Annotated in this window: 108 protein-coding genes (2 of these 108 cut by a window edge); 37 read left to right on the top strand and 71 right to left on the bottom strand. The window is 58.1% G+C overall.

The features are described from left to right. Positions 1-1,458, bottom strand: partial view of a DEAD/DEAH box helicase gene (locus tag AC3ISR_RS08800; RefSeq protein ID WP_192298754.1) — the 5' portion only. It extends 216 nt beyond the left edge of the window; only the first 1,458 of its 1,674 coding nucleotides appear in the window; its start codon is at positions 1,456-1,458; the stop codon falls past the left edge of the window. A gap of 423 nt (positions 1,459-1,881) precedes the next feature. Between AC3ISR_RS08800 and AC3ISR_RS08795 the strand changes: the two genes are divergently transcribed. Further along, entirely contained in the window at positions 1,882-2,673 is a 792-nt protein-coding gene (locus AC3ISR_RS08795; RefSeq protein WP_192298753.1) for a crotonase/enoyl-CoA hydratase family protein, read from the top strand. Between the two features lie 119 nt (positions 2,674-2,792). On the opposite strand, the gene AC3ISR_RS08790 is transcribed toward AC3ISR_RS08795, so the two are convergent. Next, positions 2,793-3,548, bottom strand: a complete 756-nt coding sequence (locus AC3ISR_RS08790) for a spermidine synthase (protein ID WP_489324692.1) — start codon at positions 3,546-3,548, stop codon at positions 2,793-2,795. A gap of 123 nt (positions 3,549-3,671) precedes the next feature. Between AC3ISR_RS08790 and AC3ISR_RS08785 the strand changes: the two genes are divergently transcribed. Beyond that, on the top strand, positions 3,672-5,018 hold the full coding sequence (locus tag AC3ISR_RS08785) for a class II 3-deoxy-7-phosphoheptulonate synthase (protein WP_192298751.1): 1,347 nt from the start codon (positions 3,672-3,674) through the stop codon (positions 5,016-5,018). 103 nt (positions 5,019-5,121) lie between these two features. On the opposite strand, the gene AC3ISR_RS08780 is transcribed toward AC3ISR_RS08785, so the two are convergent. Both AC3ISR_RS08780 and AC3ISR_RS08775 read right to left on the bottom strand, forming a co-directional pair. After that, positions 5,122-6,351: a winged helix-turn-helix domain-containing protein gene (locus tag AC3ISR_RS08780; RefSeq protein WP_489324691.1), complete on the bottom strand. Its 1,230-nt coding sequence runs from the start codon at positions 6,349-6,351 to the stop codon at positions 5,122-5,124. Between the two features lie 44 nt (positions 6,352-6,395). Beyond that, positions 6,396-6,590: a DUF1127 domain-containing protein gene (locus AC3ISR_RS08775; RefSeq protein WP_225595463.1), complete on the bottom strand. Its 195-nt coding sequence runs from the start codon at positions 6,588-6,590 to the stop codon at positions 6,396-6,398. A gap of 70 nt (positions 6,591-6,660) precedes the next feature. Here AC3ISR_RS08775 and AC3ISR_RS08770 point away from each other — a divergent pair, with 70 nt between their 5' ends. Continuing rightward, positions 6,661-7,542, top strand: a complete 882-nt coding sequence (locus tag AC3ISR_RS08770; protein ID WP_489324690.1) for a LysR family transcriptional regulator — start codon at positions 6,661-6,663, stop codon at positions 7,540-7,542. On the opposite strand, the gene AC3ISR_RS08765 is transcribed toward AC3ISR_RS08770, so the two are convergent. Further along, positions 7,532-8,281 carry a sulfite exporter TauE/SafE family protein gene (locus tag AC3ISR_RS08765; RefSeq protein WP_226455396.1) on the bottom strand — a complete coding sequence of 250 codons (750 nt, stop codon included), beginning with the start codon at positions 8,279-8,281 and terminating at the stop codon, positions 7,532-7,534. The two genes, AC3ISR_RS08770 and AC3ISR_RS08765, sit on opposite strands and share 11 nt — an antisense overlap. 107 nt (positions 8,282-8,388) lie before the next feature. Here AC3ISR_RS08765 and AC3ISR_RS08760 point away from each other — a divergent pair, with 107 nt between their 5' ends. The 3 genes from AC3ISR_RS08760 to AC3ISR_RS08750 all read left to right on the top strand — a co-directional run bounded on the left by AC3ISR_RS08760 (position 8,389) and on the right by AC3ISR_RS08750 (position 10,562). After that, positions 8,389-9,339, top strand: coding sequence for a LysR family transcriptional regulator (locus AC3ISR_RS08760; RefSeq protein WP_192298746.1), 951 nt, complete (start codon positions 8,389-8,391; stop codon positions 9,337-9,339). Positions 9,340-9,419: 80 nt separating this feature from the next. Beyond that, positions 9,420-9,872 carry a MarR family winged helix-turn-helix transcriptional regulator gene (locus tag AC3ISR_RS08755; RefSeq protein WP_463984361.1) on the top strand — a complete coding sequence of 151 codons (453 nt, stop codon included), beginning with the start codon at positions 9,420-9,422 and terminating at the stop codon, positions 9,870-9,872. 270 nt (positions 9,873-10,142) lie between these two features. Next, positions 10,143-10,562: an organic hydroperoxide resistance protein gene (locus tag AC3ISR_RS08750; protein WP_017734413.1), complete on the top strand. Its 420-nt coding sequence runs from the start codon at positions 10,143-10,145 to the stop codon at positions 10,560-10,562. A gap of 66 nt (positions 10,563-10,628) precedes the next feature. On the opposite strand, the gene AC3ISR_RS08745 is transcribed toward AC3ISR_RS08750, so the two are convergent. Continuing rightward, positions 10,629-11,201, bottom strand: a complete 573-nt coding sequence (locus tag AC3ISR_RS08745) for an elongation factor P (RefSeq protein ID WP_192298744.1) — start codon at positions 11,199-11,201, stop codon at positions 10,629-10,631. A 49-nt stretch (positions 11,202-11,250) separates the two neighbouring features. Further along, positions 11,251-12,384, bottom strand: coding sequence for an elongation factor P maturation arginine rhamnosyltransferase EarP (gene earP / locus AC3ISR_RS08740; protein ID WP_463984360.1), 1,134 nt, complete (start codon positions 12,382-12,384; stop codon positions 11,251-11,253). A gap of 132 nt (positions 12,385-12,516) precedes the next feature. Here earP and AC3ISR_RS08735 point away from each other — a divergent pair, with 132 nt between their 5' ends. Together AC3ISR_RS08735 and AC3ISR_RS08730 are read left to right on the top strand one after the other, a co-directional pair. After that, positions 12,517-12,885, top strand: coding sequence for a hypothetical protein (locus tag AC3ISR_RS08735; RefSeq protein WP_192298742.1), 369 nt, complete (start codon positions 12,517-12,519; stop codon positions 12,883-12,885). Between the two features lie 5 nt (positions 12,886-12,890). Continuing rightward, positions 12,891-13,373 carry a GreA/GreB family elongation factor gene (locus AC3ISR_RS08730; RefSeq protein ID WP_192298741.1) on the top strand — a complete coding sequence of 161 codons (483 nt, stop codon included), beginning with the start codon at positions 12,891-12,893 and terminating at the stop codon, positions 13,371-13,373. Between the two features lie 78 nt (positions 13,374-13,451). On the opposite strand, the gene cysB is transcribed toward AC3ISR_RS08730, so the two are convergent. The 5 genes from cysB to AC3ISR_RS08705 all read right to left on the bottom strand — a co-directional run bounded on the left by cysB (position 13,452) and on the right by AC3ISR_RS08705 (position 17,371). Then, entirely contained in the window at positions 13,452-14,426 is a 975-nt protein-coding gene (cysB, locus tag AC3ISR_RS08725) for an HTH-type transcriptional regulator CysB (RefSeq protein WP_017734418.1), read from the bottom strand. Positions 14,427-14,530: 104 nt separating this feature from the next. Continuing rightward, positions 14,531-15,031 carry a universal stress protein gene (locus AC3ISR_RS08720; RefSeq protein ID WP_192298740.1) on the bottom strand — a complete coding sequence of 167 codons (501 nt, stop codon included), beginning with the start codon at positions 15,029-15,031 and terminating at the stop codon, positions 14,531-14,533. Between the two features lie 70 nt (positions 15,032-15,101). Beyond that, a complete protein-coding gene (locus tag AC3ISR_RS08715; RefSeq protein WP_192298739.1) occupies positions 15,102-16,019 on the bottom strand; it encodes a 5'-nucleotidase in 918 nt (305 codons plus the stop codon). Between the two features lie 15 nt (positions 16,020-16,034). Further along, entirely contained in the window at positions 16,035-16,988 is a 954-nt protein-coding gene (locus AC3ISR_RS08710) for a putative 2-dehydropantoate 2-reductase (RefSeq protein ID WP_192298738.1), read from the bottom strand. Continuing rightward, a complete protein-coding gene (locus AC3ISR_RS08705) occupies positions 16,985-17,371 on the bottom strand; it encodes a YbbN family protein (RefSeq protein WP_192298737.1) in 387 nt (128 codons plus the stop codon). Before AC3ISR_RS08705 ends, AC3ISR_RS08710 begins: the two co-directional genes overlap by 4 nt. Between AC3ISR_RS08705 and AC3ISR_RS08700 the strand changes: the two genes are divergently transcribed. Then, on the top strand, positions 17,370-17,804 hold the full coding sequence (locus tag AC3ISR_RS08700; RefSeq protein ID WP_463984358.1) for a PilZ domain-containing protein: 435 nt from the start codon (positions 17,370-17,372) through the stop codon (positions 17,802-17,804). The genes AC3ISR_RS08705 and AC3ISR_RS08700 overlap by 2 nt on opposite strands. Positions 17,805-17,935: 131 nt before the next feature. Next, positions 17,936-19,012, top strand: a complete 1,077-nt coding sequence (locus AC3ISR_RS08695) for a 3-deoxy-7-phosphoheptulonate synthase (protein WP_192298735.1) — start codon at positions 17,936-17,938, stop codon at positions 19,010-19,012. Between the two features lie 65 nt (positions 19,013-19,077). On the opposite strand, the gene AC3ISR_RS08690 is transcribed toward AC3ISR_RS08695, so the two are convergent. After that, entirely contained in the window at positions 19,078-19,359 is a 282-nt protein-coding gene (locus tag AC3ISR_RS08690; protein WP_003233387.1) for a GNAT family N-acetyltransferase, read from the bottom strand. A gap of 613 nt (positions 19,360-19,972) precedes the next feature. On the opposite strand from AC3ISR_RS08690, the gene oprI reads away from it, so the two are divergent. Next, positions 19,973-20,224: an outer membrane lipoprotei OprI gene (gene oprI / locus AC3ISR_RS08685; protein WP_003172710.1), complete on the top strand. Its 252-nt coding sequence runs from the start codon at positions 19,973-19,975 to the stop codon at positions 20,222-20,224. A gap of 135 nt (positions 20,225-20,359) precedes the next feature. Here the strand turns inward: oprI and AC3ISR_RS08680 are convergent, their stop codons facing one another. From AC3ISR_RS08680 to AC3ISR_RS08670, 3 genes are all read right to left on the bottom strand, one after another. Continuing rightward, entirely contained in the window at positions 20,360-21,328 is a 969-nt protein-coding gene (locus AC3ISR_RS08680) for a L,D-transpeptidase family protein (RefSeq protein ID WP_192298734.1), read from the bottom strand. An 85-nt stretch (positions 21,329-21,413) separates the two neighbouring features. Further along, complete coding sequence (locus tag AC3ISR_RS08675) at positions 21,414-21,704, bottom strand: hypothetical protein (RefSeq protein ID WP_192298733.1); 291 nt, start codon at positions 21,702-21,704, stop codon at positions 21,414-21,416. 58 nt (positions 21,705-21,762) lie between these two features. After that, complete coding sequence (locus AC3ISR_RS08670) at positions 21,763-22,368, bottom strand: arylesterase (protein WP_192298732.1); 606 nt, start codon at positions 22,366-22,368, stop codon at positions 21,763-21,765. A 10-nt stretch (positions 22,369-22,378) separates the two neighbouring features. Between AC3ISR_RS08670 and AC3ISR_RS08665 the strand changes: the two genes are divergently transcribed. Continuing rightward, the gene (locus tag AC3ISR_RS08665; protein ID WP_192298731.1) at positions 22,379-23,062 is read left to right on the top strand and encodes an ABC transporter ATP-binding protein; all 684 of its coding nucleotides are present in this window, start codon (positions 22,379-22,381) and stop codon (positions 23,060-23,062) included. Beyond that, positions 23,062-25,572, top strand: a complete 2,511-nt coding sequence (locus tag AC3ISR_RS08660) for an ABC transporter permease (RefSeq protein ID WP_463984357.1) — start codon at positions 23,062-23,064, stop codon at positions 25,570-25,572. Before AC3ISR_RS08665 ends, AC3ISR_RS08660 begins: the two co-directional genes overlap by 1 nt. Before the next feature lie 45 nt (positions 25,573-25,617). On the opposite strand, the gene greB is transcribed toward AC3ISR_RS08660, so the two are convergent. Both greB and AC3ISR_RS08650 read right to left on the bottom strand, forming a co-directional pair. After that, positions 25,618-26,091: a transcription elongation factor GreB gene (gene greB, locus AC3ISR_RS08655; protein WP_192298729.1), complete on the bottom strand. Its 474-nt coding sequence runs from the start codon at positions 26,089-26,091 to the stop codon at positions 25,618-25,620. 113 nt (positions 26,092-26,204) lie between these two features. Beyond that, positions 26,205-27,191: a KIAA2012 family protein gene (locus tag AC3ISR_RS08650; protein WP_463984366.1), complete on the bottom strand. Its 987-nt coding sequence runs from the start codon at positions 27,189-27,191 to the stop codon at positions 26,205-26,207. Positions 27,192-27,446: 255 nt separating this feature from the next. Here AC3ISR_RS08650 and AC3ISR_RS08645 point away from each other — a divergent pair, with 255 nt between their 5' ends. The 3 genes from AC3ISR_RS08645 to AC3ISR_RS08635 are packed head-to-tail and all read left to right on the top strand — an operon-like array spanning position 27,447 to position 30,817. Further along, positions 27,447-28,373 carry an ABC transporter ATP-binding protein gene (locus tag AC3ISR_RS08645; RefSeq protein WP_192298728.1) on the top strand — a complete coding sequence of 309 codons (927 nt, stop codon included), beginning with the start codon at positions 27,447-27,449 and terminating at the stop codon, positions 28,371-28,373. Further along, positions 28,370-29,095 carry an ABC-2 transporter permease gene (locus AC3ISR_RS08640; protein WP_192298727.1) on the top strand — a complete coding sequence of 242 codons (726 nt, stop codon included), beginning with the start codon at positions 28,370-28,372 and terminating at the stop codon, positions 29,093-29,095. Before AC3ISR_RS08645 ends, AC3ISR_RS08640 begins: the two co-directional genes overlap by 4 nt. A 12-nt stretch (positions 29,096-29,107) precedes the next feature. Further along, positions 29,108-30,817: a Gldg family protein gene (locus tag AC3ISR_RS08635; RefSeq protein ID WP_463984356.1), complete on the top strand. Its 1,710-nt coding sequence runs from the start codon at positions 29,108-29,110 to the stop codon at positions 30,815-30,817. Here the strand turns inward: AC3ISR_RS08635 and AC3ISR_RS08630 are convergent. From AC3ISR_RS08630 to AC3ISR_RS08620, 3 genes are all read right to left on the bottom strand, one after another. Then, positions 30,814-31,122 (bottom strand): class I SAM-dependent methyltransferase, encoded by a 309-nt coding sequence (locus AC3ISR_RS08630; protein WP_226455389.1) that lies wholly within the window; start codon positions 31,120-31,122, stop codon positions 30,814-30,816. The genes AC3ISR_RS08635 and AC3ISR_RS08630 overlap by 4 nt on opposite strands. A 282-nt stretch (positions 31,123-31,404) precedes the next feature. Further along, on the bottom strand, positions 31,405-31,839 hold the full coding sequence (locus AC3ISR_RS08625) for a DoxX family protein (RefSeq protein ID WP_463984355.1): 435 nt from the start codon (positions 31,837-31,839) through the stop codon (positions 31,405-31,407). A gap of 103 nt (positions 31,840-31,942) precedes the next feature. Beyond that, a complete protein-coding gene (locus AC3ISR_RS08620) occupies positions 31,943-33,364 on the bottom strand; it encodes an MltF family protein (RefSeq protein ID WP_305392304.1) in 1,422 nt (473 codons plus the stop codon). Between the two features lie 236 nt (positions 33,365-33,600). Between AC3ISR_RS08620 and AC3ISR_RS08615 the strand changes: the two genes are divergently transcribed. The 3 genes from AC3ISR_RS08615 to AC3ISR_RS08605 all read left to right on the top strand — a co-directional run bounded on the left by AC3ISR_RS08615 (position 33,601) and on the right by AC3ISR_RS08605 (position 36,456). After that, positions 33,601-34,407 (top strand): TatD family hydrolase, encoded by an 807-nt coding sequence (locus AC3ISR_RS08615; protein ID WP_463984354.1) that lies wholly within the window; start codon positions 33,601-33,603, stop codon positions 34,405-34,407. Positions 34,408-34,503: 96 nt separating this feature from the next. Next, complete coding sequence (locus AC3ISR_RS08610) at positions 34,504-35,985, top strand: methyl-accepting chemotaxis protein (protein ID WP_463984353.1); 1,482 nt, start codon at positions 34,504-34,506, stop codon at positions 35,983-35,985. A 108-nt stretch (positions 35,986-36,093) separates the two neighbouring features. Continuing rightward, entirely contained in the window at positions 36,094-36,456 is a 363-nt protein-coding gene (locus AC3ISR_RS08605; RefSeq protein WP_489324689.1) for an Mpo1-like protein, read from the top strand. A gap of 3 nt (positions 36,457-36,459) precedes the next feature. Here the strand turns inward: AC3ISR_RS08605 and AC3ISR_RS08600 are convergent, their stop codons facing one another. The 3 genes from AC3ISR_RS08600 to AC3ISR_RS08590 form a co-directional block, all read right to left on the bottom strand. Continuing rightward, positions 36,460-37,257 carry an acyl-CoA thioesterase gene (locus AC3ISR_RS08600; protein ID WP_489324688.1) on the bottom strand — a complete coding sequence of 266 codons (798 nt, stop codon included), beginning with the start codon at positions 37,255-37,257 and terminating at the stop codon, positions 36,460-36,462. 90 nt (positions 37,258-37,347) lie between these two features. Then, complete coding sequence (locus tag AC3ISR_RS08595) at positions 37,348-38,109, bottom strand: CHAD domain-containing protein (protein WP_463984351.1); 762 nt, start codon at positions 38,107-38,109, stop codon at positions 37,348-37,350. A gap of 42 nt (positions 38,110-38,151) precedes the next feature. Then, positions 38,152-38,430, bottom strand: coding sequence for a hypothetical protein (locus AC3ISR_RS08590; protein WP_017734442.1), 279 nt, complete (start codon positions 38,428-38,430; stop codon positions 38,152-38,154). Positions 38,431-38,627: 197 nt separating this feature from the next. Between AC3ISR_RS08590 and AC3ISR_RS08585 the strand changes: the two genes are divergently transcribed. Beyond that, positions 38,628-39,665 (top strand): patatin-like phospholipase family protein, encoded by a 1,038-nt coding sequence (locus AC3ISR_RS08585; RefSeq protein ID WP_463984350.1) that lies wholly within the window; start codon positions 38,628-38,630, stop codon positions 39,663-39,665. A gap of 121 nt (positions 39,666-39,786) precedes the next feature. On the opposite strand, the gene AC3ISR_RS08580 is transcribed toward AC3ISR_RS08585, so the two are convergent. The 6 genes from AC3ISR_RS08580 to kdpF all read right to left on the bottom strand — a co-directional run bounded on the left by AC3ISR_RS08580 (position 39,787) and on the right by kdpF (position 47,835). Then, positions 39,787-40,476, bottom strand: a complete 690-nt coding sequence (locus AC3ISR_RS08580; protein ID WP_192298716.1) for a response regulator — start codon at positions 40,474-40,476, stop codon at positions 39,787-39,789. Between the two features lie 37 nt (positions 40,477-40,513). Further along, positions 40,514-43,165, bottom strand: a complete 2,652-nt coding sequence (locus tag AC3ISR_RS08575; RefSeq protein ID WP_192298715.1) for a sensor histidine kinase — start codon at positions 43,163-43,165, stop codon at positions 40,514-40,516. Positions 43,166-43,289: 124 nt separating this feature from the next. After that, positions 43,290-43,835 (bottom strand): potassium-transporting ATPase subunit KdpC, encoded by a 546-nt coding sequence (gene kdpC, locus AC3ISR_RS08570; RefSeq protein ID WP_192298714.1) that lies wholly within the window; start codon positions 43,833-43,835, stop codon positions 43,290-43,292. Between the two features lie 136 nt (positions 43,836-43,971). Continuing rightward, positions 43,972-46,029: a potassium-transporting ATPase subunit KdpB gene (kdpB, locus tag AC3ISR_RS08565; RefSeq protein ID WP_192298713.1), complete on the bottom strand. Its 2,058-nt coding sequence runs from the start codon at positions 46,027-46,029 to the stop codon at positions 43,972-43,974. 12 nt (positions 46,030-46,041) lie between these two features. Then, positions 46,042-47,736 (bottom strand): potassium-transporting ATPase subunit KdpA, encoded by a 1,695-nt coding sequence (gene kdpA / locus AC3ISR_RS08560; protein WP_192298712.1) that lies wholly within the window; start codon positions 47,734-47,736, stop codon positions 46,042-46,044. 9 nt (positions 47,737-47,745) lie between these two features. Continuing rightward, entirely contained in the window at positions 47,746-47,835 is a 90-nt protein-coding gene (kdpF, locus tag AC3ISR_RS08555) for a K(+)-transporting ATPase subunit F (protein ID WP_003218754.1), read from the bottom strand. A gap of 413 nt (positions 47,836-48,248) precedes the next feature. Between kdpF and eat the strand changes: the two genes are divergently transcribed. Together eat and AC3ISR_RS08545 are read left to right on the top strand one after the other, a co-directional pair. Continuing rightward, complete coding sequence (gene eat, locus AC3ISR_RS08550; protein WP_192298711.1) at positions 48,249-49,613, top strand: ethanolamine permease; 1,365 nt, start codon at positions 48,249-48,251, stop codon at positions 49,611-49,613. A 111-nt stretch (positions 49,614-49,724) separates the two neighbouring features. Further along, positions 49,725-49,892: a DUF2897 family protein gene (locus AC3ISR_RS08545; RefSeq protein ID WP_008437727.1), complete on the top strand. Its 168-nt coding sequence runs from the start codon at positions 49,725-49,727 to the stop codon at positions 49,890-49,892. Positions 49,893-49,900: 8 nt separating this feature from the next. Here AC3ISR_RS08545 and AC3ISR_RS08540 read toward each other — a convergent pair whose 3' ends face one another. Together AC3ISR_RS08540 and AC3ISR_RS08535 are read right to left on the bottom strand one after the other, a co-directional pair. Next, positions 49,901-50,749, bottom strand: a complete 849-nt coding sequence (locus AC3ISR_RS08540) for an urea carboxylase-associated family protein (RefSeq protein WP_192298710.1) — start codon at positions 50,747-50,749, stop codon at positions 49,901-49,903. Between the two features lie 15 nt (positions 50,750-50,764). Further along, positions 50,765-51,409 carry a GntR family transcriptional regulator gene (locus tag AC3ISR_RS08535; RefSeq protein WP_192298709.1) on the bottom strand — a complete coding sequence of 215 codons (645 nt, stop codon included), beginning with the start codon at positions 51,407-51,409 and terminating at the stop codon, positions 50,765-50,767. A gap of 132 nt (positions 51,410-51,541) precedes the next feature. Here AC3ISR_RS08535 and AC3ISR_RS08530 point away from each other — a divergent pair, with 132 nt between their 5' ends. Further along, positions 51,542-52,120 carry a TetR/AcrR family transcriptional regulator gene (locus AC3ISR_RS08530; protein ID WP_192298708.1) on the top strand — a complete coding sequence of 193 codons (579 nt, stop codon included), beginning with the start codon at positions 51,542-51,544 and terminating at the stop codon, positions 52,118-52,120. 17 nt (positions 52,121-52,137) lie between these two features. Here the strand turns inward: AC3ISR_RS08530 and AC3ISR_RS08525 are convergent, their stop codons facing one another. From AC3ISR_RS08525 to mtnA, 28 genes are all read right to left on the bottom strand, one after another. Next, on the bottom strand, positions 52,138-52,470 hold the full coding sequence (locus AC3ISR_RS08525) for a ComEA family DNA-binding protein (protein WP_192298707.1): 333 nt from the start codon (positions 52,468-52,470) through the stop codon (positions 52,138-52,140). 284 nt (positions 52,471-52,754) lie between these two features. Further along, positions 52,755-53,363 (bottom strand): HAD family hydrolase, encoded by a 609-nt coding sequence (locus tag AC3ISR_RS08520; protein WP_192298706.1) that lies wholly within the window; start codon positions 53,361-53,363, stop codon positions 52,755-52,757. Next, positions 53,360-54,256 carry an NAD-dependent epimerase/dehydratase family protein gene (locus AC3ISR_RS08515; RefSeq protein ID WP_192298705.1) on the bottom strand — a complete coding sequence of 299 codons (897 nt, stop codon included), beginning with the start codon at positions 54,254-54,256 and terminating at the stop codon, positions 53,360-53,362. The genes AC3ISR_RS08520 and AC3ISR_RS08515 overlap by 4 nt, the downstream gene beginning before the upstream one ends. Beyond that, complete coding sequence (locus AC3ISR_RS08510) at positions 54,253-55,320, bottom strand: ATP-grasp domain-containing protein (protein ID WP_192298704.1); 1,068 nt, start codon at positions 55,318-55,320, stop codon at positions 54,253-54,255. Before AC3ISR_RS08510 ends, AC3ISR_RS08515 begins: the two co-directional genes overlap by 4 nt. Before the next feature lie 205 nt (positions 55,321-55,525). Beyond that, the gene (locus AC3ISR_RS08505) at positions 55,526-57,520 is read right to left on the bottom strand and encodes a polysaccharide biosynthesis protein (protein ID WP_192298885.1); all 1,995 of its coding nucleotides are present in this window, start codon (positions 57,518-57,520) and stop codon (positions 55,526-55,528) included. Positions 57,521-57,590: 70 nt separating this feature from the next. Further along, a complete protein-coding gene (locus tag AC3ISR_RS08500; protein ID WP_192298703.1) occupies positions 57,591-58,769 on the bottom strand; it encodes a DegT/DnrJ/EryC1/StrS family aminotransferase in 1,179 nt (392 codons plus the stop codon). Positions 58,770-58,852: 83 nt separating this feature from the next. After that, positions 58,853-59,446: a sugar transferase gene (locus tag AC3ISR_RS08495; RefSeq protein ID WP_463984349.1), complete on the bottom strand. Its 594-nt coding sequence runs from the start codon at positions 59,444-59,446 to the stop codon at positions 58,853-58,855. Between the two features lie 96 nt (positions 59,447-59,542). Further along, positions 59,543-60,670 (bottom strand): glycosyltransferase family 4 protein, encoded by a 1,128-nt coding sequence (locus AC3ISR_RS08490; RefSeq protein ID WP_192298701.1) that lies wholly within the window; start codon positions 60,668-60,670, stop codon positions 59,543-59,545. Position 60,671: 1 nt separating this feature from the next. Beyond that, positions 60,672-62,624 carry an asparagine synthase (glutamine-hydrolyzing) gene (gene asnB / locus AC3ISR_RS08485; RefSeq protein ID WP_463984365.1) on the bottom strand — a complete coding sequence of 651 codons (1,953 nt, stop codon included), beginning with the start codon at positions 62,622-62,624 and terminating at the stop codon, positions 60,672-60,674. Positions 62,625-62,729: 105 nt separating this feature from the next. Continuing rightward, a complete protein-coding gene (locus AC3ISR_RS08480; protein ID WP_192298700.1) occupies positions 62,730-63,815 on the bottom strand; it encodes a glycosyltransferase family 4 protein in 1,086 nt (361 codons plus the stop codon). 76 nt (positions 63,816-63,891) lie between these two features. Further along, positions 63,892-64,986, bottom strand: a complete 1,095-nt coding sequence (locus AC3ISR_RS08475) for an oligosaccharide repeat unit polymerase (protein WP_318652597.1) — start codon at positions 64,984-64,986, stop codon at positions 63,892-63,894. A gap of 62 nt (positions 64,987-65,048) precedes the next feature. Continuing rightward, complete coding sequence (locus tag AC3ISR_RS08470) at positions 65,049-65,963, bottom strand: glycosyltransferase family A protein (RefSeq protein WP_463984348.1); 915 nt, start codon at positions 65,961-65,963, stop codon at positions 65,049-65,051. A 7-nt stretch (positions 65,964-65,970) separates the two neighbouring features. Further along, on the bottom strand, positions 65,971-67,233 hold the full coding sequence (locus AC3ISR_RS08465; protein WP_192298697.1) for an O-antigen translocase: 1,263 nt from the start codon (positions 67,231-67,233) through the stop codon (positions 65,971-65,973). Further along, positions 67,230-68,360 (bottom strand): DegT/DnrJ/EryC1/StrS family aminotransferase, encoded by a 1,131-nt coding sequence (locus tag AC3ISR_RS08460; protein ID WP_192298696.1) that lies wholly within the window; start codon positions 68,358-68,360, stop codon positions 67,230-67,232. Before AC3ISR_RS08460 ends, AC3ISR_RS08465 begins: the two co-directional genes overlap by 4 nt. Before the next feature lie 92 nt (positions 68,361-68,452). Next, positions 68,453-68,857 carry a sugar 3,4-ketoisomerase gene (locus AC3ISR_RS08455; RefSeq protein ID WP_192298695.1) on the bottom strand — a complete coding sequence of 135 codons (405 nt, stop codon included), beginning with the start codon at positions 68,855-68,857 and terminating at the stop codon, positions 68,453-68,455. A 47-nt stretch (positions 68,858-68,904) separates the two neighbouring features. Then, on the bottom strand, positions 68,905-69,930 hold the full coding sequence (locus AC3ISR_RS08450; RefSeq protein WP_192298694.1) for an NAD-dependent epimerase/dehydratase family protein: 1,026 nt from the start codon (positions 69,928-69,930) through the stop codon (positions 68,905-68,907). A 58-nt stretch (positions 69,931-69,988) separates the two neighbouring features. Continuing rightward, entirely contained in the window at positions 69,989-71,266 is a 1,278-nt protein-coding gene (gene tviB / locus AC3ISR_RS08445; RefSeq protein WP_192298693.1) for a Vi polysaccharide biosynthesis UDP-N-acetylglucosamine C-6 dehydrogenase TviB, read from the bottom strand. Positions 71,267-72,425: 1,159 nt separating this feature from the next. Next, a complete protein-coding gene (locus tag AC3ISR_RS08440; protein ID WP_192298692.1) occupies positions 72,426-73,706 on the bottom strand; it encodes a GNVR domain-containing protein in 1,281 nt (426 codons plus the stop codon). Positions 73,707-74,237: 531 nt separating this feature from the next. Then, the gene (ihfB, locus tag AC3ISR_RS08435) at positions 74,238-74,534 is read right to left on the bottom strand and encodes an integration host factor subunit beta (protein WP_192298691.1); all 297 of its coding nucleotides are present in this window, start codon (positions 74,532-74,534) and stop codon (positions 74,238-74,240) included. Between the two features lie 235 nt (positions 74,535-74,769). Next, a complete protein-coding gene (locus AC3ISR_RS08430; RefSeq protein ID WP_192298690.1) occupies positions 74,770-75,432 on the bottom strand; it encodes an acetyltransferase in 663 nt (220 codons plus the stop codon). Between the two features lie 316 nt (positions 75,433-75,748). Next, on the bottom strand, positions 75,749-77,437 hold the full coding sequence (gene rpsA, locus AC3ISR_RS08425) for a 30S ribosomal protein S1 (RefSeq protein WP_463984347.1): 1,689 nt from the start codon (positions 77,435-77,437) through the stop codon (positions 75,749-75,751). 120 nt (positions 77,438-77,557) lie between these two features. Then, complete coding sequence (gene cmk / locus AC3ISR_RS08420) at positions 77,558-78,247, bottom strand: (d)CMP kinase (protein ID WP_192298688.1); 690 nt, start codon at positions 78,245-78,247, stop codon at positions 77,558-77,560. Further along, the gene (locus tag AC3ISR_RS08415) at positions 78,244-80,454 is read right to left on the bottom strand and encodes a bifunctional prephenate dehydrogenase/3-phosphoshikimate 1-carboxyvinyltransferase (protein WP_463984364.1); all 2,211 of its coding nucleotides are present in this window, start codon (positions 80,452-80,454) and stop codon (positions 78,244-78,246) included. Before AC3ISR_RS08415 ends, cmk begins: the two co-directional genes overlap by 4 nt. 28 nt (positions 80,455-80,482) lie before the next feature. Further along, complete coding sequence (hisC, locus tag AC3ISR_RS08410; protein ID WP_463984346.1) at positions 80,483-81,595, bottom strand: histidinol-phosphate transaminase; 1,113 nt, start codon at positions 81,593-81,595, stop codon at positions 80,483-80,485. Positions 81,596-81,604: 9 nt separating this feature from the next. Further along, positions 81,605-82,699, bottom strand: coding sequence for a prephenate dehydratase (pheA, locus tag AC3ISR_RS08405; RefSeq protein ID WP_003172650.1), 1,095 nt, complete (start codon positions 82,697-82,699; stop codon positions 81,605-81,607). Beyond that, positions 82,699-83,784 (bottom strand): 3-phosphoserine/phosphohydroxythreonine transaminase, encoded by a 1,086-nt coding sequence (gene serC / locus AC3ISR_RS08400; protein WP_226455358.1) that lies wholly within the window; start codon positions 83,782-83,784, stop codon positions 82,699-82,701. Before serC ends, pheA begins: the two co-directional genes overlap by 1 nt. A gap of 243 nt (positions 83,785-84,027) precedes the next feature. Continuing rightward, positions 84,028-86,682 (bottom strand): DNA gyrase subunit A, encoded by a 2,655-nt coding sequence (gyrA, locus tag AC3ISR_RS08395; RefSeq protein WP_192298685.1) that lies wholly within the window; start codon positions 86,680-86,682, stop codon positions 84,028-84,030. 303 nt (positions 86,683-86,985) lie between these two features. Next, positions 86,986-88,062: an S-methyl-5-thioribose-1-phosphate isomerase gene (gene mtnA / locus AC3ISR_RS08390; RefSeq protein ID WP_489324687.1), complete on the bottom strand. Its 1,077-nt coding sequence runs from the start codon at positions 88,060-88,062 to the stop codon at positions 86,986-86,988. Positions 88,063-88,171: 109 nt separating this feature from the next. Here mtnA and AC3ISR_RS08385 point away from each other — a divergent pair, with 109 nt between their 5' ends. From AC3ISR_RS08385 to AC3ISR_RS08370, 4 genes are all read left to right on the top strand, one after another. After that, positions 88,172-89,503, top strand: coding sequence for a TRZ/ATZ family hydrolase (locus tag AC3ISR_RS08385; RefSeq protein WP_192298683.1), 1,332 nt, complete (start codon positions 88,172-88,174; stop codon positions 89,501-89,503). Between the two features lie 64 nt (positions 89,504-89,567). After that, a complete protein-coding gene (gene ubiG / locus AC3ISR_RS08380) occupies positions 89,568-90,266 on the top strand; it encodes a bifunctional 2-polyprenyl-6-hydroxyphenol methylase/3-demethylubiquinol 3-O-methyltransferase UbiG (RefSeq protein WP_192298682.1) in 699 nt (232 codons plus the stop codon). Between the two features lie 4 nt (positions 90,267-90,270). Then, a complete protein-coding gene (mupP, locus tag AC3ISR_RS08375) occupies positions 90,271-90,942 on the top strand; it encodes an N-acetylmuramic acid 6-phosphate phosphatase MupP (protein ID WP_489324686.1) in 672 nt (223 codons plus the stop codon). A 176-nt stretch (positions 90,943-91,118) separates the two neighbouring features. Then, positions 91,119-91,859: a YciK family oxidoreductase gene (locus AC3ISR_RS08370; protein WP_192298680.1), complete on the top strand. Its 741-nt coding sequence runs from the start codon at positions 91,119-91,121 to the stop codon at positions 91,857-91,859. A 162-nt stretch (positions 91,860-92,021) separates the two neighbouring features. Here the strand turns inward: AC3ISR_RS08370 and AC3ISR_RS08365 are convergent, their stop codons facing one another. The 6 genes from AC3ISR_RS08365 to AC3ISR_RS08340 are packed head-to-tail and all read right to left on the bottom strand — an operon-like array spanning position 92,022 to position 98,182. Then, positions 92,022-93,536 (bottom strand): ABC transporter substrate-binding protein, encoded by a 1,515-nt coding sequence (locus AC3ISR_RS08365; RefSeq protein WP_192298679.1) that lies wholly within the window; start codon positions 93,534-93,536, stop codon positions 92,022-92,024. Between the two features lie 32 nt (positions 93,537-93,568). Next, positions 93,569-94,540: an ABC transporter ATP-binding protein gene (locus AC3ISR_RS08360; protein ID WP_192298678.1), complete on the bottom strand. Its 972-nt coding sequence runs from the start codon at positions 94,538-94,540 to the stop codon at positions 93,569-93,571. After that, positions 94,537-95,493: an ABC transporter ATP-binding protein gene (locus tag AC3ISR_RS08355; RefSeq protein ID WP_192298677.1), complete on the bottom strand. Its 957-nt coding sequence runs from the start codon at positions 95,491-95,493 to the stop codon at positions 94,537-94,539. The genes AC3ISR_RS08360 and AC3ISR_RS08355 overlap by 4 nt, the downstream gene beginning before the upstream one ends. Next, a complete protein-coding gene (locus tag AC3ISR_RS08350) occupies positions 95,490-96,347 on the bottom strand; it encodes an ABC transporter permease (protein ID WP_305392280.1) in 858 nt (285 codons plus the stop codon). Before AC3ISR_RS08350 ends, AC3ISR_RS08355 begins: the two co-directional genes overlap by 4 nt. Then, on the bottom strand, positions 96,344-97,291 hold the full coding sequence (locus tag AC3ISR_RS08345; protein ID WP_192298675.1) for an ABC transporter permease: 948 nt from the start codon (positions 97,289-97,291) through the stop codon (positions 96,344-96,346). The genes AC3ISR_RS08350 and AC3ISR_RS08345 overlap by 4 nt, the downstream gene beginning before the upstream one ends. A gap of 3 nt (positions 97,292-97,294) precedes the next feature. After that, positions 97,295-98,182 carry a proline iminopeptidase-family hydrolase gene (locus AC3ISR_RS08340; protein ID WP_192298674.1) on the bottom strand — a complete coding sequence of 296 codons (888 nt, stop codon included), beginning with the start codon at positions 98,180-98,182 and terminating at the stop codon, positions 97,295-97,297. 183 nt (positions 98,183-98,365) lie between these two features. Here AC3ISR_RS08340 and AC3ISR_RS08335 point away from each other — a divergent pair, with 183 nt between their 5' ends. Both AC3ISR_RS08335 and AC3ISR_RS08330 read left to right on the top strand, forming a co-directional pair. Continuing rightward, entirely contained in the window at positions 98,366-99,130 is a 765-nt protein-coding gene (locus AC3ISR_RS08335) for a LuxR family transcriptional regulator (RefSeq protein ID WP_192298673.1), read from the top strand. Between the two features lie 94 nt (positions 99,131-99,224). After that, positions 99,225-100,157, top strand: a complete 933-nt coding sequence (locus AC3ISR_RS08330) for a proline iminopeptidase-family hydrolase (RefSeq protein WP_192298672.1) — start codon at positions 99,225-99,227, stop codon at positions 100,155-100,157. A 37-nt stretch (positions 100,158-100,194) separates the two neighbouring features. Here AC3ISR_RS08330 and AC3ISR_RS08325 read toward each other — a convergent pair whose 3' ends face one another. Continuing rightward, the gene (locus AC3ISR_RS08325) at positions 100,195-101,697 is read right to left on the bottom strand and encodes a nucleobase:cation symporter-2 family protein (protein WP_226455349.1); all 1,503 of its coding nucleotides are present in this window, start codon (positions 101,695-101,697) and stop codon (positions 100,195-100,197) included. A 173-nt stretch (positions 101,698-101,870) separates the two neighbouring features. Here AC3ISR_RS08325 and AC3ISR_RS08320 point away from each other — a divergent pair, with 173 nt between their 5' ends. After that, positions 101,871-102,818 (top strand): LysR family transcriptional regulator, encoded by a 948-nt coding sequence (locus tag AC3ISR_RS08320; RefSeq protein ID WP_463984341.1) that lies wholly within the window; start codon positions 101,871-101,873, stop codon positions 102,816-102,818. Positions 102,819-102,961: 143 nt separating this feature from the next. Continuing rightward, positions 102,962-103,795, top strand: a complete 834-nt coding sequence (locus tag AC3ISR_RS08315) for a nucleoside-binding protein (protein WP_192298669.1) — start codon at positions 102,962-102,964, stop codon at positions 103,793-103,795. Positions 103,796-103,936: 141 nt separating this feature from the next. On the opposite strand, the gene punC is transcribed toward AC3ISR_RS08315, so the two are convergent. Next, complete coding sequence (gene punC / locus AC3ISR_RS08310; protein WP_489324685.1) at positions 103,937-105,121, bottom strand: purine nucleoside transporter PunC; 1,185 nt, start codon at positions 105,119-105,121, stop codon at positions 103,937-103,939. A 122-nt stretch (positions 105,122-105,243) separates the two neighbouring features. Here punC and punR point away from each other — a divergent pair, with 122 nt between their 5' ends. Beyond that, positions 105,244-106,164: a DNA-binding transcriptional activator PunR gene (gene punR / locus AC3ISR_RS08305; RefSeq protein WP_192298667.1), complete on the top strand. Its 921-nt coding sequence runs from the start codon at positions 105,244-105,246 to the stop codon at positions 106,162-106,164. Here the strand turns inward: punR and AC3ISR_RS08300 are convergent, their stop codons facing one another. Further along, the gene (locus AC3ISR_RS08300; protein WP_192298666.1) at positions 106,165-107,334 is read right to left on the bottom strand and encodes an aspartate aminotransferase family protein; all 1,170 of its coding nucleotides are present in this window, start codon (positions 107,332-107,334) and stop codon (positions 106,165-106,167) included. It abuts the gene before it with no gap. Between the two features lie 103 nt (positions 107,335-107,437). Here AC3ISR_RS08300 and AC3ISR_RS08295 point away from each other — a divergent pair, with 103 nt between their 5' ends. Then, positions 107,438-108,343, top strand: coding sequence for a LysR family transcriptional regulator (locus tag AC3ISR_RS08295; protein WP_463984338.1), 906 nt, complete (start codon positions 107,438-107,440; stop codon positions 108,341-108,343). Here the strand turns inward: AC3ISR_RS08295 and AC3ISR_RS08290 are convergent. Beyond that, positions 108,340-108,963 (bottom strand): HAD family hydrolase, encoded by a 624-nt coding sequence (locus tag AC3ISR_RS08290; RefSeq protein WP_463984337.1) that lies wholly within the window; start codon positions 108,961-108,963, stop codon positions 108,340-108,342. The genes AC3ISR_RS08295 and AC3ISR_RS08290 overlap by 4 nt on opposite strands. A gap of 293 nt (positions 108,964-109,256) precedes the next feature. On the opposite strand from AC3ISR_RS08290, the gene AC3ISR_RS08285 reads away from it, so the two are divergent. Beyond that, positions 109,257-110,492 carry an anthrax toxin-like adenylyl cyclase domain-containing protein gene (locus AC3ISR_RS08285; RefSeq protein WP_489324684.1) on the top strand — a complete coding sequence of 412 codons (1,236 nt, stop codon included), beginning with the start codon at positions 109,257-109,259 and terminating at the stop codon, positions 110,490-110,492. A gap of 75 nt (positions 110,493-110,567) precedes the next feature. Here the strand turns inward: AC3ISR_RS08285 and fabV are convergent, their stop codons facing one another. After that, positions 110,568-111,764: an enoyl-ACP reductase FabV gene (gene fabV, locus AC3ISR_RS08280; protein WP_192298662.1), complete on the bottom strand. Its 1,197-nt coding sequence runs from the start codon at positions 111,762-111,764 to the stop codon at positions 110,568-110,570. Positions 111,765-112,072: 308 nt separating this feature from the next. Between fabV and AC3ISR_RS08275 the strand changes: the two genes are divergently transcribed. From AC3ISR_RS08275 to AC3ISR_RS08265, 3 genes are all read left to right on the top strand, one after another. Beyond that, positions 112,073-112,897 (top strand): aspartyl/asparaginyl beta-hydroxylase domain-containing protein, encoded by an 825-nt coding sequence (locus tag AC3ISR_RS08275; RefSeq protein ID WP_192298661.1) that lies wholly within the window; start codon positions 112,073-112,075, stop codon positions 112,895-112,897. Positions 112,898-113,046: 149 nt separating this feature from the next. Further along, positions 113,047-114,420 carry a nucleotide 5'-monophosphate nucleosidase PpnN gene (gene ppnN / locus AC3ISR_RS08270; protein ID WP_226455340.1) on the top strand — a complete coding sequence of 458 codons (1,374 nt, stop codon included), beginning with the start codon at positions 113,047-113,049 and terminating at the stop codon, positions 114,418-114,420. 172 nt (positions 114,421-114,592) lie between these two features. Then, on the top strand, positions 114,593-114,735 hold the 5' portion of the coding sequence (locus AC3ISR_RS08265) for an AbrB/MazE/SpoVT family DNA-binding domain-containing protein (protein WP_192298659.1). Its footprint extends 115 nt past the window's final position; 143 of the gene's 258 nt are visible here — the first part of the coding sequence; the start codon lies at positions 114,593-114,595; its stop codon lies beyond the right edge, outside the window.

The following is a 114,735-nucleotide window of genomic DNA, read 5'->3' as shown; positions in this document are numbered from 1 at the left end:
CGCGGTACGGCAACGAGCACGACCTTCAGCCAATGGAACCGGAGCACGACGCTCACGATCACCACGGTCTGGACGGTCGCCGGAACGCTCTGGACGATCACCGCGTGGCGCGCTGTTCGGAACCAGTGGACGTTCTTTCTCGATGGCAGCCAGGGTCAGGGCTTGACCGTTGGTCGCTTTGCGCAGCAGAGCTGCAGCCAGGGCACGAGGGGTGCAACCGATATCGGCGGTCAGGCGGTCCAGCAGGTCGCCGTGGGTCGATTCAGCGTCAGCCACCAGTGGTGCCAGGCTGTTGGTCAGTTTCTTGATGCGCGCATCCAGGACAGCCTGGGCGTCCGGCAGGCGGACTTCGGCAACTTTCTGACCAGTCACACGCTCGATCACTTGCAGCATGCGGCGCTCACGTGGAGTCACCAGCAGCAGAGCACGACCTTCGCGACCCGCACGGCCGGTACGGCCGATACGGTGAACGTAGGACTCTGGATCGTAAGGCATGTCAACGTTGAACACGTGGGTGATACGTGGAACGTCGAGACCACGAGCGGCAACGTCGGTCGCTACAACGATGTCCAGACGGCCATCCTTGAGGGAGTCGATTACGCGCTCACGTTGGTTCTGGGCGATGTCACCGTTCAGCGCAGCGGCTTTGTAGCCTTTGGCTTCCAGGGCACTGGCCAGGTCCAGGGTCGCTTGCTTGGTACGCACGAACATGATCAGGGCGTCAAAGTCTTCGACTTCCAGCAGGCTCAATACAGCCGAGGTCTTCTGGTCAGCGTGAACCAACAGGTGAGCCTGTTCGATCGCGGTAACGGTCTGAGTCTTGGTCTGGATCTTCACGTGCTCTGGGTCACGCAGGTGACGCTCGGCAATGGCACGGATCGACTGTGGCAGGGTAGCCGAGAACAGTACGGTCTGACGGGTCGGTGGCAGCGCCTTGAAGATGACCTCCAGGTCATCCATGAAGCCCAGCTTCAACATTTCGTCAGCTTCGTCGAGAACCAGGTGGTTCACGGTCGACAGGACTTTTTCGTCACGACGCAGGTGGTCGCACAGACGGCCCGGCGTGGCGACAACGATCTGTGCGCCATTACGGATTGCTTTCAGTTGTGGGCCCATAGGCGCGCCGCCGTAAACGGCCACAACGGTTACGCCTGGCATTTGCTTGGCATAGGTTTCGAAAGCGGTTGCTACTTGCAGCGCCAACTCACGGGTTGGCGCAAGGATCAGGGCTTGCGGTTCGCGCTTGGCAGGATCGATGCAGTGCAGGATAGGCAGGGCGAACGCGGCGGTTTTACCGGTACCGGTTTGCGCCTGGCCAATCATGTCCTTGCCGGCCATGATGATCGGGATCGATTGCTGCTGAATCGCCGAAGGCTCTTCGTAGCCAGTCGCTGCGACGGCTGCAAGGATATTCGGGTTCAGATTAAAAGCGGCGAAGCCGCCGGTTTCCTGGGTCATGGGTCTGCCTCTAAGTGCATCCGCAAAGACCCATGCTCCAAAGCTGCGCATGCCGTGTTGAGACTCAAGAGTCGCCCTGGCTGCTTTGTCGGCGGGGATTTGCGAAAACGAATGAAAGAAAAAAGATTCGTCAAGGGAGAGTCCGCTGTGCGGACGTGCAGCCGAAGCTGACTTCGGGGAATTGCGCTACCTAAACGCGGCCCGGTTAAAGGCCGGCGCGCACTATACCGGAAATACCTGAAAAAGGGAGCTTTTTTTATCGCAAAGCACCGATAAACCGCAGCGTGTCACAGTCTTTGCAGATAACTCCCACAGGGTCTATTTTTCAAAGGCCCGGCCCTGCTGGTCATAACGCTTAAACGGTTCACCCAACCACCAAGACCCTTTGGTCCGAAACCTAGCTTGCGCCCGAGGGCACACCCGATGAATCAAGCCAGCAGCAGTCGCGTCAGCCGTGCACTCCAGGGCCATGTCTTGCTCCTGGGCCTGGATCGGGTGGCGAAACGCAACGCCTTTGACCTGGATTTGCTCAACGAGCTGAGCCTGGCTTATGGCGAATTTGATCGAAATGACGATGCGCGGGTCGCCGTGGTGTTTGCCCACGGCGACCACTTCACCGCCGGCCTCGACCTGGCGAATGTCAGCGCGGTGATGGCTGGCGGCTGGCAACCGCCGCTGGGGGGATGTGATCCCTGGGGCGTGTTCGCCGGCCCACGGGTGGGCAAACCCGTGATCGTTGCCGCCCAGGGTTACTGCCTGACTATCGGGATCGAGCTGATGTTGGCGGCCGACATCAACCTGTGCGCAAGCAATACGCGCTTTGCGCAGATGGAAGTACAGCGTGGGATCTTTCCGTTTGGCGGCGCGACATTGCGCTTCCCGCAGATCGCCGGTTGGGGCAACGCGATGCGCTGGTTGCTCACCGGGGATGAGTTCGACGCCCATGAAGCGTTGCGCCTGGGCCTGGTGCAGGAAGTGATGGCCAGCGAAGACTTGCTGCCACGCGCCATCGAGTTGGCCAATCGCATTGCGCGCCAGGCGCCACTGGGTGTACAGGCGACATTGATGTCGGCACGCCTGGCGCGGATGGAAGGCGAAGCCGTGGCGGCGCAGGCGTTGCCGCCGATGGTGGATAAACTGCTCAACAGCGAAGATGCCAAGGAAGGTGTGAAAGCGATGATCGAGAAGCGGCCGGGGGTGTTTAAAGGCATTTAGTTGCCGACAGTGATGGCCTCTTCGCGGGCAAGCCCGCTCCCACACTTAACCGCGTACATCCCTTGGGATGCGGTTGAATGTGGCAGCGGGCTTGCCCGAGAAGGCGTCGGCACAGACACCTAAGTCGCCGGCCGGATCGCCTTGATCAACGCCTGCAACGAGTACCCCAACCGCGGCGCCAGGGCCTCGGCACGGGCCGTCAACGCCTGCATGTCCAATAGCTGGTCCAACTCCGAAGGCACCAGCAAAATCACATTGCCCTCCTTCACCGGCAGTTCCCAATAATGCCGGTGGTACAAGCCACGCAACAATGCCGCGCCCAGCGGCTTGCCATCATCGGTGGCCCACTGGTTGATCACCAGCCAGCCGCCAGGGTTGAGCTTCTTCTGGCAATTTTCCAGAAAGGTCCAGGCCAGGTGTCCGACGCCGGGGCCGACATCGGTATACAGGTCGACGAAAATCAGATCGGCCGACTCAGCGGTCTCCAGCAGTTGCAAAGCGTCGCCAATGCGGATGTACAGGCGCGGATCGTCGTCCAACCCCAGGTACTCGATGGCCAGACGCGGCACATCGGGGCGCAGCTCGATGGCTTCCACATCTTCCAGCGGTAAGAACTTGAGACATGCCTGGGTCAGCGTACCCGCGCCCAAACCAAGGAACAGCGCACTCTCCGGCTGTTCATGGCACAACGCGCCAATCAGCATCGCGCGGGTGTAGTCGTATTCCAGCCAGCTCGGGTCGGCCGTGAACACGCAGCTTTGCTCAATGGCGTCGCCAAATTCGAGAAACCGGTAATCGGCCACTTCGAGCACACGGATCATGCCGAAATCATCATGGACTTCGGCCAGCAGGCGCTCGACACGCTCCTCGCTCATCACTACTCCTAAAGGCTTGGCTACACGGCAAAGGCGCGATTGTCGGCCAACCGGCGGCAACAGGTCACGCACTAATTGCTGATAACATTGGCGCCCACCGTCAATCAGCCAATCGAGTTCAAGATGAGCCAACCCTGGAGCCCCGACAGCTGGCGCGCCCTGCCGATCCAGCAACAACCCCAGTACCCGGACGCTGCACACTTGCTGCAAGTGGAGCAGAACCTGGCCAGCTACCCGCCGCTGGTGTTTGCCGGGGAAGCCCGCGAGTTGCGCCGTCAGTTTGCCGAAGTGACCCAGGGCCGCGCCTTCCTGCTGCAGGGTGGCGACTGCGCCGAAAGCTTCGCCGAGTTCTCTGCCGCGAAAATCCGCGACACCTTCAAGGTGCTGCTGCAAATGGCCATCGTGATGACCTTCGCCGCCGGCTGCCCGGTGGTGAAAGTCGGGCGCATGGCCGGCCAGTTCGCCAAGCCGCGCTCGGCCAACGATGAAACCATCGACGGCATCACCCTGCCCGCCTACCGGGGCGACATCGTCAACGGTATCGGCTTCGACGAAAAAAGCCGCGTGCCGGACCCGGACCGCCTGCTGCAGTCCTACCACCAGTCCACCGCCACCCTCAATTTGTTGCGCGCGTTTGCCCAAGGCGGTTTCGCCGACCTGCACCAGGTGCACAAGTGGAACCTGGACTTCATTGCCAACTCTGCCCTGGCGGAAAAATACAGCCAACTGGCCGACCGCATCGACGAAACCCTGGCGTTCATGCGCGCCTGTGGCATGGACAGTTCGCCGCAACTGCGCGAAACCAGCTTCTTCACCGCCCACGAAGCGCTGCTGCTCAACTACGAGCAAGCCTTCGTACGCCGCGACAGCCTGACCAACGACTACTACGACTGCTCGGCCCACATGCTCTGGATCGGCGACCGCACCCGCCAGCTGGACGGCGCCCATGTCGAGTTCCTGCGCGGCGTGAACAACCCGATTGGGGTCAAGGTCGGCCCGAGCATGAACCCCGACGACCTGATCCGCCTGATCGACATCCTCAACCCGGACAACGACCCCGGCCGCCTCAACCTGATCGCGCGCATGGGCGCCGGCAAGGTCGGCGACCACCTGCCAAACCTCATCCGCGCCGTACAGCGCGAGGGCAAGCAGGTGCTGTGGAGTTCCGACCCGATGCACGGCAACACCATCAAGGCCAGCAGCGGCTACAAGACCCGCGACTTTGCGCAGATCCTTGGCGAAGTGAAGGAGTTCTTCCAGGTGCATCAGGCCGAGGGCACTTATGCCGGCGGGATTCATATCGAGATGACCGGGCAGAACGTCACCGAATGCATCGGCGGTGCACGGCCGATTACCGAAGATGGGTTGTCGGACCGTTATCACACCCACTGTGATCCGCGGATGAATGCGGACCAGTCGTTGGAGTTGGCGTTTTTGATTGCCGAGACCTTGAAGCAGGTCAAGCGCTGAGATTTTAGTTGCCTGGGCTGACGCCTTCCCAGGCTCGCCCGCTCCCACATTTTGATTTGTGAACACGCTCAACTGTGGGAGCGGGCTTGCCCGCGAAGAGGCCCTAGAGGCCGACACCTATACTGATCATTGCCGCCCTCAACCGCACCGCACTCGCCCGCTGGCAATTCAACTGCACCCGCTCCAGCCCCAGCCAATCCGCCATCTGCCGCAAGTTCAGCGCCAGCGCCAACATCCCCTGCTCATCCAGCCCCGGCTCTTCTTCATGCACCGCATGCACCGCCAGCCGACCATTGGCGCGTTCGGCACGCAGGTCAACACGCGCAGCAATCCGCTCGTTGTGCAAAAACGGCAGCACGTAGTAGCCGTACACCCGCTTCTGCTGGGGCGTGTAAATCTCCAATCGATAACGGAAATCGAACAGCCGCTCGGTGCGGCTGCGCTCCCAGATCAGCGAGTCGAACGGCGACAGCAAAGCACTGGCCGAGAGCTTGCCGGGTACTTTCGACTCGGGCAGGCAGTACGCCGGTTGTTTCCAGCCCTGCACCTGGCAGACGAGCAATTGGCCGTCTTCCACCAGTTCGGCCAGACGATGGCGGCTGTCGGCGGGGTCCAGGCGGAAGTAATCGCGCAGGTCTTTTTCGGTGCCCACACCGAGTGCGGTGGCGCTGTGCAGCAGCAAGCCGCGCTGGGCTTCGGCTTCGCCGACAGTCGCTTGCAGGATCTCGCCGGGAATGACGCGCTCCGGCAAATCATACAGACGCTCAAACCCGCGCCGACCGGCAACCGTGACCAGCCCGGCGGCGAACAGCCATTCCAGCGCGTGCTTTTCGTCACTCCAGTCCCACCATGGGCCAGCGCGCTCTTCGCGGGTGGACAAGCTGCCCGCGCCGACGGCGCCCTGCTGTTCGACCGTCTTGAGCACGCGCTGGATGATCGCCTGTTGCTCCCGCCCAAAACGCGCCATCTGCGCGTAAATCCCCTGCCCTTGCTGCGCCCGCTGCATGCGCCAGCGCAACAACGGATACAGCGCCATCGGCAGCAGCGAGGCCTCATGCCCCCAGTATTCAAAGAGTGAACGGCGGCGCCCCTGGCTCCAGGCCGCTTGCTCAAGCAGCGACGGGGAGTAACTGCCCAAGCGGGAGAACAGCGGCAGGTAATGGGAGCGCACCACGGCGTTGACCGAATCGATCTGTAACACACCGAGGCGCTCGATCAAGCGGTTGAGGTGCGCGGGCTTGATCTGTGCAGGCGCCTGGCGCCCGGAAAATCCCTGGGCGGCCAGTGCCATGCGTCGAGCTTGCTTGAGTGAAAACGATAGGTCGGCGGGCATGGGACTCTCCGTGTGGGCGCCCCCTTACCCTACTGCATCCACGGTCATTTTCGCAGCGGGTCTTGCCAGTCGTGCAGACGGCGCTCGTGCTCAACGTCGGCGCGACTGAGACCAATGTCCTTGAGCGCGTCATCGCTCAAACTCGCCAATACCTGGCGTTCCTGCCAACGGTGCAGTGCGTTCAGCACACCGCAAAAGGGTCGCTTCGCCATCAGCACAAAACCTTTTTGACCTTTCATCTTCTCGCCCTCCCTTGGGGATGGCGCAAGTGTGTGCCCGGCCTTATGATCAATCCAACGAATGTTTCTTATGCAATACATCTCAGAGATTGATCAATTGTCCGCCTACCCAAGCATCGACACTGAAGTGCTACGCACCTTCGTCGCAATCGCCGAGCAGGGCGGATTCACCCGTGCCGGCGAGCACGTAAACCGCACCCAGTCGGCGGTGAGCATGCAAATGAAGCGCCTCGAAGAAGACGTGTTGCAGCGCAAGCTGTTCGAGCGCGATGGCCGGCAGGTGCGGCTGACGCCGGAGGGCCAAGTGCTGCTGGGTTATGCGCGACGCATCCTCAAGCTGCACAGCGAGGTGTTCAACACCCTGCGCGAGCCGCATATGGTCGGACTGGTGCGCATCGGCACACCGGACGACTACGTGATGCGCTTCCTGCCGGGGATTCTCAAGCCGTTTTCCAAGGCCTATCCGCTGATCCAGATCGAAATGCACTGCGAATCGTCGACGGTGCTGATGCAGCGCCGGGACCTGGCATTGACCGTGATCAGCCGCGAGCCGGGTAATGAAATGGGGGAACTGCTGCGCACCGAACGTATGGTCTGGGCCGCCGCACCCTGCTTTTGCACGGATGAGCACGACACCTTGCCCCTGGCGATTTCTGGCGACGATTGCCTGTACACCCAATGGGCCCGCTCCGCCCTGGAAGTCGCCGGGCGCGATTATCGCCTGGCCTACCACAGCACCAATGGCGCGGCGATCCAGGCCGTGGTCAGCGCCGGCCTGGCGGTGATGATCAGCATGGAAAGCCTGGTGACCGAAGACCTTCGCGTGCTCGGCAACGAAGAAGGATTCCCACCCTTGCCGTCGATGAATCTGCACTTGCTGCGTAACCCGCTGATGGCCTCGCCCATCACCGAATGCCTGGCCGAGTACATCATCGAAGGTTTCAAACTTTAAACATCAACATCACCGCACACACCACCAGGAAACCGCAGAACAGCCCGCGCAGCAGCCGTTCCGGCATGGCGTGGGCGACTTTCACCCCCCAACTGATGCTGAGCAGCCCCCCCACCGCCAGAGGCACGCCGATCAGCCAATCCACCTCCTGGTGCCAGGCGTAGGTCACCAGGGTCACGCCGGTGCTGGGCAATGCCAGGGCCAGGGACAACCCCTGGGCGACGACCTGGGAAGTGCCGAACAGGCTAGTCAACACAGGCGTCGCAATCACCGCACCGCCCACACCAAACAGACCGCCCATGGACCCGGACGCCGCGCCCAGGACACCGAGCCATGGCCAGCTGTAGCGCATCTCGGCACTCGGCGGCGCGTTGCGTGTGAACATGCGCAACAGGTTGTAGGCCGACAGTGCCAACAGGAAGGCGATAAAACCGAGGCGCATCGCCCCGGCATCCAGGCCCACCGCCCAGATCGAACCCAGCCACGCAAAGCTGAACCCCATGATCCCCAGCGGCAGTGCATGGCGCAGTTGAATGCGGTTGCGTTGATGGTACCGCCACAGCGCCAGCATCACGTTGGGTACCACCATCACCAAGGCCGTGCCTTGGGCGATCTGCTGGTCCAGGCCGAAAAACACCCCCAGCACCGGGATGGCAATCAGCCCGCCACCAATGCCGAACAGACCACCCACGGTGCCCAAGGCCACGCCCAATACCAAGTACATCGCTAAATCCAACACCGCTCGCCACTCCACAATCCCAAGACCTCCATGCTACGCAGTCGGCTATGGCACGGAAACGCACAGCAACGCACAATGGCTGTGCCGATCTCGCATAAGCACTCGCCATGAACCCAAATATCCTGACTGACCAACTGAGCCTGTTTCTCGATGTGCTGGAGACCGGCAGCTTCTCCGCCGCCGCACGCCGCCATCCATTGACGCCCTCGGCGGTGGCGCGGCGTATCGACAGCCTGGAAAGCTCGGTGGGCAGCCGCCTGTTCCAGCGCAGCACCCACGCCGTGGTGCCCACCCCGGCGGGCCTGGCGTTTGCCGAGCGGGCGCGGCGGATTGTCAGCGAGTTGCAACTGGCCCGGGCCGAAGCGGTGTCCCTGAGCCATGCACCGGAAGGCCTGATTCGGGTGGATGCGCCGGCGGCGTTTGGGCGTCGGCATCTGGCGCCGGTGATTGCGGACTTCCTGAATGTGTACCCCGGGCTGGATGTGCACCTGCACCTGATCGACAGCTTTGTGGACATGCAGGGTGCGCACTTGGGCAAGGTCGACCTGGTGCTGCGTGCCGGGCATATCGTCGACACCCGGCTGATCGCCACGCCCCTCGCCAGTATCGTACGTATCGCCTGTGCCAGCCCGGCCTACCTGAAAAACCGCGGTACGCCGACCCACCCCCGCGAATTGAGTGACCATGACGGGCTCGACTGGGATGGCCTGGCCCCCATATTCGCCTGGCGTTTCGAGCTGGATGGGCGCCGCGCGACCTATCGCCCGCAGCGCATCCGCATGAGTGCGAACAATGCCGAAGCCCTGCTCTCCGGTGCCCTGGCCGGATTGGGCATCGCACACCTGCCCACCTGGCTGGCCAGCGAATATCTGGTGCGCGGCGAACTCGTACCGCTGTTTTGTGAAGGCGGCTTGCCGAGCCCGGAGACCACCGGGATCTATGCGCTGCGCCTGGAACAACAGCCCAACGCGCGCAGCCGATTATTGCTGGAATACCTGAAAACCCGTTTCAGCCCGGTGCCGCCCTGGGACCTGGCACTGCAAAGCGGCTTGATCTGACTGCCTGGGCAGAATTATCTGGCGCATTAAACATTCGCCCGCTAGATTCCAGCCCAGACATGTTTTTTTAAGGCACCGCCATGAGCAAAAACCCCGCCCCGTGCGAATCCCTGCTGCTGGATAACCAGCTGTGCTTCGCCCTGCACTCCACATCGCTGCTGATGACCAAGGTTTACAAGCCAATGCTGCAAGCCCTTGGCCTGACCTATCCGCAATACCTGGCCATGATGGTGCTGTGGGAAGAGGATGGATTGACCGTCGGCGAAATCAGCAGCCGCCTGCTGACTGATCCGGGCTCCCTCACGCCGCTGCTCAAGCGCCTGGAAGCCGAGGGATTGCTGAGCCGCACACGCAGCCGTGAGGATGAACGGGTGGTGGTGGTGGAACTGACCGACGCCGGGCGCGCTTTGCAGGAGAAAGCCATGGGCATTCCGCAGTGCATCCTCGGTGCCAGCGGCCTGGAGTTGGCGCAGTTGCGCAAATTGCAGGCTGATCTGATTGCGCTGCGCAGCAACCTGCAAGCCAACGTCTGAAACGGTAGACCAGCCACCCAGCAGCCAAATGTGGAAGCTGCCTTGTGTGGGAGCGGGCTTGCTCGCGAATGCGTTGGGTCAGTCACTTGATGAGTAGCTGGCAGGCCGCATTCGCGAGCAAGCCCGCTTGTAAACGCACATTGGGTTCCCGTGGTTTCTGGAAATAATTTGCAAATTTATCTTGCGCGCAAAACATTAGCGCTATACATTCGCCTCACCAACTACTTAGCGCGCAAACATTTTGCGCAATTAAACCAAGAGGACGACACCATGCAAACTCTCTACACCGCAGTAGCCACCGCCACCGGCGGCCGTGATGGTCGTGCGGTTTCCAGCGACAATATCCTCGACGTCAAACTCTCCACCCCCAAGGAATTGGGCGGTGCCGGTGGCCAGGCGACCAACCCTGAGCAACTGTTCGCGGCCGGCTACTCGGCGTGCTTTATCGGTGCACTGAAATTCGTCGCCAGCCAGACCAAACGCAAAATTCCGGATGACGCTTCGATCACGGCCCATGTGGGCATCGGTCAAATCCCCGGTGGTTTTGGCTTGGACATCGACCTGCACATCAGCCTGCCAGGCCTGGATCAGGACGATGCGCAAAGCCTGGTCGACGCCGCCCACCAGGTGTGCCCGTACTCCAACGCCACCCGTGGCAATGTGGATGTGCGCCTGCACGTCACCGTCTGACCTAAACGGCGCCCATAAAAAAACCCGACTCAGAGTCGGGTTTTTTTCGTATCGGCGGGGCCAGAATTACTTCTTGGCGCGACCTTTGTACGAACCGCCTTCGCGGGTGTCGATCTCGATCAGGTCGTCGATTTCGATGAAATCGGCTACTTGCAGCTCGGTACCGTTAGCCAGCTTGGCCGGCTTCATGACCTTGCCCGAAGTGTCGCCGCGAGCGGAACCTTCGGTGTAGGCAACTTTACGCACGATGGTGGTCGGCAGCTCTACGGAAACCAGACGGTCTTCGAAGAAGATTGCTTCGCAAACGTCGGTCATGCCTTCTTCCACGAACGGCAGAACGGCTTCGATGTCTTCAGCGTTCAGCTCGTACATGGTGTAGTCAGTGGTGTCCATGAACGTGTAGGTGTCGCCGCTGATGAAGGACAGGGTCGCTTCTTTGCGGTCGAGGATCACGTCGTCCAGTTTGTCGTCGGCGCTGTAAACGATCTCGGTCTTGTAACCGGTCAGCAGGTTCTTCAGCTTGGTCTTCATGATTGCGCTGTTACGACCAGACTTGGTGAACTCAGCTTTCTGAACCAGCCAAGGGTCGTTTTCGAGACGGATCACTGTACCGGGTTTCAGTTCTTTACCAGTTTTCATTGCATATATCCGAAATTTGGATGGGATTTACAAAATTCAAGGTGGCGTATCATATCCAACTTTCATAAAACTGTACCAGCGCCGTCGCAAGATCGGCCTGCAAGGCCTGTTCCAGACACCAGGATTCGGCATGCTGGTTGAGCTCGGGCCAATGCTCCGCAAGCATTTTCCAGCACAGCGCCATGTCGCCATCCGTGTTCCAGGCCTGCCACAACGCGATCAACGCGGCCCGGGCGGCCGGTGATAATGCGGCGGTGTACAGTTCCAGGAAGGCATCGAGCTTGTCCAGATGAATGTCTTCGTCCTGCCGATAGATGTGCCACAACAACGGCCGGCCGGCCCATTGGGCACGCACGAACGAGTCTTCGCCGCGCACCGCGTTGAAATCGCAGCACCACAGCAGGCGGTCGTATTGCGCCTGGCGGACGAACGGCAGCACCTGCACCGTCAGGGCATCGCGCTGATGGACGTCGCCCACCGCCAGGCCCTCGGCCCCCAGCCAACGCTGCACATCGCCGAGGATGCGCCCTTCCGGCACCAATAGATGAGTGGCATGCCCACCCGTCGATAACACGTCCAGCCAAGCGGCGAGCCCGGCGTTTTCGTAGGCAAACAGCGAGATCAGGCGTGCGCCCGCAACTGGAACAACCCCCATATCATGTAGGAATTGATGCTGCGCAGCGGTGTCCTGCTGAAACGCCCGACGCTGCTCCAGTAATCCAGCTTCACGCAACAAGCCTCCCGTACCAGGGCGGAAGCCGGGAAAGAAGAAGTACTTCTGCACGCCCTTGAACTTCACCGAAGGCAAGCGATGGCAACCCACCACCCAGTCTTCGGCACTCAGGTAATCCAGGTTCATCCATAACGGCGGGCGCTCACGCTCAGCCATGGCTTCCATATAGTCGGGCGGCAATTGGCACGCGAACGCGGCAATCACCACATCCGCCGCCGTCGCGCCCGTCCACTCGGCCGGCCAATGGCGCACTTCGACGCCTGCCTGGGATTGCTGATCGCGTTGCACATCAATCTCGGGGCACATGCGCTCGAAGGCACGCAAGTCATCGACCCAAAGACGCACATCACAGCCGTGCTCCGCCACCAGTTGCCGGGCCAGGCGCCAGGTCACGCCGATGTCGCCGTAGTTGTCGACGACGCTGCAAAAAATATCCCAGCGGGCTTTCATTCCGGGCTCCAACGCTCAAAGGCTCGATTGTCCGCATAAATGCGCCGATGCAGAAGGCTTGATCGCGATTATTCTGCACAGTGGCTGTGCGACAATCGCCGCCACGCCGCAAATGCCTGCCAGGAGGCCGCCATGTCTGATCGTCCGTTGTCGCTGTTCAAGCTCAGTGCCGCCATCGCGTTTGGCGTCTGGCTGGGGTTTATCGCCATTGCGTTGACCGCCTGGCTGGCGTCGCGCTATCTGTTCCCGCAGAGCCTGGCGCCAGTGGCACAAGCGGTCGAGCAATTGGGCAAGCCTGCAGTGGTGGCGCCTGAACCGCCGAATCGCATGTTCGAACAGTATCAACAGAACCTGCACAAGCAGGAACAGCAGCAAACCCTGGATCAGGCCCGTAACAATGCGCGCAACCTGTCCAACCCCAAATGCCAGTTCTGGCTGCAACAGGACCAGAACGCCCCCAACGAAAAGTCTCGGGCCAATGTCCTGCAATTCTGCGATTGATGACCATGAATAAACACGCCGTCCACCACTTGATCCTGGAAAAGCTCAACGTCGACCTCGACATCGCCAGACGTGCTGCGCAAACCGCCTACGAAACCGCGACCCACGAAGAAAACATCGCCGAGAACAAATACGACACCCTGGGGCTGGAAGCGTCCTACCTGGCGGCCGGACAAGCCAAGCGTGTCGAAGAGATCAAGCAGGCACTGACCCTGTGCCAAAACCTGCAACTGCGCGGGTACGATGATCAGCGGGGTATTGAAGTCGGCACGCTACTGGGCCTGGAAGACGAGAACGGTCGCCAGCAATGGCTGTTCCTGGCGCCGGACGCGGCGGGTTTGAAAGTGGACGTGGTGGGGCAGCCGGTGACCGTCATCACCCCGCGCTCGCCGCTGGGCAAAAGCCTGCTGGGCAAGTTCGAAGGCGATGAGGTGGAGATTCTGGTAGCGGGCGCTCGGCAACTGTTTGTGGTTACCGAGGTTAAATAAGCCACATCAGGCGACAAGTTTGATGTGGCGAGGGAGCTTGCCGCTGTGCTGCGAAGCGGCCCCCTCCCCCTTGCGGTTTCAGTGGACGGGCAGTTCAACACCTTCGAACAGCTCTTCCAGTTCCTGCTTGTTGTGGCACTGGATCGCCTTGGCCATGACTTCGCGGGTCAGGTGCGGCGCGAACTTCTCGATGAAGTCGCACATGAAACCCCGCAGGAAGGTGCCACGACGGAAGCCGATCTTGGTCACGCTGGACTCGAACAGCTCGCTGGCATCAAGCACAACCAGGTCTTTATCCAGGTTGGTGTCGACCGCCATCTTGGCGACGATACCCACGCCCAGGCCCAGGCGCACGTAAGTCTTGATCACGTCGGCGTCGGCCGCAGTGAACACCACTTTGGGCGTGAGGCCACGGTGGCTGAAAGCCTCGTCGAGCTTGGAACGGCCGGTGAAACCGAACACATAAGTCACGATCGGGTATTCAGCCAGGGCTTCCAGGGTCAACTTCGGCAGCTTGGCCAGCGGGTGACCCTGCGGCACCACCACGCAACGGTTCCAGCGGTAGCACGGCATCATCACCAGGTCACCGAACAGCTCCAGGGCTTCGGTGGCGATGGCAAAATCGACGGTGCCGTCAGCGGCCATCTCGGCGATCTGCATCGGCGAACCCTGGTGCATGTGCAGCGCCACGTCCGGGTATTGCTTGATGAAATCACGGATCACCGGCGGCAGCGCATAACGTGCCTGGGTGTGCGTGGTTGCGATGGAAAGCGTGCCCTTCTTCTCGTTGGAGAATTCCTGGGCGATCTGCTTGATGCTTTCGACTTTGCGCAGGATCTCGCCGGCAGTTGTGATGATGCGCTCGCCGGCCGGGGTTACACGGGTCAGGTGCTTGCCGCTGCGGGCGAATACTTCAACGCCCAACTCGTCTTCGAGCAGGCGGATCTGCTTGCTGATACCAGGTTGCGAGGTGTAAAGGCTTTGAGCAGTAGCGGAAACGTTGAGGTCGTGGTGCGCCACTTCCCAGATGTAGCGCAGTTGTTGAAGCTTCATATGTATCCCTCAAAGCAGATAGACGCCACGGGTATCAGCGACGGTATATAACTATATTAAAGGTTTGATGGATAAATCTAGAACTTTTTATCGACATCCAACCATCACACGTCATCACTGCGTCGACGTTGTAACGAGGGCACCAGGTAAACCGGCACCGTAGACAGTTGCAGCACCCGCGCGGCAGTCCGCCCAAGCGGGGTGGCCGTCGCGGTTGCATGGCTGTGACTACCTACGATCAGCAGATCCACGGAAAGTTTGCGCAACTGGTCGAGTATCACCTCGCACGGGTCCCCCTGGATCACTCGGACCAGGCGGATCAATTTCAGGTCTTGCTCGCCGTCTCCCAGTTCCTCGCGAAAACTGTCCAGCACCCGCTGTTCGATCGTCGCCATCACTGTGGTCAGGCCCTGGCTTTGCCACTCGCTCAGGGCCTGCTCATCAAGGTAGCTCTGCAACACCGATTCGGCGAACAGCCCGATGGGCTCGACCACGTGAATCACATACAGATCCGCTTTGAACGTTCGCGCCAGCGCCAGTGCATGTTGCATCACATAGGGCGCATACAGACCGAGGTCCGTGGCGTACAGCATCGAACGAATCATAGAACCTCCTGGACTGCCAGGATGGCGGAGATTGAATGAGCTTAGCAGCGCATCAACGACTTCGACTGGCTTAGCTCCCGGACTGAACCCTCACCTCATTACTGATGCCATGGGGCACATGCCCGGTGGCCACCACCTCCCTGGCTTTCTCGCAATGACCGGCCTGGTCATCGAAAAAAACATCGGCGGCAAACGCCTCCAGGAACGCGGATTTCTCCAGCCCACCAAGAAACAACGACTCGTCCAGACGAATATCCCACTCACGCAAGGTACGAATCACCCGCTCATGGGACGGTGCCGAACGGGCGGTGACCAGCGCCGTGCGGATCGGGCAGGACTCGTCCGGGAACTCACGCTGCAACAAATTGAGCGCCGCCAAAAAGCCCTTGAAAGGCCCCCCGTGCAAAGGCTGACGCGCCGACTCACGCTCGTTGGCCTGGAACGCTTCCAGGCCGCCAGCCTGATATACACGCTCCGACTCATCGGAAAACAGCACTGCATCACCGTCGAAGGCAATGCGCAGTTCATCACTCGACGCCCGTCGTGCGCCGCCCGACAAAATCGTCGCCGCAGCAAAACCGGCATCGAGTGCACTGCGCACGTCTTCAGCATGGGTCGAAAGAAACAGATGACAACCAAAGGCGGCCAAATAAGGATAAGGACTACGCCCGCCGACGAAAGCGGCGCGGGAAATATCCAGACCATAGTGCTGGATCGAATTGAACACCCGAAGGCCAGTGTCGGCACTATTGCGGGAAACCAACACCACTTCGACCCGCGCACGACCGAGGCTGGCGTTGAGGCTCAGCAGCTTCTTGACCAATGCAAAGGCGTCGCCGGGCTCGAGAGGTTCGTCCTCGTGTTCGATCTGATATTTGCGGTAGGCCTCGACCCCTTGGGCCAGATAGACCTTATGGCTGTCGCTCAGGTCGAACAGTGCCCGCGAAGAGATCGCCAGCACCAGTTTGTCGCCCAATCCCTTCGCCATCCTGTTCTCCCCTGCTCAGCGGTTGCGCCGATCGATAAAACTCAAGGCCTGGTAGAGCGCCTGCATTCGCGGCAACTCACAACCGGCCGCCTTGGCGGCAGCCAGTGGCCGGGCATAGATCGCCGCCAGTTCCAGCGGGCGCTTGTGCACATGATCGTGGTACATGCTGGGCAAATAGTCGTCCATGGTTTCGGTCATGGCGAACATCTGCTCGGCATAGCTGGCGGCAATCTCATGGCCGCAGGCATGGGCGCCCTGCACCACTTCCGCCATCAGCGCGCGGATCAACTCGCGGCTGGATTCATCCGCCATCATGGCCGTGGTGCCCGTGCCCAACAGCACCGAGAGGCCGTTGAACGGCACGTTCCACACCAGTTTATGCCAGCGGGCCTGATGCACATTGGCCATGGCCTGGGACTCGATGCCCGCCTTATGAAACAACGCGGCGCCGGCTTCGACAATGGCTTTCTGGCGTGCCTCATCATTGGCGGCGGTACCGCTGTGATAACCCAGGTTGACCCGGCCCAGGGCCTGGTGCTCGACAACCCCGGGCCCGGAGCGGTGCACGCCGATATAACACAAGCCGCCGAGCAGGTGCAGCGACGCCGGCAGGTGCTCGCGCAGACTGTCTTCGACGTCCAGGCCGTTTTGCAGCAGCACCACCTTGGCATCCGGCGCCGCGACCTGGGCAATAGTCGGCGCCAGGTCAACGTTGCCGGTGGATTTGGTGCCCACCAGCAGCCAATCGCAGGGCGGCATGTCGGCGGCATTGGCATAGGCCTGGACCGGGTGCAGGTGCAATGCACCATGCACTGTGCTGTTCAGACGCAGGCCATGCTGGCTGACGGCAGCGTATTCGCTGCGCAACAGAAAGTGCACATCGAAGCCGGCACGCGCCAGCATCACGCCGTAGAAGCCACCGATGGCGCCGGTGCCGATGATGCCAATGCGTGGGGATTGTACGGTCATGGCAAATCCTCTGGAGTGCGGGTAAGTGCGTGGTCAATGGCGCTGGCAAGGTCAGACGGTGTCAGGCGCGTCTGTAGTTGCCCAAGGAATTGACCCTCGCACACCAGGAACAACGCGGGCAAATGAAAGATCTGGTAGCGTTCGACCGCACCACCGTTGTGTCCGGCATCGACCCAGCACACCCGGTCCACCGGCAATCGCCAGCCCGGCAACTGCAGGCGCGCCCAGCGGCAACTGGAACAACCGGCACTGGTGAATATGACGAGCGAAAGGCCTGGCAATCCCAGCAATTGCTGGTCAATATCCAGGTCGGTCAATTCCAGTTCCTTCACTATACTGCTGCCACCGCCGTCAACTGGACGGTGTTCGGAGTCCGTGTACATGGGTCGTTTTTTACCTCACCCTGATGATGTCGCCGTCGAGTTAATCCAACGCCCCTCTCCCGCCATCCCTCGTCAACGCCTGCTTACTCACGGCCTGGGTGGCATAGCCTGCCATTGGCCGCGTGCCTGGCGCCAAGGTACGGCGGTTGACCTGCATATCCCATCCCTGGGGCCCAGCGCCCGTTATCCAGGCTATGTGGCATGGTGCCGCAAGGTGGAAGACGGTTACCGCATCGGCATCACGTTTACCGACGAACATGCACTGTTCGGTGCACGAATGGGTGAACAAGCATGCCGGATAGAGCGCTACTGCCGCCAGCACGAAGATGCCGAACCAACACCCCAGCAATTCGAGGCGCTGGCCCGCGAGTGGGTGTCGCGTCATGCCGTCGAGTTCTCCCACGAGGCCTTTGTGGCGCCAGCACTGGATTAAAGCGGGCTTTGCCCATTGTCGCGGGCCCGTGTTACGCGCTAAGGTTCCTCCCCCCTGCATTCAAATCATGCTGTGCTCCGCCGCACGGGGATGGCTGGCGGCCGGCACCCGTGACCCTGACGAGTAACACGATGGCTGATTTACCGATCAATGACCTAAACGTTGAATCCAACGAGACCCTGATCACGCCCGATCAGCTCAAGCGCGAAATTCCCCTGAGCGACGCTGCCTTGCAGACCGTCACCAAGGGCCGCGAAGTCATCCGTGACATTCTCGACGGCACCGACCACCGCCTCTTCGTCGTCATCGGGCCTTGCTCGATCCACGACCTCAAGGCTGCCCACGAGTACGCCGAACGCCTCAAGGTGCTGGCGGCGGAAGTGTCCGACACCCTGTATCTGGTGATGCGCGTCTATTTCGAGAAACCGCGTACCACCGTTGGCTGGAAAGGCTTGATCAACGACCCGTATCTGGACGACTCGTTCAAGATCCAGGACGGCTTGCACATCGGTCGCCAGTTGCTGCTCGACCTGGCTGAAATGGGCCTGCCCACCGCCACCGAAGCACTGGACCCGATCTCCCCCCAGTACCTGCAGGACTTGATCAGTTGGTCGGCCATCGGCGCACGTACCACCGAATCCCAGACCCACCGCGAAATGGCGTCCGGCCTGTCGTCGGCCGTGGGCTTCAAGAACGGCACCGACGGCGGCCTGACCGTGGCGATCAACGCGCTGCAATCGGTTTCCAGCCCGCATCGTTTCCTGGGGATCAACCAGGAAGGTGGCGTGTCCATCGTCACCACCAAGGGCAACGCCTATGGTCACGTGGTGCTGCGCGGCGGCAACGGCAAGCCCAACTATGATTCGGTCAGCGTTGCGCTGTGCGAGCAGGCACTGAACAAGGCCAAGATCAAACCGAACATCATGGTCGACTGCAGCCACGCCAACTCCAACAAGGACCCGGCCCTGCAGCCGCTGGTGATGGAAAACGTCGCCAACCAGATCCTCGAAGGCAACCAGTCGATCATCGGCCTGATGGTCGAGAGCCACCTGAACTGGGGTTGCCAGGCGATTCCAAAAGACCTCGCCGACTTGCAGTACGGTGTGTCGATCACCGATGCCTGCATTGACTGGGCGGCTACTGAAAACACCCTGCGCAGCATGCATGCCAAGCTCAAGGACGTCTTGCCGACCCGCAAACGCAACTGAACCTGGATTGCGCACACAAAAACGCCGGGCTAAGCCCGGCGTTTTTCATGCTGGTGTTTTATGCCTTACAGCTTCGCGGCATGGCGCTGATGGCGCTCCATGTAGCGTTCGACATAGGAGCAGGACGGTATCACTGTATAGCCGGACTCTTCGGCAAACTTCAGGGCTTCCTCGGTCAGCGCCGCGGCAATCCCACGACCGCGCAGTGCGTTGGGCACGAAGGTCCGATAAATGTCCAGGGTCTGCTTACCGAGGTCCATGTAGGTCAGGTAGGCACGATGACCGTCCACATTGGTCTCGAACTGATGACCTGCCTGGTCATGGTGGATGGACAACGCCTCGCTCATCACTACTCCTCGCGGGTCTTGGATTCTGACCCCTACCTTACCGATGTTTTTCCGGCGAAGGAACATCTACGCCACCCCGTGCCGGTTTCGACAACGAGAAACCTCTGGCGCTCACAACCAGCACGCAGTGAGATAGTAGGCACCAATCCTGTCATTGCTCAAGGCGCTCTCGTCATCCCCAACGGCTGGCGGTTATAGAAAGGGCATCGATCAACCGGTGATCGAACGCCTGAACATTGCCGGCAGTTGAAGCTTGAGACGAACAGGCGCTCTTAAAGTCACCTCTACATGCGCAAAAGATGCCAGGCCGGGTTACGGCCAGCTGAACAAAAGAATCAACATCGATATATAAGTCTATACCGGCTTAGCCGAACCAACGCATGCGGGCCGGACCTCTCAGCCGGGCTCACATGGTCATTGGATTGAAAAAAATTGAACAGTTTTTATACAAACCTTCCAAAAGACTAGCCAAAATAGATTCGGCGCGAGAATTTTTTTTGCTTCTTGCGCTACGTCAGTTTACTTACTACAAGTAATGGGTAGTATGTACGCCGGCTATTAGCTCACTCGGAGAAAGTAGCCATTTAATAGAAAGTCCTTGAAGGGGAACACGATGAACAACGTTCTGAAATTCTCTGCTCTGGCTCTGGCCGCAGTTCTGGCTACCGGTTGCAGCAGCGTCTCCAAAGAAACCGAAGCTCGTCTGACTGCAACTGAAGACGCAGCAGCTCGCTCCCAGGCTCGTGCAGACGAAGCCTACCGTAAAGCTGATGAAGCTCTGGCTGCTGCTCAAAAAGCACAACAGACTGCTGACGAAGCTAACGAGCGCGCACTGCGCATGCTTGAAAAAGCTAGCCGCAAGTAATAATCCTTCGGGGTTGTTATCAAGCCGATCCATTTATGGGTCGGCTTTTTTATTGCCCGGATTTCAGCCCTGAATCCCAGGCAATAAAAAGCCCGCCGCAGCGCAAGGCCATGGCGGGCTGTGGATCCAGCCAGTTTACTGTTGCAGATCGATCGGTGCGCTTGCAGCGACGGATGCGCCACCGGGCACGCCGATCTCAGTCGGCAAACCATCTTCCGCGGCGACCACATCACGGACCTGATCCCAGTTGACCCGCAGGTTATTGGCCATGTCTTCGCGCTTGAGCAAGGCGTTGATCACCGCCGTGTGCTTGTCGACCACCGACGGCGTACCGTCGTCATTCAGTGGTGTATGCGCCTCAAGATAGACCTTGCCGCCAGCGCTGCCGAACTTGTAGGCGTCGTTGATGATGCGCACCGACGTGCCCACTGGCACCATGCCGGCCATTTCCAGCACGTTGTTATTGAACATGCGGAAACAGCCGTGACTGGTACGCGTACCGATACCAAATTTCATGTTGGAGCCGTGGATCAGGTAACCCGGCGTGCCCAGGGTGAACTTGAAGGGCCCCAGCGGGTTGTTCGGCCCGGCCGGAACCACGTTGGGCAGCGGATCACCATTGGCGGCGTGCTCGGCCTTGATCGACGCGGGTGGTGTCCAGGTCGGGTTCGGCGTCTTGGCAATGATGCTGGTATGGGCAATCGGCGAGCCCCAACCCTCACGGCCAATCCCCAGCGGGAAGGTATAGACGACGTTCTGCCCCTTCGGATAGTAGTAGAGGCGGTACTCGGCCAGGTTGATCACGATGCCTTCCCGTGGCCCCGGCGGCAGGATGAAACGCGTCGGCAGCACGATCTCGGTGCCCGCGCCCGGCAGCCAGGCATCCACGCCCGGGTTGGCCGCGACCATCTCCGAATACCCCAGGTCGTAGGTGGTGCCCAGGTCGGCAAAGGTGTCTTCGTACTTGGCCTTGATCACCTGGACCTGGCCCACGATGTCTTCACCCGGTGGCGGCAACGGCAATTGCAGGGCTAATGCAGGACCGGCCGCGCAAAGGGCAGCAAGAGACAGGCAGCAAGTGACGACGGAAAGGCGCGACAACATCCGGAAAATCCTTCGCAGAACGACGGGTAGGGAAAAAACTGATTGTATACGTGAAGCACGCAGGGAGCATCAATCCGCCCCGCTTCTACTCGAAGCGCAGCTCCGGCCAGATCAGCGGTGTACCGCGCTTCTGGGATTCGAGGATCGCCCGACACAACGGGCACAGCCGTTGGTCCTGGAAAATCGCACGGTCCACCGATGACCAACGGGGCTGAGCCGGCAGCAAGGTGCCGCACAGCGTGCGGTCGATCGTGCCGCCCAGCTCCAATTGCCGTGCCACCAGATGTACCCGGACTTCCTGGCAGGCGAACAGATCCAGCTGCTCGTCAGGCTCGATCAGTTGGTAGTTGAACAGGGACCAGGCAGGGCGTGACATCGGGGGCTCCAGATCGGGGGGGCGCCACCTTAGCCGAAAGCCTGCCGGTAGAAAAGCGTCATAGCAGCGGTTTTAGCGTCGGCCAGACATTTTCCAGCAACTTGGCCTGGGCGCCGACCGCCGGGTGCAGGCCGTCGGCCTGCATCAACTCCGGGTGACCGCCGATGCCTTCAAGGAAAAACGGCACCAGCGGCACGGCTTTTTCCTTGGCGAGGCTGCCGTAGACTTCGGCAAACGCGTTGGTGTAGCGCGGGCCGTAATTGGGCGGCAGTTGCATGCCCAGCAACAGCACCTTGGCGCCAATCGCCTTGGAGTGGTCAATCATCGAAGCAAGATTTTGTTGCAATTGCGCCGGCGGCTGACCGCGCAGGCCGTCATTGCCACCCAACTCGATCACCACCACGTCCGGCTTATGCTCTGCAAGCGCCGCCGGCAGCCGCGCGAGGCCTCCGGCACTGGTGTCGCCGCTGATGGAAGCGTTGACCACTTTATCGTCGAAACCTTCGCTCTTGAGCCGTTGCTCCAGCAAAGCGACCCACCCTTTGCTGGTATCCAGGCCGAAACCGGCACTGATACTATCGCCAACGATCAGGACTGTACCCGCCGCTGCGTTCTGGGCCATGCACATCAAGGCCAGGCCAGCACTCAAAAACCACATTCGCATCGGATTCTCCATGGGCGCAAGCATTCTCACCGCGCAGAACCTCAGCAAAGTGGTTCCCAGCGCGGAAGGTGAACTGACTATCCTGCACGAACTGAGCCTGGAACTGAACAAGGGCGATAGCCTGGCTATCGTCGGCAGCTCCGGTTCCGGCAAATCCACCCTCCTCGGCCTGCTGGCCGGCCTCGACCTGCCCAGCAGCGGCGAAGTCACCCTCGCCGGCCAAGCCTTGAGCACCCTCGATGAAGACCAGCGCGCGCGCATCCGCGCCGAACACGTGGGGTTTGTCTTCCAGTCATTCCAACTGCTCGACAGCCTCAACGCCCTGGAAAACGTGATGCTGCCGCTGGAACTGGACGGCCGCAAAGACGCCCGCGAACGTGCCCGCCACCTGCTCGAACGTGTCGGCCTGGGCCAGCGCCTGACCCACTCGCCACGCCAGCTCTCCGGCGGCGAGCAACAACGCGTGGCGATTGCCCGCGCGTTCGCCGCCGAACCGGACGTACTGTTTGCCGATGAACCCACCGGCAACCTCGACAGCCACACCGGCGAGCGCATCAGCGACCTGCTGTTTGAACTCAATAAAGAGAGCGGCACCACCCTGGTGCTGGTCACCCACGACGAGCGCCTGGCCCACCGCTGCCGGCGCCTGATCCGCCTTGAAGCCGGCCTGATGGTCGCGCCCCTGGAGCCTTGATGGCACGTTTGCCGCTGTTGCGCCTGTTCAGCCTGGCCATGCGCCAATTACTGCGCGATGCCCGCGCCGGCGAATTGCGCGTGTTGTTCTTCGCCCTGGTGGTGGCCGTGGCCGCCAGCACCGCCATCGGTTACTTCGGCGCACGCCTCAACGGCGCCATGCTGTTGCGCGCCACTGAGTTCCTCGGCGCCGACCTGGTGCTCGAAGGCAGCTCACCGGCGCGCCCCGAGCAAATCCGCTCCGGAACCGAACTGGGCCTGGACCATGCACGTATCGTCGAGTTTTCCAGCGTTATCGCGACCGACAACGGCATCCAGCTTTCCAGCATCAAGGCGGTCAACGAGCAGTACCCGCTGCGCGGCGAGCTGAAAAGCGCGGCCGAACCGTTCGCCGCTGCAACCCCCGGTGGCGGTCCGAAACCCGGCGAGGCCTGGGTGGAAGCGCGGCTGCTGACGGCGCTGAACCTCAAGGTCGGCGACAGCATCGATGTTGGCATGAAGACCCTGCGTCTGGCCCGCATCCTGACCTATGAGCCGGACCGTGCTGGCAACTTCTACAGCCTGACGCCGCGGGTGATGATCAACCTGGCTGACCTGGAGGCCACCGGCGTGGTCCAGCCCGGCAGCCGGGTCAGCTACCGCGAGCTGTGGCGAGCACCGCCCGACAGCACCGCCCTGCAAACCTATCGGGACTTGATCAAGCCGGGACTCGCCGCCAACCAGCGCTTGCAGGATTCACGGGACGGCAACCAGCAGATCGGCGGTGCCCTGGGCAAGGCCGAACGCTACTTGAACATGGCCAGCCTGGTGGCAGTATTGCTGGCGGGCGTGGCCGTGGCGCTGTCGGCCAACCGCTTTGCCAGCCGGCGCTTCGACGCCAGCGCGCTGCTGCGCTGTCTTGGTTTGTCGCGGCGTGAAGCGATGCTGCTGTTCAGCCTGCAACTGAGCGTGCTCGGCGTGCTGGCCAGCCTGGCGGGTGCCGTGCTCGGCTGGCTCGCGCAATTTGGCCTGTTCTACTTCCTGCATGACCTGCTGCCGGCGGACGTGCCACCCGGCGGGCTGCTGCCGGCCGTTGCCGGAATCGGCACCGGGCTGGTCGCCCTCGCCGGTTTCGCCTTGCCGCCACTGGCGGCCCTGGGCCGTGTGCCGCCGTTGCGAGTGCTGCGCCGCGACCTGCTGCCGATTCCATCCAGCACCTGGATGGTCTACGGCGCGGCCCTGTTCGCCCTGGGCCTGATCATGTGGCGCCTGAGCCTCGACTTGGTGCTCACCTTCGCCTTGCTTGGTGGCGGTGTGCTTGCCGCGTTGATCCTTGGCAGCTTGCTCCTGCTGTTGTTGCAAAGCCTGCGTAAGCTGCTGGCCCGCGCATCGCTGCCCTGGCGCCTGGGCCTGGGCCAATTGCTGCGTCACCCGCTGGCAGCCGCCGGCCAGTCCCTTGCGTTTGGCTTGATCCTGCTGTCCATGGGGTTGATCGCACTGCTGCGTGGCGAGTTGCTCGACACCTGGCAAAACCAGCTGCCAGAGGACGCGCCCAACTACTTCGCATTGAATATCCTGCCAGCCGACACCGAAGCCTTCAGTGCCCGCCTGCTCGCCCTGCAAGCCCAATCGGCGCCACTGTATCCGGTGGTACCGGGGCGCTTGATCAGCATCAACGGCGAGGCGGTGCAGGCGATTGTCAGCAAGGACTCCAGCGGCGACCGAGCTGTGCAGCGTGACCTGAGCCTGACCTGGGCCGCCGACCTGCCGCCGGGTAACGTCCTGACGGCCGGTGCCTGGTGGTCGCAACAGCCGACCGATGAGATTCCAGGCGTGTCGGTGGAGGCCAAAGTGGCCGAGAGCCTCAAGCTCAAGCTCAATGACCACCTGGTGTTCACCGTCGGCGGCGAAAACCGCGAGGCGCGGGTCACCAGCCTGCGGACCATCAACTGGGACAACTTCCAACCCAACTTCTTCATGATCTTCCAGCCGGGTACCTTGAAGAACCTGCCGGCGACTTACCTGACCAGCTTCTACCTGGCACCTGGGCACGACCAGCAGATTGTCGACCTGTCCCGTGCATTTCCGGCGGTGACGATCCTGCAAGTCGAAGCCCTGCTGGAACAGCTGCGCAGCATCCTCGCCCAAGTGACGCTGGCGGTGGAGTACGTGCTGTTGTTTGTGCTGGCGGCGGGGATGGCGGTGTTGTTCTCCGGTTTGCAGGCCACCCTGGATGAGCGCATTCGCCAGGGCGCGCTGCTGCGCGCACTGGGTGCCGAACGCAAGTTGCTGGTCAAGGCGCGGCGCATCGAGTTCGGGTTGCTGGGCGCGGTCAGCGGGCTGCTGGCAGCGCTGGGCACGGAGCTGGTGACGCTGGTGTTGTACCGCTACGCCTTTGACCTGGCCTGGCACCCTCACCCGTGGCTGTTGCTGCTGCCGGTGATCGGTGCCGTACTGATCGGCGCTGCCGGCGTATTCGGCACGCGTCGCGCGCTGAACGCCAGCCCACTGACCGTGCTGCGCGAGGGCTGAAACGCCAACGGCCCGCACCCTGCCCAGGGTGCGGGCCGTTCTGGCCTACTTCACATACTCGATACCGGTGATCCACCAGCACACTTCACCGCTTGGGGTCTGCACCAAGGCCTCATCGTCGACTTCCTTGCGCAGCAACGCCCTGGCCATGGGTGAGTCGATGGAGATGTAGTCCATGCGATCATAGATCTCGTCATAACCGACGATACGAAAGCGCTTGGTTTCACCCTGCTCGTTTTCGATGTCGACCCAGGCACCGAAAAACACCTTGCCTTCCTGCTCCGGCATGTACTCCACGACGCGCATGTCTTCCAGGCGCTTGCGCAGGTAGCGCACCCGGCGGTCGATCTCACGCAGCAGTTTCTTGTTGTACTGGTAATCGGCGTTTTCGCTGCGATCCCCCAGCGACGCGGCCCAGGTCACTTTGCGCGTGGTGTCCGGACGTTTTTCCCGCCACAGGTAATCCAGCTCTTTTTTCAGCGCCTCATGACCTTCTTTGGTAATCAGCTTGGTACTCAAACGCTTGCATCCCCAGGCAATATCCGTAGGTGCCGATGCGCCAGGGAATCAAGCCCCGGCGTCGACTGGCTGGCGTCGATAATAAATGAACCCTGGAAAGTAGCCAGACCAGACTATCGATCCAGCACCTGGTCCAGCTCGAGCAGCATCCCCCGCAGACTCTGCCGCATGCCCGATGCCTGGGCAATCAACACATTCATCGCTTCAGCCTGCTGGCTGACAGCCACCGACTGCTCGTGCAATTGCGCACTGCGCTGCTCGACCTCCCGGGTCTTTTCCTCCAGTTGATGTTGCTCCTGCTGCAAGCGGCTCTGCCATTGCTCAAGCGCGGCCTCACGCTCGATTACCGCGCGCTTTTGCTGGGTCAACTCCTGCGCGACACGGGCGAGGTTATTCAACGTGCTATCCATCTCGAACAACACATTATTGTCCGCCGCCACCGGCAGTTGGGACGGCACCGGCACCTCAGGCTCACTCGGCGCAACAGGCTCAGTCGACACATTGGCCTGCGATGTTTGCACAGGCATCGGTTGCGGCTCTTCGCTGTGGCATTCAGGTGCGTCCCCCTGGGCCGGCTCGGCTGGACTCACGACCCTGGGGCCAGAACTCATTTTTGATGAGAAACGAATGGAGGGCACGATCAACGTCGCGCTTTCGATCGCCGGTTGCGCGGGACTGGACATTCCAAGGGTGATGACTTTCATCACCAGGGCTTTCTTGATGATCAGGGAGTGATGATCCTCCGGTCTTGCAGGAGGTAACTTGCAGCCTTTCAAATCCACAAAGTGATAAGGAATCTGTGTATCCGTCAAGTCACCGGGATTCGTCCCGGAAGCCGCCCACGTCAATATTTGCTTGAAGACCTGCATTGCCAACTGCAACTCTTCCGGCGCATCAACAGCGCCCAAGTAATACCGCTCAAGTTTCCTACGCAAAACAGCGATATATACCCTGGAACTACCAGGCTCCGCTTCTTCATCCAGGCTATAAACCAGAAAATTACAACCTATCTGGGGTACAGCGAAACTACAAAGCAGTGCACCGTTGACCGGCGCATCCTCACCGGATCGTGCAAGAACAAGAGTACGTAGAAGCATCATGGTCATCGGACCTCATCACGGCGAATAAACATAAATTACACACCAAACAAACAACTGCCATCTGAAACGTCACACACGCAACAATTGTTTCAGCACATCTCAAATACAAACGTAGGATTTTGCTTATAAATTCAAGACCGGATTTCAAAGCCCCCTCATTGAACGTAATATTTTTTAACCCGAGCCTGCACATACGTCAGCCAAAGTGCTTGTTGCTACCCCTCCACCGACAAACCGATCCAGCAGGACAGCCTAATGATTGCGATAAGTAATCTGACAAAGAAACTCGGCCCGAAAAGTGTGATCCAGCCACTCTCATTTTCTGCCCAACGCCAGGAATGTATTGGGCTGTTCGGGCTCGAGGGCGCGGGCAAAACCACACTCCTGAAGCTGGTGGCCGGTTTGGTCAAACCCTGTGCCGGGCAGGTGAACATTCTCGATTTCAATACGCACACCCATCCGCTTCAAATAGGCCAGGCAGTGGGCTACCAACCTCAATCAAATCCCTGCCATCCAACTATGTCTGTCAGCCGTTTCCTGAATCTCCTGGCGACCCTGCGCAAATTGCGCGGGTCCGAAAAACGTTGGCACATCGAGCAGGCTGCGGCCCGCCTGGAGCTGTCGGCGGTACTCGACTACCCGCTCAACACGCTGCCCAACGACCTGCAACGCAAAGTTGCAATGGCCCAGGCCATCCTGCATGACCCCAGCGTGCTGTTGCTGGATGAACCCATCGAGGGCCTCGCCCCCCATCAGCAGGACAAGGTTCGGGCGCTGATCCAATCCTTGGCCGAGGACATGACCGTGATCGTCGCCGCACGCGATGGCGAAGCGCTGTCCAACATCTGCACGCGCGCACTGGTCCTCGGAAAAGGGCGCCTGCTGGCGGACATGCCAATGCCCGAGCTTCAGCGCAGTTCTCGCCACTTCAGGGCCATCACCCTGGCGTCGGACGCACCCCTGGACCTGCTGGCGCTGGCGGTTCTGCCCGGTGTTGCCGGCATCGAGGAACACCGCCATGCCCCTCGCACCGTCACAGTGCTCGCCATGCCCGGCCACTCCATCTACCCCGCCGTCAGCACACTGATCGCCACACGGCAATGGCCCATAACCTCGCTGACGCTGGAGACCGGCCGCCTGAACGATGTGGTCCACCAACTGAGCCAAGAGGCCTCGCTTTGAACCTGCTGCTGCCTGTTTTCAAACTCCAGCTGACCCGCTATCTCCGCGCACCGGCCACCTACCTGAGCATCGCAATGTTCCTGGCACTGTCCACGACACTCGGATTGGATACCCTCGGGCTACTGGAACAAAACAGCAGCGATTTGCAAAACTTCTTTGAGTGGCACCCCTGGTTGTATCTGCTATTCATCCCGGCGCTGTCGATCCAGTTATGGACGGACGAACAACAGACCGGTCTCAGCGAACTACTTAAACTATTGCCTGTCAGCTCGGCAGAGCTGGTTATCGGGAAGTTTCTCGCAGCCTGGACTATCGTCGCCCTGACATTGGCGCTGACGTTTCCCCTCGTTGTGATGGTCAACATGCTGGGCACAGTGGATAACAGCGTAATCGCCGCGCAATATCTGGTCAGCGGTTTATTGGCGGCAAGTTATTTGTCCATCGGCTGCTTCATGTGTGCCCTCAGTCACCAACGACTACTGACATCTGTGCTGACACTGAGCCTGTTATTAACGATCAGCGGACTGTCATCAGTGCTTGATGCGCTGGAACATCAAGCGCCCATTTGGATAGTCGACAGCCTCACCGCCCTGAGTCCACTCATACGGTTTGGGATGATTGATCATGGCGCATTGGCGCTGCACGACATGCTTTATTTCATCAGCCTGACAATTGCCTTACTTGCTGCAACAACCATTGTTCTCAACTACAAAAAAAGCTGAGGGGGGCTATCGATGGGATCTGCACTGCGTGCCAGCATGACACTTATCGTCATAGCCTTACTGTTCCTGGCCTTCAACCTGGTATGGGCAGTCAAGCTGCCTGACCTGCGCTGGGACCCTTCAGCCTTGAAAACCAACACTCTTTCGCCTGCCGTGCTGCATCTGCTGGCCGCCCAGGAAAGCCCGGTGGACCTTTACTACTTCAACGCACGCCATCACCCGAAAAAGAGCGCTGCCAGCAAGCGCTACGCCGTTTATGTTGAAAAGATGCTCAAAGCGTTCGAAACCGCCGCAAACGGCATGATCAACCTGCACATCATCGACCCTGGCGACCTTTCGGACGATGCCTACAGAGCCGGGTTATACGGCCTCGACGATAGCGAAGGATTCTTCGGCCTCATCGGCACTCGCAATGGCCAGGCCGCGCGACGGATCGAATCCTTCAATCCCGACCGGGCGGCGCTGCTGGAATATGAAATCAGTCACTTGATCAGCCAATTGTCGCAACCGCAGCCCGCCACTATCGGCCTGCTGTCAGGACAGCCGATCAAGACCCCGGCCGCGGCGCTGCTGCGCGAACTGCATCGACATATGAACCTCGTCGACCTGCCTGCCGAGCTCGACCGCATCCCCAGCCACTTCAAGACCCTGATGCTCGTACACCCGCGCAGGCTGCCCGAGCAAACCTTGTACGCCATTGACCAATTCGTGCTGGGCGGCGGCAAGTTGATGATGTTCATTGATCCGCTTAGCGCCCTGGATACCGACGCCCCGCCCGCCAGCGCCAAGCTGGACGGGCTGCTGGCGAGCTGGGGCGTGCGCATGCCCGCCGACCTGGTGCTGATCGACAGCCGCTATGCCGCACATGAGCCTCCAGGCAGTGATCCGACCCGGTTGACCCTGCCAAGACAGGCCATGACCAGGAACGACGTCAGCAGTTGGCGCCTGGATTCAGTGACCCTTGCAAGCAGCGGCGCGCTCTTCGCGCTGCACAAAAGCCGAACCCGTTTCACTCCGTTGCTGCAAAGCTCCGAACAGTCGGCACTGCTGGACGCCAACAACCTTGCGGTAAACCGGCGTCCCGGCGAACCGCTGCCGCACCGTGAGCGCCATGTCATCGCAGCGCGCCTCGAAGGGCCTGCGTATTCGTCGTTTCCTGACGGCGTCGGCGAGCAGCCACCCGGGTTGCAGAAGGCCGCGCAGATCCATGTGGTGGTGGTCGCCGACACGGACATGCTCACGCTGAGCCCAACCCGCTCAGCGCAATTGAGCAATCACCTGTTTGTGCTGAACACTTTGGACAATCTTGCTGCGCCTGAGGCGCTCGCCAACATTCGCCCACGCGCCATGGCAAACTACGGCTTGCACGTCGTCGAAAACCTGCAGAACACCGCTGCGCGTGCCTATCAGGACCAGGCCGACGAGTTGGAGCGACGCCTGGCCCAGGCGGAACAGGAATGGCAACGCTTGAACCCGCCCATCACAACCCTCGGCACCGAAGCGGTCGATACCAGCACCCAACTACAAGCGCTCAACAAGGAGCGCCTGCGCTTGGCGATGGAACTGCAAACGTTGAAGGTGGACGCATACAAGCCACTGCAGCGTTGGATACTGGGCGTGAAGCTGCTGGTGATTGTGCCGTTGCCGCTGCTGCTATGCCTGAGCGCCTGGGCGCTGTTTCGCTGGCAGCATCGCAGGCGGCCACTGCCCTTGCAGGTTTAACGACGAGCGATCAGCCCCTGCCGGGCAATGCGCGTGAGCTGGCGGATGACTTCTTGCGCGTCAGCGGCGCTGGGGGCCTGGATGACGGCCAGGTCAAAGCTGTTGTTGGCAAACCGCGCGAGGGAATCGCCGTCTTCGACAAACTGGATCAGGAACGCCGAAGGTCGGCCGGTGCGGCGTGGCCAGCCATCGAGATAACGCAGCAACGTCGGCTGGTGCTTGCCGCCCAGCAGGATTTTCGGGTTGCGCTGGGTCAGGTCCGCAGTGATCGGGGCCAGGCGTATGAGGGGGTGTAGTGCATTCATCGTGTCGTGTCTCTGCCTCAAAAGTCTGCGGGCAGGTGAGAGGCAACACCGAACCAGCGCTTTAGCGGTATTTCGAAGGCTGCTCCTGAGTCGGAAACAGCACTTCTATCGGGACTGTGTACGCTGGACCGAGCATAAACAACCACCCATGGCGCCCCGCAATTAGCTGTTTAAATCGGCGCATGAGCGGGCATCCTAGAGAAGCCGACAGGGCCATGTCAAGAATTGCGCGCAACGAAAAGGCCCGCACGCGGCGGGCCTGTTCAGGGGGTTGCAGGTCTGTCAGTTGGCGATGGCGCGGTCGGCGGACAGCTTGCCGGCACCTTCAAACAGTACGGCCAGGGAGCCACCCAGCAAGGCCAGTGCAAACTCATAACCGTTGTTGGCCATAAACAAACCGTTGTGGATGTGCACCGAGAAGATCGCAACCACCGACAGAATGGTCAGCCCCAGCGCCGCTGGACGCACCAGCAAACCGATGATCAGCGCCAGGCCGGCAAAAAACTCAGTCCCGCCGGACAACATTGCCATCAGGGTACCCGGTGCCAGGCCGATGCTTTCCATCCACTGCGCCGTACCCGCCAAGCCATAGCCGCCGAACCAGCCGAAGAGTTTTTGCGAACCGTGAGCGGCGAAGATAATGCCGACAACGATGCGCAGGATGGTCAGGCCGTAGCCGGCGCGGGTGCTCAGGAGGTTTTTGATCAGTGGGCTCATGGTAAGAATCCTTTTCGAAGTAGGGGTTGGTTGGCCGCTATATTAATCAGTTTATGGAATGATAAAAGCCGAAAAAATGCCTAATTAATATCGATTAAATCGATCACTTCCGCGAAGCGACTTTCGGCGCAGGCGGCTCCAGGGATTCGCGCTCCCGATCGAACGCCAAGTAATACTTGTTGACGCTATTAACATAGCTGACACCCCCCATCCCCACCTGCTCCATGGCAATCCTCTCAACCTGGAAGAACCACTGGTTGGGGTTCAGCCCCCGCCGCTTGGCCTCGGTGCGCATCCCCTGCACCCGCTCCGGGCCCATGTTGTAAGCCGCCAATACAAACGCCATGCGCTCGCGCTCGTTCAGCTTGGGGCTGGCGAAGAACTTGCGGCGGATCATCGCCAGGTAGCGGGCGCCCGCCTGCACGTTGCTATCGAGGCTCTCGATATTGTTGACGCCCACCCGCTGGGCCGCAGACGGGGTGATCTGCATCAGCCCAGTGGGCCCACCGCTATTGCGCGCGCCGGGGTCGAGGGCGGACTCCTTGAAGGCCAGCGCGGCGAGGTTCAGCCAGTCCATGCCCTGCTCGCGGGCGTGCTTCTGCAAAACCGGGCGCAGTTTTTCCAGGCGCTGGCGCTCGACCCGCGCCAGCGGGTTGCGCACTTGATAGAGGCGTCGATAGATGCGCTGGAACGCCACGTCCTGGTCGGATGGGGTGTGATAGGTCTTGAGAAATCGATCAATGCTGGCCCGCAGCATCGACGCGTCCTGGCGCACGAACCAGTATTCGTCGCCCGGCTCGCTGATGGCCACCTGCTTGTCGAAGCGCAACTTGGGCAGGATCTTCGCCCAGCGTTCGGCAATCGGCTTTTCCACAATGGTCAGGTGGAAAATACCCGCCTGTACCATCTCCAGCACGTCTTCCACAGCCAGGGTCGGGTCCACCCATTCCACCTTGATCGGCGGCTGTTTGTGCAGGGCCAGTTTCTGGTTGACCTGGCTGATCGCATCCGCCGCCGCGCTGCCGGTGGTCAAGGCCAGGGTGCGCCCGGACAACTGCTCCAACTTGGTGAACCGCCGCTCGCCCTTCACACCCACCAGCCACAACGGCACACCGCTGGCAATGGGGTCACTGGTGCTGATCTTGTGCGCGGCATTGACGTCGAGCAGCTCGCCGGGGGCGACCAGATCACCTTCGCCACGGGCCAATGCGCCGAGCAGTTGGTCCTTGGCCTTGGGGATGATCTTGAGGTTGATTTCCTGGCCATCACGGGCGTGGCCATTCAGGTATTGCTCGAAGGCGCGCAGGCGATGGTATTCGACACCGATGGCCTGGCCCTGGATTTCACCGGAACTGTTGCGGCTCTGGTTGACCAACACCCGCAAGGTGCGGCTGGAGCGAATCTCGGCCAGGTCACGGACCTTGCCGGGTTTGGTCACTTCCAGCGGCCCGTCCAGGCGCGCGACCGCCGCCATGGGCAGCAGTAACGTCAGGCACAACACTAGCAACGCCGAGGGTCGGATCATCCGCTCTCCGGTAAGAATACTGGCCAACGTCCTCGCGAAAAACGAGGCGGTGGGAGTCAGAAACAGAGCACTTGAAGCGCTGAAAAAGCGCGCAACGGTGACACAGGGCGAAGCGTGAGGCCAACCGCGATGTCACTTGCGACGTTCAAAGACAGCGATAACTCGTTGTAGTTCTTCGATTTTCTTATAAATCTACAGCTCTGATATGCTTTCCGGCCGCAGGCGGAGATAGCACCATGCAACTCATTGATATCGGCGTCAACCTGACTAACCCCAGTTTCGACGAGAAGCACCAGGCCGTACTCGAGCGTGCGTACGCTGCTGGCGTGCAACAATTGGTCCTCACCGGCACCAGTGTCGAGGGCAGCGAACAGGCCCTGGAACTCTGCGCAAAGCTTGATGACAGCGGTCAACGCCTGTTCTGTACCGCCGGCATCCACCCCCACAGCGCCAGCGACTGGAACGGCGACAGCGCCCAACGTTTGCGCAGTTTGCTCGGCGAGAGCCGGGTGCGCGCGGTGGGCGAATGCGGGCTGGATTTCAACCGCGATTTCTCACCGCGCCCGCAGCAGGAAAAAGTCCTCGAAGAACACCTGGCCCTGGCCGTCGAGCTGAAGCTGCCGGTGTTCCTCCATGAGCGTGACGCCAATCAGCGCCTGCTGGAGATCCTCAAGGACTACCGCGACCACCTCACTGCCGCCGTGGTGCATTGCTTCACCGGCGAGCAGCAGGCGTTGTTCAGCTACCTGGACCTCGACCTGCACATCGGCATCACCGGGTGGATTTGCGACGAGCGCCGTGGGACGCATCTGCACCCGCTGGTCAGGGAAATTCCCCGAGGCCGCCTGATGCTGGAAAGCGATGCGCCGTACCTGCTGCCGCGCACCCTGCGCCCCAAGCCGAAAAACGGCCGCAACGAACCGGCCTACCTGCCCGAAGTACTGCGCGAAGTCGCCCTGCACCGCCACGAGACGCCGGACGACCTGGCCCAGCACAGCACCGCCTGTGCCCGCGCGTTTTTTCGGTTGCCTGCGGTGGAGTGATGCGGCCCATTGACCCATGTCAAAAGGGTATTGTTGAATAGCGGCACAATAATGGCACCTTGCCAATGCTGTTTCCGCTATCAGAGAAAACCTTCCATGGGTGCCTGGCTTAGCAACATCTCGCTGAAGTACAAATTCTGGGCCGTCAACGCGGTCGCCTTCATCACCACCTTATTGCTGGTGCTGTACGCCGTGCAGCTCGAACAACAGGCACGCAGCGACGCGTCCCAGGCCTCCGCGCAGGCGCAGGCGCGCTTGCTCAGCGCGTGGCCGGCTGACAAACCGCTGCCCAAGGGCGAGCACCTGCTGACATTTGCCCGAGGCCAAGTCCCACAACTGGCGGAGCAGGATCTGTCAGCCCTGGCCAGCGCCACCGGCTGGATCGAACTCAATCACATGCCCTGGTTCGGCGTTAACCCGCTGTTGGGCGCCGATGTGGTCGCGCGCGCCGACGGTCAATACGTCGCCGTGCTGGCCTACGCGCCCAGCCTGAGCCAGGTCTTCGAAGACCGTTTCACCAACTACGCCGTGGCCGTCGCGATCCTGATGCTGGCGATGCTCTGCGCTTCGCAGCTGCTGATCCGTTTCTTGCTCAGCCAGCTCAACACCCTCAAGGACGTGATGCTGCACGTGGAGAAAACCGGCGACCTGTCGGCCCGCGTGCCGTTGGCATGCAAGGATGAAGTCGGCCAGATGGCCAGCGCCTTCAACGCCATGCAGGCCGGTTACCAACGGGTGGTCAACACCGTGGCGCGTACTGCCCAGCAACTGGACGACGGCGCCGCGCGCCTGGCCAGCAGCATGAACGACGTGCAGCACGGCATGCTCGGCCAGCAAAGCGAAACCGACCAGGCCGCCACCGCCATCAACGAGATGACCGCCACCGTCTACCACATCGCCCAGCACGCCGGCGCCACGCGGGATTTGTCCCAGACCGCCGACACCCTCGCCGGCAGCGGCCATGAAGTGGTGAGCCGCGTGCAACGCTCGATTGCCGGGCTGTCCACCGGCGTGCAACAGACCGCCGAAATGATCCAGAAACTCGCCGAGGACAGCCAGAAAATCAACGGCGTCGTCAGCGTGATCCACAGCATCGCCGAACAGACCAACCTGCTCGCCCTCAACGCCGCCATCGAAGCCGCCCGCGCCGGGGAAATGGGTCGTGGTTTTGCAGTGGTCGCCGACGAAGTGCGCAACCTGGCCAAACGTGTACAAAGCTCCACCGACGAAATCACCCGCATGGTCTCCGCGCTGCAAGCCGGCACCCGCGATGCGGTGGACTTCATGCAGGAAAGCTCCTTCAAGGCCGACGACTGCGTGCAGCAAGCCCTTGAAGCGGGCGCGGCACTGGCCGAAATCACCAGCGCCGTGGCGCAGATGCGCGAAAGCAACACCCAGATCGCCGTCGCCGCAGAGCAGCAAAGCCATGTCGCCGAGGAAATGAACCGCGCGGTGGTGAGCATTCGTGACGTCACCGAAAACACCGTGAAACAAACCGTGGATTCGGCAACCACCAGCAACCAACTGGCGACTCTGGCCGGTGAATTGAGCAAAGCCATCGGGCAATTGAAGCTGTAAGCCATCCAAGGTTGGCTATAGCCCCTATAGCCAGCCTTGATTCGCTGCTGCGCCCGTCCCTGCCTAAACTCTGTTCAAGTTGTTTCAACGGACAGAGGATTTTTCAGCATGGGCAAAAGTCATCCCAATCTCCCCGCCTGGCAATGGCGCAATTACCCACAGAACCATCAGCACCCGACCAACCTGGCGTTGCACCTGATTGCCGTGCCGCTATTCATTATCGGGTTTCTGCTGATTGTGTCCGGCGTGTTCAGCCTGAGCCTGGCGAGTTTTGCCATTGGCGTGGTCGGCATCCTCGCCGGCCTGGCCTTGCAGCGTCACGGGCATAGCCTGGAAGCGCAGGCCAGTGAACCCTTCAGTGATCGCAAAGACGCCGTGCAGCGGTTGGTGGTCGAGCAATTCGTGACCTTCCCGCGTTTTGTCTTCAGCGGTGGCTGGTGGCGCGCCTGGCGGCAGCGCCATCGGCACTGAGGATCAGGCGAACACCACCACGGTCTGGCGGCTGATGGCGATCAGCGCACCGCTCGGGCTCCACAGCGCGGCGGCGGCATGGCCATAGCCGTCTCGGGCGTGTTCGATGCTGACGTAGTACTGGCACCAGTCGAGGGTGCTCAAATCCTGCAACGGCTGGATGAACTCGATGGTCCAGGTCAGTGTGCTGCCCGGCGCCGGCTTTTTCAGGTGCGGCAGCAACGCCGGGGGCCAGGCATCGACCAGGGCGAGGATGTGCGCTTCGGTCAGCGGTTCCTCTTTTACATCCCCACGCAGTCGGACCCAGCCGCCCATGTCGCGGGATTTGTTACCGGTAAACGGCAGACCGCCGACGCTCCAACGCATCGCCAAATGGCGCATGAACTCCGGCGTGACGCCCTTGATGTAAGGCAGTTCCTGGCACTCATCCCAGTGCTTGAACACCGGCGGCGCTTCGCTCTCCACCGTGATTTCCGACGCGCGGGAGCCACCGAAACTGGCCTGTACCAGGGTCGCCACTTCACCGTTCTGCACCACGCGGCCGAGCAACTGGCTGACGGCCTTGCCTTCGCGCAACACTTCGACTTGATAGCTGGCCGGCACATCCGGCGCTACCGGCCCGACGAAGGTGACCGCCAGCGAGCGCAACGGCCGATCCGCCGGCACCTGGGCGCGCAACGCTTCGTACTGCAAGGCGGCGACCAGGCCACCAAACGTGGCACGGCCTTGCGCCCATTCGGCGGGGATGGTGACGTCCTGCGGGTGGCTACGGGCGGCGTCGAGCAAATCACTGAAACGCATGGCGACCTCACATCAAAAGAAACAGATGGGCGATCTTAACCAGCGGGCCCGCCAGGCACAGCGCCTATTCCGGCCAAAAGCCGGACCGGTTCAGAAACAATCCGCGCTGAGCTTATCCAGCACGCGATCCGCCTGCCCTTGCGCCTTGGCCATGGTGCGTTGCCACACCGCCACGCAAGGCTGCAAATCCGCCTGCTGCTGGGCCTGGGCCAGCCACTGCCAGCAGTCGTGCCAATCGCCCAGGGCGGCTTGGGCTCCCTTGAGGCGAGGCAGGGCTTTGGCGGGGAGTTTGTCCAATTCGGGATACGCTTCGGCGGCGTAGCGCACACGCTTGATCAACAAGCGCAGGCGATGGCGATCGTGCTCGGGGTCTTTCAACGCGGCGCCAAGTGCCTGCCATTGCTTGGCCAGGCGCTTCTCGATACGCGTGCGCAGGCCCTTGAGCAGTTTTTGATGTTCAGAGGCGCGGATGAAGCGCGGAAAGGCATCGAGGATCAGCAGCAAGTGCGCCAGCTCCGGGCCTTGTGCCACCTGCCGATACGCCTCGGGTTGCAAGCGCAGGCGTCGATCGGCGGCCAGGTGATGGCCGTGCTGGTGCAAATACGCCGCCAGCACCTCGCGGTCACGCAACGGCGTGGTCAACTGGCCGACCGCGCTGGCGGCCGCTTCCAGCTGTTCCACCCCCGGCAGCCCGCGCAAGGGGCGCAACAGGCTGCGCAGGCGGCGCACGGTGGTGCGCAGATCATGCAGGGCTTCATCGTCGGTGACGGCGGCAAGACGAGCCTGGCAGCTCAGCAACCCAACTTCCAGGCCAATGACCTGAGCGACTAACTGATCGACCAACGCTGACATCCTGCCCTCACTCCTCGATGAAAAATCCTATTAGCCCCCGGATCAACGCCCGGCGCGCGACTCACGAATATAGAAACGCGCTTTTTCGGCCTTGTTGGCGCAGCCTTCAAACGCTTCGAACTGTTGCTGGGTCTTGGCGCCGGTCAACAGCGACAGAGCCTTGGAGTAGCTGACCGTACCGGCGAAACCTTCGGCCTTGGCCAGGTCCAGCTCATGCCAGGCGGCATCCAATTGCGTGCCGCAGCTGTCGCGGTACGCGGTTTTCCCGGCACAACCGGCCAGGGCCAACACGATCACAGGCACACACATCCAGGCTTTCATCGATGACACCTCAAAATAAAGAAAAACAGTCGTACGTTGTAGACGTTGCCTACTTGGAAAAGTGCCTTGTCCCTAGCCTGAAATCGATCCTACCTATTGCCAGAGCATACCCGAGCCTTATCACTCCCGCAGCGAAGATTGAAGCCGCCCCCTCAATAGGTGCATTGTGGGCACCTGCCTTCTGTAGGACATGGACCATGAAGAAACGTGTTGCCTTGGTGCTGGGCTCCGGCGGGGCCCGGGGCTACGCCCATATCGGAGTGATCGAGGAGATCGAACGGCGCGGCTACGACATTGCCTGTGTCGCTGGTTGCTCCATGGGCGCCGTAGTGGGCGGCATCTACGCCGCCGGCAAACTCGATGACTACCGCAGTTGGATCGAAAGCCTCGATTACCTCGACGTGTTGCGCCTGGTGGACGTGAGTTTTCGCCTGGGGGCGATCCGAGGCGAGAAGGTCTTCGGCCAGATCCGCAAGATCGTCGGCGAGTTGAACATCGAAGAGTTGCGCATCCCCTACACCGCCGTCGCCACCGACCTCACCAACCAACAGGAAATCTGGTTCCAGGAAGGTTGCCTGCACCAGGCCATGCGCGCCTCGGCGGCGATCCCCAGCCTGTTTACACCCGTGATGCAGGGCAACCGCATGCTGGTGGACGGCGGCCTGCTCAACCCGCTGCCGATCGTGCCGGTGGTGTCGAGCCATTGCGACTTGATCATCGCGGTCAACCTCAACGCCACCAACCAGAAGCACTACCAATTGCCGATGATCCAGCGCCCACCCGCGTTCAAGAGCCGTTTCAACAGCCTGGCGAAATCCCTCGGTTCGCACCTGCCCTTCCGCCGCAAACAGGCCGAACAGTTGATGAAGCTGGAGCAAGAGGCATTGCAGGCCGAAGCCGCAGACATCAACCCCTGGCTGGACTCGGCGGAACCCGAAGCCCAACAACCCGCCGCCGCCCCGGAAACCGCCGGGGCACCGAAGTCGGCGACCGGTTCGTTCATCATCGACAACGTCGGCCCGGCGTCGTTGCTGGACTTGATCAACCAGAGTTTCGAGGTGATGCAGACCTCATTGGCGCAGTACAAGATCGCCGGGTATCCGCCGGATGTGTTGATCAACGTGCCGAAGCGGGTATGCCGGTTTTTCGAGTTTTACAAGGCGCCGGAGTTGATCGCCTTGGGGCGGGAGATTGCGCGGGATACGTTGGATCGGTATGAGAGCGAGCAGGGCTGAGATTTCTGGTGTTGCTGAAGGCGCCATCGCAGGCAAGCCAGCTCCCACACTCCAATGGTGAACGCTTTCAAAATGTGGGAGCGGGCTTGCCCGCGATGAGGCCGGCCCAGCCACCAAACATCTAGGCGCCCAACAACCGATACCCCACCCCCGCCTCCGTCACGATAAACCGCGGCTGCGTCGGGTCATCCGCCAACTTCTGGCGCAGATGCCCGACCACAATCCGCAGGTAGTGACTGTCTTCGGTATGGGTCGGCCCCCAGATGTCCTTGAGCAACTGCTGCTGGGTAATCACCCGCCCCGGATGGCGCGCCAGTTGTGCCAGTACCGCGTATTCCTTGCGGGTCAAGGCCACCTCGGCACCGTCCAGCAGTACACGGCGATAGGCCAGGTCGACGGTCAACGGGCCAAAACTCAACGCCGCTTCCTGAGCCTCGCCCGTCGGCACCTGGCGCAACAGCGCACGCACGCGGGCAAGAAACTCCTGGATGCCAAATGGCTTGGTCACGTAGTCATTCGCGCCACCGTCGAGGGCCTCGACTTTCTGCCCTTCGCTGGCCCGCACCGAGAGCACCAGCACCGGCACCATCGACCATTCGCGAAACTCACGCAGCACCTGCTGGCCGTCCATGTCCGGCAGGCCGAGGTCGAGCACCAGCAAGTCCGGCTTGTTCAGCGCGGCCTGGGCCAGGCCTTCATTGCCGGTGCCGGCCTCAATCACCTTGTAGCCCTGGGAGGCCAGGCTGATGCGCAGGAATTTGCGGATCTGCGGTTCGTCATCAATGACCAAAATCGTCGCGGTCTGGCTCATGGTGTCCAATCAGAATCGGCGGAGAAAACAGGGTAGCTCATGCCTCGCGCTCAAGGCCAGGCTGGGTCGGCAACGGTAGGAACAAGGTGATGCAGGTGCCGCGCCCGTCGATACCTTCGGCCACGCTGATATGCCCACCGTGCGCGCCGACCATGCCCTGGCAGATCGCCAGGCCGAGGCCGGTGCCCTGCCCGCCGCGATCACCCCGGGCGGCGGTGTAGAACATGTCGAAAATTTTCGCGCGCTCGTCCTCGGGAATCCCCGGGCCTTCGTCGGCAACAGCAAAAAACAGCTGGTTATCCGACACCCCCGCACTCAAGTTCAGACGCCCGTGGGCTGGCGAAAACCGTGCGGCGTTTTCCAACACATTGACCAACGCCTGCTCGATCAGCGCCGCGTGCACGTAGAGCAAGGGCAACCCCGATGGCACCTCAGTGCGCACCTGCAATGGCGCCAGCACGGCGCGCAACCGGCCAAGCGCGCTGCCAACGATGTCACCCGGCGCCACCCAGTCACGCGCCAGCTTCAGCGCACCGTGGCCCAGGCGCGTCATGTCGAGCAGGTTCTGGATATAGCGGTCGAGACGTTCGGCCTCATCGCGGGTACCTTCCAGCAACTCGCGGCGATCCTCCAGCGGAATGGCTTCACCGAGGGCCAGCAGGCTGTCGATGCTGCCGCGCATGGCGGTCAGCGGCGTGCGCAAATCGTGGGACACCGACGCGAGCAAGGCGCTGCGCAGTTGCTCGGTTTCACCGTGCAGACGTGCCGATTCCAACTCCTGCGCCAGTTGCGCACGGGCCAGGGCTTGCGCCAGCGGCTGGCTCAAGGCCGTGAGCAAACGGCGACGCTGACCGCTCAACTCCAGGCCCGGCTTGGGACTCACGCCGAGCAAGCCCAACGGGCCCTCTTCACCCGACAGCGGCCACCACCACCAACGCCCGAACGGCAAGGTACCGGTGCCCATGCCGGCCGGCTGGTCGTGTTGCCAGGCCCAGTCGGCGGCGGCGCGTTCGGCTTCGGTGAGGGTCAGCGGGCCGCCGGTCTCGATGGTCCAACCGCCCTGGCCGTCGCGGTTGACCAGGCATAAGTCGAGGTCGCTCCAGCCTTCCAGGTGATGGGCCGCCGCACTGATCACCGCCTGGCGATCGGTGGCGGCGGTGAGTTTGCGCGACAGGTCGAGCAACTCGCTGGTTTCTTCCTGGGTGTCGCGCAGCGCCTGCAACTGCCGGCGTTGACGCGCGGCGAGGTTGCCGGTGAGCGCCGCCATCAGCAGGAAAAACAGCAGCGTCAGCACATCTTCTTCACGCTGGATCGCGAAGGAAAAATTCGGCGGGATAAACAGGAAGTCATACGTCAGAAACGACAGCGCCGCACACACCAGCGATGGCCCCAGACTGCTGCGCACCGCCACCAGCAGCACGGCAGCGAGGAACACCAGGGAGATATTCGGCAACGGCAACACACTGGCCACCGCCCAGGCCAACGCCGCCGCCACCACGGTGGCGGCAACCGCCAGGCCGTAGTCGAACCACACCAACCCACGTACATCCGGCAGGCGTGGCGGCGCGGGGACGTCGTCACTGTCGAGGACGTTGATTTCCAAGCCCCGCGCATTGCGCAACAGACGCGCCGCCAGGCCGCCGCCGAACACGCGACGGTGCCAGCGCATCCGCGACTGTCCCACCAGCAGCAAACTGGCGCGGCGTTCGGCGGCGTGCTGGATCAGGGTCTTGGCCACTTCCCCCGCACGCAGCAACACCACTTCGCCGCCGAGGCGCTCGGCCAGTTGCTGGGCGTTTTGCAGGCGCAGACGCGATTGCTCATCCCGCGCCCGGCCGTTGTCGATATGCACCAGGCTCCACGGCAAATGCCGACGCTGGGCCACGCGGCTGGCATGGCGCACCAGGCGTTCGGCCTGGGCATCGCCGTCCACGCCGACCAGCAAGCGCCCGCGCACAGCCGGTGCGGCCTGGCCGAGCTGGCGATAACCTTGGGCCAAGTCATCGTCGACGTGGGCGGCGGCGGTCTGCATCGCCAGTTCGCGCAGGGCCATCAGGTTGGTCTGGGTGAAGAACGCGTCGATGGCGGCGCGGGCTTGTTCCGGCACGTACACCTTGCCGTCGCGCAGGCGCTCGAGCAGCTCACGGGAAGGCAGGTCGATCAACAGCAGTTCGTCGGCCTCTTGCAGCACCCAGTCCGGCAGGGTTTCGCGCACTTGCACGCCGGTGATGCCGCGCACTTGGTCGTTGAGGCTTTCCAGGTGTTGGACGTTGACCGTGGTGAACACGTTGATGCCGGCGGCGAGCAGTTCCTGGATGTCTTGCCAGCGCTTTTCATGCCGGCTGCCAGGGGCGTTGCTATGGGCCAGTTCGTCCACCAGCACCAGCTTGGGCTTGGCGGCGAGCAGGCCGTCGAGGTCCATCTCTTCGAGCATCACGCCGCGGTATTCGCTGCGCAACAGCGGTTGCTGCGGTAGGCCGCTGAGCAGCGCTTCGGTCTCGGCGCGGCCATGGGTTTCGACCACCCCGGCGATGAGTTTTACGCCCTGGCGCAGCTGCGTATGGGCGGCCTGGAGCATGGCGTAGGTCTTGCCCACCCCCGGCGCGGCGCCGAGAAAGACTTTGAGCCGGCCACGGCCGTTGCGGGGCAGATCGGCTAACAAGGCATCGGCGCGGCCGGAGTCGCTCATGTAGGGGGTTCCTTCAGGTGTTTATTTGCAGTCTTTAAGGCCGTCATCGCGGGCAAGCCCGCTCCCACATTTGCAATGCAATCCCCTGTGGGAGCGGGCTTGCCCGCGATGGCGGTTTCACTGCTTACAGTTTTTCCAGGGCCATGTTCAATGCCAGCACATTCACCACCGGCGGGCCCACCAACGGGCTTTCAATGTGCTCATCCAACAAGCGCTGCAAGGTCGACACCGGCACATTCCGCGCCGCCGCCACGCGTACCAGTTGATAGGCAATCGCCTGTGGTGGCAAGTGTGGATCAAGACCGCTGCCAGAGGTAGTCAGCGAGGCCAAAGGCACCGGCCCCTGGCTTGGCACCAGCTGTTTACTCGCGTCCTCGAAGATACGCGTGGCCAATGCCGGGTTGCTTGGGCCGAGGTTGCTGGCGCTGCTGGAGACCGTGGCAAAGGCACCCGCGGATGGGCGCGGGTGGAACCAGTTGTCACCGCTGAAATCCTGGGCGATCAGGCTGGAGCCACGCACCTTGCCACTGGCGTCGTACACCAGGCTGCCGTTGGCCTGCTTGGGGAAGGCGACTTGGGCGACGCCAGTGACCACCAGTGGATAGGCGACGCCGGTAATCAGGGTCATGAGCACCAGCAGGCTCAGGGCCGGGCGGATGATGTTAGCCATGTTCAACTCCTTAACAAATCGAGAACCACCGTGGCGAGGGCGCTTGCCCCCGTTCGGCTGCGCAGCAGCCGCAAAACGTGGGACCGTTACGCGGTCCAACGGGCGCAAGCGCCCTCGCCACAGACAGTCATAGGGCTCAAACCAGGTGCAGTGCGGTCAGCAGCATGTCGATCGCCTTGATACCCACGAACGGCACCAAAATCCCGCCAAGGCCGTAGATCAACAGGTTGCGCCGCAGCAACGCCGCCGCGCTCGCCGCTTGCACGCGCACACCGCGCAGCGCCAGGGGAATCAGCACCACGATGATCAGCGCGTTGAACACGATGGCCGAGAGGATCGCGCTCTGCGGGCTTTGCAGATGCATCACGTTGAGCACGCCCAGTTGCGGATAGATCGAGGCGAACAGCGCCGGCAGGATCGCGAAGTACTTGGCCACGTCGTTGGCGATGGAAAAGGTGGTCAGCGCGCCACGGGTCACCAGCAGTTCCTTGCCGATCTGCACCACGTCCAGCAGCTTGGTCGGGTCGCTATCGAGGTCGACCATGTTGGCGGCTTCGCGGGCGGCCTGGGTGCCGTCGTTCATCGCCATGCCGACGTCCGCCTGGGCCAGGGCCGGGGCGTCGTTGGCACCGTCGCCGCACATGGCGACCAGGCGGCCGTCGTTCTGCTCGTGGCGAATGCGCGCGAGTTTTTTCTCCGGGGTGGCTTCGGCCAGCACGTCGTCCACCCCAGCTTCAGCGGCAATCGCGGCGGCGGTCAGCGGGTTGTCGCCGGTGACCATCACGGTGCGAATCCCTAGCTTGCGCAGTTCGGCGAAACGTTCGCGGATGCCGGGTTTGACCACGTCCTTGAGGTGGATCGCGCCGAGCAACTTGCCGTCGGCGCACACCAGCAATGGCGTGCCGCCGCTCTGGGCGATCTTGTCGATTTCCCGTGACAGCGCCGGGGCCAGTTCACGGCGTTGCTGGCCGAGGAAGGCGAGCAGCGAATCCACCGCGCCTTTGCGGAACACACGGCCTTGATAGTCGACCCCGGACAAACGGGTTTCGGCACTGAACGGTACGCCGGTCAGTTGCTCGGGCGACGGTTCGGCCTGGGGGTGCAAGGCGCGCAGGTATTCGACGATGGATTTGCCTTCGGCCGTGTCATCCGCCAGTGAGGCAAACAGCGCGCCTTCGGCGACTTCCTTGCCGCTGACGCCAGGGGCCGCGACCACCGCCGCGCAACGACGGTTGCCGAAGGTGATGGTGCCGGTCTTGTCCAGCAGCAACACGTGCACGTCCCCCGCCGCTTCCACCGCACGGCCGGATTTGGCGATCACGTTCAGGCGCACCAGACGGTCCATGCCGGCGATGCCGATGGCCGACAACAGGCCGCCAATGGTGGTAGGAATCAGCGTCACCAGCAGTGCGACCAAGAACACCAACGGCAAGCTGCCACTGGCGAAGTGGGCGAACGGCTGCAACGTCACCACCACCAGCAGGAAGATCAGCGTCAGGCCGATCAGCAGAATATCCAGCGCCACTTCGTTGGGGGTCTTCTGGCGCTTGGCGCCTTCGACCAGGGCGATCATACGGTCCAGGGTCGACTCGCCAGGGTTGGCGGTGATGCGGATCAGCAGCCAGTCCGAGACCAGCCGCGTGTTGCCGGTGACGGCCGAGCGGTCGCCACCGGATTCGCGGATCACCGGTGCGGATTCGCCGGTGATCGCCGCTTCGTTGACCGCGGCGATACCTTCGATGACCTCGCCGTCACCGGGGATCATTTCCCCGGCGGCGACGCGCACTACATCGCCTTTACGCAGGCTGGTGGCCGGCACCACCTTGAAGCTGCCGTCGGTTTCCTTGCGCCGGGCGCTGAGGCCTTCGCTGCCAGCCTTGAGGCTGTCGGCGCGGGCCTTGCCACGTCCTTCAGCCAAGGCTTCGGCGAAGTTGGCGAACAGCACGGTGAACCACAGCCACACGGCGATTTGCACAGCGACGAAGGTCGGCACGGTGGTGTCCGGCACAAAGCACAACACGGTGGTGAGGATGGCGGTCAGTTCGACCACCAACATCACCGGCGAGCGTTGCAACTGGCGCGGGTCCAGCTTGACGAACGCCTGGACCAGCGCCGGGCGCCACAGGGCAGAGATAGCGGTTTTGGCGGGCTCCTGGGCTTTCACCGGAGCTGCGTTTTTTGCAGGCATATTCATTTTCATATCCCCTTAGAAGCCCATGCTCAGGTGTTCAGCAATCGGGCCTAGTGCCAGCGTTGGCAGGAACGTCAGGCCGCCCACCAGCAAAATGGTTACGGTCAACAGGGTCACGAACAGTGGGCCATGGGTCGGAAAGCTGTTTTGGCCAATCGGTGCAGCCTTCTTCATCGCCAGGCTGCCGGCCAGGGCCAGCACCGGGAGGATGTAGCCGAAGCGCCCGATCAACATGCCCAGGCCAAGCATCAGGTTGTGGAACGCGGTGTTGGCGCTGAAGCCAGCGAACGCCGAGCCGTTGTTGGCGCTGGCCGAGGTGTAGGCGTAGAGCAACTGGCTGAAACCGTGGGGGCCGGGGTTGCTGATGGCACTCGCCGGGCCAGGCAGGCTGGCCGCGATGGCGCCGAGCACAAGCACGCCCACCGGCATGACCAGCAAGGTGACGACGAGCAATTGCACTTCCTTGGCCTGGAGTTTCTTGCCCAGGTATTCGGGGGTGCGGCCGATCATCAGGCCAGCGAGGAACACGGCGATCAACACGTTGAGCAGCATGCCGTACATGCCGGCGCCAACGCCGCCAAAGATCACTTCGCCGACCATCATGTTAACCATCGCCACCATGCCGCTCAGCGGGTTGAGGCTGTCCTGCATGCCATTGACCGAACCGTTGGACGCCGCCGTGGTGGTCACCGACCAGAGCACGGTGCCGGTAGTACCGAAGCGCGCCTCTTTGCCTTCCAGCGGGGCGGTCTGCTCGACGGCCGGGGCTTTCAGGGTCGGGTTGGGCTGGTACTCGGACCACAACGACGTCGCGCCGCCGATCAGGAACAGCGCAAGCATGCAGCCGAGAATTGCACGGCTCTGACGCAAGTCCTTGACGTAGTGACCGAAGGTGAACACCAGTGCCACAGGGATCAGGATGATCGACGCCACCTCGAACAGGTTGGCCCACGCGGTCGGGTCTTCAAACGGATGCGCCGAGTTGACGCCAAAGAAGCCACCACCGTTGGTGCCCAGTTGCTTGATCGCGATCTGGCTGGCGGCCGGGCCCAGGGGGATCACTTGATCCACGCCTTGCAGCGTCACCGCGTCAATGTAATGGGCGAAGGTTTGCGGGACGCCCTGCCAGACCAGCAACAGCGCCAGCACCAGGCACAGTGGCAGCAGGCCGTAGAGGGTGGCGCGGGTCATATCGACCCAGAAGTTGCCCAAGGTCTTGGCGGATTTACGGCCGATCCCACGGCACAAGGCGACCAAGACGGCCAGGCCGGTGGCGGCGCTGACGAAGTTTTGCACGGTCAGGCCAGCCATCTGGCTGAGGTAGCTCAGGGACGCCTCCCCGCTGTAGGACTGCCAGTTGGTGTTGGTCATGAAACTGACGGCGGTGTTGAAGGCAAGGGTCCATTCCTGACCCGGCAATTTCTGCGGGTTCAGTGGGAGATAGTCCTGGAACAGCAAGATCGCGAACAGCAGCAAGAAACCGGCGAGGTTGAACGCCAGCAGGGCCAGCGCGTATTTCTGCCAGCTCTGTTCTGCCTGCGCGTCGACACCGGCCACGCGATAGCAGGCGTTTTCCACCGGCCCCAGCACCGGGCTCAGCCAGGTGCGCTGGCCTTCCATCACCTTGTAGTAGAACCGCCCCAGGAACGGCGCGGGCAGTAGCACCAAAGCAAAGAAGGCGATGATCAGCCAATAGTCATAACTGTGCATGGCCAGCTCCTAGTTCCGATCCGCGCGTAACAGCGCAACCAGCAGATAAATGAACAGCGCCACGGCCAATAGCAGTGACACCCCGTCCAGAACGCTCATGGAAGTCTCTCCGTTTAGCGGCGTGTTGCCGCGTGTGGGGTAATTGTCCGCAGGAGTGGCGTAAAGGAACGAGATCGAGGGTGTGGGCAGGGCGTAAAGACGGCGTAAAGAGTGGGTTTATGCGGGGGTTACAGGGGGGCTTTCGGTGTCTGGGCGGGCCTCTTGGCGAGTAAACCCGCTCCCACATTTTGATGGGGGCTTGCCTGGCGAACGCGGTCGAGTGTGGGAGCGGGCTTGCTCGCGAAAGCGTCGGTTCAAACACCGCCGCACTTATCTGGTGCAACCCTGGCGGGATTCAAACGCCAAACCATTCCCCCCACGACAGTTGCGCGGCTTTACGACAATGATTCTCAGGCTGGCATGGCCGCTGCAACACCTTGAATCATTCCAAACCGTTCAGGGAGCGCAGCACGATGAACACACAACTCAAACCCACCTTGGGCACCCTGCATTTGTGGGGCATTGCCGTCGGGCTGGTGATTTCCGGGGAATACTTCGGCTGGAGCTATGGCTGGGGCGTGGCCGGGACCTTGGGCTTCTTGGTGACGTCATTGATGGTCGCCGCGATGTACACCTGCTTTATCTTCAGTTTCACCGAGCTGACCACCGCGATTCCCCACGCTGGCGGGCCGTTTGCCTACAGCCGCCGGGCGTTCGGAGAGAAAGGCGGCTTGATTGCCGGGCTAGCGACTTTGATCGAATTTGTCTTCGCCCCGCCTGCCATCGCCTTGGCCATCGGCGCCTATCTCAACGTGCAGTTCCCGGCTCTCGACCCAAAACACGCGGCCGTTGGCGCTTACATCGTATTCATGGGCCTGAACATCCTCGGGGTGAAACTCGCCGCCACCTTTGAGCTGGTGGTGTGCGTGCTCGCCGTGGCCGAGTTGCTGGTGTTCATGGGCGTAGTTGCCCCGGCGTTCAGCTTCAGCAACTTCGCCCTGAATGGCTGGGCCGGTTCCGACACCTTCGGCGCACCGGCCATTGCCGGGATGTTTGCGGCGATTCCGTTTGCGATCTGGTTCTTCCTCGCCATCGAAGGCGCGGCCATGGCCGCTGAAGAAGCAAAAGATCCGAAGCGCACTATTCCAAAAGCCTACATCAGCGGCATCCTGACCTTGGTGATCCTGGCCATGGGCGTGATGTTCTTCGCCGGTGGCGTGGGCGACTGGCGCACCCTGTCGAACATCAACGACCCGCTGCCCCAAGCGATGAAAACCGTGGTGGGCGACAGCTCCGGCTGGCTGCACATGCTGGTATGGATCGGTTTGTTCGGCCTGGTGGCCAGCTTCCACGGCATCATCCTCGGCTACTCGCGTCAGTTCTTCGCCCTGGCTCGCGCCGGTTACCTGCCATCTTTCCTGGCCAAGCTGTCGCGTTTTCAGACGCCGCACCGCGCCATCATCGCCGGTGGCGTGGTCGGTATCGCCGCGATCTACAGCGACGGCCTGATCAACCTGGGCGGCATGACACTGACCGCCGCGATGATCACCATGGCGGTGTTCGGCGCCATCGTGATGTACATCATGAGCATGCTCAGCCTGTTCAAGTTGCGTAAGACCGAGCCGCTGCTGGAACGCACCTTCCGCGCGCCGGGCTATCCGATTGTGCCGGGCATCGCGCTGGTACTGGCGGTGGTGTGCCTGGTCGCGATGGCCTGGTTCAACGCGCTGATCGGGCTGATCTTTCTGGCCTTCATGGCAGTCGGGTTTGCCTACTTCCAGTTGACTGCACAAAACCGCGCCGATGCCCCGGCGGATGCGATGTTGACCGGGCTCTGATCTACTTGAGGCAGAACGGGCCTACACTGAACTACTCAGAAAGCCCGTCACTCAAAGCAGTTATTACCGTGGGAAAATTCTCCCACGGCAATCTGCCTCAAGGAGAGCCTTATGCCGTGGTATGCGTGGTTGATTTTAGTGGTAGCGATCGGATCGATCGTCGGTGGCTTGCTGATGCTGCGGGACAGCGCCAACAAAGTGGAACTCACCGACGAACAACGCAAGCGCGTGGCCGAACGCAACGCCCAGGCGGATGCCAAGGACGCGCAGGATCGCTGAGCCTTGGGTTACTCCCAGGCGGCCTTGGCAATCTGCAACCCGTGCTGCCCCTTATAGGCAGCACGTTCCGGCTGGCTCCAGCCATCCAGCAGCGCCTCGTCCAACCGATAGATCTCGACACCCAGCGGACGGCACACCGTCAGGGGGTCCTGGGCGTTGGGCCCCCACATCGGCAGTGACAAGTCCCCGCCCGGGCATGTCGACAGCGCGCACAGCAGATCAATCTCGGCAAAAAACTCCAGGTAATCGCCCTTCTGCGCCGGGCACGCCTTCATGAAATACATATCGTCATGATTGAGGCCGGTGCACTGGAAAATATTCAGCACGTCGTGCACGTCGAATTCCGTCAGGCCGTGGGGCAATACTGCACGCGTCAGGTTCGAATGGCAGTGGTGGTGGAAATCCTCGCCGGTGAGCATGCGGTTCACATAGGGATCGCAGCGCGTGCCAAGCAAATCGTGCAGGCGCCCGCCGTGTTCGTCGATGCCATAGCCCGCCAGGCTGTCATCGGTGATCGTAACCAGCGGCCGCAGGAACGGCAGGTTCGACCACAACCGGTCATGGGTACTGACATGTGCGCCCTGCAACTGCCGCGTGCGTGCCGCCCAGAGGCGCTCGCGCGGATCGTTGGCGTTCCATACATTGAAATCTCCCACCTGCGGACCGACCGGCGTAGTCACCCGGAACACATGCCCTGCCGGCACCTTCCACGCCCTCCCCGTGCGAATCGGCACCTCGAATTGTTCGATCAACGTGCGCTGGTCGGCACGCTCACGAATCCGCTCATAAAACGCGGTGTCGACCTGCAACGCCGAACCTTTGCTGACCTGATAGGCGGCCGGATAGTCTTTGTACATGATGGGGTTCCTCGATCAGGGTTGGGTGAACAGGGCCAGTGACAGACGTTCCGAATCATCCAGGTACACGCTCATCGCTTCGCCTGCCGCCGGTTTGTCCTCCTGGACCAGTAACGTGTAAATCTCACGATCACGCTCCAGCCAAGGCGACTGGAAGCGCTGCTCGTCGGGCGCCGCACAAAACACCAGGCGAAGCTGCGCGATCACCTGGGCGAAAAATTCATCAAACAAGGGGCTGCGCATCAAGCCGACAATCTGCTGGTGGAACACCAGGCTGTGGGTGGCCACGGCACGCCAATCCTCACGCTCCCGCGCCAGGCTGGTGGCATCGATGGCGTTCTGCATGCGCTCAGACTGATCGGATGTCAGCGCGCGGCTTTGAGCGATGGCCTGCAGCTCCAGGGTACGTCGGACGACAAACAAATCGCGCACCTCGTCGCGCTCCAGGCGCCGGACCATGACCCCCTTGTTGCGCACATAACGGGTCAGGCCCTCCTGCCCCAAACGGTGCAACGCTTCGCGGATCGTATTGCGCGACGCGTTGTACCTCTTGACCAATTCCACCTCGACCAATGCCATTCCAGGTAACAACCGCCCGCCGATGATATCGGCGCGCAGCTCCAGGGCGATCTGGTCGGCCAGCGACAAACTGAGCGTCATCTTTACCTCGTGATTGTTGAACAATCTGCGCTGTAGACGTAATCACTTTTCATGCCAACCTGCAGGCCTGTGTGCAGATGCGTAATAACGTTCAACTTGGTTAAACTTCCCCCTCGTTCCCGAGGCCGCCTTATGCGTTACTCCCGAGACCACAAAGCCAAGACTCACCAACGCATCATCAAGGAAGCGTCCGTGCGCTTTCGCCGCGATGGCATTGGCGCCACCGGCTTGCAACCCTTGATGAAGGCGCTGAACCTGACCCATGGCGGGTTCTACGCACACTTCAAGTCCAAAGACGAACTGGTGGAAAAGGCCCTCCTCGCCTCGGCGGCAGAACTCGATGCGCATTGCGAAACACTCTTCAGCCAGGAGCGGCCGCTGGACGCGTTCATCGACAGCTACTTGTCGGACTGGCACCAGGTCTCCCCGGACCAGGGTTGCCCGCTGCCAACCATGTGCTCCGAGTTGGGGATGAGAGGCCAGCCTAGTCCAACAACGGACGCTGTACTCGACGCACGGCTCAAGCAGATTGAAACAGCGCTGGGTGAAGGCCGCGGTGATGCGCAGAGCCTGGTGGTGATGTCGACACTGGTGGGCGCATTGGTGCTGGCCAGGAGTGTCGAGAATCCGCAGTTGGCGGCGCGGATCATGGCGGTGGTGCGCGATACCTTGAAGGCGCAGATACAGGATGACGAAAAGGCCGGTCAATGACCGGCCTCCCTGACGCCTTAGTTGATCGACAGCCTTTCGCGGTTCTTCTCCAGCAGCGCCTTGCCGATCCCCTTCACTTCCAGCAACTCATCTACCGCCGTGAACGGCCCATTGCTATCGCGGTAGGCGATGATCGCCTTGGCTTTGGCAGCACCGATGCCAAACAGATCACGACGCAGGGTCTCGGCGTCGGCGGCGTTCAGGTTCACCTTGGCGGATTGCTCGGCCTTGTTGATCTGCGCGGAAATGGGCGCTGGGGCTTCGGGCTTGATCGAAGGGGCGGCGGTGGTGGTGACGGAGAGAGTGGTGAGGAAAGCGAAGATCAGGGAAGAAATGTAGGTGTTTTGCATAAGTGACGCTCCATGACATCGATAAGAGAAAAGCAGCTTTTCCGAAGCTGCTTTTCAAACTTAGGTGATGTGGGGGATTCGTCAAAGAGGGTTGAGTTACAGGGTGTAAATTTAAGTATTCGAAAGGTGCTTCAGGAAATAAAAAGTCATAGAAAATTATGCAAACCTGAATAAAGGCTATTATTTCGATTCTACCAAATAAAACCAGAAGCAACTTAAAAACTCAAAAACACTCCATGAATCCCTATAACCAAATTGACCATCGAGCCGATAGCGTTCTGATGCTAAAGCGCAAACTCGATGACCGACTCGACAACTCGACTCGGACAGTATTTAAGTAAAGCCTCACGCTTCATAAAACCGGTCAATACCGCACAGGTACTCATACCGAGCGCAGCACCCACCTGTATATCTTTCCCTGTATCGCCAATCACCCAATCAGCCGAACTCAAATCCTTGATGTTTTGCGAAATCAAAAAATCTTTTGTATTGCGCTGTTCGGTAACCATCACACTTTCAAAATACTCGAGCAACTTCAGGCTTTCCAGTTGCACATAGACAGGGTCAACCAACTGACGCGCCGTGCAAACATACAATTTCGCCTCACTTTTCAACCGCGATAAAGCAGCATGCATACCGGAAAAATTCGTATCTATTGAAAGAAATTCCGGACTTTCAATTAAATCCATCCATCGCTCACGAAACTCTATAACCTGCAGTTCTCCAAGGCCGAATTGGCGCGACAAAATCGCCTCATTTGAAAGCCCCGCAAATTTAAAATCCCAGTACTGAATATAATCAAGCCGTGACTCCGGGACCAATTTCTGGAAAAGCTGATATAGGCGAAGACGCGAGTCGATCAGCGTGCCATCGAGATCAAATATAATATTCACTTGAGGCTCTCGAAGTAAGCAAACTCGGCGTTCAGCCCCGACAAGAAAGGTGTCTCTTGAGGTAGCAGATATTTCTTTAACAACGTTGTATCAAAAACAAAGTCGCGCTTAACACCCGAAAATTCGCGCCGAACTATTTCAACGGGCCGACCACTGATTGCAACCAACTCATCCAATACTGTTTTGATTGATACTGCGGTACCACCGACGATGTTAATGACAGAAACCTGTTCCGCCAAGTCAACCGCAGCGAGCAGCGCCGTAACGACATCATCAATATAAATGAAACTTCTTAACTCAGCCCCATCCCCGTACAACTCAACAGTTCCGCCTGCCAGGATACTTGCGATAGTTTTGGGTAGGAATTTCGCGTATTTCTCCTCACCTGGTCCGTAGACGTGGCCGACGCGCAGAATTGTATGATTAATTTTTTTCTCACGGGCAAACAGTGAAACCATTTGTTCGCAGTAAAGCTTAGACCACCCATACAAGGTCGCAGGCACAGTGGGTGTAAGCTCCGAGATCGGAGTGGCGGATGCATACACATCAAGCGTGCTGACAAACAATATCCTGCTCAGTTTACCAAAGGGTAATTTCAGCAACTCTTCAGTGAAATAAACATTACCGTTACACGCACTAAAAATATTGGCTTCGCCGCCACTTTTCGGAGTATAGGCTCCCGCATGGATCAAAACATCGACATTTTCGATCCTGGCAAGGTCCGCGGCCTGCAAACCGAAACCGGGCAAAGATTTATTATAAACAATGCTATAACAGCCCTCGATTTTCCGAGAACTGAACGCAGTGACACTATCCTTCCCCCACAGCGTGATTGCCGCATCTAATAGCCGCTCGCCAATAAAACCAGACGCGCCGGTAATTAAAATATTCATATGAAGATAATCTCATCTCGAATACCTTGCTCGGTAGTCAACCTTGGAGGCGTATCCATACCGCGCAGCCACATAAGGTCATTTGGCAAAGGATTGATGATGGACTCTAGCTGAGGAAACTCCCCGTGCAGTGCAATATCCTTGAAAATCTCAGGCATATTCAAACCTGCCTCGGTAAAAAACTGCACGGTTGTGAAAAATCTGGAAATATTGATTTCAGTAGGATTTGGCACACCATCAAAACCATACGCCATGTCCACACCAAATATACCATGCGGCTTTTCTGAAACAGCCTTTATACAGTTAATTGCTACTTCAGTGGCTTTATCGTTAGCGCAGGTAACCCCAACTTTCGTGACACCTGTAACACCAGAAATACTTCTATTGCCATGAGTCCAACTTCTACGCTCACGTGATTGCGCTACAACCAAATCACCTTCGTGCCAGATAGAAAGCCATGTAATAGTGTTGGGTGTGAGCAACTCAGCAGCTACAAAATCCCCCCAACCGTTATAATGATCAATCCACGACTTAGCCAAGGCAAAGTCATTGGTAGGTATCGCCCCCTTGCCCCCCCCCCCAATAGAGGACGCACGCAACCAAATTTTACCGTCAACATTCCCGAGGGATTTGAATGCCTCTCGCAGATCCTGCTCGTCGTTGATCATAATATTGCGGGGCACTGTAATGCCTGCGCGCTTGAAAGCTTCGTAAGACTTATGCTTATGCACGCACGTATCGATAACTTCATGACTGGGCATAAACAACTTTGTACCCGTTGCAAGAATTTCATCACGTATCAAAGAGGCATGAAAAATCTCAAGATCGTTCTGGAAGTGAACTAAATCTGGCTTCTCGGCATTTAATAGTTGAATCAGCTTACCCTGGTACTCTGGCGTGTTGGCGTACGGAATATAAAACTTCTTACTTGCCTTTGACAACGCGAGGTCTGAAGGCTCCGACCCCATTCCAATAACCGTATCGCCTTTGGCCCCCATCAAAAGTGAATTGATCACGCCCTCGGACGGTGCCCCACCAGCCCCTGCGATAAGTATTTTAGACATTCCAGACTCCAATCTATGAGGCACAAAACCAAAACTGTGCAAAATAAGTAAACTTTAAAATTAAAAGAGCTAGATATTCAGAGAACATCCTTACTCTCCAACCTGAACACACTCGCTACTTAAGAAGATCATGTCGATCCTCGACAGTGAGCAGACAATCATTCGCATCAATGCCACTGTGCTACGCCTCGGCAGACTATAGCCATTATGGTTCCTGTCGACGTTGTTGATAAACCCAATCGACTATCTCGCCGTCAGGTGAATATCCGCTCACCGTATCACGAAGTAGTTGTCGTACCCGACCATAGTCATCGTGATGAATAGCGTCGAGTAGTTCACTCAACTTTGTCTTCAGGACATCCCAGGCGATGTGATCCTCACTGGCACTCATAATCATTGGATGCTGAGTTCCGACTACGTTATCGCCGATCAGCAATTCCTCATAAAGTTTCTCTCCGGGCCGCAGACCGCTGAACTCTATTGCAATGTCTCCATGAGGATTTTTCTCAGACCGCAGACTCAAGCCTGAGAGGTGAATCATTTTTTCCGCCAATTCAACGATCCTAACCGGCTCCCCCATGTCGAGTACAAACACATCGCCGCCCTGCCCCATCGAACCAGCTTGAATAACCAACTGGGCAGCCTCAGGAATGGTCATGAAATACCGGGTAATTTTAGGATGGGTAACCGTTAGCGGTCCCCCAGACTTGATCTGTTTATGGAATAAGGGAATGACTGATCCGGATGACCCTAGCACATTGCCAAAACGAACCATGGTGAAGCGTGTTTTATTGACACGAGAGACGTTTGCCTTTTCACCAAACATCACAGGCGCCACTTCCTGACTGAGGGCCTGTAGCGTCATTTCGGCCAACCGCTTGGTACTTCCCATAACGTTAGTTGGCCGCACCGCTTTATCAGTAGAAATCAATACGAAATTGGCAACTCCGGCCTGCAGCGCTGCCTGTGCAGTATTCAAGGTACCGATTACATTATTCAGTACCCCTTCAGCAATATTATGCTCAACCATCGGTACGTGCTTGTAAGCCGCAGCATGATAAACAGTATCTACATGCCAGGTTTTCATCACGTCCAGCAGCTTCGCTGGATCACGAACAGATCCTAGGATCGGTAGGACTCTAACAATCAGCGACTCGCGCGCAATGCGTTGCTCCAACTCAGATAAAATGCAATAAAGATTGAATTCACTGTGTTCGAACATCAACAGAGTAGTCGGACGAAGCTCCAGAATCTGCCTACATAGCTCAGAACCAATCGAACCACCAGCACCGGTAACCAAAACCGTTTGCCCTTTAATGCAATGCTCCAGTAGTTCCGCTTGGGCCGGGACAGCATCACGTCCTAAAAGATCGGCAATATCGACTTCCTGAATATCGTCAACCTTTACACGACCGCTCGCAAGGTCCATGAATCCGGGAACGCTACGCACATGCAGAGGATACTTCTCAAGAAGCCCCAAAATCTCACGACGGCGACCTCGATTGGAAGAAGGGATCGCCAATAGAATCTCTTGAGCACCTGTAGCATCGATCATTCGCTGAATATGACGCGGTTTGTATACCTGCAAACCCGAAATGACACGATCGGAAATACTGTCGTCATCGTCAATGAACGCTACAGGCCGCATTACACGACCCATTCGTAAAGCAGCAACTAGTTGGTTACCCGCGGCACCGGCACCATAAATCGCAACTCGCGGAAGACCGTTTTCTCGACTGGTAAATGGAACATGCTGAGCAGCCGCGAACCAATCACCCAAGAAATACTGTCGCATCGCCAAGCGCAAACCGCCCACCATTATTAGACTTAACCACCAGTAATTAAAAATAATGGACCTTGGAATAACACTCTGATGATTACTGAACCAATAAACAATCACACCCAGAATAAGAGATGAGAGACAAACAGCTTTGATGATAGCGATGAGCGCATCATTACCGAAGTACCGCATCACAGCGCGGTACATTCCAAACCGAATGAACAAGGGGATGGCGACGACCGGCGCACAGACGAACAACCACAGATGCAGCCTGACCGGATTGGTCATTTCGTCTATTCCCAGGCGCACAACGAACGCAAGCCAAAGCGCACTCCAGACCAAAATCACATCCGTGATCACCTGCAAGACCCGTTTTTGTCTTCGAGGAAGACTCAGCAAGTACGCTCGTATGCGATCCATATACCCCTTGAACACTATTTTGCTCCCAGCGAAATCTTCATTCTGACCATCATTGCGCCATCTCACACAATTATTGGATTGATGCCTCACCCACTATGTCTGTCAATACTCTGCAAGTCATCTGAATTTCACTTTCCGTCAACGTTGGATGGACGAGAAGCATCAAACTCGTCTCACCTAGCTCTTTGGCGTTGGGGAGCCTTTTTGCTGGTCGCCATCCGGTGTTGTCGAATGCTTTTTCGAGATAGACCTCAGAGCACGATCCTGAAAAGGCAGGAACGCCGCGTGCCGCGAATTCGCTCAAGATACGATCACGGGACCAGCCTTCTCTTAAACGTTCTGGGCGTACAAAGAAATAACACTTATAGGCAGCGTGCACATCACCTTCAGGAAAGTCGGGGACTCTCAACGCAGGCAACCGACGTGCAGCCTCCCAAATGCTCTGCGCATTCTGTGCACGCTGAGCGTGCCATGCTTCCATCCGGCGCAACTGAATACGACCAATTACAGCCTGCACCTCAAGCATACGCCAATTGGTACCAAAACTTTCATGTACCCAGCGAAAACCAGGGGCATGGGAGCGCTCGTACACAGCCTCCCAACTCTTGCCATGATCCTTGTACGACCACATCTTCGCCCAAAGATCGCGGTCGTTAGTCGTGACCATGCCACCTTCGCCGCCGGTGCTCATGATTTTATCCTGACAGAAGGACCATGCTCCGATATGGCCTATGGAGCCAACTGGCCGGCCCTTATAGTAAGCCCCGTGCGCCTGCGCACAGTCCTCAATGACTTTCAAGTCATGTTCGGCAGCAAGGCTCATGATTGGATCCATATCACATGGCCAGCCGGCAAGGTGTACACAGATCACTGCTCGTGTACGTGGAGTAATCACTGCTTCAACAGACTTCGCTGTGATGTTTTGCGAGTCAAGATCCACATCAGCGAACACAGGGATGGCACCTGCGTTCACAATGGAAGAAACAGACGCAAGGAATGTTCTGGAGGTTACGATGACCTCATCACCGGAACCAATGCCTAGAGCTACCAGCGCTACGTCCAACGCAACAGTCCCGTTTGCGAGCGCAACAGCATGATTGACGCCCGACCAGGTAGCGAATTCCGCCTCGAACTGACGCGTTTCCTGCCCCGTCCAGTAGTTGACCTTATTTGATAGAACCACATCGCGGACAGCGTCTGCTTCCTCTACCGTGAAAGAAGGCCAGGGAGAAAATGTTGTTCCTAACATGGAAACTCCTTATGTATTTATAAAAGCAAAAGCATGCAACACTGATCGGCTAATTTACAGCGCCCAGGTGCATCAGTCCTTTTTCACTTAGTGCCTGTAAACTTATTCATTGTTGCTACGCCGTCAGCACTAATACCCTCTCTGACGAAAACCTTCTTGACAGTCATCATGATTATTTTAAGATCTATCCAGAGCGATCTTCTTTCAACATACCAAATATCGAGTTTAAATTTTTCTTCCCAGCTAAGGGAGTTGCGTCCATTTACCTGAGCCCAGCCAGTGATGCCAGGTCTTACATCGTGGCGCCGATACTGCTCAGCACTATACAAAGGCAAATACTCCATCAATAACGGTCTAGGGCCGACGATACTCATGTCCCCCTTGAGTACGTTCAGAAGGCTAGGCAATTCATCAAGGCTGGTGGAGCGCAAGAAGCGACCGAATCTGGTCAGGCGATCAGAATCGGCCAGCGGAACTCCATGTTGATCGCAATCATCACGCATAGTACGAAATTTGACCAGCGTAAAGGGTTTGCCATTCAGCCCCGGTCTGACCTGCTTAAACAGCACCGGCGACCCAAGCTTCTTCCTGACGAACCAAGCCACGACAATCATGACTGGAGCAAATAAAAAAAGACCGCATACAGATGCAAAAATATCAAATGAACGCTTAAGCATAATCTACCCAGTAGAGAAATAAGGCTGGCTTCAACCCTGTGCTAACAAAAACACAAACACCATAGATTCCAAGCCACATCCTATGGTTTACAAGCACTAAATACCCATTCCATCCAACATAACTTCGTTGACCTTTTTCACGTCGTACTTAATCTCGCACAAATGCCGGGACTGCTTCCCCATCGTCTGGATGAGCTCGGGGCACTCGACGAAACGCAACATCGCCGCTGTGAGTTCACTGACGTCCTTCACTGGTATCAAGAACCCATTTTCGCCGTCAATAACAGTCTCTCTGCAGCCTGGTGCATCGGTGGTAATAATAGGCCTGCCCATGGCCATCGCCTCAAGTACTGTACGAGGAGTTCCCTCACGATAAGAGGGCAGAACATACACGCTTGAATCAGAAATTGCGGGGCGGACATCTTTCAGACGCCCGAGAAACTGAACTGTACCGTCAGCAATCCACGCGTCTAATTCGTCAGGTGAAATCTTGTCGGGATTTTCGTCGATCCATCCCACAATCTTGAATACAACGCCCTCATGCTTGGCCTTAACGGCCCGGGCGGCCGCAACGAACTCACGTACCCCTTTATCGCCAAGAAGTCGGGCGATTAAAAGAAAACTGACCGATCCGGGGAGTGGTACGACACCAAAATTGCTAAGATCGACACCTGAGCCGTTTACGACCGTAGACGGTGTCTCGGAAGCGATTAATCGCATCTCCTTGAAAAGCGCCTCATCATCAGGGTTCTGAAAGAAAACCCTCGTAGCAGGTCGCAGCGCCAATGCATACAAATGCTGCACCAGCGACTGGAGCAATCCGCGTCCACCACGCCCCGGATTAGTCGCGTGTTGAAACGCGTAACCTAAGCCGGTAATGAGCGCAAAACGACGGCGAACTCTCATCAGGCGCGCGGCCAGCAAGCCATAGATTACTGGTTTCACTGTATAAGCCAGGACGGCTTCTGGATTGACGCGCACCATTAGCTTACAAAGCGAGATAAACGCCATGAGATCTGCGAACGGGTTCGTTCCCACACGCTGCAAAGGTATTTCGTATACTGTTATACCTTTGCTTTCCAGATCTGCTCTAACGGCACTTCCAGCGGGTAACCCTGGAGCAGCAACACTCACCGAGAGACCTCTCGCAAGCAAAGCATCCAACAAAGGTCCCCGAAAATTAATCAATGAGTCCGCGTAGCTAGCAATCACAAGAAATTTCATATCATTGTTCCGCCAACCACGCCTGAAACATCAAAATGTCCCACAAATGATGTTGCCAATTTTTCCGCCCACTCAAGTGCTCCGCCCACTTACGGCGAATCGGCTCTGGGTGAAGGTAGCCTTCTCGTCGGAGCCGCGATTCATCCAAGAGCTCCTCAGCCCACTCTCGTAAAGGTCCTCTCAACCAACTGTCCAGCGGGATGCCAAAACCTTGCTTCGGGCGCTCGATAAGATCTTTAGGAACGTGACGGTACAGCACCTCTCGTAACAACCATTTACCTTGACCACCACGTATCTTGTATTCCAACGGCATCCGCCAGGCCAGCTCAACCACCCGATGATCAAGCATCGGCACCCGAGATTCAAGGCTCACAGCCATAGACGCGCGGTCCACCTTGACGAGGATGTCATCAGGCATATAAATCTGTGCATCCATTGCCATCATCCAATGCTCAAAGCTATCGGCGGCTGGCCATTCATTTTTATTTGTAAAAAGCGTTTGAGGTTCACACGCGCCGATAACCACACTGGCAGGATCGTCCCAGTGACTATTCAGTTGATGATAAAACGCTTCCCCACTGGTAAGCCCAAGTACCGATGCGAGCTTATGAGCCTTATCTCCCGGGGTTACCAAATGCATCCGCTCTGGTAACAGAGGTTTAGTTAATGCAAATAGGCGATCCCAGCTAGCTGGAGAAAGAGACCGCAAGATTTTGGAAGCGCCACTACGCGCAAACCCAGGCAGACGGTGCATGCGCTGCCAAACTTTACGCGCGGTCAAATAACGATTATAACCACCAAACAACTCATCGCCACCATCGCCACTAAGAACTACAGTCACGTCTTGTCGGGCCATTTGACTAACAAGAAAAGTTGGAATCTGGGAGCTATCACTGAAAGGCTCAGAATAAATCGACGCCAATCCAGGAATAACTCTAAGTGCATCTTGAGGACGAACATAAAGTTCGGAATGCTCTGTGCCCAGATGCTTCGCTACTGCTTTAGCATATATGGCTTCATCATATGCAGCCTCATCGAAACCGATAGTAAACGTGCGAACCGCACGTGTACTTTGGGCCTGCATTAATGCAACAACCACACTACTGTCGACACCACCACTCAGGAACGCACCGAGAGGTACATCAGCAAGCATCTGTTGACCGATACTATGTAGAAGTGTACTTTCCAATGCATCCGTAGCCTCAACTTCGGAACCTTCAAAGGGGTTCGCGAGCCCTGCTTCTACGACACTATTTACAGACCAATATGCCTGCGGACCAGCATCTTTAGCTGCACTTGGGTTGCCCAAATTCAGCGTGATGTAATGACCAGGACGAAGCTTGTTGATATTTTTGAAAATGCTGTAGGGTGCAGGAATACAGCTGTAGCGCAACATAAGCGCCAAGGAATTACGGTCAACTTCTGCCTTGAATCCTGGATATGCTTTTATGGCACTCAACTCGGATCCAAATAAAAGAACATCACCTTGCCAGCCCCAATAAAGTGGCTTTTCACCCATACGGTCCCGTGCGAGCGTCAGTATTTGCTCATGCCTGTCCCAAAGTGCAAACGCAAACATCCCCACCGACGCCTTTAGGGCTTTATCAACACCCCATCGAACTAGGCACTCAAGCAAAACCTCAGTATCTGAATGCCCGCTCCACGCCACAGAGGCACCTTCATCAGCTAGCTGACTACGGAGCTGGTTATGATTATAAATTTCGCCATTGAACGTCAGGACGTATCGTTGATCTGCTGAGTGCATGGGCTGGTGGCCAGCACTCGTGAGATCGACTATCGCCAAACGTCGATGCCCAAGTGCAAGACCGCAGTCATCAATCCAAACACCCGCATCATCAGGTCCACGATAAGCTATGGCGTCGTTCATTTTTGAAATGCAATCGTAAAGCTGAGCGGGCTTAGAAAGGTCAAAAAGACCACTTATTCCACACATTGTTAACGAATCCTGAATTTGAGCACTTGGACGAAAAAAACGCACACATATCTTAAAAAATCAAATGAACATGAGCACAAACAACACCAGAGCCGGCCAACGCTGTTATGCATGGTCGAGGCTTTCTCCCGCACGTCCAAGTATATCTCTAATCCGAGGAGCTTGAATCTGTAAGGAAAAAGTTTGCTCGACAGCATGACGCCCGTTCCGCCCATAACTGGACCGCAGTTTTTCGTCACTCAACAGCTTGCCCAAACAATCTCGCCAATCAGAAAGATCCACCGCCAACATACCGCACTGATTCCCCTCGACGATGTCGACGTTTACACCAACCGGCGAAGCAATGACTGGCACACCGCAAGCCATGTATTGAATGAGTTTATATCCACATTTCCCTTTTTCCCAGTCTCCATCAACGAGAGGCATTATTCCAATATCCAATAGCTGAATAAAGCCCGTTTCAGCATCCTCGCTCCAAGGATGAAGCTCTATATCGACACCTTCGAATTCGCTAAGAACTCCTGCCCCCGCCCCCATGAGTACCAGGCGAGCGTCGTATGTCTCACACGCTTCCCTGAGCGCATCCCGAATCTGGACAACGTATTTTTCGGTTGAGGGCGACCCAATCCATCCAATCGTAAGTTTCCTATTTCGTTGCGACGCTTCCCCAGAATATCTTAAATAGTCAACAACGGTAGGAACAACTTCAATGCTTGACGCACCAGCATTAGCTGCCCTTTGGGCCAGATAATTATTTCCAGCGACTACACAATGTGCGTATCGCATTACAATATCAATTTTCGAGCCTAACAGCGCTCTAACAAAAACGTTTTTTGACAAATCATAGTTATGAAAAATAGCATCATCGTAGTCAACAACGTACGGAATACCCAAAACCTTTAGCAACCGCTCCACTGTGGCGGGCAAGAAAGGAAATATTTCCTTCTCGATCCAAATTACATCATATTTTCCCACTTGGAAAAGAACCAAAAAACGCGCTATATACCGCTTGAGCGTCAGCCAATGGGAGCGGCCTCGCCCCTGATACAGGGACTCTAAATATTGGTCATCAAAAAGAGTTTGAACTTTTACCTGTACGCCATCACTTTCCAAGTAAGGCAAATACTGTAGCGCTCTAAGTCGGGTACTGGCGCCCATACGAGAGTATTTTGACAACAACAAAACCTTCATATCAACCAAAACTCCAAACCATCACAAGCAAACTTTGAAAGGCACAACCAACCATTGCCCACCACAATCAATAGCACTAATTCCGCCCAATGAAACGACCAGCAAACAGCGGAATAAATATTAACGCCAAATACAAATACGTGGTTAACGAGAACTGCCAGGCGTAAAACATCATAATCAACGCATACATGTAACAACTCAGCAAGGCCAGGTAATAACCTTTCCGCTTCATCGCCAACACTCGTAACAGAGCAAAAACGCCACCGAGAAATGCCATACTGACTATGACTGCTGGAGTTCCTCCAGCCAGATACGGAGACGCCGCATAGGTAAGAACGTTGAAATCACGGTCAGTAAGCCCAAGATCGAGCGGTGCGCACGAATACAAGCCGAGCGAGATAATGTCAATTAACTTACCAAACACAAGATCAGCGCAACCTAAATATTCCCTCCCCTCAGTCCATACCGAAAACGCCGTCACCGCATAGGAAAAGTACTTTAATAAAAAATCATAGCTATTGTCCCCGCCGGTTTTCCCAGTACCAATAGCAACGATAATAAACAATGCGACCAGCAGGGCAAATGAAACGAGTAGCCCCTTGAGCTTGACCCAGCCCTCGTTAATCGCCGTATACCCGATCGCAACAAACAAAAAAAGCATACTTGTTCTTTCGGCCATGCTAAATGCAGAGACCAAGTAAATCGAAGCGGCAATAATGCAAGGAAACGCTCTTTTCCTCTGCGCATAGTAAAGTGCCAACGCCAAAGAAAACAACGCGAAGTGCTGCGCACCGTAGGAAGGCTGATGTTCCCATGTATTTGCAATTCGCAGTGCCAACAAAACACTATCGTACTGCCCACTCATCCCGACGGCAATAATCTTGTAAAGGCAAAGAATAAGGCCTACAAAAGACAAAACCCAGTAGAGCTGTACAACAAACAAATAAGGTACAGAGACCTCCTTCTTGGGCGTTATAAAATTCGTCAACAACAAGAACGCATAAACCAAAAAATAAAGCACAACAAACGAAAGCACGCCTAACAAATATACACTATGCCCCCACTCCCACTCTTGCTCTAATGCAAAAATATTTGCGGCAAACATCAACGTCGTTATGAACAATAAAATGAAGACCGGGGACACTAATGCGTTCTTAAAATAATTTCCCACTTAAGCCACCGTCTAGAGACACGCAAATACTTTGACGAAACCAACATACCACCATTGAACCATTACGCAATAAATCTAGCGCAAATCTTGCGACATAGCAGCTCAATCATAGCAGGCAGTGCACTCAGAACATATTTCGGTTCTGAAGCAGCAAGCATCGCACGTATTGCGCCAAAATCTCGAACTTTAATTGCGGACAATATATAGGAAGCAAGTACACGAGAAATCGCCTTGACCTTTATCGACTCCGGTGCTAGAGATGCGATAACAGCCGAAACCATAGAATATTGTCTTCTTATATTTTTATAACTATTAGAACTATGCTGCCGATATCCGACCACGCAAAACTCAGGAGCGAAAAAGAAGTCCGTGTTCAGTAGAGGATATTTCAATAACATTTTTACAAACGTCGGATAGTCATCCAGCACCAAGTTCGAATCCCATCCACCAATCGCTCTTAAAGCCTCGGTCCTGAAAACTGTCGATTGCAAAAGCAATGGAGATGGGTAATTCAAAAATAAACTGCGCGCGATAGACTCAGGTGGCAACCTGAAAAATACATCCTGAGCGCGTCCATAGACGGAAAGTTTTTTTTCTGGCGCATCATCATAAAATGCATATCCACCACCCACGATAAATTTTGCATCTGGATTATTGATTAATTCTCTGACACTTTTACTAATACCCTCGGCATTAGGTAAATCGTCAGATGCAACCAAGTAGAAAAACTCTGTAACCGCTGCATCAAGCCCTAGGTTCAACGACGATACAAGTCCAGAATTTTTCTTACAGACAAGCTCAATTGAGTGATCATTCAAACGCTCCATATACTCTTTAACTACACCCACAGTTCCGTCTGTGGACCCATCATCAACGACCAATATCTTCCGCCCTGGAATATCTACAGATCTAGCCGCGTCCAAACAGTCAACTATATAATTTTCATGATTGTAAGAAGGAATCAAAAGAGTAATCATTACAAACTCAATCCAATTTATTTAATGACTTAAGTTTATGGGACATACAAACTCCCATCACAACCCAATAAGCAGCATAGTTAAGCGCATAAGCGATCGTCACGCCTTGCAGGTCAAACTGATGAGTAAAAACCCAAGACAGCAGCACAAAAGAGCACGAAAAAATAACTTCCGTAATCATAAAGAGCTTAAACATTGCTTTACCCAGCATTAAATAGGCCAGGACCCAACTGCCGATTTTCAACACATCGCCCAGCATTTGCCAAGCAAACAAATCGATCATGGGCAAGAACTCAGGGGTGAATAATAGACTTACAATTAGCTCGCGAAGTAAGTATATGATTAACGCTCCTGCTGCAGCCAAAGGTAAAATTATCTTATAGCCCTTGATTATCTCGGCACGAATCTGGTCGGAATTCTTAAGCTCTGAGAAACGCGGCAAATAATATACACTCAGGGTCGTGGTAATCAGCATCAAATAAGCTGCACTTAATCTGGTCAGCGCCTCCCAATAACCTGCAGCCTCCCAACCGAAACTTTGCCCAATGTGATTGCGAACCAGAATTTGGCTCAGAGGAACACATGCTACCGAGGTCAATGACATCGCCGTATACTTAGCCAAATCACGCGCAACCCCCGAATCAATTCGACCTAGAAAGTATTTAAACTTAAACCAAGGCGCACGATAGGAAAGCCACAACGTAACAAAAAAACTCAACGACTGATAAACAGCCAACGCTACCAGAGCGCCATATAATCCCCAGGCAATTGCCATGCAACTTGTCACTGCTAACGCGAACAAGCTTCCGGCTATATTCGATATGACGTAGCGACCTATCTCCTTCTTACCATTTAAAACGGCAAGCAACAAAGCATTCAAAACGAATAGTACCAATGTTATCGCGAACCAAACAAAGACACTACCGAGAGCACGATCATTTAAAAAAAACAGCGCCAATTCTTTATTAAATACGACAACAGCAACACCAGTAATGACCGAACTCAGCAAAGAAATACTTCCCGCAGTCCTCCACACTGTATGCTGCTTAACTTCATCCTCGAAATGCTCAGCAGTATACTTAGTCACACCAGCATTAATCGCACCACTTGCAAACGCGGTAATCATTTGCACCGCGTTTTGGAATTGTCCGAGGGACGCATACCCAACCGGCCCAACGTAAATCGCAAGAATCTTATTGATACCCAACAATGTGAGCATACGAACCGCAACTGCTATTCCGTTGAGCAAACTAGTTTTGAGAAACGTCATTCTATCGTAGCGCCAATATAGCTATTACACGCAAGGATAACTAACTTAATATCATCCATATCCATGTTTGGCGAGATTGGCAAACTAATGACCTCAGCATGAATATCCTCAGTAACCTCAAAGTTAAGGTCGGACCATTCTGCATAGGCTTGTTGCTTATGGGGAGGGATAGGATAGTGTATCAATGTCTCTACATTCTTGGAGCGCAAATGCTCTTGAAAGGCCTTCCGATCCTTGCAACGAATAACGAACAAATGCCAAACGTGCCCCGAGAACTTTTCAACATCAACTAAGTCCGAAAAAGGCAACTGCAGTAATTCATTCTTTATCCCTGCCATATAAGCAGCCGCTACGCTTCGACGATTATTGGTATCACGATCCAAATGCCTAAGCTTCACGCGCAGCATTGCTGCTTGCAATTCATCCAGGCGACTATTAACGCCTTTGAATAGATTGTTGTATTTTACTTTTGACCCATAATTCCCTAAGGCACGGATCGTCTCTGCCAGGTCTTCATCATCGGTAGTTACCGCGCCCGCATCACCTAACGCGCCAAGATTTTTTCCGGGATAAAAGCTGAAGGCTGAAGCATCTCCCCAACTTCCAGCTTTTTTACCATCAACACCCGCGCCATGAGATTGCGCGGAATCTTCCAGTACTAAAAGATTATGTTTTTTTGCTATCGCCATTACAGCGCCCATGTCACAAATACGGCCATACAAATGAACCGGAAGTATCAACTTTGTGCGACTAGTTAGAGCCTGCTCCACATTTTTTGGGCATATATTAAATGTTTCGGGATCGGGCTCAACCAAAACAGGAACTAAATTATTCTCAGTGATCGATAAAATGCTAGCAATGTAAGTGTTCGCAGGCACGATAACTTCGTCACCATCCTTCAAGCGCCCCATCACTTTCCATGCTCTTATAGTCAGCGTCAAAGCGTCCAAGCCGTTCGCAACGCCGACACAATGCTTCACACCACAATAATTAGAAAACTCGGACTCAAATGCACTGACTTCCGCTCCAGAAATATACCATCCAGAGTCTATCACTCGAGTGCACGCACTTATCAACTCGTCGCGATATGCAGAATTAATACCTTTTAAATCGAGAAAGCCTACCATTTGAATAATCCAATTAATTTCCTGAAGAAACTTGCACGGCTGTCAATCAGCGAACAAGCCTTTAATATAAAATACAAATAAAAAATTATATGTTATTTTTTACAAGCACCTTCCAAAAATTCATCATAATCTCGAATATAGTCTGCTTCGTCGTAGGCTGCACTCGCCAGAACCAAGAGTACGCACTGCTCACTAAAATCGTGCATTTCGCGCCACAACCCACCTTCGATGAGTATTCCCTTTGTCGCGCAATCGAGCCAGACATCTTCACGTGTGATGCCATTATCTAAAACCATGCGGCATTTGCCCACCAAGCATATAGCAACTTGTTTCAGGCTTCGATGAGCATGAAAACCGCGACTGACGCCCTCAGCGGTCCGATAAATGTAATAAACCCGCTTTATTTCGAAAGGAACGATCTTACCTTGCTCAATAGAAACAAGACTGCCTCGTTCATCACCTAACGTTTGAAAATCTATCCATTTTACAAGACTCATCACGCCCCTCCCATCACAGCCATATATATCAGTGAATCATGAAGTCATTATTTTAAAAACTTAACATACCAAGGCATCGCCTTCTCCACTCCTCCGTCTATAGAGTAAGTGGGTGCATACCCCAGCTTAGTTTTTATTTTACTGATGTCTGCTTGCGAGTGCCTGACATCACCATCACGAAACTCCCGATATACCGGCTCTTTTGTATAAACCACTCCATTCAAATTCAATTCATTTTTCATCGCAACAAACAAACCATTCAGCGTTGTACGACCACCGACGGCAACGTTATAAATCTGATTTCTCGCGCCATCATCTTCGGTAGTTGCCGCGAGTATATTTGCCTGAATAGTATTCTCGATAAAACAAAAATCCCTGCTTGTTTCTCCATCGCCATTGATGAATATAGTTTCACCCTTGATCATGGATGCGGCCCACTTTGGAATAACTGCCGCATAGGCACCGTCAGGATCTTGCCGTTTGCCAAACACATTAAAGTAACGAAGACCTATACTATTAAAGTTATAGCAGCGTGCAAACACATCGGCGTACAACTCGTTCACGTACTTTGTAACAGCATAAGGGGATAGCGGATTTCCGATAACGTCCTCTACTTTTGGTAACCCTGGATGATCACCATATGTCGAACTGCTTGCAGCATAGGTGAAGCTACTGACACCTGCATCACGCGCAGCAAGCAGCATGTTAAGGAAACCGTCAATATTGGTCTGATTAGTGCTGATGGGGTCGTTCAGAGATCTTGGAACCGAACCTAATGCGGCCTGATGAAGCACATAATCGACAGCGTGACATGCTTCACGGCAACAATTTAAATCTCTAATATCGCCTTCAATAAACTTCAAACGCATCCATTGTTCATCACTTACAGACCGTTGGACTTCTTTTAGATTTCGATGATGACCCGTAGAGAAGTTATCCAACCCAATAACGTGCTGATTGAGCTTAAGCAACGTCTCAAGAAGATTTGAACCTATAAAACCCGCGACACCAGTAATGAGCCAGGTCTTCGGCGCACGGATAAGTGATTCCAGTACATTTTCATAACGAGTCATTGGTTGCGCTCCTAAAATTTTATACCGACCCTAGTTAAGTCAAGCCTTCCTTGCTTGATTACAATCGTATATCGGATTGGTCACGATCTAAAAGATATTTCAAGTCGTATAAAATATGTTTTGCCTTTCCTAAAGAGCGAATACGTTCTGCGCCCATTGCTCGAAACTCGTTGTGCGCTACTGCTAGTACTATTGCATCATAACTATCAGTCACCGGAACCGCTATTGGACTAATGGAATATTCATGCTGAGCCTCTGACGGATTTACCCATGGGTCATACACATCCACTTCAATGTTGTACTCACCTAATTCACGCACAATATCCACTATTCGAGTATTGCGAAGATCTGGGCAATTCTCCTTGAAAGTCAAACCCATGATGAGCACTTTTGCTCCATCAACGTGAATACGCTTTTTAAGCATAGCCTTTACTAATTGCGAAACTACATATGCACCCATACCGTCATTCAGACGGCGCCCAGCCAGAATAATTTCTGGGTGATAGCCTATCGACTGAGCTTTATGAGTCAAATAGTACGGATCAACGCCAATACAATGTCCGCCTACCAGACCTGGGCGGAAGGGTAAAAAATTCCACTTCGTTCCAGCTGCCTCTAGGACAGCTTCAGTATCTATCCCCATCTTGTTGAAAATAATAGCCAACTCATTAATAAGTGCAATATTAAGGTCACGCTGCGTATTTTCAATAACTTTGGCAGCTTCGGCAACTTTTATGCTGCTTGCCTTATGAGTTCCTGCGGTAATAATTTGTCGATATAAAGCATCTACTAAATCCGCCACTTCCGGAGTAGAACCTGATGTGACTTTTTTAATAGTCGTTACGCGATGTTCCTTATCGCCAGGATTGATGCGCTCTGGACTGTAACCGGCGAAGAAGTCGACGTTAAACTTCAACCCTGAATATTTCTCTAGCACTGGAACGCAGTCTTCTTCGGTCGCGCCTGGATAAACAGTTGATTCATAAATAACCAAATCCCCCTGTTTAAGCACTCGTCCAATTGTTTCTGATGCCTTAATCAACGGTGTTAGATCTGGCTGATTATACTGATCAATCGGAGTTGGCACGGTGACAATAAAAACATTACATCCTTTCAGCACATCTGACTTAGCACTGAAGCTTAAATGCTTTGCTGCTTTTAACTCGTCGTCATTTACTTCTAATGTGCCATCACGCCCTTCATTCAAAGCATCAATTCGAGCTTGATTTATATCAAAGCCAATAACCGAACGATGCTTTCCAAACTCAACAGCCAATGGCAAACCGACGTACCCCAAGCCAACAACAGCGAGCTTTATATCTTCAAGTGACAGCATGTATTTATTCCGTGATAAATGTTTAAAATAATCGCTCTATGTTTTTTTCGTTGAAAAATTTCTTCAATATGAGCAACTCAATTAGAAAATCTCTCTGATCATCGATTAAAGGATTTTTCTGATATTGAATGCTCACATCATTGGGACCACTTTAGAGCATTCAAACACCACAGCAGATCCCAAAGCATTGATGCCGTGCCGTACACAAGACCAAATTTCAACACGCTACCGCCCCGGGATTTAAGCCTTGGATGCGGCGCTGAGTAGCGAGCGCTCCCCTACCTCCGTGGTATGGGCATGCGAGCTCGTTGCCGACAGAAAAACACTCTGACCAATTCAGCACATTGATTAGCAAAACCACCCGGCGCCATCCATCTGACGTCATGAAAATGGAATCACGATAAGCTGTTGTGCTATCCAATATGAGCACTTCCTTAACCATAGCGTATGTAGAAGAATCTCTAAAGCGACCTCGGTCGTTGAAATTTCGAATCACGCACAAGCTCGCTGCCAAAGGAGAAGGAGTAAAAGCAACTGCCAGCTCAACCCCTTGCATACATCTTAGTGAACCCTATCCAGGTCAACGAGGAGGCAAATCAAGAGCCCTCCCCCGACAAAAGCTATTTACTGGCGATCCATCCAGTAAGCATTTCACTCCAAACGCAGGCACAACCCTGATATTTCACTTGCCACGATGGTTTTCATCGGCATGTTCGCTCCCCCCAGGCCTGCGCTGAACCCAATTCCAATGATTCGTACTGACAGCATGATGGCTATTGGACACGAGCCTTAACCGTTCATTCCAATAAATTATTAACTAACATCAATTTCCTATGAGGTTATTGCGCCATCTATCGATATGGGGATTTTTCTGACAGGGATGCAGACCCAAACCGGTGCATCATCAAAACATATCCAAAAAATGGCCGGCCACTCACCCGCCAACCTAGACCTGTGATATTAAGCGAATGATCCAGTGCTGCAAACTCAATTCAACCAAATGCACCGCTTCGGAAATAGTGGTGAACGGTGACCAGGTCAGCCACAATGATGAATGATGGCACATAGCCAATACCCACACGTTCTACGCTACCGACTTCAAAATACCTGACAAGGCTGCTATCGCATCCCCCTCAGGCATTCAGAGCATCAACATGACTTAGCTTGATTGTCGCTTTCTAAGAAAAAGAAATTCGCGCAGTGCTGCAAAGACAACACCAAATATTAAGCCCAACATAAGTCCTAGGACAATTATTAGTGCTTTTTTGGGTTTTATGGGGCTTAGGGGTTCTATTGCTTGCTTATCGATAGTGACCAGTTTGATTCTGGACATATCGATATTTAGATTCTGCAAGCGAACAGCTTCTGCACGCATAGGGGCTACTCCGCTCAAGAATAGCTCCTCATTCTTCCGCTGATTCAAAACATCTATCTGCCGATTGGACTGCAGCAGTTGAAGCTCCTTAGCGATAAGCGAGACTCTTTTTTCCGAGAAATCATCTGACTTACGCTGCAATAACGCAGTGCGCTCTGCCTCCAAAGCCTCAACCCCCATAAAATAAAGAGGTATTTGTTGATTATTGATTTCTGTACGCATGATATTGGTGGAACTATCATGAATGGCATCACCAAAGGAAGATGGCGTTGCAGGCTTTCGGATGCCAAGTGATTTTGCGATCACAATAGCTTCGTTCAACTGCGCCACTCTTTCCATACGGTTGGTTTTTAACTGAACTCTAAGCGCACTGAGCTCGTCCTGCAATTGAGCACGCTTTACGAGATCAGACTCTACAAGCAAAGCAATTTTGGCTTGTTTCTCTGTCTCATAATTGGCGCGAGCTGCATCTAACTTTCCGTTTAGCTCTGCCATCCTATTTTTGACGATAACTTCAAGATCAGAACCGATTTGTTCACGCTCATTTGAGATTGCATAATCAATGAGGCCATTCAATATCGCTACACCGTCTATATCCTTCGGATAAGTCATTTCAAGTTTAATATAGGCACTCAACGAATCTGCTTTCTTAGTATCTGGCAATATTAGCTTGATCGAGTTACGATTAAACTCTTCGAAACTTTGCTCTAGCGTTCGACCGGGCTGCACAAAATTCTTGAATAAATTCGGGTTAGCACGAAAAAAACCTAAACGAATATCGTAAGATTCAAGGGCCGCACCAACTTTATTCAACGCCTCAGAAGGTGGGAGCTTATAGATTTCTGAACGATTCAAAGCGTCCAGTTCATTAATTGCTGAAGGTCGGAGAACACTCGTAACCTGAAACTCGGGAGTGGCTACAAAAGCGTATAGAACCGCTATCGCGGTCGAGAGCGCTGAAACCAGCAAAATCAGCTTCTTTTGCCGCCATATGGATCGGAAAAATGCTGCAAATTGAATGTCTTCAGCCGGGGAAATCTGCGGGGTGCGAAAGCTACTACTCACAACAAAAACCTGCCTTCAAGAATGAAACTGCGGGCTCGTTATGCAGGCATTTTGTAGCTCTTTAGCGTGTCATCTCGGCTATAACTCCCACCTAGCTGTTAAAGCCCACAAAAAGCCTGTTCTCGAGAACAATTAGCATTTTGACATCTAACGACAACAATACAAGTCTTGACAAGGCTGTAGGAGAATTCCTTCAGACGAATTGTTCAATAGTCCTGTAGCAGAATCAACTACCTCGCCCAGGCGAATGGGGTCGCTCTGTGCTCAGCCCCAGCGACAATTTCAATCTCGGCGACGACTCGCCTTCAGAACCACAGCAATCACTGGCCCGACGATCATTCCCACGATTAGAAAGAGGATCATGAAGGCAGAAACCGCCAGGTCAGGCGTACGCGACCCCAGAAATGACAATGTAACGCTTTGCTGGTTCTCCAAGACAAACGTCGCCACTGCCAGCACGAGGAACAATACAATCAGAACTTTGAAAACGCGTGCAAATGCACCCGACGACCTCCTCGGCAGCAGACTCACTCAGAGACCCTCGTCTTCATCTTCATTCACGCGATCCCGCAGCTCTTTGCCCGGTTTGAAGTGAGGCACAAACTTCCCGTCCAAGCTAACAGACTGCCCGGTTTTTGGGTTACGACCCACACGAGGTGCCCGATAATGAAGTGAAAAGCTACCAAAACCTCGAATTTCAATACGGTCACCAGTAGCCAAGCATTGCGACATTTGTTCAAGCATAGTCTTGATAGCCAGCTCTACATCCTTGGATGAAAGTAGCCCTTGATGGGTGACAATTCGTTCGATCAACTCCGACTTCGTCATATTTTTCCCTTCTTTTTCAAGCAGCTAGATCAGCGCTCCAAAGGTTTTAGCACGACTTGATGCTTTTGAAAAGCCCGTCCTCCGACTTCAGTTGGCATACCGACAAAAAAATCGCGCAGCACCGCTACTGGAAAATTTCTACCCTCACTCCAAGGTACCCAAGCTCACCCCTGCCTGATTACCCCATGAGATATATGGAGGCAATCAGTTACGTCGAACTCAGGCACAACTCGCCTCACAAGTACTTTTCGCCTCGCCCTCTGGACCTGATAGTTTTTGCTGGAGAACCGTATGCAACGGTGTAAGGAGGTACATCCTCCAACACCATCGATTGGCCACCAACGACTGCGCATTCGCCTATGCTAATACCATGACGTAAGCTTGCGCCGATCCCCACAGCTGCGAGCCTACCCACCCGGCAGCCGCCCCCCGTGCTGACACCGGGTGCCAGACTGGAAAAATCCTGCATTGTAGAATCGTGATCCAAAGATGCTTTTGTATTAACAATACAAAAATTACCTATCTCGCAGCTCGGATTTACAATCCCTCCCGCCATTATTACCGTACCCACACCTATAGAAACATCACGCCCAATAATTGCGCTGGGATGTATGGCATTGACAAACATTAAGCCAGGGCACAATCCTGCAACTCTAGTTGCCACATCCTCCCTTACGGCATTATCTCCTATAGCAATAACTATCCCCTTGATACTGTGCTGCGCGACGAGCGTCGGGAGGTCCGATTCACACCCAAGAACCTGGTAGCCAAGCGTTTCAGCACCGGGCGCTCTAAAATCGTCTACGAAGCCAAGAATTGCATAGCGCGCCTGTTTTTCGACAATATCGATAATGACTTTGGCGTGACCGGACGCCCCAAAAATTACAATCTTTTCCATACTCAACTCCTAAACTGATCGACTACCGAGGGAGTGCTACGACAGCCTCGCGATTCGATTCAATACCACCAGACAATATCACCACTACTTATTGAAAGTAATTATCACAATAACTATCAGTTAATTATTTTGCGCGCTTCTATACACTCAACCTCGACCAGCTTCCAAAAGTTTAACGTCTCCGCAACTTACAAATACGATCATTACTAAATGAGCATCATAGCTAGAATACATTTATTCTGATTTGGCGATCCAACGAATTTCAGGCACAAAAAAGGGCGACCGAAGTCGCCCTTTTTCTAAAGCCTTACAGAACTTAGTTCTGCTTAGCCATTGCTTGACGCAACAGAGCAGCCATAGTGGTGTCAGCTGCTGCTTCGCCTTCCGGAGCCGATTTCAGGCTCTGGATTGCTTCTTTCTCTTCAGCATCGTCTTTCGACTTGATGGAGAGTTGGATCACGCGGCTCTTGCGATCAACGCTGATGATCTTGGCTTCTACTTCCTGGCCTTCTTTCAGAACGTTGCGCGCGTCTTCAACGCGGTCACGGCTGATTTCGGAGGCTTTCAGAGTTGCTTCGATATCGTCGGCCAGAGTGATGATGGCGCCTTTAGCGTCAACTTCCTTCACGATGCCTTTAACGATTGCGCCTTTGTCGTTGTCCTGAACGTATTCAGAGAACGGGTCGCTTTCCAGCTGCTTGATACCCAGGGAGATACGCTCGCGCTCTGGGTCAACCGACAGGATAACGGTGTCCAGCTCGTCGCCCTTCTTGAAACGACGAACAGCTTCTTCGCCAACTTCGTTCCAGGAGATGTCGGACAGGTGAACCAGGCCGTCGATGCCGCCGTCCAGACCAATGAAGATACCGAAATCGGTGATCGACTTGATGGTGCCGGAGATTTTATCGCCCTTGTTGAACTGGCCAGAGAAATCTTCCCATGGGTTAGATTTGCACTGCTTGATGCCCAGGGAGATACGACGACGCTCTTCGTCGATGTCCAGAACCATAACTTCCACTTCGTCGCCGACTTGTACGACTTTCGAAGGGTGGATGTTCTTGTTGGTCCAGTCCATTTCGGAAACGTGTACCAGGCCTTCAACGCCTTCTTCCAGCTCAGCGAAGCAGCCGTAGTCAGTCAGGTTGGTAACACGCGCGGTCACGCGAGTGCCTTCTGGGTAACGGGCTTTGATAGCAACCCATGGATCTTCACCCAGTTGCTTCAGGCCCAGGGAAACACGGTTGCGTTCGCGATCGTATTTCAGAACCTTTACATCGATCTCGTCGCCAACGTTGACGATTTCAGATGGATGCTTGATGCGCTTCCAAGCCATGTCGGTAATGTGCAGCAGGCCATCGACGCCACCCAGATCGACGAATGCGCCGTAATCGGTGAGGTTCTTGACGATACCTTTGACTTGTTGGCCTTCCTGCAGGGATTCCAGCAGAGCTTCACGCTCGGCGGAGTTCTCTGCTTCCAGGACGCTGCGACGGGAAACGACAACGTTGTTGCGCTTCTGATCGAGCTTGATGACCTTGAATTCGAGTTCCTTGCCTTCCAGGTGCGTGGTGTCGCGCACTGGACGAACGTCGACCAAAGAACCTGGCAGGAACGCACGGATGCCGTTAACGTCGACAGTGAAGCCGCCTTTAACCTTACCGTTGATAACGCCCTTGACCACTTCTTCAGCTGCGAAGGCTGCTTCGAGAACAATCCAGCATTCAGCGCGCTTGGCTTTTTCACGGGACAGCTTGGTTTCACCGAAACCGTCTTCAACCGAGTCCAGAGCAACGTGAACTTCGTCACCGACATTGATAGTCAGGTCACCAGCATCGTTGTAGAACTGTTCCAGCGGGATCAGAGCTTCAGACTTCAGACCAGCGTGAACGGTTACCCAGCGAGCTTGGTAATCGATATCAACGATAACACCGGTGATGATGGAGCCAGCCTGAAGGTTCAGGGTTTTTAGGCTTTCTTCAAAGAGTTCCGCAAAGCTTTCGCTCATTTTAATTCCTGTTGATAAGGGCGAAGAATACGCCCATCTCCACACCCCAGACGGTGTGGGTCAATTTCAGTTAAAAGAAGCCACCGCAGGACTATGACTGGTCCCCCGCGGCCTTCTTGATCACCCGGCAATATCGCGAATGGCGATTTCACTCAAGATGCGTTCCAGCACCTGCTCGATGGACAACTCCGTGGAATCCAGCTGTATGGCGTCAGCCGCCGGCTTGAGCGGGGCTACCGCACGCTGGGTGTCACGCTCATCGCGTGCACGGATCTCATCTAGCAGACTCGACAGACTAACACCATCGACTTTGCCCTTCAACTGCAAGTAGCGCCGGCGAGCCCGCTCCTCGGCGCTGGCGGTCAGGAAAATCTTCAGGGGCGCCTCGGGAAACACCACCGTCCCCATGTCACGACCATCGGCAACCAGGCCCGGCGGCTCTTGAAATGCCCGCTGGCGCTGCAGCAACGCATCACGCACGGCCGGCAGCGCGGCGATCTGGGAGGCCCACGAGCCGACTTGCTCGTTGCGCAAATCATCCGTCACATCATCCCCTTCCAGAATGATGCGCTGCGGATGACCTTCCGTCGCCCCGACGAACTGCACATCAAGATGCGCCGCCAGCAGCTTCAAGGATTCTTCGTTGGTCAGGTCGACGCCATGGTTGCGCGCAGCAAATGCCAGCAGGCGGTAAAGCGCGCCGGAATCCAGCAGGCACCAGCCCAGGCGCTTGGCCAGGATGCCGGCGATTGTGCCTTTGCCCGAGCCGCTTGGCCCGTCGATGGTAATCACCGGTGCTTTGATATTCACAATTGAGCCTCTTGGGCAACACGGATGCCGACTTGGGCACACAGTGTAAGAAAGTTCGGAAAAGACGTAGCAACATTGGCACAGTCACGAATACGAATCGGCGCCGCCGCCCGCAGGGAGGCCACGCTGAACGCCATTGCAATCCGGTGATCGCCATGGGCATGGACTTCACCACCCCCCAGCAACCCACCGTCAATAATAATCCCATCTGAGGTCGGTTCACACTTGACCCCCAGCACCCGCAGACCATCGGCCATGACCTGGATACGATCGGACTCCTTCACGCGCAGCTCTTCAGCCCCGCGCAACACCGTTCGCCCCTCAGCGCAAGCCGCTGCGACAAACAGTACTGGAAACTCATCGATCGCCAACGGCACCAGCGCCTGGGGAATGTCGATACCCTTCAGCACCGCCGCGCGCACACGCAGATCAGCGACAGGCTCGCCGCCCACTTCACGGGGATTTTCCAGGGTGATGTCCGCCCCCATCAGCCGCAGGATGTCGATGACCCCAGTGCGCGTCGGATTGATACCGACATGTTCCAGCACCAGTTCGGAACCCTCGGCAATCGTGGCGGCCACCAGGAAAAACGCCGAAGAGGAAATATCCCCTGGCACTTCAATACGGGTAGCGACCAGCGCACGCCCGGATTCAACCGACGCCGTAGCCCCTTCCACCGCCACCGGGTAACCAAAACCTCGCAACATGCGCTCAGTGTGGTCGCGGGTCGGTGCAGGCTCGGTCACTGCGGTCTTGCCTTCGGCATACAGCCCAGCCAGCAGCAGGCAGGACTTGACCTGGGCACTGGCCATCGGCAGCGCGTAACTCAAGCCCTTCAACACCTGCCCACCACGAATGGTCAACGGCGGACGCCCCTCAGGCCCAGTCTCGATCACCGCGCCCATTTTCCGCAGCGGCTCTGCCACGCGGCTCATCGGGCGCCTGGACAGTGACGCATCCCCCGTCAATACGCTGTCGAAACGCTGCGCGGCCAACAAGCCGGACAGCAAGCGCATGGACGTACCGGAATTCCCCAGGTAGATCGGCCCCGGTGCAGGCTTCAAGCCATGCAAGCCGACGCCGTGAATTGTCACGCGCCCATGGTGCGGCCCCTCGATCACCACGCCCATATCGCGAAACGCCTGCAAGGTCGCCAGGGCGTCTTCACCTTCGAGGAAACCTTCAACCTCGGTCACGCCATCTGCCAACGAGCCCAGCATGATCGAGCGATGAGAGATCGACTTGTCACCCGGCATGCGAATACGCCCGCTCAAGCGCCCACCCGGATTGGCGACGAAGGTCAGCTCATCGTTGCTCACAGCGGTTTCGACGTAAGCCCGGCGCTCCAGAATCTTGCCGAAGTGCTCACGTGCCACCCGCGCACGGGTGAATACGCCCAGCAACTGATGACCATCCCCTGCATCGACCGCGTCCCGCAGGGCGTCGAGATCACTGCGGAAGGTATCCAGCGTGCGCAACACCGCTTCGCGGTTGGCGAGGAAGATGTCGTGCCACATCACCGGGTCGCTGCCGGCAATCCGCGTAAAGTCGCGAAAGCCACCGGCGGCGTAACGAAAAATCTCGAGGTTTTCGTTGCGCTTGGCCAGGGAATCCACCAAGCCAAATGCCAACAGATGCGGCAAGTGGCTGGTCGCCGCCAGCACTTCGTCATGACGCTCGACCTGCATATGCTCGACATCCGCCCCCAACGCGCGCCACAGACGATCCACCACGGCCAGCGCAGCCGGATCGGTTTGCGCCAATGGCGTCAGGATCACTTTATGGCGACGGAACAGCTGCGCATTGGACGCCTCCACCCCACTCTGCTCGGAACCGGCAATCGGATGCCCAGGCACGAACCGCGCGGGCATGCCGCCAAAGGCCAGTTGCGCCGCGCGCACCACATTGCCCTTGGCGCTGCCGACATCCGTCAGAATCGCCTGCCCCAGATCCATCCCCGCCAGCAGAGCCAGCAATTTCTCCATCGCCAGGATCGGCACGGCAAGCTGGATCACATCAGCCCCCTGGCACGCGAGCGCAAGGTCCGCCTCACAGCGATCCACCACCCCCAACTCAACCGCCAACTTGCGCGATTGCGGGTCCAGGTCCACACCGACCACTTCGCCACACAGCCCACTTTCACGCAGGCCCTTGGCAAAGGAGCCGCCGATCAAACCCAGGCCGACCACCACCAGGCGACCGATCATAGGCACGACAGGTTGCAATGCAGTGACATCAACCACGGGCCAGAACCTTGGCCAGCGCCTCCAGGAAGCGGGCATTTTCAGCTGGCAAACCAATGGTGATACGCAAGTGGTTCGGCATGCCGTAATTGGCCACCGGGCGCACGATCACACCCTCACGCAGCAGCCCCTGGAACACCGGGGCCGCCACCTGGCCGAGGTCGACACAGATGAAGTTGCCCTTGGACGGAATCCAGCCCAGGCCCAACTCACGGAAGCCTTCCTGCAATTGCAGCATGCCGCTTTGGTTGATACGACGACCTTCTTCCAGGTACTCGGTATCCTTCACCGCCGCACAAGCTGCCACCAGGGCGAAGCTGTTGACGTTGAACGGCTGGCGAACACGGTTCAGCACATCGGCGACGACTGCGGTGGACAGGCCGTAACCAACCCGCAGCGACGCCAGGCCATAGGCCTTGGAGAACGTGCGCGATACCAGCAGGTTCGGGTAGGCCGCAAGGAAGTCCAGGCCGTCCGGCAGGTCACTGCCTTCGGCGTACTCGATGTAGGCTTCGTCCAGCACGACGAGCACATGCTCCGGTACGTCCTGCAGGAAATCGTCCAACGCCTGCGCATCGAACCAGGTCCCGGTCGGGTTGTTCGGGTTGGCGATAAACACCACGCGGGTCTGTGCATCGATGGCCGCCAGCATCGCTGGCAGATCGTGGCCCCAGTCCTTCGCAGGAATCACCCGCGCATCCGCACCAACCGCCTGGGTAACGATAGGGTAGACAGCGAACGCATGCTCGCTGAACACCGCATTGAGGCCCGGCGCCAGGTAGGCACGGCCGACCAGCTCAAGGATGTCGTTGGAACCGTTGCCCAGGGTCACCTGGTTCAGCGCGACCCGGCACTTCTCTGCCAACAGCGACTTGAGGGCAAAACCGTTGCCATCGGGATAACGGGTCAGCTCGGCCAACTCTTCACGAATCGCCGCCAACACCTTGGGGCTCGGGCCCAGCGGGTTCTCGTTGCTGGCCAGCTTGACGATCTTTGCCGGGTCCAGATTCAACTCACGTGCCAACTCGTCCACAGGCTTGCCCGGAACGTAAGGCGACAGTTGCTGCACGCCCGGCTGCGCCAGGGCGAGAAAGTTGCCACTCATGTTAACGCCTCACAAAACCGCTTTCGGGTAAGAGCCCAGCACCTTGAGCGCCACGGCTTCCTGGCTGATCTTCTCCAGCACGCCCTTGACCAGCGGGTCGCGGTGATGGCCGATGAAGTCGATAAAGAACACGTAGGTCCATTTACCACTGCGCGAAGGACGGGTCTCGATGCGTGTCAGGTCAATCCCGTTATCGTGGAACGGCACCAGCAGTTCATGCAGCGCGCCGGGCTTGTTGCTCATGGAAACGATGATCGAGGTCTTGTCGTCGCCAGTCGGCGGCACTTCCTGGCTGCCAATCATCAGGAAACGCGTGGAGTTATCCGGGCGATCCTCGATTTTCTCGGCCAGGCGCGTCAGGCCGTACAGGCCCGCAGCCATATCACCGGCAATCGCCGCCGAGTTCCACTCCCCCTTGACCCGCTTGGCCGCTTCGGCGTTGCTGGACACCGCCACGCGCTCGACATTCGGGTAGTGCGCATCCAGCCACTTGCGGCACTGGGCCAGGGACTGGGCGTGGGAATAGATACGGCTGATGCTGTCGGTCTTGGTGTTCTCACCCACCAGCAAGTGGTGGTGGATACGCAGTTCGACTTCACCGCAGATCACCATGTCGTGCTCAAGGAAGCTGTCCAGGGTGTGGTTGACCGCGCCCTCGGTGGAGTTTTCCACCGGGACCACGCCAAAGTTCACCGCCCCCGCTGCCACTTCGCGGAACACTTCATCGATCGCCGCCATCGGCTTGCTGATCACGGCGTGGCCAAAGTGCTTCATGGCTGCCGCCTGGGTGAAGGTGCCTTCAGGGCCGAGGTAAGCCACTTTCAGGGGCTGCTCCAGAGCCAGGCACGAAGACATGATTTCGCGGAACAACCGCGCCATCTCTTCGTTGCCCAGCGGGCCTTTATTGCGCTCCATCACGCGCTTGAGCACCTGGGCCTCACGCTCGGGACGATAGAACACCGGCACCTCGCCTTCAGCCAGGGACGCCATCTTCACCCGGGCCACTTCCTGGGCGCAGCGCGCACGCTCACTGATCAGCTCCAGGACTTTCTCGTCCAGGCTGTCAATGCGCACGCGCAGGGCCTTGAGTTCTTGCTCAGACATTAGCCGTGTTCCTTTTCGAACTCTGCCATGTAGGCAACCAGCGCGTTGATCGCATGGATGTCGACGGCGTTGTAGATGGAGGCGCGCATGCCGCCGACCGAACGGTGACCCTTGAGGTTCAGCAGGCCACGCGCGTCGGCACCGGCCAGGAACGGCTTGTCCAGGCGATCATCAGCCAGGCGGAACGGCACGTTCATCCACGAGCGGTCAGTGCGGTTGATCGGGTTGCTGTACAGGCCGCTGGCGTCGATGAAGTCGTACAGGGTGCGCTGCTTCTCTTCGTTCAGCTTGCCCATGGCTGCCACACCGCCCTGCTCTTTGAGCCACTCGAACACCAGGCCGGACAGATACCAGGCGAAAGCCGGCGGAGTGTTGTACATCGAGCCGTTATCGGCCGCGACCTTGTAGTTGAGCATGGTCGGGCACAGCGAACGGGCGCGACCCAGCAGGTCTTCGCGGACGATATTGACCAGGATGCCGCTCGGGCCGATGTTCTTTTGCGCACCGGCGTAGATCATGCCGTATTTGGACACATCGATCGGGCGCGAAAGAATGTCAGAAGACATGTCACACACCAGCGGAACGTCGCCCACTTCCGGTACCCAGTCGAACTCCAGGCCACCGATGGTTTCGTTCGCGACGTAGTGCACGTAGGCCGCATCCTTCGACAGCTTCCATTCGTTCTGACCTGGAATCGCGAAGTAATCGTAGGGCTTGGCAGTGCCCGCCACATTCACGTGACCGTAACGGGAGGCCTCTTCAATGGCCTTCTGCCCCCAGATACCGGTGTCGATATAGTCGGCAGTGCCGTCTTCCGGCAGCAGGTTCAGCGGGATCTGGGCGAACTGCTGGCTGGCGCCACCTTGCAGGAACAGCACTTTGTAATTGGATGGGATGTCCAGCAAGTCGCGCAGGTCCTGCTCGGCCTTGTTGGCAATGGATACGAACTCATCGCTGCGATGGCTCATTTCCATCACAGAGAGGCCTTTTCCATGCCAGTCGAGGAGTTCACCCTGCGCACGCTGCAGGACTGCTTCAGGAAGCGCCGCGGGACCGGCACAGAAGTTATAGGCTCTCTTGCTCACATCCAATCTCACTCTGATCTGGTGGGGCTGCAATCATGTTCGGCAACAACCTTTCTCTGGAGCGAATCCCCGTGGGAGCCGGCTTGCCTGCGATAAGGGCACCTCGGTATCGCAGTGATACCGCGGCGCTGCCATCGCAGGCAAGCCAGCTCCCACATTGACCGCATCCAGCCAAAGGATGTGTTATTTCACAAGGGACAAACAACAAGGGGGCGAATCTTCATCCGCCCCCTGTGTGTCCGCTTATTCCTGCGGTTCTTCTTCGCCTGCGGCAGCGTCGAGGGTTGGCTCGTCAACGTTGTCATCGCCTGCTGCGATCACCTCGCCGTCAAACTCTTCACCTTCCAGCTCCTCGCCTTCGACTTCCGATGGCTCCTGGACACGCTCCAGGCCCACCAGGGTTTCGTCGCTGGCCAGCTTGATCAGCGTCACGCCCTGGGTGTTACGGCCCAGGCTCGACACTTCGGCCACACGGGTACGCACCAGGGTGCCCTGGTCGGAAATCAGCATGATTTCCTCGCCATCGAGCACCTGGACCGCGCCGACCAGACGGCCGTTGCGGTCGTTGCTGACCATGGCGATCACGCCCTGGCCGCCACGTTTGTACTCCGGGAACTCGCTGATGGCGGTCCGCTTGCCATAACCACGCGCCGAAGCTGTGAGGATCTGGCTGCCTTCTTCCGGGATCAGCATCGAAATCAGCTTCTGCCCTTCCGGCAGGCGCATGCCGCGCACACCGCGGGCGGTACGGCCCATGGCACGCACGTCGGATTCCTTGAAGCGCGTCACCTTGCCGCCGTCGGAGAACAGCATGACCTCACGCTCGCCATCGGTGATGGCCGCAGAGATCAGTACGTCGCCTTCATCCAGCTCCAGGGCGATCAGGCCCACGCTGCGTTGACGGCTGAAGGACTCCAGCGGGGTCTTCTTCACGGTGCCTTTGGCGGTCGCCATGAAGATGAAGTGACCTTCGGTATATTCGTCCACCGGCAGCATGGTGGTGATGTATTCATCACTGTCCAGCGGCAGCAGGTTGACCAGCGGACGGCCACGGGCGGCACGGGAGGCTTCCGGGATTTCGTAGGTTTTCAGCCAGTACACCTTGCCCTTGCTGGAGAACAGCAGCAGCGTGGTGTGACTGTTGGCGACCAGCAGGTGAGCGATGTAGTCCTCATCCTTCACGCCGGTAGCCGATTTACCTTTACCACCACGACGCTGGGCCTGGTACGCAGCCAAAGGCTGGGTCTTGGCGTAGCCACCGTGGGAAATGGTCACGACGCGCTCTTCTTCCGGGATCATGTCACCCAGGGTCAGGTCGAGGCGTGCATCGAGGATCTCGGTGCGGCGCACGTCGCCGTATTCGGCGCGGATCACTTCCAGTTCTTCGCGGATCACTTCCATCAGGCGCACAGCGCTGCTGAGGATGCGGATCAACTCGCCGATCTGGTTGAGGATCTCCTGGTACTCGGCCAGCAGCTTCTCGTGCTCCAGGCCGGTCAGGCGGTGCAAGCGCAGTTCCAGGATGGCCTGGGCCTGTTCCGGCGACAGGAAGTACTTGCCTTCGCGCAGGCCGTATTGCGGGTCCAGGGTTTCCGGACGGCACGAGTCGGCACCGGCACGCTCAACCATCGCCACCACGGCGCTGGATTCCCAAGGCGTGCTGATCAGCGCTTCCTTGGCTTCCGACGGGGTTGGCGAGGCCTTGATCAGAGCGATCACCGGGTCGATGTTCGACAGCGCAACCGCCTGGCCTTCCAGGATGTGGCCGCGTTCGCGGGCCTTGCGCAGTTCGAATACGGTACGGCGGGTCACCACTTCACGACGGTGACGGACGAAGGCTTCCAGCAGATCCTTGAGGTTCAGGATGCGCGGGCGGCCATCGATCAGTGCAACCACGTTGATGCCGAACACGCTTTGCAGCTGGGTCTGGGCGTAGAGGTTGTTGAGGATCACCTCAGGCACTTCGCCACGACGCAGCTCGATCACCACGCGCATACCGTCTTTGTCGGACTCGTCGCGCAGCTCGGTGATGCCTTCGAGCTTCTTCTCTTTGACCAGCTCGGCGATCTTCTCGATCAGACGCGCCTTGTTCAGCTGGTACGGCAGTTCGGTGATGACGATCTGCTGGCGACCACCGACCTTGTCGATGTCTTCGATCATCGAGCGGGCGCGCATGTAAATGCGGCCGCGGCCAGTGCGGTAGGCTTCGATGATGCCGGCGCGACCATTGATGATCGCGGCAGTCGGGAAGTCCGGACCGGGGATGTATTGCATCAGCTCGTCGACAGTCAGCTCGGGGTTGTCGATGAGGGCCAGGCAACCGTCGATGACTTCACCGAGGTTGTGCGGCGGGATGTTGGTCGCCATGCCCACGGCGATACCACTGGAACCGTTGACCAGCAGGTTGGGAATCCTGGTGGGCATGACAGCCGGGATCATTTCGGTGCCGTCGTAGTTCGGCACCCAGTCCACGGTTTCTTTATGCAGGTCGGCCAGCAGCTCGTGCGCCAGCTTGGTCATGCGCACTTCGGTGTATCGCATGGCCGCAGCGTTGTCGCCGTCGACCGAACCGAAGTTGCCCTGACCGTCTACCAGCAGGTAACGCAGGGAAAACGGCTGGGCCATCCGAACGATGGTGTCGTACACCGCAGTGTCGCCGTGAGGGTGATACTTACCGATCACGTCACCGACAACACGGGCAGATTTCTTGTACGGCTTGTTCCAGTCGTTACCCAGCTCGCTCATCGCGAACAGCACACGCCGGTGCACGGGCTTCAAGCCATCGCGCGCATCAGGCAGTGCCCGACCGACAATTACGCTCATCGCGTAGTCGAGGTAGGACTGTTTCAGCTCGTCTTCGATATTGACCGGGAGGATTTCTTTGGCCAGTTCGCCCATGAGAAGCCTGATTCCTTTTTCGGGTGAAACCTCGTCACATCCATATGGGACGAACGAAGCTCGCCGCTGCCGGCACGGTGCCTGACAACGACTTACGACAAATCAACGAGTTATGACACGGATCTGCACGTTATAGGCCACCCCTCGGGGCGGCCTTGGAAACCGCCGGATGTTATCACAATCGCCGCCACGCACCTATCCCCCTGATGCGCATGGAGCATAGTAAGTTGACGGATGACAGGCTTGAGGGCGACGAGAGGGGCTCAGAGCTGGATCCAAGCCCGTTTCCGGGGGCAAATTGGCTTAATGCAGGCGCTTACGACACATCAACTTGGCCAGCTTGGCAGCGTCCGGCCGTTCGACCACGCCTTTTTCGGTCACGATCACGTCGATCAGGTCGGCCGGGGTCACGTCGAACACCGGATTGAAGGCCGCCACATCCGCCGCGAAGCGCTGGCCGGCGACTTCGAGCAACTCACCGGCATCGCGCTCTTCCAGGGCAACATCATCGCCAGTGGCCATCATCAGGTCCAGGGTAGAACTCGGCGCCACGACCATGAAACGCACGCCGTGGTGCATCGCGCATACAGCCAACTGGTAAGTGCCGATCTTGCTGATCACATCACCGTTGGCGGCAATGCAGTCGGCGCCGACGATGACCCAGGTCACGCCTTTGGTCTTGAGGATATGCGCACCGGCCGAGTCGGCGTTCACCATCACCGGGATACCCTCGCCCGCCAGCTCCCAGGCGGTCAGCCGCGAACCTTGCAGCCAGGGCCGGGTTTCATTGGCATAAACCTGCTCGACCATGCCCTCCAAAAAGGCCGCACGAATAACCCCAAGCGCCGTGCCGACGCCGCCGGTGGCCAGTGCGCCAGCATTGCCATGGGTGAGGATCGCCTGGGCATTGCCCTGGTGCTTGCGGATCAACTCGACGCCGAGCTGGGCCATGGTCAGGTTGGCCTCGCGATCACTTTCATGGATCGCAATCGCTTCGGCCTCCAGCATCGCCAGCGGATCGGCGTGCGTTTTGACGCGATCGAGGCGGTCACGCATGCGCTTCAACGCCCAGAACAGGTTCGACGCGGTGGGGCGGGCGTCGGCTAAAAGTGCGTAGTCTTCTTCCCAGGCGGCCTGCCAGTCACCCCCCTCGGCAATCCGCTCACGGGCGGCGAGCACTAGGCCATAGGCGGCACTGATACCAATGGCTGGCGCGCCCCGCACCACCATCGTACGAATCGCGGCGGCCACGGCTTCAACCGTGGAGCACGCGACCCAGCTTTCCCGGGACGGCAAGGCACGCTGATCGAGCAGGTACAGCGCGCCATCACGCCAATCGATGGCCTTCACTTTCTCCGCAGCCAACAGTCGATCGCGCATCCCTTACTCCGCACTCATGAACAAAAGCCGCCGATTATAGCGATCCGCCAGCCAGGACGCTCGGGTATACTTCGGCCTTCTTTTATAGCTGCCTGGGAAGAAGCCCGCGATGACCTCCACTGCCGCCCCGCTCGACTTGGTGTTGCTGCCGACCTGGCTGGTGCCTGTCGAACCTGCCGGCGTGGTGCTCAAGGACCACGCCCTGGGCATCCGCGACGGGCGCATCGCGTTTATCGGCCCACGGGCGACGGCGCTGAAACTGGCGGCCACCGAAGTCCGTGAGTTGCCGGGCATGCTGCTCAGCCCTGGCCTGATCAACGCCCACGGGCACGCGGCAATGAGCCTGTTTCGCGGCCTGGCCGACGACCTGCCGCTGATGACCTGGCTGGAAAAACACATCTGGCCGGCCGAAGCCAAGTGGGTCGACGAAGCGTTCGTGCGCGACGGCACCGACCTGGCCATCGCCGAGCAGCTCAAGAGCGGCATTACCTGCTTCAGCGACATGTACTTCTACCCCAAGGTGGCCAGCGACTGCGTGCACAACAGCGGCATGCGCGCGCAGATTGCAATTCCGATCCTCGACTTCCCGATTCCCGGCGCCAGCAGCGCCGACGAGGCGATTCGCCAGGGCGTCGAGCTGTTCGGCGACCTCAAGCATCACCCCCGCGTCAACATCGTCTTCGGCCCCCACGCACCGTACACCGTGAGCGATGAAAACCTGGAAAAGATCCGGGTCATGGCCGAAGAGCTGGATGCTTCAATCCACATGCACGTTCACGAAACCGCCTTCGAAGTGCAGCAAGCTGTCGAGCAGACCGGCGAGCGCCCACTGGCACGCCTGGCCCGCCTCGGGCTGTTGGGCCCGCGCTTCCAGGCCGTTCATATGACCCAAATCAGCGAGGCCGACCTGGCTTTGCTGGTAGAAAGCAACACCAGCGTCATCCATTGCCCGGAATCCAACCTGAAACTGGCCAGCGGCTTCTGCCCGGTGGAGCGTCTGTGGCAGGCTGGGGTGAATGTGGCGATCGGCACCGATGGCGCCGCCAGCAACAATGACCTCGACCTGCTGGGCGAAACCCGCACCGCCGCGATGCTGGCCAAGGCCGTCGCCGGTTCGGCCACCGCCCTGGATGCCCACCGCGCCTTGCGCATGGCCACACTCAATGGTGCGCGCGCCATGGGCCTGGAAAGCGAAATTGGCTCGCTGGAAGTCGGCAAGGCGGCGGATATGGTCGCCTTCGATCTGTCGGGGCTAGCGCAACAACCGATCTACGATCCGGTCTCACAACTTATATATGCCACCGGACGCGATTGCGTGAAACATCTCTGGGTCGCCGGCAAGCAGTTGCTCGACGACCGGCAATTGACCCGCATGGATGAACGACAGTTGACCGCCACGGCCATCGCCTGGGGCCAACGCATCGGCGGGCATAGCGAATAACGCCGGCCTTGAAGCGGTACGTTCAAGACCGACAAACCGATTTATCAGATTTAGAGGATGCACCATGAGCAACGTCGACCACGCCGAAATCGCCAAGTTTGAAGCCCTGGCCCACCGCTGGTGGGACCGCGAAAGCGAGTTCAAACCCCTGCACGACATCAACCCGCTGCGGGTCAACTGGATTGACGAACGTGTCAACCTGGCCGGCAAGAAGGTGCTGGACGTTGGTTGCGGCGGTGGCATCCTCAGCGAAGCCATGGCCCAGCGCGGCGCCACGGTGATGGGCATCGACATGGGCGAAGCGCCTCTGGCCGTGGCTCAGTTGCACCAGCTGGAATCCGGCGTGAACGTCGAATACCGCCAGATCACCGCCGAAGATCTCGCCGAGCAAATGCCCGAGCAGTTCGATGTGGTCACGTGCCTTGAGATGCTCGAACACGTGCCGGACCCGTCCTCGGTGATCCGCGCCTGCTTCCGCATGGTCAAGCCTGGCGGCCAGGTGTTCTTCTCCACCATCAACCGCAACCCCAAGGCCTACCTGTTCGCGATCATCGGCGCCGAATACATCATGAAGCTGCTGCCGCGCGGCACCCATGACTTCAAGAAATTCATCCGCCCGTCCGAGCTGGGCGCGTGGAGCCGTCAGGCCGGGCTGACCGTCAAGGACATCATCGGCCTGACCTACAACCCGCTGACCAAGCACTACAAGCTGGCCAGCGACGTTGACGTCAACTACATGATCCAGACCCTGCGCGAGGAATAAGCCTGTGAAGTTGCGAGCAGTTCTCTTCGACATGGACGGTACACTGCTGGACACCGCGCCGGACTTTATCGCCATCTGCCAGGCGATGCGCACCGACCGCGGCCTGGCGCCGATCAACGACCAGCACATCCGCGATGAAATCTCCGGCGGTGCGCGGGCGATGGTGGCCGTGACCTTCTCGATGGACCCCGAATCCCCAGGTTTTGAAGAGTTGCGCCTGGAATTCCTGGAGCGTTACCTCAAGGGCTGTGCGATCCACAGCAAACTGTTCGACGGCATGGATGAACTGCTGGCAGACATCGAAAAGTCCAAGCTGGTCTGGGGCGTGGTCACCAACAAGCCGCTGCGCTTTGCCGAACCGATCATGCAGCAGTTGGGCCTGGCCGAGCGCTCGGCGCTGTTGATCTGCCCGGACCACGTGAAGAACAGCAAGCCCGACCCTGAGCCCCTGATCCTGGCGTGCAAAATGCTCGACCTGGACCCAGCCAGCGTGCTGTTCGTCGGCGATGACCTGCGCGACATCGAGTCCGGTCGCGACGCCGGCACCCGTACGGCGGCGGTCACATTCGGTTATATCCATCCGGACGACAACCCACGTAACTGGGGCGCCGATGTCGTGGTGGATCACCCGCTGGAATTGCGCAAAGTGCTCGATAGCGCACTGTGCAGTTGCTGATTGCTCAAGAATCTCAAAAACACCGATTCCATGTGGGAGCTGGCTTGCCTGCGATAGCAGCCTGCCAGCCGACACTTCTGGTGACTGATACTCCGCTATCGCAGGCAAGCCAGCTCCCACAGGAATTGGATTGCACATTGAGCGCTGTATCACTGTGAATTTTGTCGAGGCTATTTATGTTTGATTACTCTGCACGTCCAGAACTGCTCAAAGGCCGGGTGATCCTGGTGACCGGCGCCGGTCGCGGGATTGGCGCGGCGGCGGCGAAAACCTACGCCGCCCATGGCGCCACCGTGCTGTTGCTGGGTAAGACCGAAGCCAACCTGGCCCAGGTGTATGACGAAATCGAAGCGGCCGGCCACCCCCAGCCGGTGGTGATCCCGTTCAACCTGGAGACCGCCCTGCCCCATCAATACGATGAGCTGGCTGCGATGATCGAAAAGGAATTCGGTCACCTCGACGGCCTGCTGCACAACGCCTCGATCATCGGCCCGCGTACGCCGATCGAGCAGTTGTCCGGCGAGAATTTCATGCGCGTGATGCACGTGAACGTCAACGCGATGTTCATGCTCACCAGCACCCTGCTGCCGCTGCTCAAGCTGTCCCAGGATGCGTCGGTGGTGTTCACCTCCAGCAGCGTCGGGCGCAAGGGTCGGGCGTACTGGGGGGCTTATGGTGTGTCGAAATTTGCCACTGAGGGTTTGATGCAGACCCTGGCGGATGAGCTTGAGGATGTGGCAGCGGTACGCTCTAACAGCATCAACCCAGGTGGCACACGCACCAGCATGCGCGCCCAGGCCTATCCAGGGGAAAATCCGATGGAACGGCCTGCGCCAGAAGAGATCATGCCGGTGTACCTGTACTTGATGGGGCCGGACAGCGCTGGCATCAACGGCCAGGCGTTCGACGCGCAGTAACAACTGACACACCATAAAACTAAATGTGGGAGGGGTCTGTGTGGGAGCGGGCTTGCTCGCGAAAGCGGTGTATCAGGACCAGACTTGCTGGCTGACACTCCGCTTTCGCGAGCAAGCCCGCTCCCACACAAGCCCGCTCCCACATGGGTATTGCGGTGTTCTTTAGTTTTTCACCACTTCTTCAAGGGTGAAGCGGCCCAACGGGTTCTGCAGGAAGTTGCTGATGTTGCTGCGCGAGATATTGATATACGGGCTGTAGTACAAGTCGATCCAGTTCACATCCTGCTTCGCCAACTTCTGCAATTGCACATACATCTGCTCACGTTTGACCGGGTCCGCTTCGATCCGCGCGGCTGCCACCAGGTCCTTGACCTTGTCGTTCTTGTAGCGAGTCATGTAGTTCTGGTTGGTGTCGTGGCCCAGCACGAAGGTGGTCTTCTGGTCCGGGTCGAGGATGTCGTTGGTCCAGTACATCACCGAAATATCGTACTCACCGTCCACCAGCATCTGCCAGCTCTGGGTCGGGTCGACCTTTTGCAGGTTGGCGGTCACGCCGACCTTGGCCAGTTGGTCCTTGATGATCACCGCGATCTGCTCGTCGGCTTCGTTGCCGGCGTTGACCACATAGTTGAGCTTCAAGTCCTTGGCACCGGCAGCCGCCAGCAGTTTCTTGGCTTCGGCCGGGTCGTACGGGCGTTGCAGGTTGTTGGCGTAGTGGTACAGCGAGCCTTTGGGGATGTAGGAATACGCCACAGTGCCCTGACCGTAGGTGGCGGTCTTCACCAGCGATTGTTTGTCGATGGCCAGGTCCAGTGCCTGACGCACTTCGGGCTTGGCCAGCAGGCCGTGCTCGTGGTTGATCAACAGATGATCTTCACGGGTCGACGGGTCGGCGTGGATCACCACGTTCTTGTCTTTCTTCAGTTCTTCAACCCGCGAGAACGGCACGAAGATCGCCGTATCCAGCTCGTTGTTCTGCACCATGCGCATGCGCGTGTTGTCGTCGGTCACCGAGACCCACTCCACGCCATCCAGGCTCACGTTCTTGGCCTGCCAGAAGTTCGGGTTCTTCTTCAGGATCACACGATCGCCCTTGCGCCACTCGTCTACGGTGAACGCGCCGGAAGTCACCGGGTTTTCCGAGTAGGCGTCTTCGCCCATCTTGGTCATGGCTTTTTCCGACAAGATCGATACCGTCGGCGACGCCAATTGCGAGAGGAAGGCTACGGCCGGAGTCTTGAGGGTGACCACCAGGGTTTTCGGATCCGTCGCCTTGGCCGTGTTGATCAGGTTGAACGGGTCAGCCCACAGCGAAGCCTTGTTGTCGCGGATGCGCAACAGGCTGAACGCCGCATCCTCGGCGGTGATCGGCGAACCGTCGGAGAACTTCGCATCCCGCAGCTTGAAGGTGTAGGTCAGGCCGTCCTTGGAAATATCCCAACTTTCTGCCAGCCCCGGCTCCATCTTGGTGCCCAGGTTATCCACGCGCACCAGGGTGTCGTAAACGTTGGCGAACACCCAGGTATCGCGGTTTTGCGCGCTTTTGATCGGGTCGAACGTGGTGCTGTCTTCACGACAGCCGATGGTCAGTACCCCAGCGGCTTGCGCCAACCCGGTAGTCAGGGACCATAGGGTCAATGTTGCGGCGGCGAGAGACTTCAAGTGGCGCGATTGCATATCACAACTCCTTGTTAATGAATGGCAGAGGGTTAAAGCAAGGGTTCTTCAAGCACGCAACTGTATCGATGCTCGTGCAGGAAATGGGTGGGCGGCAACACCGCGGCACACATCGTTTGCGCATGCCGGCAACGCGGGTGAAAGGCGCAACCAGTAGGCAAATTCAGTGGGCTCGGTGGCTCACCAGGCAAGGGTTCAGTAGGCAAAGGCTTGTGCGGATCGATCTCGGGAATCGCCTGGATCAGCGCAGCCGTGTACGGATGGCGCGGCGTGGTGAAGACCGCCTCCACCGGCCCTTCCTCGACGATCTTGCCCAGGTACATCACCGCCACCCGATCGCACAGGCGGCGCACGATGGCCAGGTCATGGGCGATAAACAGGATCGCCAGGTTCATGCGCTGTTGCAGTTCCAGCAGCAGGTTGATGATCTGGCCCTGGATCGACACATCCAGCGCCGCCACACACTCATCGGCAATGATCAAGCGCGGCTCCACCGCCAGCGCCCGAGCGATGCCGACGCGCTGGCACTGGCCGCCGCTGAGGGCGCCGGGCTTGCGGCTGGCCAGTTCGGGGCGCAGGCCCACCAGTTCGAGCAGTTCATCGACCCGGGCCGGGATCTGCCCTGGCGCGACCTTGCGCTGTACCCGCAGCACTTCGGCGATGGTTTCACCGACGGTGTGGCGCGGATTCAGCGCGGCGTAGGGGTCCTGGAAAATCATCGCGGTTTCATGGCGCAGGCGTGCGATGTCGATGGGGCTGCCATGGGCCATGTCGACGCCATCGAACAGCACCTGCCCGGCGCTGATCGGATTGAGGTGCAAGATCGCTCGGCCCAAGGTGCTCTTGCCGCTGCCGGACTCGCCGACCAAGCCCAGGGTTTGTCCCGCCGCCAGGCTCAGCGAAACCCCGTTCACCGCCCTCACCCACTGCTTGTTCAAGCCGAACAAGCCGGTGCCGGACGCGGCGAATTTCACTTCCAGGTCCTTGATCTGCAACAGACTCATGCCGGCACCCCCAGTGGGTAATGACAGGCGACTCGCGCACCTTCCGGCAGCACTTGCGTGCACAAGGCGCCGACCTGCGGGCAGCGCGGGCTGAAGCGGCAGCCGGCGGGCAACGCATCGAGCAGCGGCGGTTGCCCGGCGATGGTGCGCAACAAGGCGTGACCGCTGCTATGGGCCGGTTGGCAATCAATCAGGCCCGCCGTGTACGGGTGTTGCGGATGGGCCAGCAGTTCGTACTTGCTGCCGTGTTCACACAGGCGCCCGGCGTACATCACCGCGATGGAATCGCAGGTCTGCGCCACCACGCCGAGGTCGTGGGTGATCATGATGAGCGACAGGCCGCGACGGTCGCGCAGGTCCAGCAGCAGCCGCAGGATCTGCGCCTGCACGGTCACATCGAGCGCAGTGGTCGGCTCGTCGGCGATCAGCACTTTCGGGTTGCAGCCCAGGGCCACGGCGATCATCGCGCGTTGGCGCATGCCACCGGAAAACTCGTGGGGGTAGTTGTCGACCCGCGCCTGGGGATCGGGAATGCCGACTTGGCGCAGCACCTCGATGGCTTGCAGGCGTGCGTCTTTTTTCGAGGCACCCTGATGCAGGCGAATGCCCTCGGCGATCTGTTCGCCGATGCGCATCAGCGGGTCGAGGTGGCTGCTCGGGTTCTGGAAGATCATGCCCAGTTGCCCACCGCGCACAGCCCGCATGCCGGCATCGTCCAACGGCAACAAGTCCTGTCCGGCAAGCCGGACGGCGCCGCCCTGCACGCGCAGGTTCGGCGACGGCAACAGGCGCATCAGGCCGCGACAGGCCATGGTCTTGCCCGAACCGCTCTCGCCCACCAGGCCGAGGATTTCGCCTTCGGCCAGCTCAAACGACACGCGATCCACCAGAGTCACATCGCGCCCGGCATTGTTGGCAATCACACTCAGGTCCTGCACCTGCAACAGGCTCATGAACGATCCCCCAACACTTGCGCGACACCATCGGCCAGCAGGCTGAAACCCATGGCCAAGGTGACGATGGCCAGGCCGGGGAACGTACAGATCCACCAGGCGGTGGTGATGAACGCCTGCCCTTCGGCGACCATCGTCCCCCACTCGGCAGTGGGCGGTTGCACACCCAGCCCCAGGTAGCTCACGGCCGCACCGTTGAGCAGCACCAGTACCGCGTCCGACATGGAAAACACAATCGAGCCAAACATCGCATTCGGTAGCAGATGCCGGAACAGAATGCGCCCATGACCAAAGCCCAGGCTCTTGGCGGCCAGGGCAAAATCGCTTTCCTTGAGCACCAGAATCTGCGAGCGGATCAGGCGCGCATACGACACCCAGCCCACAAGCGCCATGGCGATGTAGAAACTCTTCAGGCCCGGCCCGAGGATGGCCATGATCGCCAGCATCAGCACCAGGAACGGAAACGCCAGGATCACGTCGATCACGCGCATGCAGAAGCTGTCGAAGCGCCCGCCGATATAGCCCGACACCGCGCCGACAAAGGTGCCGATCATGAACGGGAAGATCACCCCGACAATCGCCAGTTGCAGATCGATGCGTGCGCCCCAGATCACCCTGGAGAGAATGTCGCGGCCGTAGTTATCGGTGCCGAAAGGATGCGCCCAACTGGGGCCCAACAGGCTGAAATCGGTGTTCTGCGCAATCGGGTCATAGGGCGCGATCCATGGCGCAAGCAACGCCAGGACAAACCACAACAGCAGGATCAACAACCCCCACGCAGCGGTCAGCCGACCATTGCGAAAACCCAAGCGCAGGCGCAAGCGCCAGGGTGCAATCAACGGGCGGCTACTCATTGCATCTTCACCCGTGGGTCGAGGGCCACCGTCACCACGTCGGCGACAAAGTTGACCAGCACCGTCGCACACGCCAGCACCATGGCCACGCCCTGCACCACCATGTAGTCACGGGTGAAAATGCCGCGCACCAGCAATTGGCCGATACCGGGGATGGCGAACAGGCTTTCGATCACCACCGTGCCGCTGATCAGCCAACCGATATTCACCGCCAGCAGGTTGACCGCCGGCACCAGGGAATTGGGCAGTACATGCCGGCGAAATACCGCGGCTTCTGACAGACCCCGTGCCCGAGCGGCGGTGACGTGGTCGGCCTGCAACTCCATCAGCATGCTCGCACGCAGGTTGCGCACCAGCACCGCCGACAGCGCCAGGGCAATGGTCAGGCACGGCAAGACCATATGGTGCGCCTTGTCGAGAAAGGTGCGGCCGTAGCCGGATACCGGGAACAAACCCCACTGCACGCTCAACAACAGAATCAGCATCAAGCCCAGCCAGAACGCCGGCATGCCCAGGCCGACCGTGGTGAACACCCGGATCAGGTTGTCCACCCAACCGCCTTTATTGCGCGCCGCCAGGGTGGCCAGCGGCACCGCGATCAGCAACGCCAGCAGTACGCTGCCAAGCACCAGCACCAGGGTCGGCTCGATGCGGGTGACGATCAGTTTCAAGGCGTCAACCTTGTACAACAGCGACTGGCCGAGATCGCCCTTGAGCAGGTTCTTCAGGAAGTAGAAATATTGCAGCCACAGCGGCTGGTCGAGGCCGTACTGGGCGCGGATCTTCAGCAACGCATCCGGCGTGCTGCGCGAGCCGAGCAAGGCGCGCGCCGGGTCGCCGGGGATCGAGCGCACCAGGATGAAGGTGATCAGGCTGATGCCAAACAGCACCGGCAGCAATTGCAGTGGCCGGGACAGCACAAAACGGTAGCGCGCCAGGTTCATGCGTCAGCCTCGGTGACGCGCGAGGAAGTCGAGCAGCACCGGGAAGTACGCCTGGGGCTCTTCGTAAAACGGCATATGGCTGCTGTTGGGGAATACGTGCAGTTCGGCGTGCTTGACCGCCATCTTCATGCGCATGGCGCAGGCCGGGGTGAGTTCGTCGTGTTGGCCGGTGGTGATCAGTGTCGGCATCTTGAACTCGGCCATTTCGGCGATGCGGTTCCAGTCCTTGAGGTTGCCGACGTAGAGGAATTCGTTGGGGCCTTGCATGGTTTCGTACGGGCCCATGTTCCAGTCGCCGAGGGAGCGCTTGACCGGCTCCGGCCACTCGTCCAGGCGGCACACGTGACGGTAGTTGAGCAGGGTGATTGCGGCCTGATACTGCGGATGATCGAGGGTGCCCATGGCTTCATGGCGCTGCATCATTGCCACGGTTTCGCTACCAAGGGCACCGCGCAGGCGTTCAAGTTCCTGGGACAAGTGCGGAATGTCGCCGACGGTGTTTTCGAGGATCAGGCTTTTCAGCGCATCGGGGTAATGAATGGCGTATTCGATGCCGAGCCAACCGCCCCAGGAGTGCCCGAGCAAATGCACACGCCCCAGGTTCAGGGTTTGGCGGACGGTTTCGACTTCTTCGACATAACGGCCGATTTCCCACAGGGAAACATCGGTGGGTCTGGCTGATGCGCCCGTGCCAAGCTGGTCGAATGCAACCACTCGCAGGTTATGCTCCTTGAGCCAGCCATGGGCGTCGCGCAAATAGTCACACGGCAGGCCCGGGCCACCGTTGAGACACAAGAGCACCTCATCGCCGTCGCCGAAGCTGTAGACCACGAGGTTGTGGCCGTCGACTCTCACGTTGTATTGCTGGTCGGGGGCAATTTCACGCCACATGCATACATTCCTTGTGTGGTATCAGCCTGGCTGGCAGCGGCCGTTGATCAGGCCAACACTACCGAGGTTGCCGTGTGTCCATAACCTAGTATTTCTTATAGGTTTGGCCTGGCAGTCCTTCGCCGGGGCGTGGCATTCTACTTGCCGCAAGTCGAGATTCAAATGAATTCGGGAGCAGAACGGATGCTGGCCAAGCTTACTGCCTTCAATAATCGTCTGATGCCGGGCAGGAGCCTGGACGAACAGATGGACAACACCTTTATCCTCGCCCAACAGTTGGGTTTCGATGCGCTGGTGTACGACTACACCCCGGTGCCCATCGATCACGACGGCGCCTTGATCACCCCCTCGGTGCTGGAGCTGCGCAACACCCCACCAGACTGGCACGCCTTGTGGTGCAGCGAAGGCTTCTACCAGATCGACCCGGTGCAACACCTGGCCTTGAGCACGGTATCGCCGTTTGTCTGGTCCTACGAGGCAAAAGCCCAGACGGCCCTGCAAAAGATCATCGACCCCTGCCATGCTCCCGTTTCGTCCTACCTGCACGAACGCCAACTGACCTGCGGCGTCAGCGTGCCGATCCACCTGCCCCGCGGCGGTTTCGCCTCGTTGACGGGCTTGCGCATCGGCAAGGCGCGCAGCGTACTGGAGGATGCACAGCAGACCCTCGCGGATTTCAGCCTGATTACCCACGCCTTGCAGGAAGCGGCCTACCCGCTGTTCAGCAAAGAGCTACGCACCTACCCGCATATTCACCTGACCAAACGCGAACGCGAGTGCCTGAAATGGGCGGCCGACGGCCTCACTGCGGCCGAAATTGCCACGCAACTGAGCCGTTCGCTGGCCGTTGTGACCCTGCACCTGGCCTCGGCGATGCATAAACTGGGGGCCAAGAACCGCGTGCAAGCGGTGGTCCGTGCCACCCATTACCGGCTCCTGGAAGATTGACCAGAGAGTAAAACCTAGCTGTTTTGCTAGTTACCTAAATTTGGCGTGCCGACTATCGTGTCCCTGATCCTTTTTTTCACGAGCAGGGTACGAAATGGAATTCATCGAAAAAATCCGCGAAGGGTATGCGGCGTTTGGCGCCTACCAGACTTGGTACCGTGTTACCGGCGACCTGACCACCGGCCGCACGCCGCTGGTGATCATCCACGGCGGCCCCGGTTGCACCCACGACTACGTAGACGCCTTCAAGGATGTCGCGGCCAGCGGCCATGCCGTGATCCACTACGATCAACTCGGCAACGGCCGCTCCACCCACTTGCCGGATAAAGACCCGTCGTTCTGGACCGTCGAGTTGTTCCTCGACGAACTCGACAACCTGCTCGACCACCTGAACATCAGCGACAACTACGCAATCCTCGGCCAGTCCTGGGGCGGAATGCTCGGCAGTGAACATGCGATCCGCCAACCCAAAGGCCTGCGCGCGTTTATCCCAGCCAACTCGCCGACGTGCATGCGCACCTGGGTCAGCGAAGCCAACCGCCTGCGCAAGCTGTTGCCCGAAGGCGTGCACGAAACCTTGCTCAAGCACGAAGCCGCCGGCACCTACCAAGACCCGGAATACCTCGCCGCCTCGCGGATTTTCTATGACCAGCACGTGTGCCGGGTCAACCCGTGGCCGGAAGAAGTGGCGCGCACCTTTGCCCAAGTCGACTCAGACCCCACGGTGTACCACGCCATGAGCGGCCCGACCGAATTCCACGTGATCGGCAGCTTGAAGGACTGGAAGTCGATTGGCCGGTTGTCGGCGATCCAGGTGCCAACCCTGGTGATCTCCGGCCGGCACGACGAGGCCACGCCATTGGTGGTCAAGCCGTTCCTGGATGAGATCGCGGACGTGCGCTGGGCACTGTTTGAAGACTCCAGCCACATGCCCCATGTGGAAGAACGCCAAGCGTGCATGGGGACTGTGGTGAAGTTTTTGGATGACGCCTGCTCTGTAAAACACCAAGCGCTGAAGACGGGCTGAATTCCACATGTGTGTGCGGGCTTGCCCGCACACATTTTTATACCTCGGTAGCCTCGGGCATGGCCGTGCGCTTCTGCACCTGCGCCACCAACGGGATTTCCTTGCCTTCGGCATCAAACAATTTCCCGCCCCGGAAGTAATCCCCATCACGCAACGCCGCCACATCTTGGAAGCACAAGCTGCGTTCCGTCCCCGCCACGAACACCGATTGCTGATCCGAATTACCCGCCGTGAAGTGGTTGAACGCCAGGTTCAACAGGATCGCCATGATCGCCGACGAGCTGATCCCCGAATGGAAGATGGTCGCGAACCAACTCGGGAAATGATCGTAGAAGCTCGGCGCGGCAATCGGGATCATGCCGAAACCGATGGAAGTGGCGACGATGATCAGGTTCATGTTGTTGCGGTAGTCAACCTTCGACAGCGTGCGGATCCCGCTCGCCGCCACGGTGCCGAACAGCACAATCCCGGCCCCGCCGAGTACTGAAGTGGGCACCGCCGCAATCACTCGGCCCATGAACGGCAGCAGGCCGAGGATCACCAGGAACAACCCGCCCGTGGCCACCACAAAGCGGCTCTTGACCCCGGTAACCGCCACCAGGCCGACGTTCTGCGCAAAGGCGCTCTGGGTGAACGAGCCAAAGATCGGCGCAAACATGCTCGACAGCATGTCGGCGCGCAAGCCGTTGCCCAGGCGCTTGGAGTCGACCTTGGTGTCGATGATCTCGCCGACCGCAAGGATGTCCGCCGAGGTCTCCACCAGCGTCACCATCACCACGATGCACATGGAAATGATCGCGGCCACATGGAAGGTTGGCATGCCGAAATGGAATGGCGTAGGAAAACCGAACATCGGCCCCTGGGTCACGCCGGAGAAGTCGGCCATGCCCAGGAACACCGCGATCACGGTGCCGATCACCATCGCCAGCAGGATCGACAGACGGGAAATGGTCGCGCTGCCGATCTTGCTCAACAACAGCACCAGCACCAGGGTCAGTGCCGCCAGGCCGATATTCGACATGCTGCCAAAGTCCGCCGCACGGCTATTGCCGCCCATGGCCCAGCGCGCCGCAACGGGCATCAGCGTCAGGCCGATGGTGGTGATGACGATGCCGGTCACCAACGGCGGGAAGAACTTGGTAATTCGCGAAAACACCGGGGTAATCAGCAACCCGATGAACGACGCGGCCATCACTGCCCCGAGAATCGCTGGCACCCCGCCGGCGCCGTCGCTGCCAACGATTGCCACCATGGTTGCCACACCGGCAAACGACACGCCCTGCACCAGCGGCAACTGACAACCAAAGAACGGTAAACCCAGGGTTTGCAACAGCGTGGCCAGGCCACCGGCAAACAGCGACGCGGCGATCAACAAGCCGATGTCCGCCGGCGACAGCCCGGCCGCCTGGCCGACGATCAACGGCACGGCAACGATGCCGCCGTACATGGTGAGGACATGCTGCAGGCCGTAAGCCATGTTGGCGGCGACGCCGAGATTTTCATCTTCAGGCCGCTGCGGTGAAGCCTTCGGGATAGTCATGGTGAGGGGATCTCTGTTTTTGTTGTGCAATCACTGTATGCAAAGGAAACAGAGGATGTCCATAGAGTTGTATACAATCAATTTCACAACAAGCTGGTAATCGCCGTTACAAAAATCCATTCAGCCGCCCTGCCCCTTGGCTCGAACACCTGCGCAAAAGGACCTGAAAAAAAATGCTCAACCGCAAACTGCGCATCCACGCCCCGGCCATCTACTACTTCGACATGGTGCGACGCTGTCACTCGATCCGCGAAGCCGCGCGGCGCCTGAACGTGGCGTCGTCGGCGGTGAACCGGCAGATCCTCAAGCTGGAGGACGAGATGGGCGCAACGTTGTTCGAGCGTTTGCCCGGCGGCCTGCGCGTGACGGCGGCGGGCGAGATCCTGACGCGCCACATCAGCTTGCTGCTGCAGGATGTGGAACGGGTGCGCGGCGAACTGGATGGCTTGCATGGTGTGCAGACCGGCCACGTGGAGATCGCCACGGTGGAAGGTGCCGCCGTCGAACTGCTGCCCACCGCACTCAAGCGCATGCGCGAGCGCTATCCGAAGGTCACGATTGGCGTCACGGTGCAGGGTTCGCAGTCGATCCCCAGCGCGGTGATCAACGGCCAGGCGGATCTGGGGCTGGCATTTGCCCTACCCCGCAGTGGCGAAATCACCCAGCTGTGTGTCGGCCATTTCCGCTTGGGTGCACTCATGGCACCGGCGCACGCGTTGGCGGGTGAAAGCTGCGTCAGCTACGGGCAGTGTTGCGAACACGGAGTGATCCAGGCCAAGAGCGAGCTGTCGGTGCACCACCTGATCGCGCCGCTGCACAAACGCGCGGCACCAGGCAAAGCCCTGCTGCACAGCAACTCGATGGAACTGGCCCGGCAACTGGCACGCCAGCAATTGGGCATCGCCTTCCAGACCCGTATCGGCATCGAGGCCGACCTGGCGCGCGGCGAACTGCTGCATATCCCGTTGAGTGACCAGGGTGGCATCTTCAGCGATTTGGGCGTGTATGCACGCAAGGACCGCGACCTGCCGGTGGCCGTGCAGGCGCTGGCGCATTTGTTGGGCGAAGAAATCGCCCTGCGCGAACGCGACGAAACCGGCGCAGCGCCACGTATTTCCTGACTTCTCGGGCAACCCGGCTGCTGCCGTTTCGGCATCGGCCCAGGCGAGATTCTGTTCTTTGGTGCGCGCCAGCCTTGTGTCGATACTGCGCCCGGCGGCCCCTGCAAGGCCGCCATGAGCCAAACGCCAAAGGAACTAAAACAATGAAAAAGGCACTGCACGGCGCAACCGTATTACTCGCACTCCTCGGCGGCGGGGAGGCTGTCGCGGTGGAATGGATGAACAACAGCGTAGGATTCCGCTACGGCCAACAGTTCACCAATCCGAACAACCCCGACGAATTCAGCAAGCGCATCTACAGCTTCACCCACGCCAGCGGCTACGCGTACGGCAGCAACTTTCTGAACCTGGATGTGTTCCTCTCCGACAGCAGCGACCCACGCAAGGGTACTGACCATGGCGGCAGCGAGGTGTATGCGGTGTACCGCCACCAACTGTATGCCTCACGGGTATTTGATGTGCCGCTGGGCACCGGCCTGATCAAGGATTACGCGCTGACCCTGGGCTTCGATGCCAACCGCAACAACAACTTCGCCTCGGCGAAAAAACGTGCGGTGGTGATTGGCCCGACCTTGAAGTTCAACACCGTCGGTGTGCTGGACCTGAGCCTTTTGTACTACAAGGAAAAGAACCATACCGGCATCCCTGGCGCGCGGGAGTCGAACCACACCTTCGACGACACCTACATGCTCAATCTGACCTGGATGCGCCCGTTCGAAATCGCCAACCATGCGGCGAAATTCCAGGGTTTCATCAACTACGTCGGCGAGAAAGGCGAGGACTACCACGGCCGCGACACCGCGCCGGAAGCGCTGATGCGCAGCGCGTTGATGGTGGCGGTGCGCCCGGGTAAAAGCGTGAAGCCGAACCTGTATCTCGGCGTGGGTTATGAGTATTGGCACAACAAATTTGGTGTGGACGGCGGCCGGGGCAGTCGTACTTCAACGCCGACGGTGAATATGGAAATCACCTTTTAGCCTACCGCCAGGCAACTGAAGAAACCGGATCAAAATGTGTGGGCTTGCTCGCGAATGCGGTGTATCAGTTGGAACAGCATTGACTGATCTACCGCATTCGCGAGCAAGCCCGCTCCCACATTTTTTCATCGAATTTTCAGGTCAAACGTTCGCCAGTTCGCCATTGTCAGCCTTCGGCCGCGCCCGCCAATAACCCAACACCGCCAACGGCGCGGTCGCCAACATCACGATGACGGTAATCAACAGCGGCTGATCGATCAGCGAGGACACCAGCAAGCTGCTGAGAAAGCACAGCCCCAGTTGCAGGGTGTTTTGCAGGGCGGCCGCCTTGCCGGAGTTTTCGGCAAATGGCATCAGTGCATTCGCCACCACGATGGGGTAACTGGCACCGTTGACCAACGCCATCAGGCAGAACGGAATCAACAACGTGGTGAGAGTCGGCACGCTCAACGTCGCCACCAGGTACAACGCCAACATGCTGATGCAATACGCCACCAGCAACCAGGGCAACAGCGTCTTGCCCTGGAAACGCTGCAAGGCGCTGCGGCAGCTATAACCGCCGACCAGAAACGCCAACGTGGGCAACACGTAGCTCAGGCCAATATCGTTCGGGCTGTAGCCCATGTCGCCAAGGATGAAGGGGGAAGCCGTCAGCCAGGCGAAGAAGCTGGCAGAGCAGGCAGCGAAGATCATTACGTTGCCGGTAAACACGCGGGAACCGAGCAACTGGCCATAACCGAGGCGCACGGGTTCGCTTTCTTGCGTCCGACGTTTCGGCACAGTGCGCAGGAACAATGTCGGCAATAACAGCAGCAGCGACACACCGAGCAATACCCCGAAGATCGCCTGCCAACCCAAATGGTTCAACACCATCGCCCCCAGCAACGGCGCCAGGGCCGGCGACAGAGACATCAACGGCATGATGCTGGCGAACACGCGATGAGCCTTGTCGGCCGGATAACGGTCAATCACCAGCGCCTGCCAGCTCACGGCGGCGGAACACACGCCAATCGCCTGGATAAAGCGCAGCGCCAGCAACTGCGCCGCCGTCTCGACCCAGAACATACCCGCGCAACCCAGCACAAACAGGCTCAAGCCCGCGAGCAGGATCGGCTTGCGCCCCAGGCGGTCGGACAACGGCCCCCATACCAACTGCCCCAGCGCGAAACCGCCAAGGAAAATACTCAAGCTGGCGCCCACCGCCCCCGCGCCAATCTGCAACTGCGCGCCCATGGCGCCGAACGCCGGCAAGTACATGTCCATGGCGAGGTAACCGAGCATGCTCAGCCCCGCCAGATACCAAGTGAAACCAAAAGAATTTTTCATCGAAACCTTGTTGATCCTGCCATCAAACTATTTGCTGACTGGCGCCTATTATGAAGCTGACAGTTCCTGTGTGAAGCGATAATAATTGGATACTCTTATCAATAATTTTGAAGGCAGCCTTCATGTGGTCCGAATACTCCCTGGATGTAGTCGATGCGGTGGCCCGGCATGGCAGCTTCAGCGCTGCGGCGCAGGAATTGAACCGCGTGCCGTCGGCCATCAGCTATACGGTGCGTCAGATAGAGGAGTGGTTGGCCGTGCCGTTGTTTGTGCGGCGCCACCGTGATGTCGAGCTGACTGCGGCCGGCCGACTGTTCGTCGACGAAACCCGTGGGGTCATGAAAAAAATGCTCGGCACCCGGCGCATGTGCCAGCAGGTGGCCAACGGTTGGAGCGGCCAGTTGAAAGTCGCGGTGGATTCCATCGTCAAACCCCAGCGTTGTCGGCAATTGGTGCTGGATTTCTATCGCCAATTTCCCGAGGTGGAACTGCTGCTGGAATACGAGGTGTACAACGGCGTGTGGGATGCCCTGGCGGACGAACGCACCGACATCGTGATCGGCGCCACCAGTGCGGTGCCCGTGGCCAGCCATTTCACTTTTCGCGACATGGGGCTGTTGAATTGGCTGTGCGTGGTCAGTGCACAGCATCCGCTGGCGGCGGTAGAAGGCCTGCTCAGTGACGATCAACTGCGGCCCTTCGCCTCGCTGTGCATGACCGATACCTCGCGCAATCTGCCCAAGCGCGACACCTGGACCCTGGATAATCAGCGGCGGCTGGTGGTGCCGAATTGGCCGTCGGCAATTGACTGCCTGCGCGACGGCCTGTGTATCGGCATGGCGCCGGCGCATCAGGTATCGCCATGGATCGAGCGCGGCGAGTTGGTGGCGCTGCAACTGACCCGGCCGTTTCCGGCCAGCCCGTCGTGCGTGGCCTGGGCGCCGAACAAACTGTCGCCGGCGATGGCGTGGTTGTTGGAATACCTCGGAGACACCGAGACCCTGAACCAGGAATGGCTCAATGGGCCCACACTCGCCCTGTGATCAATTCAGTAGGCGGGTGATGGCTCGCACGATCATCTCGACCTCTTTCGCCTCCAGCGTCAGCGGCGGCAGCAAACGGATGACCTTGCCCCGCGTCACGTTGATCAACAGGCCATGCTCCTGGGCTGCACGCTGGGCCAGGTCGCGGTAAGGGCTGGCCAGTTCGATACCGATCATCAGGCCCTGCCCGCGAATCGCCAACACTTGCGGATGCTCGCTCAATTCCACGCGCAGCCGCGCCAGCAAACGTTCGCCCTGTTGCGCGGCGTTCTGCAGCAAGCCTTGCTCCTCAATAATCTCCAGCACGGTGCAGCCCACGCGGCAGGCCAGCGGGTTGCCACCAAATGTGCTGCCGTGGCTGCCGGGCGTGAACAGTTGCGCCACCGCCGTGCGCGCCAGGCAGGCACCAATCGGCACGCCATTGCCGAGGCCTTTGGCCAGGGTCATCACATCCGGCACGATACCTTCATGCTGGAAGGCAAACCAACGCCCCGTGCGGCCAATGCCGGTCTGGATTTCGTCGAGCATCAGCAGCCAACCGTGGCGCGTACAGTGATCGCGCAGGGCTTGCAGGTAACCCGGCGGTGCAGGCAGCACGCCACTTTCACCTTGGATGGGTTCCAACAGTACCGCCGCGATACGCGTGCCGAACGTTTGGGTGATGGCTTCTATCGCCGCCAGGTCCCCAAAAGCCACCTTGAGAAAATCCCCTGGCAAACGCTGGAAGCCCAGGCGTACCGATGGCCCATCGCTGGCGGCCATGGTGCCAAGGGTACGGCCGTGGAAAGCGTTTTCCATGACTACCACCAGAGGCTCTTCGATGCCTTTTTTCCAGCCATGCAAACGCGCCAGCTTCAACGCCGTCTCGTTGGCTTCGGCCCCCGAGTTGTTGAAGAACGCGCGGTCCAAGCCGGACAGTCGGGTCAGGCGCTGGGCCAGCTGTTGCTGCCAGTCGATGCTGTAGAGGTTGGAAGTGTGCAGCAGCAAACCCGCCTGTTCGCTGATGGCTGTCACCAATTTTGGATGGGAATGCCCGACGTTGGTCACGGCCACGCCCGCCACCGCGTCCAGGTATTCGCGGCCCTGTTGGTCCCATAGGCGCGTGCCCAGGCCGCGGGTAAAGCTCAGGGCCAAGGGTTGATAAGTGCTCATCAGGCAGGCGGCGGTCATGGTGTCAGGCTCCAGTGCTTCATTGTGATGCCAACAGTATCGTTAGCCACCTGAGCTGGATAAACTGCGCTTTCCTGCAATAACTTTAAACCAGGGATTGATAATGGACCTGTTCCAGGCGATGTCGGTTTACGTGAAAGTAGTGGAAGCCGGCAGCATGACCGCCGCCGCCCAGGCCTGCGGGATGTCGACCACCATGGTCGGCAATCACCTGCGCGCCCTGGAGCAACGCCTGGGCGTCAGCCTGCTCAAGCGCACCACTCGCAAACAGAGCCTCACGGAATTCGGCGGGCAGTATTACCAGCGTTGCCTGGAAGTGCTGGGACTGGTGGCCGACTCCGAACAACTCGCCGAACAAGCCCACAGTGATGTACCCAAAGGCACCTTGCGCATCACCGCCCCACCCGCCTTCGGCACCGAGCGCCTGGCCCCGGCCTTGAGCGAATTTTCCCAACGCTACCCGCTGATCAAGCTGTATGTGGTGCTCAGCAATCAACGCATGGACATGGTCGACAGCGGCTTCGACGTGGCCATCCGCCTGGGCGAACTGGAACCCTCAAGCCTGATCGCCCGGCCGATGCAGGATTACACCATCACCCTCTGCGCCTCACCGGGCTACCTGGCGCGACGTGGCACACCACAGACTCCCGAAGACTTGCAGCAACATGACTGCCTGGCGTTCGCCTACCCGTCCACCGACGATTGGCGCAACGCCGACAAGCTGTGGCGCATGAGCGGCGCGGCAGGCGAAGTGGAAATCCCGGTGTCCGGCTCGCTGACCATCAACAGCTCCCAGGCCTTGCGCCAGGCAGCCGTGCAAGGCATGGGCATCGTCATGCTGCCCGATGCCCTGGTGCGGCCCGACTTGCAGGAGGGAAAACTGGTGGCTTTGCTGACGGCCTACCAACTGCCCAGTCGCCCCATGCATTTGCTGTACGGCCAGGACCGTTACCGCCTGCCCAAACTGCGAGCATTCGTCGATTTCGCCATGGAAAAGTGGGCGCGCTAGAAGCCCACTCCCAACTCACGCAACCGCGCAGCGGTGTGCTCGGCCGACACATGGTGAATGCCTTGCCAACCGAGGGCGACGGCGGCGCCAATATTGCCGGCGACATCATCGATAAACACGACTTCAGCGGGCTGAATATCCGGCAAGTGCGCGCGGACCTGGCCAAGGCTTGCCTGATAGATCGCCGCATCGGGCTTGATCAGTTTCAATTCGCCTGACACGACGATGTCGCGAAAGCACTGCAGGAACGGGTAGTTGGCCCGCGCATAGGGAAAGGTCTCGGCAGACCAGTTGGTCAGCCCGAACAACGGCATGCTGGCCTGGTGCAATGCCTTGAGGATCGCCACGCCTTCGGGCAAGGAGCCACGCAGCATCTCGTGCCAACGCTCGTAATAGGCCTGGATCAGGCGTTCATGCTGGGGAAATTGCTCGATCAGGCTGCGGGTGCCGTCCGCCAGGCTGCGACCGGCGTCCTGCTCGGTGTTCCAGGCTTGGGTGCAGATGTTGTCGAGGAACCATTGCCGTTCGTGGTCATCGGCAATCAGCTTGCGGTACAGGTGGTGCGGGTTCCAATCGAACAGGACACCGCCAAAATCAAAAACTACTGCACGAATAGCCATGCCCACCTCCGTTAGTGCGATACGCCAGTCTCCCATGCGCATGGCACGCCCCGGCAAGCAAACATGCGTACGACTGTTCTGATAATTTCACGACACATGAACAGAATACAGAGCTATGCCCCTTGTATTACGGCCTTGAACACTTCCTCTGCGCTTCTTTTTCACATCATTAGTAACACTCACTTCTCCCAACAAAATAACGGCTGCTCTAGTGTTTCCTGCGTAACCGAAGGAGCGCTTTGGGCTGGAAGGGAACATCCAACGTCCCGGCGAACACGAAGTGGAGCAATTCAATGACCGGTTTACTCACCTCAGCTATTTCACCTTCTGCGCTCAGCTTGAACACCTTGCAACACACCCTACCCCATCAACCGGCTGGCCCCCTCCAAGACATGAATGATCCGATATACGCGGCATTCGAACGTGTCCGAGGAAAGACCGGAATAGCCCCGAGCCACCTTGTGCCCTTGCAGAGGATTGCGGCGCAGACCAACTCCATCATCGGCGTACGCCCCGTGGAAGCGGTCGCTACCGGATTGATTGAGAACGGGCATCCCACCAAGGACTATCATATCAAGGGAAAAAGCGCCAACTGGGGGCCGCAAGCGGGCCTGATCTGCAAGGACCAGGCCTTCAGCAAGCTTGAAAAGTTCAACGTCTGCGAACCCGAAAAGGTTGCGCGAGCCAATAGACAAGTCGAGGAATGCATAAAGGACACGCATGCGGTTGCGATCCCCTTGAAGCTCTCACGCAACCGCCTCGGCGAGTTGATACAACTCGGTCAGATCACTCAGCTGGCCGTGAACGAGCAGGACGGCACGCTGCGTTTCAACGCCAGAGCGCCAAGCCAGGAGGTGTATGCATTCGAAGGCAAGCGCACAGCGCCAACGGAAGACAGCTATACCATTACCCATAAGGACAAACCCGTCGAAGTCCTGGCCAAATCCGAAACAGGCAAGGCGTTGACAGCCGACTATGACCTGCACATGGTCGCGCCCCACCTCAGCGATTTCGGAGCACAGGATAAGATCCCGGTGCCCGATATTGCGCACAGTGTTTTCACGCAGAGAATTGATCGCTACAGACAGCGACAACCAGACCCGTCGGTGTTCGAGGTGCCCGAAGCGTTACGCGCAGACTATGAAGACACCGAACATTTCTATCGAAAGGAAAACTTCGACCTGGGCAACGCCACACAGCGAATAACGGACATGATAAAGCTGATCAATCACCAGTTGGTCGGTGATGGAGAGCGGGTGGTTCACCACAATGCGGACTCTGGCAGCCCTGCGACGGACGTTGCCGCCAATTACCCGGCAACGTTCTTCCTGCCGACCCGGCTAGGGCGATTTGACGAAATCTGCATCATCAACGACCGCAAAGAGATGGCGGAACTGATAAGAACAGCCAAGGACAGCGGCTATCACGTGCCCCTGAATCCACTTTGGGAAAGCGAAGTGAACAGTATCAAGCGCTCTGGCTTCGTCCAGGCCCAAGAACGGTTGGCGTCAGCCTTTGGCCAAGGCTGACGCTGTGAGGCGCAAACAAGACAGCAGCCTCATGACGCGGCGATTGAGGCTGCTGTTGTCGACCCCGACACCTATTTATGCAGAGACAAGACCATTGATTTTCACGGTCGGATTCACATCAGCGTCGTAGTCCACGCCCTCGACCTCGAAGCCGAACAAGCGCAGGAATTCAGCCTTGTAGCCGGCGAAATCGCTGATCTCGTCGACGTTGTCATCGGTCACCTGATCCCACAATGCTGCCACGGCGTCCTGGACCTTCGGCTCCAACTCGGCCAGGTCGGCACGCAGGCGGCCGTCGGCGTCGAGTTTCGGCTGGCTGCCGTACAGGCTGTCCTTGAACAGGCCGTAGACCTGCTCGATGCAACCTTCGTGGGTGCCCTGCTCTTTCATCACTTTGAACAGCAGCGACAGGTACAGCGGCATGATCGGGATTGCCGAGCTGGCCTGGGTAACCACGGCCTTGAGCACGGACACGCGGGCATCGCCCTTCAGCGCAGCAAGGTTGTCGCGCAGGGTCAGGACTTTCTTGTCGAGGTCTTTCTTGGCTTCGCCGATGGAGCCGTTCCAGTAGATGTCCTGGGTCAGCTTTTCACCGAGGTAGGTGAACGCGGTGGTCTTGGCGCCTTCGGCCAGAACGTCGGCGTCACGCAGGGCGTCGATCCACAGCTGCCAGTCTTCACCGCCCATCACTTTGACGGTGCCGGCGATTTCTTCCTGGGTCGCAGGCTCAAGGGTGGTATCGACCACCACGCCCTTGTCGGTGTTGATACCCCGCAGGGTCACAGCCTTGCCGATCGGCTTGAGGGTGGAGTTGTACACTTCACCGGTTTTTGGATCGGTGCGGCGTGGTGCAGCCAGGCTGTAGACCACCAGGTCGATCTTGCCCAGGTCTTTCTTGATGGTCTCGATGGTCAGGCGCTTGATCTCGTCGGAGAACGCGTCGCCGTTGATGCTCTTGGCGTACAGGCCTTTCTCGACGGCAAACTTTTCGAATGCAGCGCTGTTGTACCAACCGGCGGAGCTGAGCTTGCCTTCTTCGCCCTCTTTCTCAAAAAACACGCCCAGGGTGTCGGCGCCGCAGCCAAACGCAGCACTGATGCGCGCGGCCAGGCCGTAGCCGGTGGAAGCGCCGAGGACCAGCACCTTCTTGGGGCCGCCTTCGATGGCGCCGTGTTGGGTCACGTAGTCGATCTGTTCCTTGACGTTCGCTTCACAGCCAACAGGGTGAGCGGTCACACAGATAAAGCCACGAACCCGCGGTTTGATGATCATAAAATTTCTGCCTCTTCCAAGGGGTCGATGGCCAGTGGTGGCCATTCAACTTCAATCGTACCGGTCTATGACGTCCGAAAAACCGAAGCGTCACGATAGTCGCAAATCTTCTGTTTACAAAATCCAATCGGTAAAACCCATATCCGGTGAAAAACTGTGTAAAGCCTTCACAATTTTGCAATATTTAAAACGACTCTGCGGCACCGGACGCCTTATCATGGCGCGATTGTTTCAACATGTTTCAAACCCCACCACTCGCGGCCACGGATACGGACCTGTCGAATGGCGTCCTGCCGGAGCTGAGCTGCATGAACACGTCTGCCCTACGCAAAAAAGCAGTGTCGATCGCCTGGATACTCGGCGTTTTGCTGATCATTTGCCTGTTCCCCCTGACCACCGCGGTGTTTCTTGGCCTGGTACTGGTCTGTGGGATCTACGACTTCCTGCGCAATGGGCTGTATGACGCCCCCACCATCAAGAAATACTTTATCGGCAGCGGCCGCAACACCTGGCTGCTGGCGCCGTTCAACACGCTGTTCGACCTGTTGAGCTCGCGCAATCGCCACGTTTATACGATGCACGACCTGCCGCCCGCCTGGCGCGAAGACTTGCAGCAAGTGATCGATGAGGCCATGGCCCACAAGGGTGAAATCATCGGTTACCTGGATGAACGCATGGCCGAGAAAAAACGCGGCATGTTGTTTTTCCAGTGGTACGGACGCCCTATCGAAACCACGCTGGACATCCCGAAACTGCGGGAAAAGCTGCCATTCGTGAAGACCATCGGCGTATCGGTATTCAACGAAAACCGTTCGACCTCCTTTCACTTCGGCCCGCTGCGCATGATGTTTCGTGTGCTTTACAACATGGCACCTGCTCCCCATCACGAGGGCGTGTACATCCAGGTGGGCCAGCACAAACATTACTGGCACGACGATCCACTGTTTATTTTCGATGACACGTTGATGCACGCATCCTTCAATAAAAACGACGCCAAGCGCTACTGCCTGTTTATCGACATCGTGCGACCAACGCCGCTGCCTTCGGTGCTCAAGGCCGTGATCGCGGGGTTTGCCGGGATGGTCTTTACCCTGCGTCGGGTTTTCTACAAAAACTGGAAGCTGATTCAGTAAGTTCTGCGGCATGATGGTGCGGGACGGTGTTTGCACTCGGCCTTGGGCCTGAGGTAAATATCCGTCTCGTGCGACCGAGTTCGGCGCCCATTCTTCTCTAGCCATCGCAGCCCATGGGGGTGCGATGGCTGCGCTTTCAAGGAATCAGAATGCCCCAACGTCAAGTCATCAATGCCTCCGTCAGCCCCAAGGGCAGCCTCGAAACCCTGTCCCAACGTGAAGTGCAACAACTGAGCGAAGCCGGCACCGGCAGTATCTACACCCTGTTCCGCCAGTGCGCCCTGGCGATCCTCAACACCGGCGCGCATATCGACAACGCCAAGACCATCCTCGACGCCTACAAAGATTTTGAAGTGCGCATCCACCAGCAGGACCGCGGCGTGCGCCTGGAACTGCTGAACGCGCCAGCCGACGCGTTCGTCGATGGCGAAATGATCGCCAGCACCCGCGAAATGCTGTTCAGCGCTCTGCGCGACATCGTCTACACCGAGAACGAGCTGGACAGCCAGCGCATCGACCTTAGCAACTCCCAGGGCATCACCGACTACGTGTTCCACCTGTTGCGCAACGCCCGTACGCTGCGCCCCGGTGTCGAGCCTAAGATCGTGGTGTGCTGGGGCGGGCACTCGATCAACACCGAAGAATACAAATACACCAAGAAAGTCGGCCACGAACTGGGGCTGCGCAGCCTGGATGTGTGCACCGGCTGCGGCCCGGGCGTGATGAAAGGTCCGATGAAAGGCGCGACCATTTCCCACGCCAAACAACGGATTACCGGCGGGCGCTACCTGGGCCTGACCGAGCCGGGCATCATTGCGGCGGAAGCGCCGAATCCGATCGTCAACGAACTGGTGATCCTGCCGGATATCGAAAAACGTCTGGAAGCTTTCGTGCGTGTCGGCCACGGCATCATCATCTTCCCGGGCGGCGCCGGGACGGCCGAAGAGTTCCTGTACCTGCTGGGCATCCTGATGCACCCGGACAACAAGGACTTGCCGTTTCCGGTCATCCTCACCGGGCCGAAACACGCCGCGCCATACCTGCAGCAACTGCACGCGTTCGTCGGTGCAACCCTTGGCGAAGCGGCGCAGGCGCACTACCAGATCATCATCGACGACCCGGCCGAAGTGGCCCGCCAGATGACGGCCGGGCTCAAGGCAGTGAAACAGTTCCGTCGCGAGCGCAACGACGCGTTTCACTTCAACTGGCTGCTGAAGATCGATGAAGGTTTCCAGCGCCCCTTCGACCCGACCCACGCCAACATGGCCAGCCTGCAACTGAGCCATGCGCTGCCGCCCCATGAGTTGGCGGCCAACCTGCGCCGCGCGTTCTCGGGCATTGTGGCGGGCAACGTCAAGGACAAAGGCATCCGCCTGATCGAAGAGAACGGCCCGTACGAGATCCACGGCGATGCGGCGATCATGAAACCGCTGGACGAGCTGTTGCAGGCATTCGTCGCCCAGCACCGCATGAAGTTGCCGGGCGGCGCGGCGTATGTGCCGTGTTACCGCGTGGTGCAATAACGCCATCAGTTGGTCATACGTTGTAGCGCTTTGGCCCCGTTGCTGGGCGTGCTGATGCGGTGAATCGGACCAGGGTTCAGTTATTCCGATTCACCCACTGCACGAGGCGCAACCTATGGACCAACGGATCTTGTCCTCCATAATTCCTTACCCTAACGTAAGGAATATCACCATGGAGATTCTCACTATGGCAACCGCCACACTTACCTCAAAAGGGCAAATCACTATTCCCGTTCAGGTCAGGACCGCCCTGGGCCTGGAAACAGGCGACCGCGTGGAATTTGTCGAAATGGAAGACGGCCAGTTCTCGCTGAT

The sequence above is a fragment of the Pseudomonas sp. GL_117 genome, from assembly GCF_057835125.1.
This window is presented reverse-complemented; position numbering and strand designations above follow the sequence as displayed.

Bases quoted from the DNA above. Each gene is read 5' to 3' on its own strand.
- AC3ISR_RS08795 (WP_192298753.1), top strand. From the start codon at position 1,882: ATGAATCAAGCCAGCAGCAGTCGCGTCAGCCGTGCACTCCAGGGCCAT.
- AC3ISR_RS08790 (WP_489324692.1), bottom strand. From the start codon at position 3,548: ATGAGCGAGGAGCGTGTCGAGCGCCTGCTGGCCGAAGTCCATGATGAT.
- AC3ISR_RS08785 (WP_192298751.1), top strand. From the start codon at position 3,672: ATGAGCCAACCCTGGAGCCCCGACAGCTGGCGCGCCCTGCCGATCCAG.
- AC3ISR_RS08780 (WP_489324691.1), bottom strand. From the start codon at position 6,351: ATGCCCGCCGACCTATCGTTTTCACTCAAGCAAGCTCGACGCATGGCA.
- AC3ISR_RS08775 (WP_225595463.1), bottom strand. From the start codon at position 6,590: ATGAAAGGTCAAAAAGGTTTTGTGCTGATGGCGAAGCGACCCTTTTGC.
- AC3ISR_RS08770 (WP_489324690.1), top strand. From the start codon at position 6,661: ATGCAATACATCTCAGAGATTGATCAATTGTCCGCCTACCCAAGCATC.
- AC3ISR_RS08760 (WP_192298746.1), top strand. From the start codon at position 8,389: ATGAACCCAAATATCCTGACTGACCAACTGAGCCTGTTTCTCGATGTG.
- AC3ISR_RS08755 (WP_463984361.1), top strand. From the start codon at position 9,420: ATGAGCAAAAACCCCGCCCCGTGCGAATCCCTGCTGCTGGATAACCAG.
- AC3ISR_RS08750 (WP_017734413.1), top strand. From the start codon at position 10,143: ATGCAAACTCTCTACACCGCAGTAGCCACCGCCACCGGCGGCCGTGAT.
- AC3ISR_RS08745 (WP_192298744.1), bottom strand. From the start codon at position 11,201: ATGAAAACTGGTAAAGAACTGAAACCCGGTACAGTGATCCGTCTCGAA.
- earP (WP_463984360.1), bottom strand. From the start codon at position 12,384: ATGAAAGCCCGCTGGGATATTTTTTGCAGCGTCGTCGACAACTACGGC.
- AC3ISR_RS08735 (WP_192298742.1), top strand. From the start codon at position 12,517: ATGTCTGATCGTCCGTTGTCGCTGTTCAAGCTCAGTGCCGCCATCGCG.
- AC3ISR_RS08730 (WP_192298741.1), top strand. From the start codon at position 12,891: ATGAATAAACACGCCGTCCACCACTTGATCCTGGAAAAGCTCAACGTC.
- cysB (WP_017734418.1), bottom strand. From the start codon at position 14,426: ATGAAGCTTCAACAACTGCGCTACATCTGGGAAGTGGCGCACCACGAC.
- AC3ISR_RS08720 (WP_192298740.1), bottom strand. From the start codon at position 15,031: ATGATTCGTTCGATGCTGTACGCCACGGACCTCGGTCTGTATGCGCCC.
- AC3ISR_RS08715 (WP_192298739.1), bottom strand. From the start codon at position 16,019: ATGGCGAAGGGATTGGGCGACAAACTGGTGCTGGCGATCTCTTCGCGG.
- AC3ISR_RS08710 (WP_192298738.1), bottom strand. From the start codon at position 16,988: ATGACCGTACAATCCCCACGCATTGGCATCATCGGCACCGGCGCCATC.
- AC3ISR_RS08700 (WP_463984358.1), top strand. From the start codon at position 17,370: ATGGGTCGTTTTTTACCTCACCCTGATGATGTCGCCGTCGAGTTAATC.
- AC3ISR_RS08705 (WP_192298737.1), bottom strand. From the start codon at position 17,371: ATGTACACGGACTCCGAACACCGTCCAGTTGACGGCGGTGGCAGCAGT.
- AC3ISR_RS08695 (WP_192298735.1), top strand. From the start codon at position 17,936: ATGGCTGATTTACCGATCAATGACCTAAACGTTGAATCCAACGAGACC.
- AC3ISR_RS08690 (WP_003233387.1), bottom strand. From the start codon at position 19,359: ATGAGCGAGGCGTTGTCCATCCACCATGACCAGGCAGGTCATCAGTTC.
- oprI (WP_003172710.1), top strand. From the start codon at position 19,973: ATGAACAACGTTCTGAAATTCTCTGCTCTGGCTCTGGCCGCAGTTCTG.
- AC3ISR_RS08680 (WP_192298734.1), bottom strand. From the start codon at position 21,328: ATGTTGTCGCGCCTTTCCGTCGTCACTTGCTGCCTGTCTCTTGCTGCC.
- AC3ISR_RS08675 (WP_192298733.1), bottom strand. From the start codon at position 21,704: ATGTCACGCCCTGCCTGGTCCCTGTTCAACTACCAACTGATCGAGCCT.
- AC3ISR_RS08670 (WP_192298732.1), bottom strand. From the start codon at position 22,368: ATGCGAATGTGGTTTTTGAGTGCTGGCCTGGCCTTGATGTGCATGGCC.
- AC3ISR_RS08665 (WP_192298731.1), top strand. From the start codon at position 22,379: ATGGGCGCAAGCATTCTCACCGCGCAGAACCTCAGCAAAGTGGTTCCC.
- AC3ISR_RS08660 (WP_463984357.1), top strand. From the start codon at position 23,062: ATGGCACGTTTGCCGCTGTTGCGCCTGTTCAGCCTGGCCATGCGCCAA.
- AC3ISR_RS08650 (WP_463984366.1), bottom strand. From the start codon at position 27,191: ATGATGCTTCTACGTACTCTTGTTCTTGCACGATCCGGTGAGGATGCG.
- AC3ISR_RS08645 (WP_192298728.1), top strand. From the start codon at position 27,447: ATGATTGCGATAAGTAATCTGACAAAGAAACTCGGCCCGAAAAGTGTG.
- AC3ISR_RS08635 (WP_463984356.1), top strand. From the start codon at position 29,108: ATGGGATCTGCACTGCGTGCCAGCATGACACTTATCGTCATAGCCTTA.
- AC3ISR_RS08630 (WP_226455389.1), bottom strand. From the start codon at position 31,122: ATGAATGCACTACACCCCCTCATACGCCTGGCCCCGATCACTGCGGAC.
- AC3ISR_RS08625 (WP_463984355.1), bottom strand. From the start codon at position 31,839: ATGAGCCCACTGATCAAAAACCTCCTGAGCACCCGCGCCGGCTACGGC.
- AC3ISR_RS08620 (WP_305392304.1), bottom strand. From the start codon at position 33,364: ATGATCCGACCCTCGGCGTTGCTAGTGTTGTGCCTGACGTTACTGCTG.
- AC3ISR_RS08615 (WP_463984354.1), top strand. From the start codon at position 33,601: ATGCAACTCATTGATATCGGCGTCAACCTGACTAACCCCAGTTTCGAC.
- AC3ISR_RS08610 (WP_463984353.1), top strand. From the start codon at position 34,504: ATGGGTGCCTGGCTTAGCAACATCTCGCTGAAGTACAAATTCTGGGCC.
- AC3ISR_RS08605 (WP_489324689.1), top strand. From the start codon at position 36,094: ATGGGCAAAAGTCATCCCAATCTCCCCGCCTGGCAATGGCGCAATTAC.
- AC3ISR_RS08600 (WP_489324688.1), bottom strand. From the start codon at position 37,257: ATGCGTTTCAGTGATTTGCTCGACGCCGCCCGTAGCCACCCGCAGGAC.
- AC3ISR_RS08595 (WP_463984351.1), bottom strand. From the start codon at position 38,109: ATGTCAGCGTTGGTCGATCAGTTAGTCGCTCAGGTCATTGGCCTGGAA.
- AC3ISR_RS08590 (WP_017734442.1), bottom strand. From the start codon at position 38,430: ATGAAAGCCTGGATGTGTGTGCCTGTGATCGTGTTGGCCCTGGCCGGT.
- AC3ISR_RS08585 (WP_463984350.1), top strand. From the start codon at position 38,628: ATGAAGAAACGTGTTGCCTTGGTGCTGGGCTCCGGCGGGGCCCGGGGC.
- AC3ISR_RS08580 (WP_192298716.1), bottom strand. From the start codon at position 40,476: ATGAGCCAGACCGCGACGATTTTGGTCATTGATGACGAACCGCAGATC.
- AC3ISR_RS08575 (WP_192298715.1), bottom strand. From the start codon at position 43,165: ATGAGCGACTCCGGCCGCGCCGATGCCTTGTTAGCCGATCTGCCCCGC.
- kdpC (WP_192298714.1), bottom strand. From the start codon at position 43,835: ATGGCTAACATCATCCGCCCGGCCCTGAGCCTGCTGGTGCTCATGACC.
- kdpB (WP_192298713.1), bottom strand. From the start codon at position 46,029: ATGAATATGCCTGCAAAAAACGCAGCTCCGGTGAAAGCCCAGGAGCCC.
- kdpA (WP_192298712.1), bottom strand. From the start codon at position 47,736: ATGCACAGTTATGACTATTGGCTGATCATCGCCTTCTTTGCTTTGGTG.
- kdpF (WP_003218754.1), bottom strand. From the start codon at position 47,835: ATGAGCGTTCTGGACGGGGTGTCACTGCTATTGGCCGTGGCGCTGTTC.
- eat (WP_192298711.1), top strand. From the start codon at position 48,249: ATGAACACACAACTCAAACCCACCTTGGGCACCCTGCATTTGTGGGGC.
- AC3ISR_RS08545 (WP_008437727.1), top strand. From the start codon at position 49,725: ATGCCGTGGTATGCGTGGTTGATTTTAGTGGTAGCGATCGGATCGATC.
- AC3ISR_RS08540 (WP_192298710.1), bottom strand. From the start codon at position 50,749: ATGTACAAAGACTATCCGGCCGCCTATCAGGTCAGCAAAGGTTCGGCG.
- AC3ISR_RS08535 (WP_192298709.1), bottom strand. From the start codon at position 51,409: ATGACGCTCAGTTTGTCGCTGGCCGACCAGATCGCCCTGGAGCTGCGC.
- AC3ISR_RS08530 (WP_192298708.1), top strand. From the start codon at position 51,542: ATGCGTTACTCCCGAGACCACAAAGCCAAGACTCACCAACGCATCATC.
- AC3ISR_RS08525 (WP_192298707.1), bottom strand. From the start codon at position 52,470: ATGCAAAACACCTACATTTCTTCCCTGATCTTCGCTTTCCTCACCACT.
- AC3ISR_RS08515 (WP_192298705.1), bottom strand. From the start codon at position 54,256: ATGAATATTTTAATTACCGGCGCGTCTGGTTTTATTGGCGAGCGGCTA.
- AC3ISR_RS08510 (WP_192298704.1), bottom strand. From the start codon at position 55,320: ATGTCTAAAATACTTATCGCAGGGGCTGGTGGGGCACCGTCCGAGGGC.
- AC3ISR_RS08505 (WP_192298885.1), bottom strand. From the start codon at position 57,520: ATGGATCGCATACGAGCGTACTTGCTGAGTCTTCCTCGAAGACAAAAA.
- AC3ISR_RS08500 (WP_192298703.1), bottom strand. From the start codon at position 58,769: ATGTTAGGAACAACATTTTCTCCCTGGCCTTCTTTCACGGTAGAGGAA.
- AC3ISR_RS08495 (WP_463984349.1), bottom strand. From the start codon at position 59,446: ATGCTTAAGCGTTCATTTGATATTTTTGCATCTGTATGCGGTCTTTTT.
- AC3ISR_RS08490 (WP_192298701.1), bottom strand. From the start codon at position 60,670: ATGAAATTTCTTGTGATTGCTAGCTACGCGGACTCATTGATTAATTTT.
- asnB (WP_463984365.1), bottom strand. From the start codon at position 62,624: ATGTGTGGAATAAGTGGTCTTTTTGACCTTTCTAAGCCCGCTCAGCTT.
- AC3ISR_RS08480 (WP_192298700.1), bottom strand. From the start codon at position 63,815: ATGAAGGTTTTGTTGTTGTCAAAATACTCTCGTATGGGCGCCAGTACC.
- AC3ISR_RS08470 (WP_463984348.1), bottom strand. From the start codon at position 65,963: ATGATTACTCTTTTGATTCCTTCTTACAATCATGAAAATTATATAGTT.
- AC3ISR_RS08465 (WP_192298697.1), bottom strand. From the start codon at position 67,233: ATGACGTTTCTCAAAACTAGTTTGCTCAACGGAATAGCAGTTGCGGTT.
- AC3ISR_RS08460 (WP_192298696.1), bottom strand. From the start codon at position 68,360: ATGGTAGGCTTTCTCGATTTAAAAGGTATTAATTCTGCATATCGCGAC.
- AC3ISR_RS08455 (WP_192298695.1), bottom strand. From the start codon at position 68,857: ATGAGTCTTGTAAAATGGATAGATTTTCAAACGTTAGGTGATGAACGA.
- AC3ISR_RS08450 (WP_192298694.1), bottom strand. From the start codon at position 69,930: ATGACTCGTTATGAAAATGTACTGGAATCACTTATCCGTGCGCCGAAG.
- tviB (WP_192298693.1), bottom strand. From the start codon at position 71,266: ATGCTGTCACTTGAAGATATAAAGCTCGCTGTTGTTGGCTTGGGGTAC.
- ihfB (WP_192298691.1), bottom strand. From the start codon at position 74,534: ATGACGAAGTCGGAGTTGATCGAACGAATTGTCACCCATCAAGGGCTA.
- AC3ISR_RS08430 (WP_192298690.1), bottom strand. From the start codon at position 75,432: ATGGAAAAGATTGTAATTTTTGGGGCGTCCGGTCACGCCAAAGTCATT.
- rpsA (WP_463984347.1), bottom strand. From the start codon at position 77,437: ATGAGCGAAAGCTTTGCGGAACTCTTTGAAGAAAGCCTAAAAACCCTG.
- AC3ISR_RS08415 (WP_463984364.1), bottom strand. From the start codon at position 80,454: ATGATCGGTCGCCTGGTGGTGGTCGGCCTGGGTTTGATCGGCGGCTCC.
- hisC (WP_463984346.1), bottom strand. From the start codon at position 81,595: ATGAGTGGCAACTTTCTCGCCCTGGCGCAGCCGGGCGTGCAGCAACTG.
- pheA (WP_003172650.1), bottom strand. From the start codon at position 82,699: ATGTCTGAGCAAGAACTCAAGGCCCTGCGCGTGCGCATTGACAGCCTG.
- gyrA (WP_192298685.1), bottom strand. From the start codon at position 86,682: ATGGGCGAACTGGCCAAAGAAATCCTCCCGGTCAATATCGAAGACGAG.
- mtnA (WP_489324687.1), bottom strand. From the start codon at position 88,062: ATGCGCGATCGACTGTTGGCTGCGGAGAAAGTGAAGGCCATCGATTGG.
- AC3ISR_RS08385 (WP_192298683.1), top strand. From the start codon at position 88,172: ATGACCTCCACTGCCGCCCCGCTCGACTTGGTGTTGCTGCCGACCTGG.
- ubiG (WP_192298682.1), top strand. From the start codon at position 89,568: ATGAGCAACGTCGACCACGCCGAAATCGCCAAGTTTGAAGCCCTGGCC.
- AC3ISR_RS08370 (WP_192298680.1), top strand. From the start codon at position 91,119: ATGTTTGATTACTCTGCACGTCCAGAACTGCTCAAAGGCCGGGTGATC.
- AC3ISR_RS08365 (WP_192298679.1), bottom strand. From the start codon at position 93,536: ATGCAATCGCGCCACTTGAAGTCTCTCGCCGCCGCAACATTGACCCTA.
- AC3ISR_RS08360 (WP_192298678.1), bottom strand. From the start codon at position 94,540: ATGAGTCTGTTGCAGATCAAGGACCTGGAAGTGAAATTCGCCGCGTCC.
- AC3ISR_RS08355 (WP_192298677.1), bottom strand. From the start codon at position 95,493: ATGAGCCTGTTGCAGGTGCAGGACCTGAGTGTGATTGCCAACAATGCC.
- AC3ISR_RS08350 (WP_305392280.1), bottom strand. From the start codon at position 96,347: ATGAGTAGCCGCCCGTTGATTGCACCCTGGCGCTTGCGCCTGCGCTTG.
- AC3ISR_RS08345 (WP_192298675.1), bottom strand. From the start codon at position 97,291: ATGAACCTGGCGCGCTACCGTTTTGTGCTGTCCCGGCCACTGCAATTG.
- AC3ISR_RS08340 (WP_192298674.1), bottom strand. From the start codon at position 98,182: ATGTGGCGTGAAATTGCCCCCGACCAGCAATACAACGTGAGAGTCGAC.
- AC3ISR_RS08335 (WP_192298673.1), top strand. From the start codon at position 98,366: ATGCTGGCCAAGCTTACTGCCTTCAATAATCGTCTGATGCCGGGCAGG.
- AC3ISR_RS08330 (WP_192298672.1), top strand. From the start codon at position 99,225: ATGGAATTCATCGAAAAAATCCGCGAAGGGTATGCGGCGTTTGGCGCC.
- AC3ISR_RS08325 (WP_226455349.1), bottom strand. From the start codon at position 101,697: ATGACTATCCCGAAGGCTTCACCGCAGCGGCCTGAAGATGAAAATCTC.
- AC3ISR_RS08320 (WP_463984341.1), top strand. From the start codon at position 101,871: ATGCTCAACCGCAAACTGCGCATCCACGCCCCGGCCATCTACTACTTC.
- AC3ISR_RS08315 (WP_192298669.1), top strand. From the start codon at position 102,962: ATGAAAAAGGCACTGCACGGCGCAACCGTATTACTCGCACTCCTCGGC.
- punC (WP_489324685.1), bottom strand. From the start codon at position 105,121: ATGAAAAATTCTTTTGGTTTCACTTGGTATCTGGCGGGGCTGAGCATG.
- punR (WP_192298667.1), top strand. From the start codon at position 105,244: ATGTGGTCCGAATACTCCCTGGATGTAGTCGATGCGGTGGCCCGGCAT.
- AC3ISR_RS08300 (WP_192298666.1), bottom strand. From the start codon at position 107,334: ATGACCGCCGCCTGCCTGATGAGCACTTATCAACCCTTGGCCCTGAGC.
- AC3ISR_RS08295 (WP_463984338.1), top strand. From the start codon at position 107,438: ATGGACCTGTTCCAGGCGATGTCGGTTTACGTGAAAGTAGTGGAAGCC.
- AC3ISR_RS08290 (WP_463984337.1), bottom strand. From the start codon at position 108,963: ATGGCTATTCGTGCAGTAGTTTTTGATTTTGGCGGTGTCCTGTTCGAT.
- AC3ISR_RS08285 (WP_489324684.1), top strand. From the start codon at position 109,257: ATGACCGGTTTACTCACCTCAGCTATTTCACCTTCTGCGCTCAGCTTG.
- fabV (WP_192298662.1), bottom strand. From the start codon at position 111,764: ATGATCATCAAACCGCGGGTTCGTGGCTTTATCTGTGTGACCGCTCAC.
- AC3ISR_RS08275 (WP_192298661.1), top strand. From the start codon at position 112,073: ATGAACACGTCTGCCCTACGCAAAAAAGCAGTGTCGATCGCCTGGATA.
- ppnN (WP_226455340.1), top strand. From the start codon at position 113,047: ATGCCCCAACGTCAAGTCATCAATGCCTCCGTCAGCCCCAAGGGCAGC.